General features: G+C 67.6%; 84 protein-coding genes and 1 pseudogene. 35 read left to right on the top strand and 50 right to left on the bottom strand.

The window, feature by feature from the left end; genetic code table 11:
- Positions 1–245: 245 nt before the first annotated feature.
- Both tyrS and AC069I_RS42185 read right to left on the bottom strand, forming a co-directional pair.
- Complete coding sequence (gene tyrS / locus AC069I_RS42190; RefSeq protein ID WP_125682428.1) at positions 246–1,520, bottom strand: tyrosine--tRNA ligase; 1,275 nt, start codon at positions 1,518–1,520, stop codon at positions 246–248.
- Between the two features lie 32 nt (positions 1,521–1,552).
- Positions 1,553–2,188 (bottom strand): DNA-3-methyladenine glycosylase, encoded by a 636-nt coding sequence (locus AC069I_RS42185; protein ID WP_478267863.1) that lies wholly within the window; start codon positions 2,186–2,188, stop codon positions 1,553–1,555.
- Between the two features lie 121 nt (positions 2,189–2,309).
- Between AC069I_RS42185 and AC069I_RS42180 the strand changes: the two genes are divergently transcribed.
- From AC069I_RS42180 to AC069I_RS42170, 3 genes are read left to right on the top strand one after another with little or no spacing between them, the layout of a single operon-like run.
- Positions 2,310–2,885 carry an SRPBCC family protein gene (locus AC069I_RS42180; RefSeq protein ID WP_478229397.1) on the top strand — a complete coding sequence of 192 codons (576 nt, stop codon included), beginning with the start codon at positions 2,310–2,312 and terminating at the stop codon, positions 2,883–2,885.
- Entirely contained in the window at positions 2,882–3,553 is a 672-nt protein-coding gene (locus tag AC069I_RS42175) for a DUF4166 domain-containing protein (RefSeq protein WP_478235768.1), read from the top strand. Before AC069I_RS42180 ends, AC069I_RS42175 begins: the two co-directional genes overlap by 4 nt.
- On the top strand, positions 3,553–4,191 hold the full coding sequence (locus tag AC069I_RS42170) for a TetR/AcrR family transcriptional regulator (protein WP_340688375.1): 639 nt from the start codon (positions 3,553–3,555) through the stop codon (positions 4,189–4,191). Before AC069I_RS42175 ends, AC069I_RS42170 begins: the two co-directional genes overlap by 1 nt.
- A 60-nt stretch (positions 4,192–4,251) precedes the next feature.
- Here the strand turns inward: AC069I_RS42170 and argH are convergent, their stop codons facing one another.
- From argH to argC, 8 genes are read right to left on the bottom strand one after another with little or no spacing between them, the layout of a single operon-like run.
- Complete coding sequence (gene argH / locus AC069I_RS42165; RefSeq protein ID WP_478229394.1) at positions 4,252–5,667, bottom strand: argininosuccinate lyase; 1,416 nt, start codon at positions 5,665–5,667, stop codon at positions 4,252–4,254.
- A 27-nt stretch (positions 5,668–5,694) separates the two neighbouring features.
- Positions 5,695–6,048 carry an adenine nucleotide alpha hydrolase family protein gene (locus tag AC069I_RS42160; RefSeq protein WP_125682416.1) on the bottom strand — a complete coding sequence of 118 codons (354 nt, stop codon included), beginning with the start codon at positions 6,046–6,048 and terminating at the stop codon, positions 5,695–5,697.
- The gene (locus AC069I_RS42155) at positions 6,038–6,559 is read right to left on the bottom strand and encodes an arginine repressor (RefSeq protein WP_340688373.1); all 522 of its coding nucleotides are present in this window, start codon (positions 6,557–6,559) and stop codon (positions 6,038–6,040) included. The genes AC069I_RS42160 and AC069I_RS42155 overlap by 11 nt, the downstream gene beginning before the upstream one ends.
- Entirely contained in the window at positions 6,556–7,482 is a 927-nt protein-coding gene (gene argF, locus AC069I_RS42150) for an ornithine carbamoyltransferase (RefSeq protein WP_478229392.1), read from the bottom strand. Before argF ends, AC069I_RS42155 begins: the two co-directional genes overlap by 4 nt.
- A 16-nt stretch (positions 7,483–7,498) precedes the next feature.
- Entirely contained in the window at positions 7,499–8,692 is a 1,194-nt protein-coding gene (locus tag AC069I_RS42145) for an acetylornithine transaminase (RefSeq protein WP_478267862.1), read from the bottom strand.
- Positions 8,689–9,609: an acetylglutamate kinase gene (argB, locus tag AC069I_RS42140; RefSeq protein WP_340688371.1), complete on the bottom strand. Its 921-nt coding sequence runs from the start codon at positions 9,607–9,609 to the stop codon at positions 8,689–8,691. Before argB ends, AC069I_RS42145 begins: the two co-directional genes overlap by 4 nt.
- Positions 9,606–10,766, bottom strand: coding sequence for a bifunctional glutamate N-acetyltransferase/amino-acid acetyltransferase ArgJ (gene argJ, locus AC069I_RS42135; RefSeq protein ID WP_478229390.1), 1,161 nt, complete (start codon positions 10,764–10,766; stop codon positions 9,606–9,608). Before argJ ends, argB begins: the two co-directional genes overlap by 4 nt.
- On the bottom strand, positions 10,763–11,791 hold the full coding sequence (gene argC, locus AC069I_RS42130; RefSeq protein ID WP_478229389.1) for an N-acetyl-gamma-glutamyl-phosphate reductase: 1,029 nt from the start codon (positions 11,789–11,791) through the stop codon (positions 10,763–10,765). Before argC ends, argJ begins: the two co-directional genes overlap by 4 nt.
- A gap of 257 nt (positions 11,792–12,048) precedes the next feature.
- On the opposite strand from argC, the gene AC069I_RS42125 reads away from it, so the two are divergent.
- Entirely contained in the window at positions 12,049–13,014 is a 966-nt protein-coding gene (locus tag AC069I_RS42125; RefSeq protein WP_478229388.1) for a helix-turn-helix transcriptional regulator, read from the top strand.
- A 42-nt stretch (positions 13,015–13,056) separates the two neighbouring features.
- On the opposite strand, the gene AC069I_RS42120 is transcribed toward AC069I_RS42125, so the two are convergent.
- The gene (locus AC069I_RS42120; RefSeq protein ID WP_478229387.1) at positions 13,057–13,551 is read right to left on the bottom strand and encodes a helix-turn-helix domain containing protein; all 495 of its coding nucleotides are present in this window, start codon (positions 13,549–13,551) and stop codon (positions 13,057–13,059) included.
- A gap of 138 nt (positions 13,552–13,689) precedes the next feature.
- Here AC069I_RS42120 and AC069I_RS42115 point away from each other — a divergent pair, with 138 nt between their 5' ends.
- A complete protein-coding gene (locus AC069I_RS42115; RefSeq protein ID WP_478229386.1) occupies positions 13,690–14,238 on the top strand; it encodes a DUF6294 family protein in 549 nt (182 codons plus the stop codon).
- 297 nt (positions 14,239–14,535) lie between these two features.
- On the opposite strand, the gene AC069I_RS42110 is transcribed toward AC069I_RS42115, so the two are convergent.
- Positions 14,536–16,122 carry an alpha/beta hydrolase gene (locus tag AC069I_RS42110; RefSeq protein ID WP_478235762.1) on the bottom strand — a complete coding sequence of 529 codons (1,587 nt, stop codon included), beginning with the start codon at positions 16,120–16,122 and terminating at the stop codon, positions 14,536–14,538.
- Positions 16,123–16,317: 195 nt separating this feature from the next.
- On the opposite strand from AC069I_RS42110, the pseudogene AC069I_RS42105 reads away from it, so the two are divergent.
- Positions 16,318–17,011 (top strand): annotated as a pseudogene (locus AC069I_RS42105) (DNA alkylation repair protein).
- Here the strand turns inward: AC069I_RS42105 and AC069I_RS42100 are convergent.
- The 7 genes from AC069I_RS42100 to infC form a co-directional block, all read right to left on the bottom strand.
- Positions 16,992–20,363, bottom strand: coding sequence for a tetratricopeptide repeat protein (locus AC069I_RS42100; RefSeq protein ID WP_478229384.1), 3,372 nt, complete (start codon positions 20,361–20,363; stop codon positions 16,992–16,994). The pseudogene AC069I_RS42105 and the gene AC069I_RS42100 overlap by 20 nt on opposite strands.
- Positions 20,364–20,458: 95 nt before the next feature.
- Positions 20,459–23,026: a phenylalanine--tRNA ligase subunit beta gene (gene pheT / locus AC069I_RS42095; RefSeq protein ID WP_478229383.1), complete on the bottom strand. Its 2,568-nt coding sequence runs from the start codon at positions 23,024–23,026 to the stop codon at positions 20,459–20,461.
- Positions 23,027–24,091, bottom strand: a complete 1,065-nt coding sequence (pheS, locus tag AC069I_RS42090) for a phenylalanine--tRNA ligase subunit alpha (RefSeq protein ID WP_034321604.1) — start codon at positions 24,089–24,091, stop codon at positions 23,027–23,029.
- A 235-nt stretch (positions 24,092–24,326) separates the two neighbouring features.
- Positions 24,327–25,160 carry a TrmH family RNA methyltransferase gene (locus tag AC069I_RS42085; protein WP_478229404.1) on the bottom strand — a complete coding sequence of 278 codons (834 nt, stop codon included), beginning with the start codon at positions 25,158–25,160 and terminating at the stop codon, positions 24,327–24,329.
- A complete protein-coding gene (rplT, locus tag AC069I_RS42080) occupies positions 25,157–25,534 on the bottom strand; it encodes a 50S ribosomal protein L20 (protein ID WP_005163284.1) in 378 nt (125 codons plus the stop codon). The genes AC069I_RS42085 and rplT overlap by 4 nt, the downstream gene beginning before the upstream one ends.
- A gap of 63 nt (positions 25,535–25,597) precedes the next feature.
- Complete coding sequence (gene rpmI / locus AC069I_RS42075) at positions 25,598–25,792, bottom strand: 50S ribosomal protein L35 (protein ID WP_007028043.1); 195 nt, start codon at positions 25,790–25,792, stop codon at positions 25,598–25,600.
- 70 nt (positions 25,793–25,862) lie between these two features.
- Complete coding sequence (infC, locus tag AC069I_RS42070) at positions 25,863–26,438, bottom strand: translation initiation factor IF-3 (RefSeq protein ID WP_125789870.1); 576 nt, start codon at positions 26,436–26,438, stop codon at positions 25,863–25,865.
- Positions 26,439–26,706: 268 nt separating this feature from the next.
- On the opposite strand from infC, the gene AC069I_RS42065 reads away from it, so the two are divergent.
- The 3 genes from AC069I_RS42065 (at position 26,707) to AC069I_RS42055 (ending at position 28,827) form a co-directional block, all read left to right on the top strand.
- Positions 26,707–27,066, top strand: a complete 360-nt coding sequence (locus AC069I_RS42065; protein ID WP_005163289.1) for a DUF1844 domain-containing protein — start codon at positions 26,707–26,709, stop codon at positions 27,064–27,066.
- 130 nt (positions 27,067–27,196) lie between these two features.
- Complete coding sequence (locus tag AC069I_RS42060; RefSeq protein WP_478229403.1) at positions 27,197–27,835, top strand: GntR family transcriptional regulator; 639 nt, start codon at positions 27,197–27,199, stop codon at positions 27,833–27,835.
- Entirely contained in the window at positions 27,832–28,827 is a 996-nt protein-coding gene (locus AC069I_RS42055) for a 1-aminocyclopropane-1-carboxylate deaminase (protein ID WP_478229382.1), read from the top strand. The genes AC069I_RS42060 and AC069I_RS42055 overlap by 4 nt, the downstream gene beginning before the upstream one ends.
- Before the next feature lie 227 nt (positions 28,828–29,054).
- Here AC069I_RS42055 and AC069I_RS42050 read toward each other — a convergent pair whose 3' ends face one another.
- The 3 genes from AC069I_RS42050 to AC069I_RS42040 are packed head-to-tail and all read right to left on the bottom strand — an operon-like array spanning position 29,055 to position 31,173.
- Entirely contained in the window at positions 29,055–29,438 is a 384-nt protein-coding gene (locus tag AC069I_RS42050) for a RidA family protein (protein WP_034321592.1), read from the bottom strand.
- On the bottom strand, positions 29,435–30,199 hold the full coding sequence (locus tag AC069I_RS42045) for an IclR family transcriptional regulator (protein WP_340688357.1): 765 nt from the start codon (positions 30,197–30,199) through the stop codon (positions 29,435–29,437). Before AC069I_RS42045 ends, AC069I_RS42050 begins: the two co-directional genes overlap by 4 nt.
- Positions 30,196–31,173 carry a sugar kinase gene (locus tag AC069I_RS42040; RefSeq protein ID WP_478229381.1) on the bottom strand — a complete coding sequence of 326 codons (978 nt, stop codon included), beginning with the start codon at positions 31,171–31,173 and terminating at the stop codon, positions 30,196–30,198. Before AC069I_RS42040 ends, AC069I_RS42045 begins: the two co-directional genes overlap by 4 nt.
- A gap of 269 nt (positions 31,174–31,442) precedes the next feature.
- On the opposite strand from AC069I_RS42040, the gene AC069I_RS42035 reads away from it, so the two are divergent.
- The 9 genes from AC069I_RS42035 to AC069I_RS41995 all read left to right on the top strand — a co-directional run bounded on the left by AC069I_RS42035 (position 31,443) and on the right by AC069I_RS41995 (position 42,471).
- Positions 31,443–32,747 carry an amino acid deaminase gene (locus AC069I_RS42035; RefSeq protein ID WP_478229380.1) on the top strand — a complete coding sequence of 435 codons (1,305 nt, stop codon included), beginning with the start codon at positions 31,443–31,445 and terminating at the stop codon, positions 32,745–32,747.
- Positions 32,748–32,876: 129 nt separating this feature from the next.
- Positions 32,877–34,472 carry an N-acyl-D-amino-acid deacylase family protein gene (locus AC069I_RS42030; protein WP_478229379.1) on the top strand — a complete coding sequence of 532 codons (1,596 nt, stop codon included), beginning with the start codon at positions 32,877–32,879 and terminating at the stop codon, positions 34,470–34,472.
- Positions 34,469–35,857 (top strand): GntP family permease, encoded by a 1,389-nt coding sequence (locus AC069I_RS42025; RefSeq protein ID WP_478229378.1) that lies wholly within the window; start codon positions 34,469–34,471, stop codon positions 35,855–35,857. Before AC069I_RS42030 ends, AC069I_RS42025 begins: the two co-directional genes overlap by 4 nt.
- A gap of 27 nt (positions 35,858–35,884) precedes the next feature.
- The gene (locus tag AC069I_RS42020) at positions 35,885–37,015 is read left to right on the top strand and encodes a lactonase family protein (protein ID WP_478229377.1); all 1,131 of its coding nucleotides are present in this window, start codon (positions 35,885–35,887) and stop codon (positions 37,013–37,015) included.
- A 12-nt stretch (positions 37,016–37,027) separates the two neighbouring features.
- A complete protein-coding gene (locus AC069I_RS42015) occupies positions 37,028–38,311 on the top strand; it encodes an extracellular solute-binding protein (protein ID WP_478229376.1) in 1,284 nt (427 codons plus the stop codon).
- On the top strand, positions 38,312–39,271 hold the full coding sequence (locus AC069I_RS42010) for a carbohydrate ABC transporter permease (RefSeq protein ID WP_125688506.1): 960 nt from the start codon (positions 38,312–38,314) through the stop codon (positions 39,269–39,271). It abuts the gene before it with no gap.
- Positions 39,262–40,128 (top strand): carbohydrate ABC transporter permease, encoded by an 867-nt coding sequence (locus tag AC069I_RS42005; RefSeq protein WP_016335410.1) that lies wholly within the window; start codon positions 39,262–39,264, stop codon positions 40,126–40,128. The genes AC069I_RS42010 and AC069I_RS42005 overlap by 10 nt, the downstream gene beginning before the upstream one ends.
- Before the next feature lies 1 nt (position 40,129).
- Positions 40,130–41,542: a beta-N-acetylhexosaminidase gene (locus tag AC069I_RS42000; protein WP_478267861.1), complete on the top strand. Its 1,413-nt coding sequence runs from the start codon at positions 40,130–40,132 to the stop codon at positions 41,540–41,542.
- A 347-nt stretch (positions 41,543–41,889) separates the two neighbouring features.
- Positions 41,890–42,471 (top strand): hypothetical protein, encoded by a 582-nt coding sequence (locus AC069I_RS41995; protein ID WP_478267860.1) that lies wholly within the window; start codon positions 41,890–41,892, stop codon positions 42,469–42,471.
- On the opposite strand, the gene AC069I_RS41990 is transcribed toward AC069I_RS41995, so the two are convergent.
- Positions 42,472–43,014, bottom strand: a complete 543-nt coding sequence (locus tag AC069I_RS41990) for a hypothetical protein (RefSeq protein ID WP_478229373.1) — start codon at positions 43,012–43,014, stop codon at positions 42,472–42,474. It abuts the gene before it with no gap.
- On the bottom strand, positions 43,011–44,087 hold the full coding sequence (locus AC069I_RS41985) for a DUF5005 domain-containing protein (RefSeq protein WP_478267859.1): 1,077 nt from the start codon (positions 44,085–44,087) through the stop codon (positions 43,011–43,013). Before AC069I_RS41985 ends, AC069I_RS41990 begins: the two co-directional genes overlap by 4 nt.
- Before the next feature lie 67 nt (positions 44,088–44,154).
- On the opposite strand from AC069I_RS41985, the gene AC069I_RS41980 reads away from it, so the two are divergent.
- Positions 44,155–44,781 (top strand): hypothetical protein, encoded by a 627-nt coding sequence (locus AC069I_RS41980; RefSeq protein ID WP_478267858.1) that lies wholly within the window; start codon positions 44,155–44,157, stop codon positions 44,779–44,781.
- A 66-nt stretch (positions 44,782–44,847) separates the two neighbouring features.
- On the opposite strand, the gene AC069I_RS41975 is transcribed toward AC069I_RS41980, so the two are convergent.
- The 5 genes from AC069I_RS41975 to AC069I_RS41955 all read right to left on the bottom strand — a co-directional run bounded on the left by AC069I_RS41975 (position 44,848) and on the right by AC069I_RS41955 (position 48,935).
- Positions 44,848–45,396 carry a snapalysin family zinc-dependent metalloprotease gene (locus AC069I_RS41975; RefSeq protein ID WP_340688345.1) on the bottom strand — a complete coding sequence of 183 codons (549 nt, stop codon included), beginning with the start codon at positions 45,394–45,396 and terminating at the stop codon, positions 44,848–44,850.
- A gap of 142 nt (positions 45,397–45,538) precedes the next feature.
- Positions 45,539–46,165, bottom strand: coding sequence for a zinc-binding dehydrogenase (locus tag AC069I_RS41970; protein ID WP_478267857.1), 627 nt, complete (start codon positions 46,163–46,165; stop codon positions 45,539–45,541).
- Positions 46,166–46,415: 250 nt separating this feature from the next.
- The gene (locus tag AC069I_RS41965; RefSeq protein ID WP_478229369.1) at positions 46,416–46,628 is read right to left on the bottom strand and encodes a MerR family DNA-binding transcriptional regulator; all 213 of its coding nucleotides are present in this window, start codon (positions 46,626–46,628) and stop codon (positions 46,416–46,418) included.
- Between the two features lie 37 nt (positions 46,629–46,665).
- Entirely contained in the window at positions 46,666–47,334 is a 669-nt protein-coding gene (locus AC069I_RS41960) for a response regulator (RefSeq protein WP_340688341.1), read from the bottom strand.
- A complete protein-coding gene (locus AC069I_RS41955) occupies positions 47,331–48,935 on the bottom strand; it encodes an ATP-binding protein (RefSeq protein WP_478267856.1) in 1,605 nt (534 codons plus the stop codon). The genes AC069I_RS41960 and AC069I_RS41955 overlap by 4 nt, the downstream gene beginning before the upstream one ends.
- Positions 48,936–49,140: 205 nt before the next feature.
- On the opposite strand from AC069I_RS41955, the gene AC069I_RS41950 reads away from it, so the two are divergent.
- Entirely contained in the window at positions 49,141–50,463 is a 1,323-nt protein-coding gene (locus AC069I_RS41950) for a cation:dicarboxylate symporter family transporter (protein WP_478229402.1), read from the top strand.
- Between the two features lie 81 nt (positions 50,464–50,544).
- Positions 50,545–51,126: a DUF6000 family protein gene (locus tag AC069I_RS41945; RefSeq protein WP_478229367.1), complete on the top strand. Its 582-nt coding sequence runs from the start codon at positions 50,545–50,547 to the stop codon at positions 51,124–51,126.
- Here the strand turns inward: AC069I_RS41945 and AC069I_RS41940 are convergent.
- Positions 51,116–51,517 (bottom strand): winged helix-turn-helix transcriptional regulator, encoded by a 402-nt coding sequence (locus AC069I_RS41940; RefSeq protein WP_478267855.1) that lies wholly within the window; start codon positions 51,515–51,517, stop codon positions 51,116–51,118. The genes AC069I_RS41945 and AC069I_RS41940 overlap by 11 nt on opposite strands.
- 104 nt (positions 51,518–51,621) lie before the next feature.
- Here AC069I_RS41940 and AC069I_RS41935 point away from each other — a divergent pair, with 104 nt between their 5' ends.
- Positions 51,622–53,031, top strand: coding sequence for an MFS transporter (locus AC069I_RS41935; protein WP_478229366.1), 1,410 nt, complete (start codon positions 51,622–51,624; stop codon positions 53,029–53,031).
- Here the strand turns inward: AC069I_RS41935 and AC069I_RS41930 are convergent.
- From AC069I_RS41930 to AC069I_RS41915, 4 genes are read right to left on the bottom strand one after another with little or no spacing between them, the layout of a single operon-like run.
- Entirely contained in the window at positions 53,010–53,714 is a 705-nt protein-coding gene (locus AC069I_RS41930; RefSeq protein ID WP_478229365.1) for a carbon-nitrogen hydrolase family protein, read from the bottom strand. The two genes, AC069I_RS41935 and AC069I_RS41930, sit on opposite strands and share 22 nt — an antisense overlap.
- 9 nt (positions 53,715–53,723) lie before the next feature.
- A complete protein-coding gene (locus AC069I_RS41925) occupies positions 53,724–54,197 on the bottom strand; it encodes an SRPBCC family protein (protein WP_478229364.1) in 474 nt (157 codons plus the stop codon).
- A complete protein-coding gene (locus tag AC069I_RS41920) occupies positions 54,194–54,904 on the bottom strand; it encodes an anti-sigma factor family protein (protein ID WP_478229363.1) in 711 nt (236 codons plus the stop codon). The genes AC069I_RS41925 and AC069I_RS41920 overlap by 4 nt, the downstream gene beginning before the upstream one ends.
- A complete protein-coding gene (locus AC069I_RS41915; protein ID WP_478229401.1) occupies positions 54,901–55,452 on the bottom strand; it encodes a sigma-70 family RNA polymerase sigma factor in 552 nt (183 codons plus the stop codon). Before AC069I_RS41915 ends, AC069I_RS41920 begins: the two co-directional genes overlap by 4 nt.
- A gap of 260 nt (positions 55,453–55,712) precedes the next feature.
- On the opposite strand from AC069I_RS41915, the gene AC069I_RS41910 reads away from it, so the two are divergent.
- Positions 55,713–56,354, top strand: coding sequence for a fibronectin type III domain-containing protein (locus AC069I_RS41910; protein WP_478229362.1), 642 nt, complete (start codon positions 55,713–55,715; stop codon positions 56,352–56,354).
- Between the two features lie 125 nt (positions 56,355–56,479).
- On the opposite strand, the gene uvrA is transcribed toward AC069I_RS41910, so the two are convergent.
- Both uvrA and AC069I_RS41900 read right to left on the bottom strand, forming a co-directional pair.
- Positions 56,480–59,335 (bottom strand): excinuclease ABC subunit UvrA, encoded by a 2,856-nt coding sequence (uvrA, locus tag AC069I_RS41905; RefSeq protein ID WP_478229361.1) that lies wholly within the window; start codon positions 59,333–59,335, stop codon positions 56,480–56,482.
- A gap of 77 nt (positions 59,336–59,412) precedes the next feature.
- The gene (locus AC069I_RS41900; RefSeq protein WP_478229360.1) at positions 59,413–60,636 is read right to left on the bottom strand and encodes an acyltransferase family protein; all 1,224 of its coding nucleotides are present in this window, start codon (positions 60,634–60,636) and stop codon (positions 59,413–59,415) included.
- Positions 60,637–60,743: 107 nt separating this feature from the next.
- Between AC069I_RS41900 and AC069I_RS41895 the strand changes: the two genes are divergently transcribed.
- From AC069I_RS41895 to AC069I_RS41870, 6 genes are all read left to right on the top strand, one after another.
- Complete coding sequence (locus AC069I_RS41895) at positions 60,744–61,421, top strand: MBL fold metallo-hydrolase (protein ID WP_478267854.1); 678 nt, start codon at positions 60,744–60,746, stop codon at positions 61,419–61,421.
- A 225-nt stretch (positions 61,422–61,646) separates the two neighbouring features.
- Positions 61,647–61,949, top strand: a complete 303-nt coding sequence (locus AC069I_RS41890; protein ID WP_478267853.1) for a hypothetical protein — start codon at positions 61,647–61,649, stop codon at positions 61,947–61,949.
- A complete protein-coding gene (locus AC069I_RS41885) occupies positions 61,946–62,590 on the top strand; it encodes a helix-turn-helix domain-containing protein (protein ID WP_478267852.1) in 645 nt (214 codons plus the stop codon). Before AC069I_RS41890 ends, AC069I_RS41885 begins: the two co-directional genes overlap by 4 nt.
- Positions 62,587–63,372 carry a DUF2637 domain-containing protein gene (locus tag AC069I_RS41880; protein WP_478267851.1) on the top strand — a complete coding sequence of 262 codons (786 nt, stop codon included), beginning with the start codon at positions 62,587–62,589 and terminating at the stop codon, positions 63,370–63,372. Before AC069I_RS41885 ends, AC069I_RS41880 begins: the two co-directional genes overlap by 4 nt.
- Entirely contained in the window at positions 63,369–65,135 is a 1,767-nt protein-coding gene (locus tag AC069I_RS41875) for a hypothetical protein (protein WP_478267850.1), read from the top strand. The genes AC069I_RS41880 and AC069I_RS41875 overlap by 4 nt, the downstream gene beginning before the upstream one ends.
- Positions 65,104–65,490: a hypothetical protein gene (locus AC069I_RS41870; RefSeq protein ID WP_478267849.1), complete on the top strand. Its 387-nt coding sequence runs from the start codon at positions 65,104–65,106 to the stop codon at positions 65,488–65,490. Before AC069I_RS41875 ends, AC069I_RS41870 begins: the two co-directional genes overlap by 32 nt.
- 387 nt (positions 65,491–65,877) lie before the next feature.
- Here AC069I_RS41870 and AC069I_RS41865 read toward each other — a convergent pair whose 3' ends face one another.
- Together AC069I_RS41865 and AC069I_RS41860 are read right to left on the bottom strand one after the other, a co-directional pair.
- Positions 65,878–66,825: a cold-shock protein gene (locus AC069I_RS41865; protein ID WP_478267848.1), complete on the bottom strand. Its 948-nt coding sequence runs from the start codon at positions 66,823–66,825 to the stop codon at positions 65,878–65,880.
- Between the two features lie 149 nt (positions 66,826–66,974).
- Positions 66,975–67,688: a hypothetical protein gene (locus AC069I_RS41860; RefSeq protein ID WP_478267847.1), complete on the bottom strand. Its 714-nt coding sequence runs from the start codon at positions 67,686–67,688 to the stop codon at positions 66,975–66,977.
- Positions 67,689–68,138: 450 nt separating this feature from the next.
- Here AC069I_RS41860 and AC069I_RS41855 point away from each other — a divergent pair, with 450 nt between their 5' ends.
- Positions 68,139–68,756: a hypothetical protein gene (locus AC069I_RS41855; protein ID WP_478267846.1), complete on the top strand. Its 618-nt coding sequence runs from the start codon at positions 68,139–68,141 to the stop codon at positions 68,754–68,756.
- A gap of 162 nt (positions 68,757–68,918) precedes the next feature.
- On the top strand, positions 68,919–69,566 hold the full coding sequence (locus tag AC069I_RS41850) for a hypothetical protein (protein ID WP_478267845.1): 648 nt from the start codon (positions 68,919–68,921) through the stop codon (positions 69,564–69,566).
- A gap of 134 nt (positions 69,567–69,700) precedes the next feature.
- Here AC069I_RS41850 and fxlM read toward each other — a convergent pair whose 3' ends face one another.
- The 8 genes from fxlM to AC069I_RS41810 all read right to left on the bottom strand — a co-directional run bounded on the left by fxlM (position 69,701) and on the right by AC069I_RS41810 (position 77,221).
- The gene (gene fxlM / locus AC069I_RS41845) at positions 69,701–70,927 is read right to left on the bottom strand and encodes a methyltransferase, FxLD system (RefSeq protein WP_478267844.1); all 1,227 of its coding nucleotides are present in this window, start codon (positions 70,925–70,927) and stop codon (positions 69,701–69,703) included.
- 70 nt (positions 70,928–70,997) lie between these two features.
- On the bottom strand, positions 70,998–72,185 hold the full coding sequence (locus tag AC069I_RS41840) for a lanthionine synthetase C family protein (protein ID WP_478267843.1): 1,188 nt from the start codon (positions 72,183–72,185) through the stop codon (positions 70,998–71,000).
- Complete coding sequence (locus tag AC069I_RS41835) at positions 72,182–75,262, bottom strand: lantibiotic dehydratase (RefSeq protein ID WP_478267842.1); 3,081 nt, start codon at positions 75,260–75,262, stop codon at positions 72,182–72,184. The genes AC069I_RS41840 and AC069I_RS41835 overlap by 4 nt, the downstream gene beginning before the upstream one ends.
- 73 nt (positions 75,263–75,335) lie before the next feature.
- Complete coding sequence (gene fxlA / locus AC069I_RS41830) at positions 75,336–75,491, bottom strand: FxLD family lanthipeptide (RefSeq protein WP_478267841.1); 156 nt, start codon at positions 75,489–75,491, stop codon at positions 75,336–75,338.
- A 177-nt stretch (positions 75,492–75,668) separates the two neighbouring features.
- Positions 75,669–75,941 (bottom strand): hypothetical protein, encoded by a 273-nt coding sequence (locus AC069I_RS41825; protein WP_478267840.1) that lies wholly within the window; start codon positions 75,939–75,941, stop codon positions 75,669–75,671.
- A 12-nt stretch (positions 75,942–75,953) separates the two neighbouring features.
- Positions 75,954–76,259, bottom strand: a complete 306-nt coding sequence (locus AC069I_RS41820; RefSeq protein WP_478267839.1) for a hypothetical protein — start codon at positions 76,257–76,259, stop codon at positions 75,954–75,956.
- A gap of 3 nt (positions 76,260–76,262) precedes the next feature.
- Positions 76,263–76,808 (bottom strand): DUF4254 domain-containing protein, encoded by a 546-nt coding sequence (locus AC069I_RS41815; protein ID WP_478267838.1) that lies wholly within the window; start codon positions 76,806–76,808, stop codon positions 76,263–76,265.
- Positions 76,805–77,221: a hypothetical protein gene (locus AC069I_RS41810; protein ID WP_478267837.1), complete on the bottom strand. Its 417-nt coding sequence runs from the start codon at positions 77,219–77,221 to the stop codon at positions 76,805–76,807. Before AC069I_RS41810 ends, AC069I_RS41815 begins: the two co-directional genes overlap by 4 nt.
- Before the next feature lie 344 nt (positions 77,222–77,565).
- Between AC069I_RS41810 and AC069I_RS41805 the strand changes: the two genes are divergently transcribed.
- Both AC069I_RS41805 and AC069I_RS41800 read left to right on the top strand, forming a co-directional pair.
- Positions 77,566–78,381, top strand: a complete 816-nt coding sequence (locus AC069I_RS41805) for a helix-turn-helix domain-containing protein (RefSeq protein ID WP_478267836.1) — start codon at positions 77,566–77,568, stop codon at positions 78,379–78,381.
- Between the two features lie 5 nt (positions 78,382–78,386).
- Positions 78,387–78,608 (top strand): DUF397 domain-containing protein, encoded by a 222-nt coding sequence (locus AC069I_RS41800; protein WP_478267835.1) that lies wholly within the window; start codon positions 78,387–78,389, stop codon positions 78,606–78,608.
- Between the two features lie 645 nt (positions 78,609–79,253).
- On the opposite strand, the gene AC069I_RS41795 is transcribed toward AC069I_RS41800, so the two are convergent.
- From AC069I_RS41795 to AC069I_RS41785, 3 genes are all read right to left on the bottom strand, one after another.
- Positions 79,254–80,426 (bottom strand): response regulator, encoded by a 1,173-nt coding sequence (locus AC069I_RS41795; protein WP_478267834.1) that lies wholly within the window; start codon positions 80,424–80,426, stop codon positions 79,254–79,256.
- The gene (locus tag AC069I_RS41790) at positions 80,423–83,431 is read right to left on the bottom strand and encodes an ATP-binding protein (RefSeq protein WP_478267833.1); all 3,009 of its coding nucleotides are present in this window, start codon (positions 83,429–83,431) and stop codon (positions 80,423–80,425) included. The genes AC069I_RS41795 and AC069I_RS41790 overlap by 4 nt, the downstream gene beginning before the upstream one ends.
- A gap of 613 nt (positions 83,432–84,044) precedes the next feature.
- Positions 84,045–84,371, bottom strand: a complete 327-nt coding sequence (locus AC069I_RS41785; RefSeq protein ID WP_478267832.1) for a hypothetical protein — start codon at positions 84,369–84,371, stop codon at positions 84,045–84,047.
- Positions 84,372–84,765: 394 nt separating this feature from the next.
- On the opposite strand from AC069I_RS41785, the gene AC069I_RS41780 reads away from it, so the two are divergent.
- Together AC069I_RS41780 and AC069I_RS41775 are read left to right on the top strand one after the other, a co-directional pair.
- A complete protein-coding gene (locus tag AC069I_RS41780; protein WP_478267831.1) occupies positions 84,766–84,966 on the top strand; it encodes a hypothetical protein in 201 nt (66 codons plus the stop codon).
- Positions 84,967–85,233: 267 nt separating this feature from the next.
- Positions 85,234–85,815, top strand: a complete 582-nt coding sequence (locus AC069I_RS41775; protein ID WP_478267830.1) for a hypothetical protein — start codon at positions 85,234–85,236, stop codon at positions 85,813–85,815.
- A 303-nt stretch (positions 85,816–86,118) separates the two neighbouring features.
- Here AC069I_RS41775 and AC069I_RS41770 read toward each other — a convergent pair whose 3' ends face one another.
- Positions 86,119–87,477 carry a hypothetical protein gene (locus AC069I_RS41770; RefSeq protein WP_478267829.1) on the bottom strand — a complete coding sequence of 453 codons (1,359 nt, stop codon included), beginning with the start codon at positions 87,475–87,477 and terminating at the stop codon, positions 86,119–86,121.
- Positions 87,478–87,582: the final 105 nt, after the last annotated feature.

Raw genomic sequence — 87,582 nt, 5'->3', positions numbered from 1 at the left:
CTCAAGCAACACACCCCAGATCGCACCGCCATCACGCGGCCTTATCCGAAGCAGTCATTCCTAGCAGTTTTTGGTGAGACACCCACTCAATCGCACTGAGCGAGAGCTTGGTTCGTGTCCCGGTCGGCCACCCGGTTTCCCTGGCGACTTGGAGAACTTTACACGCCTCGGAAGGGCCCGAAACAGGGGGGTACCTTAACTGCGTTTCCGCAGGTCAGGGGCCCTGTTTCGGGCCGGGGCCGCGATCAGCCCCCGACGCGCACGCCGGCGACGTTGCGCTTGCCCTTGCGGACCACGAGCCAGCGGCCGTGCAGAGCGTCGTCCGCGGACGGCTTCCACTCCTCGTCGGCGATCTTCGTGTTGTTGACGTACGCGCCGCCTTCCTTGACGGTGCGGCGCGCGGCGCCCTTGCTGTCGACGAGCCCGGCGGCGATCAGCAGGTCGACGATGGTCGACTCTCCGTTCGGGTCGACCTTGCCGTTGGGCACCTCGGCCATGGCGGCGTCGAGAGTCGCCGAGTCGAGCTCACGCAGCTCTCCCCTGCCGAACAGCGCCTGGCTCGCGGCGATGACCTGGCGGGTCGCCTCTTCACCGTGCACCAGGGTCGTGAAGTCCTCCGCCAGCTTCCGCTGCGCGGACCGCAGGTGGGGACGCTGCTCGGTGTCCTCGGCCAGGGCCGCGATCTCCTCCTGCCCGAGGAAGGAGAACATCCGCAGGTAGCGGATGACGTCGGCGTCGGCGACGTTCACGAAGTACTGGAACCAGGCGTACGGCGAGGTCATCTCCGGGTCGAGCCACACACTGCCGCCGCCGGTGGATTTGCCGAACTTGCGTCCTTCGGTGTCGGTGACCAGCGGCGCGGTCAGCGCGTGCGTGTGGCCACCGTCCGTCCGGCGGATCAGGTCGACGCCGCCGACGAGGTTGCCCCACTGGTCAGAGCCGCCGATCTGCAGCTTGCAGCCGTACTCGCGGTACAGATGCAGGTAGTCCTGAGACTGCAGCAGCAGGTAGCTGAACTCGGTGTACGACATACCGTCGGCTTCGAGGCGCCGCTTCACCGTCTCGCGGTTCAGCATCATGTTGACCGGGAAGTGCTTGCCGACGTCGCGCAGGAACTCGACCACGGTCTGCTTGCCGGTCCAGTTCAGGTTGTTCTCGATGACCGCGCCGGTCGGCGAGTCGTCGAAGTCGACGAAGCGCTCCAGCTGCCCGCGGATCCGGTCCGCCCACTCGGCGACGGTGTCCAGCGTGTTGAGCGTGCGCTCACCGGTGTCGCGCGGGTCGCCGATCATCCCGGTCGCGACACCAGCCAGCACGATCGGCCGGTGGCCGGCGCGCTGGAAGCGCGAGAGCATCAGCAGCGGGACCAGGTTGCCGGCGTGCAGGCTGGGCGCGGTCGGGTCGAATCCGCAATAGAGCGTGAGAGGTCCTTGGTCGAGGTCTCGCCGCAGTGCGTCGATGTCGGTGGATTGCGCGATCAGGCCGCGCCAGGTCAACTCGTCAAGGATGTGCTCGCTCACGCCTGTAGATCCTCCCGCACCAGGTCAACCGACTATCGGCCGGGGGCGGCCGCCCGTCGCTTGCCGCCACGGCGGTAGGTGGAGACCGCGGGCGATCCGTCGATCCAGAACCGCCACGGCGTGTCCATCGCCATCGCGACACCGACGCGCGGCCCGGTACGGATGTCCGCTCCGGGAACGCGCTCTCCGGAGAACAGCCGGACGGGTGACGCCGGGTCGGTCAGGTCGACGCCGTTCTCGGCACGGTCGATGCCGAGCACCGAGGTGAGGATGGCCGGGCCTTTCGCGAGTTCGCCGTTGCCGCGTGCCGACGGCCTGCGCGCCCTGACGATGTCCGCACCCGACACCACCTCCCCGGCACGCAGCAGCACGGCGCCCGGCTGCCCGTCTTCGGTGCCGACGACGTTCGCGCAGAAGTGCATGCCGTAGACGAAGTACACGTACAAGTGCCCCGCCGGTCCCCACATGACCGCGTTGCGCGGCGTCTTGCCGCGATAACAGTGCGACGCGGGGTCGTCGAGCCCTCGGTAGGCCTCGACCTCCACCAGGCGGACGGCGACCGTGCCGTCGGGACCGGTCGCTTCGATCACCGCGCCGAGCAGGAGTGTGGACAGCTCCACCGGATCCAGCGCCAGCTCGCGCCGGGTGAACTGTCTGCCGGTTTCCACGTGCCGCACTCCCCTTACGTCGCGTTCTCCCAGGCCGACCTTAACCGGGCCGGGTATTGAGCGGTCGCTCAAACATGCTTTACAGTGGTTTGAGCGGACGCTCAATACTGGAGGGGGCTCCATGAGCCGAAGAGCGCTTTACGTCGAAACGGTGATCCGGACGGACCTCGACACGCTGTGGCGGTACACGCAGGATCCGCGTCTGCACGCACGGTGGGATCTCCGCTTCGCGCGGATCGAACCGGTCGCGGGCTCGCCGGGACGGTTTCGGTACACGACCGAGTTCCTGGGGTTCGTCGTCAGCGGGACCGGGACACACGCCGGGGAGAGCACGCGGCCGGACGGCGGCCGGACGTCCGCGTTGCGGTTCGCCTCCGCGGATCCACTGTCGCTCATCAGGTCCGGTTCGGGCTACTGGCGCTACACCCCGGTCGACGGCGGTGTCCGGTTCGTCACCGGCTTCGACTACACCACTCGATGGGGTGTCTTCGGCAGGTTCGCCGATCTGCTGTTCCGGCCGCTCTTCGGCTGGATGACGGCCTGGTCGTTCGACAGGCTCCGTCTGTGGCTCGAGACGGGCGGGCCGCCGGAACAGCTCCCGTTGCTCTCGCCCTCGGCGGGGCGCTGCCGCCGGAGCCCGCGGCCGGGCAAGGACGGCGTCACGCCCCGCATCCTCGACACCCTGGAGCAGGCATGATCTTCCGAGAAGCGCTGGGCACCGACTTCGAGTCGTTGCATCCGCGGATGCGTGAACGGCTGTCGCTGAGCACGGAGAACGGCGTCGGGATGATCGGCGTCGGCGTGATGGACGAGATCTGGCGCGGCGCCGCGTTCACCACGCCGTTCCTCCGGCTCGGCGCGTCGAGGCACATCCTGTTCCCGGAACGTGGCCGCAACGTCCCTTTCACCATCGAGAACTATCCGTACGTCGACTCGCTCGGCAGGGAGACGGTGTCGTTCGTCCGCACCTTCGAACTGCCGGAACGGCGACGCCGGTTCGACGCTCAGATGATCTACAGCACCGAGCGAGGGAAGATCGTCGACTACTTGGGGACGCATCAGCACCTCGCCGTCGATCTCGACCTGACGGTGCGACCGGACGGTGGCTTCCGCATCCGGTCGGAGGAGTTCCGGATCCGCGAGGGCCCGCTTCGGTGTGTGGTGCCGCGATCCGTCGTCGGTGTGGCCGAGGTCGACGAGTGGTTCGACGCGGAGAGCGGACTCTTCCGCATCGAGATCCAGGTGACGAACCGGCGGTTCGGGCCGCTGTTCGGCTACCGGGGCGCTTTCGAGGCACGGTTCGTCGATCTGCGGCCGGGGGTGAGCGGCGCGGTGAAGCCCCTGCGTGAGAAGGTCCTGGACTGATGAACGGGCCCAGCACGAAACAGCGGTTGATCGACGGAGCGCTGGAGACGATCCGCACCAGCGGAATCACCGCCGTTTCGGCCAGGACCGTCGCCACCGCGGCGGGTACCAACCAGGCGCTGATCTTCTACCACTTCGGCAGTGTCGAGGAGCTGATCGCGCAGGCCTGCGTGACGGCGACCGAAAGCCGCGTCGCCCACTTCCGTGACCGGTTCGCCGAAGTGACCACGCTCGGCGAACTGCTGGACCTGGGCCGGGTCATCCACGCGGAGGAACGCGCCGAGGGGAACATGACGGTCCTCGCCCAGGCACTCGCCGGCGCGCAGGGCGGCGGACGGCTGGCCGAGGCGACGCGGCAGGCGCTGGACAAATGGGTCCGCGAAGTCCAAGGGACCCTGGACCGCGTGCTGGCCGGTTCGCCGGTGCTCGAACTGGCGGAAACCGAAGGACTCGCTCACGCCGTCTCCGCCGGGTTCCTCGGTCTCACACTGTTCGAGTCGGTCGATCCGGACGGCGCCGAGCAGGCGTTGAGCGCGCTGGGACAGCTGGCTGTCCTGGTCGACGTCCTCGAAGGGCTCGGACCGGTCGCCACCCGCGCGGTGCGCGCGAAGCTCCGGAAGACCGCGAAGCGATCTTGAAGCGCGTGAAGGCCCCCTTCCCTCGGCTGAGCCGAGGGAAGGGGGCCTTCACGCGAGAGGTCAGCTCAGCCAGGCGCGGTGTTCGGCGACCCGCGCGACGAGCCGGTCCCGCTGCTCGGCGACCCGCTCCGGGGCGGTACCGCCGCGGGCGTTGCGTGAGCTCACCGAGCCCTCGACGGTCAGCACCTCGCGCACGGCGGGCGTCAGGGCCGGGTTGATCTTCTCGAACTCTTCGTCGGTCAGTTCGTCCAGGCCGACACCACGGGCCTCGGCGACGCGGACGCTCTCCCCCGCCGCTTCGTGCGCGACACGGAACGGAACGCCCTGGCGCACCAGCCATTCGGCGATGTCCGTGGCGAGGGTGAACCCGGCGGGCGCCAGTTCGGCGAGCCGGTCGGTGTGGAAGGTCAGCGTCTCGAGCATACCCGCGATCGCCGGGAACAGCAGTTCCAGCTGCTCGACGGAGTCGAAGACCGGCTCCTTGTCCTCCTGCAGGTCACGGTTGTACGCGAGCGGCTGCGCCTTGAGCGTCGCGAGCAGGCCGGTCAGGTTGCCGATGAGCCGCCCGGCCTTGCCGCGGGTCAGCTCGGCGACGTCCGGATTCTTCTTCTGCGGCATGATCGAACTGCCGGTCGCCCAGGCGTCGTCGAGGGTGACGTAGCCGAATTCGGCGGTGTTCCAGATGATCACCTCTTCGGCGATCCTGGACAGGTTGACCGCGAGCATCGCGACGTCGAAGGCGAACTCGGCGACGAAGTCCCGCGAGGCCGTGCCGTCGATGGAGTTCTCGACGCTGGTGACGAAGCCCAGCTCCTCGGCGACTGCCTCCGGGTCGAGACCGAGCGAGGAACCCGCGAGCGCGCCGGAGCCATAGGGCGACTCGGCGGTGCGAGCGTCCCAGTCACGCAGCCGGGTGACGTCGCGCAGCAGCGACTGACCGTGCGCGAGCAGGTGGTGCGCCAGCAGGACTGGCTGGGCGTGCTGCAGATGCGTGCGTCCGGGAAGGATCGCGTCCGGGTGCCTCTTCGCCTGCGAAACCAGCGCGTCCACGACGCCGAGCGTGCCGGCGACCACCCGCCGGGCGGCGTCCCGCAGCCACATCCGGAACAGCGTCGCGACCTGGTCGTTGCGCGAACGGCCCGCCCGCAGCTTGCCACCGAGTTCGGTGCCCGCCCGCTCCAGCAGACCGCGTTCGAGCGCGGTGTGGACGTCTTCGTCGGCGACGGTCGGGGTGAACGCGCCCGACTCGACGTCCTGCGCGAGGGTGTCCAGCGCGGCGAGCATGCCGGTCAGCTCGTCGTCGGTGAGCAGCCCCGCCTTCCGCAGCACTCGCGCGTGGGCCCGCGACCCGGCGATGTCGTACGGCGCCAGCCGCCAGTCGAAATGGGTCGACGCGCTCAGCGCCGCCATCGCCTCCGCCGGCCCGCTGGCGAACCGGCCGCCCCACAGCTGCACCGGCTGCTCATTCCCGCTCACAACACTCCTCGGATTCCTTGGTTCTCTTCATGCGACTGACCGGTCGAAGGTAGCCCCTGTGGTGAAGTCGTACAGCGCGCGCTCGTCGCGCGCGGAGTTCACGACCGCGTTGCCGCGGTGCAGGACCAGCCGCACCTCGCCGGACACCCGCCCGGTACTGACTTTTTGCAGTTCCTCGTGCGCGGTGACCAGCGCTACCGCGGCCGGTCCCTCGTAGATCTCGCGTCCTCTGAGCCCAAAGGCGCCGACACGGCGGTTCAGCTGCTGGAAGGCTTCCAGCAGCGTCACGGTCTCCCCGTCGATGGCCACCGGCACACCCTCGTCGAAGGTGATGACCAGCTTCTCCGGGTCGTCCGGGAAGGCGAACCCGTCAGGCGTCACCTTCGGTCTCCTCACCGCCGTCCACTGTGGACGACCGTCGGGCCAGCGCCATGAAGCGCTCGGCCAGGTCTTTGCCGGACAACGGTTCCCTCGCGATCACCGCGACCGTGTCATCGCCGGCGATGGAACCGACGACCTCCTCCAGCGCCGCCCTGTCGATGGCGCTGGCCAGGAACTGCGCCGCGCCCGGCGGGGTGCGCAGCACCGTCAGGTTGCCCGACGAGTCCGCCGAAACGAGCAGTTCGGCGAGCAACCGCGAAAGCCTCGACGTGCCACCCTGCACCCCGCGTACCGGGCTGCCGTCCTCGGGAATGACATACACCGGCGCGCCGGAATCCGCACCCCGGAGCTTGACCGCGCCCAGTTCGTCGAGGTCCCGCGAAAGCGTCGCCTGCGTGACTTCGATACCTTCCGCCGCCAGGAGCTTCGCGAGCTCCGTCTGGCTGCGGATGGCCATCGTGGACACGAGTTCGGTGATCCGTGCCTGCCGGGTGACCCTGCTGCCGGTCATCGTCGCTTCTCGTCCATCAGCCACACCAGCAGCGCCTTTTGGGCGTGGAGACGGTTTTCGGCCTCGTCCCAGACCGCGCTGGCCGGCCCGTCGATGACCTCGTCGGTGATCTCCCAGCCGCGGTGCGCGGGCAGGCAGTGCAGCACGATCGCCTCGTCCGCGGCGCGGCGCATCAGCGCGGCGTTGACCTGCAGCTCACGGAACGGGCCGACCCGGTCGAGTCCGTCGTTCTCCTGGCCCATGGAGGTCCAGGTGTCGGTGACGACGACGTCCGCGCCTTCGACCGCGGCGTACGGATCGGTGAAGACCGTGGTGCTGCCGCCGGTCTCCGACGACCGGTGCTTCGCGTCGAGCATGACCTGCTGATCCGGCTGGAAGCCCTCCGGCGAGACGACGCGGACGTGCATCCCGGCCGTGGTCCCGCCCAGCAGCAGCGAATGCGCCATGTTGTTGGCGCCGTCGCCGAGGTACACCAGGGTGAGCCCGGCGAGCTTGCCCTTGCGCTCGCGGATGGTCATCAGGTCGGTGAGCACCTGGCACGGGTGGAACTCGTCGGTGAGCGCGTTGATCACCGGGATGCTCGCCGCCGACGCCATCGCGTCGATGCGCTTCTGGGCGAACGTCCGCCACACGATCGCGTCCAGATACCGCGAGAGCACCCGTGAGGTGTCCTCGATGGTCTCTTCGCGGCCGAGCTGCATGGAGCGGCCGTCGACGATGACCGGGTTCCCGCCGAGCTGGGCGATGCCCACCTCGAAGGAGAACCGGGTCCGGGTGGAGTTCTTTTCGAAGATCGCCGCGACGGACTTGCCCTCCAGCGCGCGGGAGCTGAGCGGCTCGGCCTTCAGCTGGTCGGCGAGATCCAGGATCTCGGCCTGTTCGGCGGGGCTGAGATCGTCGTCACGAAGGAAGTTGCGGAGCATGCGTTTCGTCTCTGTTCTAGGTGGTGGTGGAATCGAGCGCCCCGGGAAGGGCTTCGAGGAATCCCGCGGCCTCTTCGGCGCTCAGGATGAGCGGCGGTGCCAGCCGGATGGTGTCGGGTGCGATCGGGTTGACCAGGTATCCCGCGTCCTGCGCGGCCTTGGCGACCGTCGCCGAGACCGGTTCGCGCAACGCGATGCCGAGCAGCAGCCCCGCACCGCGGACCCCGGACACCAGCGGGTGGCCGAGCTCCTCCACACGGGACGCGATGTCCTTGCCCAGTGCGGAAACGTGATCGTTCAGGTTGTCCTTGGCGATGGTCCTGAGCACGGCGAGCCCGGCGGCGCAGCAGATCGGGTTGCCGCCGAAGGTGGTCCCGTGCTGACCTGGCTTCATCAGCTCGCCTGCCCCGCCGACGCCGATGACCGCGCCGATCGGCAGCCCGCCGCCGAGTCCCTTGGCCAGCGTGACGACGTCCGGGACGATGCCGGTGTGCTGGAAGGCGAACCACGCGCCGGTGCGGCCGATGCCGGTCTGTACCTCGTCGAGGACCAGCAGGGTCCCGGTCGCCTTGGTGATCTCCCGCGCCGCCTGGAGGTAGCCGTCCGGCGCCGGGACGACGCCTGCCTCCCCGAGGATCGGCTCGAGGAACACCGCCGCGGTTTCGGTGTCCACCGCGGCGCGAAGCGCGTCGACGTCACCGTAGGGAACGTGGGTGACGCCCGGGACCAGCGGCGCGAACGCGTCCCGCTTCGACGGCTGACCGGTCAGCGAGAGCGCGCCCATGGTGCGCCCATGGAAGGCCCCCTCGCAGGCGACGATCTTGGTCCGGCCGGTGAGCCTGCTGATCTTCAGCGCGGCTTCGTTGGCCTCCGCGCCGGAGTTGACGAACAGCACCTTCGCGTTGCCGGACAGGCCGGCGACGTCCAGGAGGGTTTCGGCCAGTTCGACGGCGACCGGATTCACGTAGAGGTTCGAGGTGTGCCCGAGTTTCGCGACCTGTTCGGTGACCGCGGCGACCACGGCGGGGTGCGCGTGGCCGAGCGCGTTGACCGCGATCCCGCCCAGCAGGTCGACGTACGGTTTGCCGTCGGCGTCCCAGACCTTCGCCCCCTCGCCGCGGACCAGGGCCAGCGCCGGGGTGCCGTAGTTGTCCATGAGGGACGACTTCCAGTGCTCCTGGCCGTCTACATTGGACTTGTACGTGGTCACGGAAGCTCCGTTTCGGGGAAGACCATGGTACCGATGCCGCGGGAGGTGAAGACCTCCAGCAGGACCGAATGGGCGATGCGGCCGTCGATCACGTGCGCACGACGGACGCCGCCGCGGATGGCGCGCACGCAGGCCTCCATCTTCGGGATCATGCCGCTGGCGAGGCCGGGCAGCAGGGTTTCGAGACGGTCCACGCGGATCCGGTCGACCAGCGAACCGCGGTCCGGCCAGTTGGCGTACAGGCCCTCGACGTCGGTGAGCACGACGAGTTTCTCCGCGCCGAGAGCGGCGGCCAGCGCACCGGCGGCGGTGTCGGCGTTGATGTTGTGCACGATGCCGTCGACGTCCGGGGCCACGGTGGACACCACCGGGATCCGGCCCGCGTTGACGATGTCGAGCACCGCGTCCGGGTTGACCTCGGAAACCTCGCCGACGAGCCCGATGTCGACCGGTACACCGTCCACAGTGGCCTGTTTGCGCTCGGCGGTGAACAGCCGCGCGTCCTCACCGGAGATGCCGACCGCGTACGGGCCGTGCGCGTTGATCAGGCCGACCAGTTCGCGGCTGACCTGACCGGTCAGCACCATGCGGACGATGTCCATCGTCTCGGGCGTGGTGACACGCAGGCCGCCCTTGAACTCGCCCTCGACGCCGAGCCGGTTGAGCATCGCGGTGATCTGCGGGCCGCCGCCGTGCACCACCACCGGACGCAGGCCGGCCATGCGCAGGAAGACCATGTCCTCGGCGAAGGCCTGCTTGAGGCTCTCGTCGATCATGGCGTTGCCGCCGTACTTGACCACGACGGTGGCGCCGTGGAATCGCTGCAGCCAGGGCAGGGCCTCGATGAGGATCGAAGCCTTCTCGGCGGCGGTCGCGAGCCGCTCGTCCGCGGGGACGGTGGATTCGGAAGGGCTCATGACGAGTACGCGCTGTTCTCTTCGACGTACGCGTGCGAGAGGTCGGTCGTGTAGATCGTCGCCCCGTTTTCGCCGAGACCGAGGTCGACGACGATCTGGATGTCCCGGCCCGAGAGGTCGGCCTCGGAGCGGTCCGCCGCGGGCGTGCCGTCGGCGAACAGGGTGACGCCGTTGATCGCGATGGCGACCTTCTCCGGGTCGATCTTCGCGGGTACCCGGCCCAGCGCCATGGCGATGCGGCCCCAGTTCGGGTCCGAACCGAACAGCGCGGTCTTGACCAGGTTGTCCTCCGCGATCGTGCGGCCGACGGCGATGGCGTCGGCCTCGTTCGCCGCACCGGTGACCGTGACGTCGACGTACTTGGTCGCGCCTTCGGAGTCCGCGCGCAGCTGCAGCACGAGGTCGAGACTGACCGCGGTGAGGAGCTCGGTCAGTTCGGCCTCGGTCGGCTCGACGCCGCTGGCGCCGGACGCGAGGACGAGCACCGTGTCGTTGGTGGAAGTACCGCCGTCGACATCGAGCCTGTCGAAGGTCACGCCGGTGGCGGCGCGCAGGGCCTTGTCCAGGACTTCCGGCGTGACGACCGCGTCGGTGGTGAGGACGGAGAGCATCGTCGCGAGGTTCGGGGCGAGCATGCCCGCCCCCTTGGCGAACCCGCCGACGCTCCAGCCGCTGTCGTGCTTCGCGGCGGCCTGCTTCGGCTTGGTGTCGGTGGTCATGATCGCGGTGGCGGCGGCGAGATCGGCGTCGGTACCGGTGCCGAGGCCGGCGAAGGCGGTGTCCACGCCGGAAAGCAGCGCGTCCATCGGCAGCCGTTCGCCGATCAGCCCGGTCGAGCAGACCGCGACCTCGATCGCGCCCGCTTCGAGGAGTTCGGCGACCTTCTCCGCGGTCTTGTGGGTGTCCTGGAAACCGCCGGGGCCGGTGGCGGCGTTCGCGCCGCCGGAGTTGAGGACGACGGCCTTGAGGCGCTGCTGCTTGAGCACCTCTTGCGACCACAGGACGGGCGCGGCCTTGATCACGTTGCGCGTGAACACGCCGGCCGCGACCTGCAGCGGCCCGTCGTTGACGACGAGCGTGAGGTCGAGCTTGCCCTCGGCCTTGATTCCGGCGGCGACGCCCGCGGCACGGAATCCCTTCGGCTGGGTGACGGTCACGGAGCGACTCCTACGGTCGGTAGTCCGGTGGTTTCCGGGAGGCCCAGTGCGATGTTCATCGACTGGACGGCACCTCCCGCGGTGCCCTTGGTCAGGTTGTCGATGGCCGCGACCACGATCAGGCGCCGGGTGTCGGCGTCGACGGTGACCTGCAGCTGGACGTTGTTCGAGCCGACGACCGAAGCCGAGGACGGCCACTGGCCCGCGGGCAGCAGCTGGACGAACGGCTCGGTGGCGTACGCCTTTTCGTAGACCTCGCGGGCGCCATCGGCGTCCAGTTCGGTCTTCAGCGGAGCGCTCGCGGTGGTGAGGATCCCGCGCGGCATCGGGGCCAGCACGGGAGTGAAGGACACCTTGACCCGCTCACCCGAGACCGCGGAAAGGTTCTGCGCGAATTCGGGGGTGTGGCGGTGGGCACCGCCGACGCCGTACGCGGCGGCCGAACCCATCACCTCCGAACCGAGGAGGTTCGGCTTCAGGCTCTTGCCCGCGCCCGAGGTCCCGGTGACGGCGACGACGTTGACCTCCGGCTCGACCAGGCCCGCGGCGAGCGCCGGGGCGAACGCGATCGAACCGCCGGTCGGGAAGCAGCCGGGGACCGCGATGCGTTTGGTCCCGGCGAGGCGCTCGCGGGCACCGGGGAGTTCGGGGAGCCCGTACGGCCATTGCCCCGCGTGGTCGCCGCCGTACCAGCGCTGCCAGTCTGCCGCGTCCGAGAGGCGATGGTCCGCGCCGAGGTCGATCACCAGGACGTCCGGGCCCAGCCGCGCGGCGATGGCGCCGGAATGGCCGTGTGGCAGGGCGAGGAAGACGACGTCGTGCCCGGCCAGGGTCTCCGGGGTCGTCTCCAGCAGGACACGGTCCGCCAAGGGCGCGAGGTGCGGCTGGTGCTGGATGAGCGGCGTCCCCGCGGAGCTGGCCGCGGTGAGCGCGCCGATCTGGACTTCGGGATGGGTCAGCAGCAGGCGCAGGAGTTCGCCTCCCGCGTACCCGCTGGCTCCGGCCACCGCGATCTTCACCGTCATACGCATGATTATGCACTCCCATGCAAGTTCAATCAAACAAAGTCGTGTGGCTCACCCGATTCGGGACTCAGTGGTTGCCATCGGAAGTCCTTCGGGGGTATTCGGCGGATCCAGGTTTCCGCTGGGCGTGCGGCCGCGAGGTCCTCGTACTGAGTTGTACTCGGGCCTCGCGGCCGTGCGTCCAGCGGGAAGCTGGGCCGTCGAGACCCCCGGAGGACTTCCGATGGTGACCACTTAGTACGGGCATCCTTGACCGCATGACCGACACGCCCGCCCGGCTGCTGAGCCTGCTGTCACTCCTGCAAACCCCACGCGAGTGGCCTGGCAGCGAGCTCGCCGACCGGCTGGAGGTCAGTCCGCGGACCATCCGGCGCGACATCGACCGCTTGCGTGAGCTCGGTTACCCCGTCGAAGCGTCGCGAGGTTCCGAAGGCGGTTACCGGCTGGCCGCCGGTACGGCGATGCCGCCGCTGCTGCTCGACGACGAGGAGGCCGTCGCGATCGCGGTCGGTCTCCGGAGTGCCGCCGGGCAGGCGATCTCGGGAATCGAGGAGTCTTCGGTGCGGGCGCTGGCCAAACTCGAGCAGGTGCTGCCGTCGCGGCTGCGGTATCGGGTCGGCGCGCTGGGCGCCGCGACCGTGCCGATCCCGGGCACCGGGTCCGCGGTGGACCCGGAACACCTCACGGTCTTCGCGGGCGCGATCGCCAACACCGAACGGACCCGGTTCACCTATCGCACCGGCGACGGAACCGAATCCCGGCGGCATGTGGAACCGCATCGGCTCGTCTCCGCCGGACGCCGGTGGTACCTGCTCGGCTACGACCTCGACCGGGACGACTGGCGGATCTTCCGCGCGGACCGGATCTCGGAACCGCGGGCGACCGGTGGCCGGGCGACGCCGAGACAGCCACCCGCGAAGGATGTGGCGGCCTATGTCACCGACAAGATGTACAGCCTCCTTCCCACCTACAGCGCACGCGTGACCCTGCACGCGCCGATCGGCCAGGTCTCCCCCGCGATCGGCGAGGGATCCGGCGAGCTGGAACCGATCGACGACGAGAGCTGCGTTTTCCACGCGGGCACGGACACCCTGGACTGGCTCGCGTTCCGCATCCTCGGGCTCGGCTGCGAATTCACCGTGCACGAACCGCCGGAACTGATCGATCATCTCAGGGAGATGGCGGCCAGGGCTCGGCGCGGAACGAAGTCCACAGTGGACTGACGGCGGCCGCGAGGACTTGCCCGCCCTCGCGACCGCACTGGTTCAGCCGGGTTCACCTCCCTCTCGCCTGCTCGGCGGGATCGGGAGATACGCGCCCCGGCGCTCCGGGTCGCAACCGACCCTGGGCAACCGGGCCCGGATCCCGCCCGGTGTCCGCTCGAACCGCCGTGCGATCTCCTCGACGCTTTCCCCGGCCAGCCAACGGCTTTCCAGTTCCGCGTCCAGCTCGTCGGACCACGGCGAGCCCTGCTGGGCGGGGCGGTCCGCCGATCTTCGGCGGCCGTTCCTGGCGTTGCCCCGCCCGGCGAACGCCAGGAGGGTGTCGGAAAGGACGGTCGCCAAGGCCGGTACGGCTTCGGCGTCCATATCGAGCCTGCCTTCGGCGACAGGCTCTTCTTGCGGTCCGGCTCCGCCGACCATGACGGTCACCCAGCGGTCTTCCCCGGCCGCGCCGCCACCCTCACGGGCGGCGACCTCGATGCGATAAACGGTGTCCTGCACGCGGATCTCGGTCCGGTGCTCTTCGACGATGGTCATGCCGGGGACGCTAACGGGCGGCGCCGACAGTTTTCCGGCGCGGTGAGGGGACTCGGTGCGTGACCGGAACTTTCATCGCTTTCCGGACCGCGAGGGTGCCGCTCACGCACTATCGGCCACCCCTGTTGCCGCACCTAAGTGATCCAGACCGCGCTCACCCGCGATTTAGCGTTGCTCACCGGTTCTTTCACGACGGATGACCGGCCGGCACGGATCGACGATTTTCGGGGAGGAAACATGAAAACCAAAGCACGTCGGATGGCGCTTTTCGTGACAATGCTCGTGTTCACGATCGGGGCCGTCTTCGTCACGCCCGCCTCGGCCGGGACGACGGCGTCCGCCACCGCGCAGGCCACCTGCACCGGAGCGGATTCCTGCTGGTTCACCTGGGGTCGTATCCAAGCAGGCGACTGCACGATGGACAACGCGAAATGGACGCTCAGACGCAACGGCAGCGCTTCGTTCGAAGCGACGATCGTCAGCAGCGACAGCAACGACGCGTGGCTGATGTGGGTGAACACCCTGGACAGCAACGGCATCGTCCTCGGGCCCATCCATCACGGCGGTGACACCAAGTTCGTCAAGGGCACCGTCAAGAACGTGTGGCACTGGTGGTTCGCCGAGGGGTCGTTCGACGCCGCGTTCTTCGACCGCATCCACAGCATGCGGATGACGAGTCACTGCTAGCGGACACACGCCGGGGCCGCAGCTCAGTGTCCCCAATGTCGCATTGGGGACACTGAGCGCTTCCAATGCGGCATTGGGAACCTGACCGGCTCCCGATCCGCCACCCACACCCTGAAGCGACCAAACGCCCCAAACCTCAACGGCCATGTCGCGAAAGCCACTTTCGAGACACCAGACGTCACTGTGGCTTTCGCGACACCGGCCCGCCCACGAACGCGACACGAAGCGTTCGACCTTCTCGTCACAGAAAACGCCCCGGTCCAGGAAATCCGGACCGGGGCGTTTCCAGCGAGAAACTCAGAAAGGCAGCGCCTGAGCCAGCGCCTCCTTCTTCACTTCGGTGACCGAGGACGGAAGGTCGGACTTGGCGGCCGCGGAAGCACCGGCGGGAACCGGCGCCGGGACCGGGGAGCACTGCACGTCCGAACCGTTGCCCGGCTTGCGCACCGGCAGCTTTCCGGTCAGCAGGTAGTCCGCGATCTTGTCGTCCACACAGGACACACCGGACAGCGAGCCCGAGTGCGTCGTGCCGCCCGGAGCGCTGATCAGGCTGGAGTTCGGGTAGCGCTTGCGGACCTCGAGGCTGCCGGGGTACGGCGTCGCGGCGTCGTTCTCCTCGTTGACCAGCAGGATGCCGGGGACCTTGCTCCCGTCGATCTCCACCGGCTTGCCCGGTTTGGCGGGCCAGTCGAGGCACGGCGCGTTGAACCAGGCGTTGCCCCAGGTTTCGAACGGCGCCCGGAAGTGCGTGACCCAGTTGTCGAACTTCCAGCGGGGCCAGCTCTGCGGCCACGCCACGTCGGTGCACTGCACGGCCGCGTACACCGCGTAGCCGTTGTCCTGGCCCGGCGGGTTGGAGTCGTCGTACAGGCCCTTCAGGGTCTGCCAGTCACCCTTGTGCACCCAGCCGGCGAACGCGTTCGCGATGTCTTCCCAGCCGAACACGTAGTAGCCCGCCTGCAGGAAGATGTCCGTCCACTCGGACCCGCCGATGACGCCTCCCGCGGGCTTGTCGTACAGCTTCTTCTGCTCGGCGTACCACAGCTTCTCGACCGCGGCCGCGGTCTTGCCGAGGTGGTAGACGTCGTCGTACTTCGCGAGCCAGCCGAAGTAGATCTTGATGTTCTTGTCGAAGGCGATGTCCTGGTTCAGGTTCGCCTTGTACCAGACGTCGCGGGGGTCGACGGTGCCGTCGAACACCATCCGCCGCACGTTCTGCGGGAACAGTGTGCTGTAGACCTGCCCGAGGTAGGTGCCGTAGGAGAAGCCGTAGTAGTTGATCTGCTTCTCGCCCAGCGCCTTGCGCAGGCTGTCGACGTCCTTCGCCACATCGATGGTCTTGATGTGGTCGAGGATCGCGCCGTTCTTGGCGCACGCCTTCGCGTAGCCCTTCGCCTTCTCACGCCACGCGGTCTCGATGGCGCGCGTGGTCGGCACGTACTGCGGGCGGTTGTAGGAGGCGTAGTTCCCGTCGCAGGTCAGGGACGGCTTGCTCTCTCCCACGCCGCGCGGGTCGAAGCCGATCCAGTCATACTCCTCACCGGCCTTCTTGGGGACGGCCCTGCCGAGGGTCGAGAGGCCGAGGCCGGAGCCGCCGGGTCCGCCCGGGTTGACCAGCATGACCCCCTGCGACTTGGCGGCCTTGTGCTTCACGCGCGAGACGGCGATCGAGATCTTCTCCCCGCCGGGCTTCGCGTAGTCCAACGGGACCTCGAGGAAACCGCATTCCGCGCCGGCCTTGACCAGGCTCGGGCGGGTACAGGCTCCCCAGGAGATGGGCTTCGGATCGAAGTCCGACGCCGAGGCGGCCGTGGCGGAGGGAGCGAGCGCCATGGTGCCGACGCCGATCCCCGCGACCGCCAGGGCGGCAACGAATTTCTTCACTGTGTTCCTTTTCGTCCGCGTTCGACCCGGTCGGGCCGAAGCTACCGAGAACCGGCTTCAATCTCGCTGACCGACACGTTGACCGCCATCCCTCTTTAGTCGGTATCCGGTCTGAGAACGGGTCCGATCCGGGCATATCCGTCTTGTCGGTCCCCTGTCGTACGCTCGCGGCGCCCACTGGGGAAAGGAGAACGCGTGGACGAGGTGAAAAGCCTGGTTTCGGCGGTTCGCAACGGTTTGGCCGGACTGGCCGACCCGGAAAAGGCTCCGTCGATGCGGGCGTACATGAAGTCGGAGATGCCGTTCCTCGGGGTGGCGTCCCCGCCTCGGACGGCCTTGCTGAAGCGGGTTTACGCCGAACATCCGCTACCCGATCGAGTGAGTTTCTCGACGGCAGTTCTCACCTTGTGGCGTGAAGCGGAATTCCGTGAAGAGCGCTATGCGGCGATCGCCCTGTCCGGTCACCGTGCCTACGCCCGCTGGCAGGACGGCGATCTGCTCGGCCTGTACGAGGAGATGATCGTGACGGGCGCCTGGTGGGACTACGTGGACGAAGTCGCGATCCGCCGGGTCGGGCCGATCCTGCGGGCGGAGCCGGATACGGTGACCACGCTGATGCTGACCTGGGCCTACGACGAGGACAGGTGGCGTCGCCGCACATCGGTCATCTGCCAGATCGGCGCCAAGGGCGGAACGGGACACCGACCTGCTCACCCGCTCGGTCGAAGCCAACATCGACGACAAGGACTTCTTCCTGCGCAAAGGGATCGGCTGGGCCCTGCGCGAGTACGCGAAGACCGAGCCGGACTGGGTGCGTGCCTTCGTCACCGCGCATCCGGCGCTGTCCACGCTGTCCAGGAAGGAGGCGCTCAAGCACCTGGGCGAGTGAGCACCGGCCGGGGAACGAGGGCGATGAGTTCCTCGATCTCTCCGCCGAGTTCGGGCATCAGCTCTCGAAGGTCTTTCAGGTCGCGGAGCAGGATGAGTCGCGTCTCGCGGGGCGGTTCCTTCTCCAGCAATGCCCTGAGTTCACGTGTCGCGTCGGCGTGACGTCCGAGGGCGAGGAGATAGAAGAGCGGCTGAACCCGGTCCTCCCAGCCGAGGTCTTCTGCCGCGTTCCGCTTGACTGCTTCGTCGAGGCCGGCGGCGAAGGACTGGTGAGCTTCCTCAGTTCTTCCAGCCTTCAGCCAGGCGATCGCGAGGAGATTGCGAGCCCACACGGACTCCGGCGCTAGCGGACGCAGGATCTCCATCGCCTCGTCCGTCTCCCCCGCGAACAGCAAAGCCTCCCCGAGGTTCTCGCGGTGATCGGCGTCATCGGGATCCGAGACGACCAGTTCGCGCAGCTCCCGGATGGCTTCGCCGTACTCACCCGCCTGACGGTGGATGTCCGCGCGCAGGGCGCCGGTCTCGTCGTCACCGGCGGCCAGCGCGCTGTCCACATCGGACAAAGCGCCCTCGAAATCGCCGAAGAGGAGGCGGTGGTGGGCACGCCGATAGAAGGCGTATCCCTCGTCCTGTCCCAGCCGGACCCCCTCGTCCAACGCGGCGCGGGCTTCCTCGTGCCGGTCGAGACCTCTGAGGATGTCCCCCCGGGTGGTGTGGAAGAAGGCCATCTCCGGGCTCGCCTCGACCGCGACGTCGATGTCGGCGAGAGCGGCCGGATGATCGCCGGACCTCCGGTGCGTCATCGCGCGCCGGGCGTACGCCGGCACGTTACCGGGTTCGAGTTCGATCGCGCGGCTCAAAGCCTCCAGCGCTTCGCCATTCCTTCCCAGGCGGCTGAGCACTATTCCTCGCTGGAGGTGATTCTCGGCGTCTTCGGGGGCCAGTTCGATGGCGCGCTCGTAGTCGGCGAGCGCCGCCGTGCGATCTTCCAGGTCGTCGTATGCCCGCCCGCGCATGTAGTACGCCCACTCGTAGTCCGGGTCGATCCGGAGCGCGGTGGTGAAGCCGTCGATGGCGAGCCGGTGCCGCTTGCCGCGGTGGTGGAACGCCGCCCGCATCGCATGGGCACTGGCGCTGCCCGGGTCCGCCGCGACGATCGTGTCGAAGGCCGCCGTCGCCGCGTCCTCGTCTCCGGTCTGCTCGAGGAACGACGCGAGTTCGGTCAGGTAGAACACGTCCTTCGAGCGGAGGGCGGCGGCAGCGCGGTGGCAGGCGAGCGCCTCTTCTTTGTCGCCGAGCTCCGCGAACAGCGTGGCGCGGTAGTGGACGGCCCAGGCGTAGTCGGGATCGAGCCTGATCGCGATGTCGATCTCGTCGATCGCCTTCCGGACGTCACCGCGCTTGAAATACACCTCGCTCCGGATGGTGTAGGCCCACCGGTGATCGGGCTGGAGGCGAACGGCCTCGTCGAGGTCGGCCATCGCACCCTCGAGGTCGCCGAGCTCGGCCCTGGCCGAACCGCGCCCACGCCACGAGTAGGCGTAGGTCGGATCGAGTTCGATCGCCCGGTCCAGGTCCGAAAGTGCCCGTTCCCAGTCGCCCTCGTTGTGGAACAGGTTGCCCCGATCGCTCCACGCATAGGGATCGGCGGGGTTCAGATCGACAGCCCGGTCGAAGTCCCGCTTCGCCGCGGCGACGTCGTCTTGCCCTTCGTAGGCCCACGCGCGGCGCCGGAGCACGGTGGAAAGCCGGGCCGCGTCGAGTTCGCCCGCACCGGCGAGCAGGTCGAGCACCGGGATCTCACCGTCGCCGACCGCGGCGGCCAGGCGCTGCCCCCAGCCCAGGACCGCTGGCGCGTCCGCGTCGGCACCCGCCTGCTCCATCATGCGCGCCCAAACGCGGGCGGAAGCGGTGCCGGTGGTGATCATCTCGGCGGCGCCGAGCAGCGCGTCCGGCAGCGCCTCGGCCGGGTCGCCGCAGAGCCGGTGGTAGGTCTGTTCGAGCTTTCGCTTCTGCCAGCGCTCGTCGTTCCACGCATCGCGGTGGCGGCTGAAGCCGAGTTCGGCGCACCGGCCTTCGTAGTACTCGCTGAGCCTGCGGTGACGTTCGGCGAACTCGCCGGGTGAACGGCCGCGTTCCATGCGCACCATCGGGCCGCGGACCACCGGGTGATAGCGCACCGGGAGCTCACGGCGCCCGACGAACGGCAGTTCCCGCAGCCAGCGGAAGATCTCCCCCGCGCTTTCCTTCCCGGTCAGCACGCCGATGACGTCCTCGTCCAGGAAGCGGGGCAACGACGCCGTGGCGGCGATGTCCTTTCTGGCCTTTTCGGGAACCCAGTGCAGGAACCGCTTGACCGCGTCGTCGCTGGGATCGCCGACCGCGTCCGCTTCGGCGGGGTTCCCGCGAGCCAGCATGGCGACGAGAACGGGCAGGCCGTCGGTCAGCCGCAGCACGATCTCGACGACCTTTTCGTCGGCGATCCCGTGCTCGGCGAGCAGGCGGCGCGCCTCCGGCTCGGTGAACGGCCGGAGTTCGATCTCGCGCACCAGCGGCGCGTGCCGGTTCCATTTCGCCTCGTCCAGCGGGAACTGGCCCGCGACCGTGAACACCAGGTTCTGCGGGAGATCGCCGTACAGTCCTCCGAACAGGTCGAGCAGCCAGGTCTCCAGTACCGGCGCCGTCCGTTCGAAGGTGTCGAAGAACAGCGCGATCTGCCGGGTCTCCGGAATACGCCAGAGATCTTCGACGAACGGTTTGGTCAGCTCTTCCGCCGGTTCCAGGAGCAGCTGGACATCGGCCTTCCGCTTGAACTTCGCCGCGAGGTAGACCTGCAACTGCTCCAGCTGTTTCGCCGTCGCGTCCGCGTCGATCGCGTCGGCGGCGATGCTTCCGCCGGGCAGGGTCTTCGCCACGCCGAGGCCGGCCTTGACCACGGTCTTCGTCACGAGCTCGCGGCCTGCCGCCGGAGCCTGCGGATCGTTGTGGAGCCGTTCCCTGGCCTTGAGGTAGGACTCGTGGCGTTTCTCGAACCGGCGCATCTCGTGCCCGGCGCGAGCGAGGTCCTTCGCCAGTTTGACCAGTGTCGCGGGCAGATCCTGTTGCCGGTCGTCCGCGAAGCCGACGGCGGCGCGGGTTTCCTCGGCGATACCGCGAAGCTGGTCGAGCAGGAAGGACTTGCCGACCCCGGCGAGACCGTGCACCGAGTACAGATACCGGCGGCGCCGGTCGCTTCCGGGCAGCCCCAGATTGCTCCGGAAGTCCTCGCGTTCCCCGACCCTGCCGACGAAACCGTCGCTCAGCCGGGCGCGGGCGATGTCTTGGATACTGGACCGACCGTCTGGACGTGACACAAGTCCTCACTTTGCCACACCTGAAGCGCGTGAAGGCCCCCTTCCCTCTGCTGATGGAATCAGGCATGGAAGGGGGCCTTCACGGGACTTTCGGGTCAGGCCCGCAGGCTCGCGCCGAAACGTTCACCCGCGACCGCGACGGCGGCGTCGCGGGCCTTGGTGGCCTCGTCGACGGTCAGCGTGCGGTCCGCGGCACGGAACCGCAGCTTGTACGCCACCGAACGCTTGCCCTCGCCCAGCTGCTCACCCTGGTACGAGTCGAACAGCGTGATGTCCTCGAGCAGTTCGCCCGCGCCTTCGCGCAGCGCCTCGGCCAGGTCGGCTGACGGGACGCTCGCCTCGGCGACGAGGGCGACGTCGAGCAGCACCGGCGGGTACGCCGAGATCCGCGGCGCCGGACGGCCGTCCGGGATCGGGATCGCGTCCAGGTCGAGTTCCATCGCGACGGTGCGCGGCGGCAGCCCGAGCGCCTCGACGACCTTCGGGTGCAGCTCACCGGCGTAGCCGACGGGCCACTGGCCCACCCGCAGCTGCGCGCAGCGCCCGGGGTGCCACGGCGGCTGGTCCGCGGCGGCGGTGGTCAGCTCGACACCGGCGGCCTGCGCGACCAGCCGCGCGGCCTGCACCGCGTCGGCCCAGTTCGCCTGCTCGCCCGCACCCCACCAGCCGGCACGGGCACGCTGGCCCGCGAGCACGACGGCGACGTGCAGCGGCTGCGGCGGGACCGCCGCCTCCAGCACCGCGAGCTCCTCGTCGGTCGGGCGCCGGTCCACCCCGAGCGAAGGCATCGGGATCGGGTTCGGCCCGGGCAGCACGACCTGTCCGATGTGGAACAGCGAGACATCCTTGAAACCACGGGAGATGTTGCGCTGCAAGGTATCCAGCAGCCCCGGCAGCAAGGTGCTCGCCATCCGGTCCTTATCCGCCTCCAGCGGGTTGCGGACCTTCACGGTGCTGCGGCGGACGTCGTCCTCGGGCAGCCCGAACGCGTCCCAGACCGAGTCCGAGATGAACGGGAAGGGCAGCACCTCGACGTAGCCGTTCTCCGCCAGCGCACGCGCGACCGAACGACGGCGGCGCTGCGTGTCGGTGAGGCCCCGGCCCGCCGGAGCGTCTGGCAGCACCGACGGGATGCTGTCGTAGCCCTCCAGCCGGAGCACCTCCTCGACCAGGTCGGCGGGCTGCACCAGGTCACCGCGCCAGCTCGGCGGGACGGCGGTCACCAACGCGGTGCCGTCCTCGGCCGTGCCCACGTTGACCTTGCAGCCGATCTGCGAGAGCCGTTTGACCGTGACGCCGCGCTCGTAACGCACCCCAGCCACCTGGTCGGGCAGGCTGATCGGCATGGTCACCGGCGGGTTCGGCTCGACGCCGCCCTCGTCGGTGCGGCCGGGCAGGATCGAGCCCTCGCCGTACTGACGCAGCAGGCGTGCGGCGAGCTCGACGGCCACCGCGCACAGCTGCGGGTCGGTGTAGCGTTCGAACCGCTTGGCCGCCTCGGAGAACAGCTTGTGACGGCGGGCCGTGCGGCTGATCGACGACGGATCCCAGTGCGCCGCCTCGAGCAGCACGTCGGTGCTCTCCGGCGTGATCTCGGTCGACGCGCCACCCATCGTGCCGGCGAGCCCGATGATCCCTGTGTCGTCCGCGATCACCACGTCGTCAGTGTCGATCGCACGCTCGACATCGTCCAAAGTGGTCAGCTTCTCGCCCGGCTTGCCCTTTCGCACCACCAGGTCGCCCTTGACCGACCCGGTGTCGTACGCGTGCAGCGGGTGCCCGAGTTCGAGCATGACGTAGTTGGTCACGTCGACCGCGAGCGAGATCGAGCGGATACCCGACAGCATCAGGCGGCGGCGCATCCACCACGGCGTCGGCGCGGTCGCGTCGAGGTTCTTGACCCGGCGCAGCACAAACCGCTTGCAGCCCTCGGTGTCTTCGAGGTGCACCGGCCAGACATCGCTCTCGGCCTCGGGGACCTCGATGGACGCCGGGTCGCCGAAGGGGACGTCGAGCGCGTTCGACAGCTCGCGAGCCAGGCCGCGGACCGACAGGGTGTACCCGCGGTCCGGGGTCGGCGTCACCTCGAGGACGGTGTCGTCGAGGCCGAGCAGCTTGTTCGCGTCCTCGCCGGGGCTGGCCGTGCTCGGCGGCAGCACCAGGATGCCGGAGTGGTCGTCACCGATGCCGAGTTCGCTCGCGGAGCAGATCATGCCGTCGCTGAGGCGGCCGTAGGTCTTGCGCGCGCCGATCTCGAACCCACCGGGCAGCACGGTGCCGGGCAGCGCGACGACGACCAGGTCGCCCTCGGCGAAGTTCGAGGCGCCGCAGATGATTCCGCGGGTCTTGATCCCCGTGGGGCCTTCGTCCTCGAAAGGACCTTCGTCGTCGTCCTCGTCATCGTCGAGGTTCTCGTCGGGCTTGTCGGTGTCGTCACCCGATTCGCCGACGTCGACCCGGCAGAAGCGGACCGGCTTCTTGAACTCGGTGAGCTCCTCGATCTCGGCGACGCGGCCGACCACGAGCGGGCCGGTGACCGGTTCGAGTTTCCGGACGTCGTCGACCTCGATGCCGATGCGCACGAAGGCGTCGGCCAGATCCTGGGCCGTGACCTCCTCGTCGACGTCGAGGTGTTCGGTCAGCCAGCTGGCTGGGACCTTCACTCAGGCCTCCGTTCCGAAGGGCAGGGTGAACCTGATGTCGCCCTCCACCATGTCGCGCATGTCCGGGATTCCGTTGCGGAACTGCAGGGTGCGCTCGATACCCATGCCGAAGGCGAAGCCCGAGTAGACCTCGGGATCGACGCCGCAGGCACGCAGGACGTTGGGGTTGACCATGCCGCAGCCACCCCACTCGACCCAGCCGGGTCCGCCCTTCTTCTCCTCGAACCAGACGTCGACCTCGGCCGACGGCTCGGTGAACGGGAAGAAGTGCGGGCGCAGGCGGGTCTTCGAGGTACCGCCGAACATCGCGCGGGCAAAGGCGTCGAGGGTGCCCTTGAGGTGCGCCATCGTCAGGCCCTTGTCCACCGCGAGCCCTTCGACCTGCGAGAACACCGGGGTGTGCGTGGCGTCGAGCTCGTCGGTCCGGTAGGTGCGGCCGGGGCAGACGACGTACACGGGCAGGTCACGGTGCAGCAGCGTGCGGGCCTGCACCGGCGAGGTGTGCGTCCGCAGCACCAGGCCGGAGTCCTCCTCGCCGAGGTAGAACGTGTCCTGCAGCTGGCGCGCGGGGTGGTCCTTGCCGAAGTTCAGCGCGTCGAAGTTGAACCACTCGGCTTCGAGTTCCGGGCCTTCGGCGATCTCGTAGCCCATCGCGATGAACGCGTCGGCGATCCGATCCGACAGGGTCGCGATCGGGTGCCGGGCGCCCCGGGGCACGCGGTCCCACGGGAGCGTGACGTCGACGGCCTCCTCACGGAGCACCTTTTCGTCACGTTCTGCTTGGAGCACGGCTCGGCGCGCGTCGAACGCGGCCTGGATGCCCTGGCGCGCTTCGTTGACCCGCTTGCCGGCCTCGGCCTTCTCCTGCTTCGGCAGGGCGCCGATCTCGCGGCGGGCGAGCAGCAGCGGAGACTGGTCCCCGAGGTGGGCGGGTTTGACCGCGGCCAGCGCGTCGAGATCCGCCGCGGCCGCGAAATCGGTCTCGGCCTGTTTGACGGCGGCCGTCAACGTTTCCGGCGCGAGCGTTCCCGCCTGGGGGTCCTGCTTGTCGTTGGCTTCGGACATAACTCCTCGGCGTCCGCTGGGACTGGTCCGGTGCACGCGAGCGCACACATGGGTTTAGCAGCTGCTGAATTCTATGGGACAGCGAACGGCGGCCCCCGATCACCCTCGGGCTGGGCACACCGTCACTCGGACGTGCGAAATCCGCGCTCTACGCCGTAAACAAGGTGCTGGAACGAACACTGCGTTCCATGAGAGCTCCCTTGTGTCGTGATGCGACGGCGTGACGCCCGCGACTCTACGTGGTGGCGGCCCGCGAAGCCATCGCATTCGTGTACACGCAGATCGCGGCGGCCGTCGCGAGGTTGAGGCTCTCCGCCCGGCCGTACATCGGGATCTTCACCGCGAGATCGACCGTCTTCAGGACCGCCCGTGGCAGTCCGTGCGCCTCGTTGCCGAAGACCCACGCGGTGGGCTCGTCGAAGGTCACCTGATCGAGCTCGGTGTCGGCGTAGCCGTGTGCGCCGAAGGTGCGGAGTCCGGCGGCGGAGCAGGCCTTCAAGGCCGCGTCGACGTCCCGGATCCGCGTGATGGCGGGGTGGAACAGGCTGCCGGCGGCCGCGCGGACGCATTTGCCGTTGTGCGGGTCGACGCTGTCCCCGGCGAGGACGACCGCGTCGGCGCCCGCGGCGTCCGCGACCCGGATCACGGTGCCCGCGTTACCGGGGTCCGCGACGTCGACGAGGACGACGACGAGCTTCGCGCCCGGCTTCAGGACGGTCTCTTGTGGACGGTCGACGAGCGCGCAGACCGCGACGATGCCTTGCGGCGTCACGGTCTCGGACAATCCGTCGGCCGCGCGATCGGTGATCGGCGAGACGGAGACGCCCGCCTCACGCGCGGCGGCGAGCAGGCGCTCGTGCTGCGCGGCGGCGCGTTCGGTCACGAACAGCTCGTACACCGTGCCGCCGTGTTCGAGCGCGGCTTCGACCGCGTTCGCGCCTTCGGCCAGGAACCGGCCGGTCTTCTCGCGCTCGGCCCGGCGGGTGAGCTTGCGCGCAGCAACGACCCGGGGCGTCCGTTCGGTGAACGGAGCAGCCCCGGGTCGGTGAAGAGCGCTGTCGCCGGTCAGGCCGACTTCTTCTCTTCGGTGTTCACGTTCGCCTTGGCCAGCTCGGCCAGCGCGGTGAACGCGGCGGCGTCGTTGACGGCGAGGTCCGCGAGGATCTTGCGGTCGACCTCGACACCAGCGGCCTTGAGGCCCTGGATGAACCGGTTGTAGGTCACGCCGTTGGCGCGGGCCGCCGCGTTGATCCGGGTGATCCACAGCTGGCGGAAGTCACCCTTGCGGGCACGACGGTCCCGGTAGGCGTAGTTCAGCGAGTGAAGCGTCTGCTCCTTCGCCTTGCGGTACAGCCGCGAACGCTGGCCGCGGTAGCCGCTGGCGAGCTCGAGAGTCGCGCGACGCTTCTTCTGGGCGTTGACAGCCCTCTTGACGCGTGCCACTGGGTCCATCCTGTCGATCTGGGGGCGCGCTGGCGCGCCCGGCGTTTACAAAAGTGCGGGGTGTCAGCGGCCGAGAAGGCGCTTGACGCGGCCGACGTCGTTCTTGGCGATCTCGGTCGTGCCTTCGAGGCGACGGGTGAGCCTGTTGGACTTCTTCTCCATCAGGTGGCGGCGGCCGGCCTTCTGGCGGCGCAGCTTGCCCGAACCCGTGACGCGGACACGCTTGGACGTCCCGCTGTGCGTCTTCATCTTCGGCATTACGTTGTCCTCTTCCGTGCGGCGGCACACCGGTGTTGCCCGGTGTGCCGCTGACATGTGCTGGTCGGCGCTACGCGTCGGCGGGCGGCTCGGACGACTCGTCCTTGGCTGCCTTCGCGGCCTTCTGCGGCTTCACGTTCTTGTGCGGGGCCAACACCATGATCATGTTGCGACCGTCCTGCTTCGGCGACGACTCGACGAAGCCGAGCTCGGTCACCTCGTCGGCGAGCTTCTGCAGCAGGCGGAACCCGAGTTCCGGCCGGGACTGCTCGCGACCGCGGAACATGATCGTGACCTTTACCTTGTTGCCTGCCGCAAGGAAGCGCGACACGTGACCCTTCTTGGTCTCGTAGTCGTGCTGGTCGATCTTCGGCCGCAGCTTCTGCTCTTTGATGACGGTGAGCTGCTGGTTGCGGCGGGACTCGCGGGCCTTCTGCGCGCTCTCGTACTTGAACTTGCCGAAGTCCATGAGCTTGCATACGGGCGGGCGTGCCTGCGGGGCGACCTCGACGAGATCGAGATCGTTCTCCTGTGCCAGCCGCAGCGCATCTTCGATCCGGACGATGCCGACCTGTTCACCGGCCGGCCCGACGAGGCGGACCTCCGGTACCCGGATTCGGTCGTTGATGCGTGTCTCGGCGCTGATGGGGCCTCCCTGGTTCGAGGTAAATTCTTCTACCGTTTCGACCTGGTGCCCACATACCTAAGGCCCCGGTACCGTGCGGTACGCGGGGCCCACTCTTTCCGATCGTGTTCGATCTCCAGAACCGAACACACCGCCTCGACGCCCGAAATCGTCTTGGCGAGACCGGACCCGGACACCTGGTGTTGCGGCGGTGACACGGGTGGGAGCGGGGCTCCACTTGCCGCCCCCGATCGCTCGGGGGCTGGTCGCTCGTGGAAGGGTACCAGACGTGTCAGATGAACCCGTTCAGCAGCCCCCGTATTCCCCGGACGTCCGCGACCTGGAGGACATCCCGAGCGTCGAGGTGATCAGCAGGGCGGCCGTCATGCTGCTCTCCGCCGGCGCCGAACGCCTCGGCCTCGCGGACGAGGACCCGGCCAGCTCACCGCACCGCGACCTCGACGAGGCCCGCCGCCTGATCACCGCCCTCGCCGGGCTGGTCACCGCTTCGGCAGAGTACCTCGGCCTGCACGCGGGCCCGTTGCGCGACGGCCTGCAGTCGCTGCAGAAGGCGTTCCGCGAAGCTTCGGCCGTGCCCGACGCTCCCGGTCAGGGACCGGGCGAGAAGTACACGGGGCCGGTCTACTAGGTCTTCCCGCCCCCTCTGGCGTGCCATGAAAGGTCCTTTCCTTGCAAATTTCGCAAGGAAAGGACCTTTCATGGCATCGGCCCCTTTTCCGAACCGGCCGATGCCAACTAACATTTCAGATGTGAGTGGGTTGGCGAAAGTACCGAGGTCCCTCCTCCGGGACGAGGCCTACGAGAGCATCCGGCGGGCGATCATCGACGGGACGCTGCCGCCGGGGACGAACCTGCGCGACGGCGACCTCGCCGATCAGCTGGGGCTTTCCCGGGCCCCGGTGCGCCAAGCGCTGCTGCGGCTCGTCGAGGACGGTCTCGTCGAGTCGAAGCCACAGAGCTACACGCGCGTCGCGAGGTTCGTTCCCGACGACGTCCGTGACGCACTGGAGCTCGTCCGGGCGCTGCACGAGTTCGCCGTCCGGGCGGGTGCACCCCGGATGGGACCGGTGGAGGTCGCGGCGATGCGCGTGGCCAACGCCCGGTTCGCCGACGCGATCGCCGCCGGGGACATCGCGGCCGCGATCGCCGCCGACGACGAACTCCACGACGTCCCGGTGGCCGCCGCGCGCAACCGGGCGATCGCCGCGACGCTGGCTCGCTACACACCCCTGCTGCGCCGTCTCGAGTACGCCCGCTTCGGTTCCCTGCCCGCCCACCGGTCGGTCCAGCGCCACGCGGAACTGGCCGACGCCATCGAAGCGGGCGACGTCGACGCGGCCTGCGCGATCACCGCCACCATCTGGACCGAACTCGAAGACCTTCTGGAGACGCCATGACCCTCGCCGATTTCCCGCGCTACCCACTGCTGTTCGGCCCCTCCCCCGTCCATCCGCTGGAGCGGCTCACCGCTCATCTCGGCGGGGCGAAGGTCTGGGCGAAACGCGAGGACGTCAACTCCGGGATCGCGTTCGGCGGCAACAAGACCCGGAAGCTCGAATACCTGGTCGCCGACGCGCTGGCCTCGGGCGCGGACACGCTGATCTCGATCGGCGGCGTGCAGTCGAACCACACCCGCCAGGTCGCCGCGGCCGCCGCGCGGGCCGGGCTCAAGGCCGTACTGGTGCAGGAGAGCTGGGTCGACTGGAACGACCCGATGTACGACAAAGTCGGCAACATCCAGCTCTCGCGCATCCTCGGCGCGGACATCCGGATGGTCGAGGCCGGGTTCGGCGTCGGCTTCAAGGAGAGCTGGGAGAACGCGGTCAAGGAAATCGAAGCCGGCGGCGGGAAGCCGTACGCGATCCCGGCCGGCGGCTCGGACCACCGTCTCGGCGGGCTCGGTTTCGCGAAGTGGATCGTCGAACTCGAAGCGCAGGAGGCGGAACTCGGCGTCTTCTTCGACACGGTGATCGTCTGCTCGGTGACCGGCAGCACGCAGGCCGGGATGGTCGCCGGGGCCGCGCTTTCCGGTAAGCCGCGCCGGATCCTCGGCATCGACGGGTCGGCGAAACCGGCCGAGACACGCGATCAGATCACTCGCATCGCCAGGGCGACCGCGGAACTGATCGGTGCCGGCGAGATCGAGGAGGTCGAGCTGGACGAGCGCTACCACGCCGGGATCTACGGCCTCCCGGACGAGTCCACGCTGGACGCGATCCGGACGCTGGCCCGGTTGGAGGGAGTGCTCACGGATCCGGTGTACGAGGGCAAGTCCATGGCGGGGCTGATCGATCTCGTCTCGCGCGGGGAGATCGCGCGGGAGTCGAATGTGCTCTTCGCGCATCTGGGCGGGCAGCCCGCGCTGAACGGCTACACGAGCGTCCTGTGACCTCGTGAGTGGTAAGGACGGTTAGAGCCAACGGTGTCTTGCGTACCTACCGGAGGTGGCTGCCGGTCGATCGCGGGTCCGTGAAGGCCTCCTTCCCTACGCTCAAGGTAGGGAAGGAGGCCTTCACGGACACCAGAACGCCGGCAACGGCACGTTAAGGCTGGCCCAGGTCCCTCGTGAGTGGTAAGGACGGTTAGAACCGTCCTTACCACTCACGAGGCGCGGGGTCAGTCCGTCACGGCCAGGACGTCGATCTCCACCAGCAGCCCGGCGGGCAGGCCGACGTACACGGTGGTGCGGGCCGGGTGCGGCGCTTCGCCGATCAGCTTGTTGTAGACCTCGTTGAACGCGCCGAAGTGGTCGACGTCGGTCAGGTACACGCGCACCATCATCGCGTCGGCCAGGCTCGAACCGGCGGCCTCGAGCACCGCCTCGATGTTCTTGAAGGTCTGCTCGGTCTGCTCACCGACGGTCTCGCCGACGATGGCGCCGGTGGCCGGGTCGAAGGCGACCTGGCCGGCCACCTGCAGGATGTTGCCCTTGCGGACCGCCTGCGAGAACGCGGCCACCGGCTTCGGCGCGTTCTCCGTGCTGATCGCGGTCTTGCTCATTCCAACTTCCCCTTTCGGTTCCCCGTCCATCCACTGTGGACGGAAGCTTCTTCGGCGGCGGCGATCAGCTCGGGCACGAGCCCCATCAGGCCGTCGTAGTCCAGCAGTACCTTCGGCACCGACACGGACGCGGCGGCGAGCACCACGCCGCCCGGACCGCGGACCGGCGCGGCGACGCAGTGGATGAAGTCCTCGTGCTCGGCGTTGTCCACCGCGTAGCCGCGGTCGGCGACGAGCGCGAGTTCCTTCATGTAGGCCTCAGGGGTGGTGATCGTGTTCGGCGTCCGGACGAAGAAGTCGATCCTCGACACCACGTCCGCCTGCTTCTCCGGCGTCATCGCCGCGACGAGCACCTTGCCGACGGCGGTGCAGTGCAGGGGCGCGCGTTTCCCGATGCGGGAGTACATCCGCACCGAATGCCTGCCCTCGAACTTGTCGATATAGACGACCTCTCCGTCCTCATAGGACGCGAGGTGCACGGTGTGCCCGGTGCGCGCGTTGAGCCCGGCGAGCGCGGATTGCGCGGTGCGGCGGACGTCGCGATCCTCCAGCGCCTGTTGTGCGAGGTCGAAGAGCGCACTGCCCAGCCGGTAGTACCGCTGCCCCTCCCGGCGCACGAAGTGGTGCGCCTCCAGGGTGCGCAGCAGGCGCAGCACGGTCGACTTGTGCACGCCGATCTCCTCGGCGAGCTGGTCCAGTGTCTTCGGCTCACGGGCGAGCCCGCTCAGCAGCGTGAGCGCCCTGTCCAGGCTCTGGCTCATCCGCCCACCACTCCCTTGTCCGTCAGCTTGGCCGCCGCCCATGCTGCCTCATCCGCCCCGAGGAGCGTTTCGACGACGGACGCGGGCAGCGGCCGGCCCACGTCGTCGTGGGTCAGCAGGGTGGCAGCGGCCTGCAGATGACCGCGTCGCAGCCGGGTCGCGGGGTCGTCGCCGCGCAGGGTCGCGGCGAGGAAACCGGCCGCGAAGGCGTCACCGGCGCCGACCGGCTCCACGACGTCGACCTGGAGCGCGGGCGAGAACAGCGGTGCTTCGTCGCCGTCGATCAAGGTCACGCCGCGTGCCCCATGCTTGACGACCAGCGTCTTCGGTCCGGGCACGGCGGCGCGCAGCCGCGCCGGGTCGCCGGTCCCCCACACCCGCTCGGCCTCGTCCTCGCCGGCCAGCACGATGTCGGCGCGCGCGGCCAGTCCGGCCAGCACCGACGGGTCGCGTCCGGTCCACAGCGCGGGCCGGAAGTTCACGTCGAACGACGCCAGCGTGTCGCCCCGCGGTCGTTCCATCAGCGCCCGCACCAGATCGAGACAACCGTCCGACAGGGCGGGCGTGATCCCGGACAGGTGGATCACGCGCACCCGGTCGAGATCGAGTTTCCCCAGCAATCCGGCGTCCATTCCGGACGCGGCCGAGCCCTTGCGGTAATAGCGCACGGGGCTGCCGTCAGCACCGCTTTCCTTGATGTAGAGCCCGGTCGGGCGTGTCCGGTCGACCACGACCCCGCTGACGTCCACCCCCGCTTCGCCGATCTCACGCACCAGCGCGCGGCCGAACGGATCGTCGCCGACGGCGCTCACCCACGCGCTGGTGAAACCCAGCGCCGGGAGGTGGCAGGCGACGTTCGATTCGGCGCCTCCGATGCTTCGCACCCACTTACGTACCTCGTCGGGCGGCCCGGGTTCGGCCGGCACGAACAAGGCCATCGACTCCCCGATGCACAACACGTCAGTGCTCTTCATCGCGCCGACCGCCATCCCGCTGCCAGGGCGCGCCTCGCGGAATCATGCCGCCTCGCGACCGAAAAGCGCCCCGCCATCGCGATAGCGGGGCCTCCGGCCGACAAGGCGCGACCCCGAAAGATCAAAAGATTCCCGGGCGGCCAAGGCTCACCTGTCACTTCCGCGTCTCCTCGTCGTCACCCCGTTGACCTCTAGCGGACCGGATGCTACACCTATCCCACGCAATATGCGCAACGTCCGTTGCAACATACGCAACCGAGGTGAACCTCATGTTCGAAGCCGGCACCATCGATTCCGCCGCGGTCGCGGCCGTCCGGGAGGAGCGCGTCGACTGGCGCTTCCGCTCGGTCGCGCCCTCGCTGTCCGGTCTCACGATCGGCGAGGCCGCCGCCCGCGGCGCCAAGCTGTTCGACGACGGCTTTCTCGGCCCGTTCGTCGTTCTCGACGAAGAGGCCGTCGAACACAACCTCCGCACGATGGCGGGCTGGTGCGCCGAACGTGGGGTCGCGCTGGCCCCGCACGGCAAGACGACGATGGCGCCGCAACTGTTCGAGCGGCAGCTGAAGCACGGCTCGTGGGGCATCACCTGCGCGAACGCCGGCCACCTCAGGATCTACCGCGCATTCGGCGTTTCCCGGATCCTGCTGGCGAACCAGCTGCTCGACCCCTCGGGCCTGAAGTGGCTCGCCGCCGAACTCGACGCCGACGACGACTTCGAGTTCGTCTGCTGGGTCGACTCGGTCCGCGGTGTCGAGCTGATGACCGAAGCCCTGCGCGGCGCTCGCCGCAAGGTGGACGTCCTGGTCGAACTCGGCGCCGAGGGCGGCCGCACGGGTGTCCGCGACACCGAGACCGCTCTCGCCGTCGCCGAAGCCGCGCACGCGAGCCCGGCTCTGCGGTTGCGCGGATCCGGCGGCTACGAAGGCGCGCTTTCCCACCACACCGACGAAAAGTCGCTCCAGCTGATCAGCTCCTATGTGGATGGTCTGCGGGAACTCGTCTTCGCCTTCCACGCCAAGGGCCTGCTCGACGAGGCCGGCCGGATCATCGTCACCGGCGGCGGCAGCGCGTACTTCGACCGCGTCGCCGACGAGCTCACCAAGGACTGGGGCGGCCTGGACGTCCTGCCGATCCTGCGCAGCGGCGCCTATGTGACCCACGACGACGGCTTCTACCGGGTGATCTCGCCATTGGGCGAGCAGCCGCGCATCGACGGCGTCGCCTCGTTCCGTCCCGCGCTGCGCGCCTGGGCGCAGGTCACGTCGAAGCCGACGGACGAACTCGCGCTGCTGACCATCGGCAAACGGGACGCCTCGTTCGACGAGGGCATGCCCGAGCCGCGCCTGATCCGCAAGGGCGACGGGCAGACGTCCGCACTCGAAGGTCACTCCATCCAGAAGATGAACGACCAGCACGCCTTTCTCACCCTGCCCGCGTCGTCGCCGGTCGAGGTCGGCGACTGGATCGCCCTCGGCCTGTCGCATCCGTGCACCGTTTTCGACAAATGGCCCCTGATCCCGGTCGTCGGCCCCGACGGCGAGACCGTGCTCGATTTCGTCCGCACCCATTTCTGAGTGTCCGCTGGTGAACCCGCGCGTGAAGCGACACAGCGGGTTCACACGTTCGGTCACCTATACAGGTCGATCTTCAGCTACGCCAACAATTTCTGATCCGTCCTCCACCGCCGCAGAGGAAGAATCGCCATGGACATCGTTGTCCGCTCCGCACTGGTCGCCGACGGCACCGGGGATCCGCTCACCAGGCACGACGTGGGCATCACCGACGGCCGGATCGCCAGTGTCGCCGAACCCGGCTCGCTCGCGGGCCGCCGCACCATCGACGCCGAAGGACTCGTGCTCGCGCCCGGGTTCATCGACATGCATTCGCATTCCGACCTTCAGCTGCTCGCCAATCCGGATCACCTCGCGAAGCTCTCCCAGGGCGTCACGACCGAGGTGCTCGGGCAGGACGGGCTCTCCTACGCGCCGGTGAACGACGACGTCCTCGCGGCGCTGCGCCAGCAGCTCGCCGGCTGGAACGACGATCCGGCGGGCTTCAACTGGAACTGGCGTTCCGTCGGCGAGTACCTCGACCGCCTCGACGCGGGGGTCGCGGTCAACGCGGCGTACCTCGTGCCGCAGGGCACCGTCCGCATGCTCACCGTCGGCTGGGAGGACCGGCCCGCGTCCGAAGCCGAGATGAACGCGATGAAGGAACTCATCGCGACCGGGCTGGCCGAGGGCGCGATGGGCATGTCGTCCGGGCTCACCTACACGCCGGGCATGTACGCGACCACCGAAGAACTCGTCGAGCTGTGCCAGGTCGTCGGCGAGCGCGGTGGCTTCTACAGCCCGCACCATCGCAGCTACGGCAAGGGCGCGCTCGAGGCGTTCGGCGAGATGGTCGACGTCTCCCGCCGTTCGGGCTGCCCGCTGCACCTCGCGCACGCCACGATGAACTTCTCCGTGAACAAGGGCAAGGCGCCGGATCTGCTGGAGCTGCTCGACCGGGCGCTCGACGACGGCTGCGACATCACCCTCGACACCTATCCCTACCTTCCCGGCGCCACGTACCTTTCCGCGCTGTTGCCGAGCTGGGCCACCGAAGGCGGGCTCGACGCCACGCTGGCCCGGCTGTCCGATGTGGACACCCGCGAGCGGATCCGCGCCGAGATCGAGGAGACCGGATCCGACGGCGCCCACGGGGTGCCGATCGACTGGGAGGCCATCGAGATCAACGGTGTCCGCCGGGACGAGAACGCCCACCTCGTCGGGCATTCCGTCGCCGCGTCGGCGCAGCGAGCAGGCAGGCCGGCCGCGGAGCTGTACTTCGACGTCCTGATCTCGGAGAAGCTCGGAACGTCCTGCCTGATGCACGTCGGGCACGAGGAGAACGTCCAGGCGATCATGCGCCACCGCACGCACACCGGCGGCAGCGACGGGCTGCTCGTCGGCGCGCGGCCGCATCCCCGCGCCTGGGGCACGTTCCCGCGTTACCTCGCGCGCTACGTCCGCGAACTCGGCGTCCTCGACCTCGCCGAATGCGTCGCCCACCTCACCGGCCGCGCGGCGGACCGCCTGCGGCTGACCGACCGGGGTCTCGTCCGCGCCGGCTACGCCGCGGACCTCGTGCTGTTCGACCCGGAAACCGTCGCCGACACCGCCACGTTCGACGAGCCGCGGCAGCAGGCCGCCGGTATCCCCTATGTCTTCGTCAACGGTGTCGCCGCCATCGACGATGGTCAACCGACCGGCGCCCTCGCCGGCCATTCACTGCGGAACCCCGGGAGTGCCCGATGATCGACTGGCTCCAACACACGACGGGAGGTCTCCTGACCCTCGCCGCCGTCTCCATCGCGGTGTTGTTGTTCCTCATCATCAAAGTCAAACTCGAGCCCTTCATCGCGCTGATCGTGGTCGGCCTGCTGACCGCGCTGGCCGCGGGCCTGCCGGTCGTCCAGATCGTCGGCTCCGCGCAGAAGGCGTCGGATTCCCTGCTGGAAAAGGGTTTCGGCGGGATCCTCGGCCATATCGCCGCGATCATCGGACTCGGCACCATCCTCGGGTCCATTTTGGAGCGATCGGGCGGGGCGAAGGTGCTCACCGGCGCGCTGCTGCGGGCCATCGGTGAGAAGCGGGCCCCGCTGGCGATGGGTCTCGCGGGCTTCGTCTTCGGTATCCCGGTCTTCTTCGACATCGGCATCTTCGTGCTGGCGCCGCTGGTCTACGTCGCCGCCAAACAGGGCGGCCGCTCGCTCGTGCTGTACGCACTGCCGTTGCTCGCCGGACTTTCGATCACGCACGCGTTCCTCCCGCCGCACCCCGGCCCGGTGGCCGCGGCCGGTCTGCTGCACGTGGAACTCGGCTGGATCATCCTGATGGGCCTGGTGTGCGGTATCCCCGCGTTCCTGGTCGGTGGTGTGCTGTATTCGACGTGGATCGGCAAGCGCGTCGACGTGCGGGTTCCCGCGGAATTCCTGGTCGCCGAGGAAGAAGGCGAGAAGGAAGCGAATCCGCCGTCGCTGGGACTGGTGCTGGCGATCATCGCCGTCCCGCTGGTCCTGATCCTCGCCGGGACGTTCGGCAGCATCTGGCTTCCCAAGAACTCCGCGCCCGCCGGTGTCGCCGCGTTCGTCGGCACCCCGGCGGTCGCGCTGACGATTTCGGTACTGCTGGCGTCGTGGCTGCTGGGCCTGCGCCGAGGCTTGACGGGCAAGGATTTGAGCGAGCTTTCGGCGAAGTCGCTGCGCCCGGTCGCGATGATCCTGCTCGTGGTCGGCGCGGGCGCGTTCTTCGGCGCCGTGCTGGCCGCGACGGGGATCGGCAAGGCCGTCGCGGGTTCCCTCGACAACGCCGGTCTCCCGGTCATCCTGGCGGCGTACGTGATCAGTTGCGGAATGCGCATCGCGCAGGGTTCGGCGACGGTCGCGATCGTGACCACGAGCGGCATCGTCGCACCGACGGTGGCGACGCTGGGCTATTCGCAGATACAGCTCGCGCTGCTGGTCGTCGCGATTTCGGCGGGTTCGATCATCGCCTCGCACGTGAACGACGGCGGTTTCTGGATCATCTCGCGGTACTTCAACATGACCGTGCCAGAGACCCTGAAAACCTGGACCGTCCTGGAAACCGTCCTTTCCGTTTCCGGTTTCGGCGTGGCAGCATTGCTCATGGCAGTGGTTTAAACCACCTGACGACTGGGAGAGATCACGATGACCGGACTGGATCGACGCACCTTCCTCGGCGCCGTCGGAGCGGCTGGACTCACCACCGTTCTCGGTTCCCACCTCGCGAACGCCTCCGAACAATCCTGCGGACCGAAGGGAACCGGGGCCATCTACGTCAGCAGCTACACCAGTTCCGGGCACGGGCTCGATGTCGCTCACCGGGACGCGGCGAGCAACGCGCTCGTCATCGACCGGACGATTCCGGGAGTCAGCAACGCTTCCTGGTTCGACATCAGCGCCGACCGCAAGACTCTCTACGTGACCAACGAGGACGAGAACGGCCAGATCTCCTCGTTCAGCCTGGCCGATCCGGCGAAGCCCAAGCTGCTCAACAAGAAGTCGGCCAAGGGCCAGCACCCGACCCATCTGAGCGTCCACTCGAGCCAGAAGTACGTGCTGGCCGCGAACTACAGCAGCGGCAGCGTCGTCGTCCTCCCGATCCTCGCGGGCGGGAAGCTCGGCGACGTCGTCGATCTGGCCCAGCACAAGGGCGCCGAGCGCCAGGCGCACGCGCACCAGGTCGTCAACGACCCCACCGGCAAGTGGGTGCTCGCGGTCGATCTCGGCGCGGATTCGGTCTACGTCTACAAACTCGACACCACGACCGGGAAACTCAGGCTGAACCAGCAGCTGAAGCTCCCGTCCGGTGCCGGGCCCCGGCATCTGGCATTCCACCCGAACGGCAAGTACGCGTACATCCTCGGCGAGCTCCGTGCCGAGGTGACCGTCGCGGCGTGGAACCCGGTCACCGGGAAACTCACCGCCGGACAGGTCGTCCCGGCCGTTCCGGCGGGCACCCCCGGCGAGCAGTACCCGGGCGAGATCACCACGTCCAAGGACGGGAAGTTCGTCTACGCCTCCGTGCGCGGTTCCGACACGATCGCGTCGTTCGGCGTCAGTGAGGACGGGAAGTCCTTGAGGCTGCTGAACAACGCACCCGTCGGCGGTGTCTACCCGCGCCACATCACGCTCGACCCGACCGAGCGCTGGTTCTACGTCTCGAGCGACAAGTCCGGCACGCTCAGCTGGCTGCCGCGCGATCCCGGTACCGGTCTTCCGGGGGCCGTCGCCGGGAAACTGGCGCTCCCCCAGGTCAATTCCGTCTTATTCGCCTAAGGAGAAGAACCCATGAGAACTCGCGTCCTCATCGCGGGCCTCGCGACCGTCGGCCTCGTGGCGGGCTGCGCGCCGGCCCAGAACACCCCCGCCGCGAGCGGCGGTGACGAGAAGACCGGCACGATCCGCGTCTGGCTGTTCGACGAGGCCAACCGCGCGCCCAAGGAGGCGGCGGTCAAGGAGGCGATCACCGAGTTCAAGGCGGCGCATTCGGGCGTCGAGGTCGACGTCCAGTGGATTCCGGTGGAGGGCCGTGCGGACAAGTTCTCGGGCGCCTTCAACGATCCGGCGAGCGCGCCGGACGTCGCCGAGTTCGGCAACACCGACGTGTCCAGCTACGCCGCCACCGGCGCGCTGGCCGACCTGACCGGCGATCTCTCGTCGTGGAAGGAAGGGGCCGACATCCTGCCCGCGGTCCTGGAGACCGCGAAGTCCGGCGGCAAGACCTACGGCCTTCCGTGGTTCACCGGTATCCGCGCGTTGTACTACCGCACGGACCTCTTCGCCGAACTCGGCCTCAAGCCGCCGGCGACGCTGGCGGAGCTGACCGAGACCGCGAAGACGATCCGCGCCAGGAAGCCGGAGCTGTACGGCATCTCCGTCGGCGGCAAGTACACCTACGCGATGCTGCCGTTCCTGTGGGCACACGGTGGCGAGATCGCCAAGCAGGACGGCGGCAAGTGGAAGTCCACGGTGGACTCCGAGCAGGCCAAGGCCGGGGTCGCGGCGTACGCGAACCTGCTGAAGGCGGACATCTGCCCGCCCGAGCAGTGCGCCAACCTCACCGGCACGCAGAGCATCACGGCGTTCGCCGGTGGCAAGGCCGGGATGTCCATCGGTGGTGACTTCAACCGCAAGGCCGTCGAGGCCGGCCAGGTGAAGGGCAAGTACGCGATCATCCCGATCCCGGGTACCGAGGCGGGCAAGATCGCCCCGGCGTTCGCGGGCGGCAACCTGCTGGGCGTGTTCAACGCGACCAAGCGCAAGAGCCTCGCGGTCGAATTCACCCAGCTCCTCGGTGGCGCGAAGTACCAGGAGAAGATGTACGTCGCCATGGGCAACCTGCCCACGCTCGGCAGCGTCCAGCAGAAGGTCGCCGCGAGCGACCCGTCGGTCAAGCCGTTCGTCGACACGCTCACCGCGGGCACGAAGTTCGTCCCCGCCACCGCGGCGTGGTCGAAGATCGACGCGCAGAACGTCCTGCCCACCGCGATCCAGCAGATCGCGACCGGTGGCAAGGACCCCGCGGCGGCGCTCACCGCCGCGGCCGCCGAGATGAACAAGGCGTTCGGCTAAGTGGTCACCCAGGAAATCCCCCGCACCACGGCTCCGGCCGTCCCGGCACGGCGGTCGCCCCGCCGTCGCCGGGACGGGCGGGCGGCCCTGCTCTACCTGGCGCCCGGTGGCATCCTGCTGCTGGCGATGCTGGTGTACCCGATCTACCAGCTCGTCCTGATCTCGTTCTACGACTACGGCCAGCCGCAGGCGGTCGGCAACGCCCCGCTGGTGTTCCTCGGCTTCGGCAACTACGTCGAACTGCTGGAGAACCTTCAGTTCTGGGAGGTGCTGGCCAAGACCCTCGGCTTCACGGCGGTCTGCGTCGTCGGCAGTCTCGCGCTCGGGACGGGACTCGCCGTGCTGGCGACCCGGGTCCGCGCGTGGGCGCGGGTCCCGCTGTTCCTGGCGGCGCTCGCCGCGTGGGCGACGCCGGCGATGGCGGGCTCGTACGTCTGGCTGTTCCTGTTCGACGCGGACTTCGGCCTGGTGAACGAGGTGCTCTCGGGCATCGGGTTCACCGGGATGGCGAACCACTCCTGGACGTTCGACACCTACAGCACGTTCGGGCTGGTGGCGGCCGAGGTCATCTGGTGCTCGTTCCCGTTCGTCATGGTGACGATGTACGCGGGGCTCAAGGGGGTGCCGGAGGAGGTCATCGAGGCCGCGTACCTCGACGGCGCGTCGACCTGGCGCACCACGTGGTCGATCACGCTGCCGATGGTGCGGCCGCTGCTGACCATCGCCACCATCCAGTCGATCATCTGGGACTTCAAGATCTTCACCCAGATCTACGTGATGACCAACGGCGGCGGCGTGGCCGGGCGCAACCTCGTGCTCAACGTCTTCGCCTATCAACAGGCCTTCGCCGGACAGGAATACGGTCTCGGCGCGGCGCTCGGAGTCGTGATGACCTTGCTGCTGCTGTCCATCACCGGGTTGTACGTCCGGTCGCAACGCCGGAGCGCGGGATGGGTGTGACGACGGGCCGCCGGGTGCGCAGGCCCGGCAGGCTGATCGCCGAGATCGTCTGCGTGGTGATCGCCGGGATGGTCGCGTTCCCGGTGTACTGGATGGTGCTTTCGGCGTTCAAGCCCACCGGGCAGATCCAGGCGGAGAACCCCCGGCCCTGGACGCTCACGCCGACTCTGGAGCATTTCGAACGGGTGCTCAGCGGCGAGGGTTTCGCGATGTTCTTCCTGAACAGCGTGATCGTGGCCGTCGTGGTGGTGGCGTTGTCGCTGCTGCTCTCGTTCCTCTCGGCGGTCGCGCTGACGCGTTTCAACTTCAAGGGCAGGACCGTGCTGCTGGTGATGGTGCTGGTGGCGCAGATGGTGCCGGTGGAGGCGCTGACCATCCCGCTGTTCTTCCTGATGCGGTCGGTCGGCGACGTCGCGCCGGCGTTCGGCACCAACCACCTCGGCTCGCTGATCCTGGTGCACCTGGCGTTCAGCCTGCCGTTCGCGATCTGGATGCTGCGCGGCTTCGTCGCCGCGGTGCCGCAGGAGCTGGAAGAAGCGTCGAAGATCGACGGAGCGAGCAGGATGCGGTTCACCTGGCAGATCCTCTTCCCGCTGGTGGCGCCCGGCCTGGTGGCGATCAGCGTACTGGCGTTCATCCACGCCTGGAACGACTTCCTGTTCGCGAAGACGTTCATCATCTCCAACACCGAGAACCAGACGCTCCCGCTGGCGATCCTGGTGTTCTTCAAACCGGAGGACACCGACTGGGGCGCGGTGATGGCGGGTTCGACGTTGATGACCATCCCGGTGCTGGTGTTCTTCATTCTCGTGCAACGACGACTCGTGTCCGTCATGGGCGGCGCGGTGAAGGGCTGACATGCCTGGCTTCGAAACCTTGCTCCCCCGTCCCGTCTCGGTGGAACCCTTGCCGGGACACTGCCCAGTACCGTCCGAAGTGGACGTGCGCCGTGACGATCTGCTGCCCGCCGAGGGCTATCGGCTGGAGATCGATCCGTCCGGCGTGACACTGCACGCGGCAGACGCGGCAGGCGAGTTCTACGGCCGCCAGACGCTCCGGCAGCTGATCGGGCCGGACGCGTTCCGGGCCGCGCCGATCCACAGTGGACAGCAGACTATTCCGTGCGGCGTGGTCACCGACCACCCGCGGTTCGGCTGGCGCGGCTGTTTACTGGACGTGGCAAGGCACTTCCGGACCAAGGCCGAGGTGCTGCGGTTCATCGACCTGATCGCCGCGCACAAGCTCAACGTGCTCAACCTGCACCTGACCGACGATCAGGGCTGGCGGATCGAGATCCCCGAGTTCCCCAGGCTGACCGAGGTCGGCGGCTGGCGGAAGTCGTCCATGGTCGGGCGGCACGACGGTCCGGAACGGGACGGGCGTCCGCACGGCGGGTTCTACTCGGCCGACGATCTCCGCGAGATCGTCGCGTACGCCGCGGCGCGTTCGGTGACCGTGGTCCCGGAGGTCGACATCCCCGGCCACGCCAGGGCCGCGATCACCGCGTACCCCGAGCTCGGCCCGGAAACCGGCGAGCCGTGGGAGGTGTGGACGAGCTGGGGTATCAGCACGTCGCTGCTGAACACGGAGAAGTCCACTGTGGACTTCTTCAAGCGGGTCTTCGACCACGTGCTGGAGATCTTCCCGTCCGAGGTCATCGCGCTCGGCGGTGACGAAGTACCCGGCGCGACCGAGGAACACGGCCGGTTCGTCCGTGAGATCGCGCGGCACCTGGTCGATCGGGGGCGTCGTCCGCTCGGCTGGGACGAAGTGCTCGAAGCGGGCGACCTTCCGCCGATGGTCATCGGCTCGTGGCAGAGCGAGGCGGCCGGCGCCCGTGCGGCGGCCGCGGGCCACGACGTCGTCATGTGCCCCGAGGAGCACGTGTACCTGGACCACCGGCAGTCCGACCACCCCGATGAACCGATCCCCGTCGGGTACCTGAGCACGCTGGAGAGCTTCTACGGCTACGAGCCGGTGCCCGCCGATTTTCCCGAGGGGAAGTCGATCCTCGGCGCGCAGGCGCAGGTGTGGTCGGAGCATCTCGACACCGCGCGGCGGGTGGATTACGTCACCTTCCCGCGCCTGTGCGCCTTCGCGGAGGTGGCGTGGAGCGATCCGGACGGGCGGGACTACGCGGAGTTCCTGCCGCGTTTGCGGGACCACCACCTGCCGCGACTGGACGCGCTGGGCGTCGAGTACCGGCCGCTCGACGGGCCGCATCCCTGGCAGACGCGGCCTGGAGTTCCGGGGCGGCCGCGGCAGCGGTAAGCACGTGGGCTCGGCGCCCGCATTAAGCGCGTGAAGGCCCCCTTCCCCTTGGCTCAGCCAAGGGGAAGGGGGCCTTCACGCGCGGCCGCTGTGCCTGCTGTGGTCGCTGGTGCACCTGACCCAACGATAAGCCCGGCCAAATCCAGTAGGTACTTGAGGCGCTCTTGGCCCTGACCCCGGATCGCCACTCACGGCCGCGGCATTCCGGTCAGGACAGGCCGGTCCTCTCGGTGACCGTGTGGATTTTGGGACATCTGACGTCCCGAAATCCACACGGTCCGCGCACCCGAAGTGTGTGAGGGCCCCTTCCTTGCGACAGGTGCAGGGAAGCGGGCCATCATGGGGTGATGAGTGATCAGTCCGCACGGTGGGTCGACGCCACCCAGCTTCCTGAAGAACTCGTAGCACTCATCGACACCCTCCGCCCTGGCGAGGACGTGCTCATCACGCGGAACGGCGAGACGATCGGAACGATTTCCGGCGCTGTCCGCGAAGAACCGGTGCGTTCGGCGGACTCCGACGGCATCACGGTCGTGGCAACCGCTATGAAGCTGTCGGCGGCGGCCAGGGATTCGCTGTCCGAGCGGCTCGGCCCCGGCTACCTCGTCCTGGACTTGCGCTCGGCTCCCCCGAGCGTCGACGTCCTGCTGGTCCCGCCGGGCAGCCCGCAGTTGATCGGCAACTTCCGTGCGCTGTACCCGAAGGCGCGGATCGTGATCACGGAGATCGAAGACGCTGAGCTAGGGGTCAAGTATGAGGGCCCGGTGCGCCGTCTTCTCGACGCCGGCGCGGAGGCCTATCTCCCGTCTAGCACGATCCCGCGGCTGGCGGAGCAACTGGACCGGACCATGACCCGGCTGAACCAGCTCACCGGTGACACGTCGGTTCCCCTGACCATCGAAGCGCCGGGAGGCCGCGCGCTCGAGTGATCAGCGAGAATCGAAGTCGCCGATGTTCAACCAGCCCACGTGCTCGTCCCAGCTGTCCCAGAAGACCTGCTTCTCGGCAGCCCGGTAGCGATGCCGGTATCCCATCAGCTCGCCACAATCAAAGCTCTCCTCGGCGAGATCGGGCGTGCCGAACACTTCGAGGAACTCGTCACGGGAGCGCAGGTACCCGAAGTGGGCGAGGAGACCACGCCCGGCACCGTACAACGCGAACCCGGAGACCATCCCGTCGACGATCCGGCAGCTGAACTTGCCGGAAAAGTGAACGATTCCCTCGGTTTCGACGACGCTCTCGACCACCTCTTCACGCGAGAGGGGCTCCCCCTCCGCGCCGTAGTACTCCGTGGCCCGGCCGCTTCCGGCGATCACGCGGTGGACGATCGGCGAGAGCGTGACCTCGATGACGCTGTCGCGGGCGACGGTATCGGCGGCCTTCGCCCCATAACGGACACCGGCGAGGCTCAGGCCGCGCGGATCGACATCCGGCCGGGTGAGGACGTCCAGATCGTCGAGTATCTCGATCACCCGATGAAGCGTAGTGCCGGCGGCCAGGCGACCTCGACGAACCGCGGCCGGTAGATCCGCGCGTCCTCGAAGTTGTCGCCGTGGTCGAGGCTGTTCACGTTGTACGACACCGTGAGCTTCCCGGGACGGCTCAGCTGCGGATGCGCTGTCGCGTCGTAGACGATGCGCCGGTCGCCGGCTTCGGGTGCCCGGTGGAGAACGACGGGATCGCAGAACGGGCCGGTCGGCGAACTCGCGGCGTAGGCGAGCATCACCGGGCTGAAGCCGGAGCTGGTGTCCATGGTGATCAGCACGTATTCGCCGCCGACACGGGTCACCGAGAACGCCGTCCCGATCCCGGACAGCATCCGGACCGAGTGCTCCTCGTGGGACGACCAACCGGCGCCGGTCCAGAACTGCCAGGGTCCGCGAAGGCCCCCGACGGGCACCCTGGCGAGCCGGAGATGGCCTTGTTCGGCACCGTAGAGGTAGGTGTACTCGCCGTCTTCGAGCAGCTCCGATCCCCACGCGACCTTCTCGCTCACCGGGATCACCAGCAGCTCGGACGGCGTCAGCGCGGGCAACCGGAACGTGGCCAGCGACGTCCCGGTGCTCCGGAAATCGAGGCCGCCTGGCCCCGTTGTCTCGTACCGGTTGTAGAGCACCCGCAGGACATCGTCCTCGACGACTCCGTCGCCGACCCAGTAGTGCTCACCCGAACCCGCGAGCCCGATCAAGGCCTCCGGCTCGTCCGCGGTTCCGCCGTGCAGCGTCTCCCCCAGCGTGCCGTCCGGACGCTGGACGACCAGGGTGTTGCGGGCGATCGGGCTGTCCCGGGGGCGGCTGTGGTCGGGGTCCACCGTGCCGAGGAACGTGTCCGAGAACAGCCACGCGGTACGGCCGTCGGGCAGCGGCACCGACACCGTGCGATCCCCGCCGGTCCAGTGGCCGCCCTGGTCGCCGTAGTCGTTCCAGAGTTCGTTCAGACCGGCGACGGGAGCCACCGGCGGCGGCGCGGACGCGATCCCGCTGCTCGCCACCACGGCGCTGAACAGCAACGCGGCCGGCACGAGAATCCTCGACGCCCGGCGCATCGGATCATGCTAGAGGCGCCGAGGATTTTGTACGACCCTTGTGCGCCAGGTGATTACCGTCCGCGGGATGTCCGGGAAACTGCTTTCCGTGGCCGTGCTCGCCGCCGTCGCGTGCACCGGGTTCACGACGGCCGAAGCCGCCTCGAAGACCTACTACGTCGACCAGGTCTCCGGTAGTGACACCGCGAGCGGCACTTCGCAGCAGACCCCGTGGAAGTCACTGGCGAAAGTCTCCGCCACCACGTTCGCGGCGGGCGACACCGTTCTGTTGCGTCGCGGAGGTGCCTGGTCCGGCGGCCTCATCGTCAAGAGTTCGGGTGTCACGATCGGCGCGTATGGCACCGGGGCGCGGCCGGTCGTCAAGGGCAACGCCGAGGCGTGTGTCGATCTTCCCGGGAACGACACCGTGGTGAAGGACCTGCAGGTCGGCGTCGCGGCCGACGCGGGACGCTGCTCCTGGGCCGGAGTGAAGGTGTCCGGTGACCGCAACAAGGTGCTGTCGAACCTGATCACGGGCGCCGGCGCGGGCGTGTACATCGCGCCGTCGGCCGAGGGCACCGAGGTCACGCAGAACGACCTCGTCGACAACGACCACATGACCGTCGTGACGCCGGGCGGCAACGACGACGTCGACGGCAACCCGGTCTTCGCCGGCGCGCGGGTCGATGCGGGCGCCTACGAGTTCCAGGATTAGACGTCCGTGAAGGCCTCCTTCCCTACCTTGAGCGTAGGGAAGGAGGCCTTCACGGACTTACGAGCGTCAGTTGTAGATGCGCTGCATGGCGCCCGCCGCGACGAGCCCGTTGGCCCACAGCGAGTTCACCCGCGAGACCTCCTGGGCGTTCGGCTTCGCGTTGGTGCAGGACGGGCCGGGGCCGCCGCCGGACATCAGCTCGGAGCACGGACCCTGGTAGTTGTCCGGCAGGCCGAGCGCGTGGCCGGTCTCGTGCGCGGCGATCCGCGTCTGGTCGTACTCCCGCGCCTGCGTGTAGTCGATGAAGATCGTGCCGCGGCCGTGGCCGTCGGTCTCGGCGTACGAACCCGAGGGGTCGTTGCCTTCGGTGTAGCGCAGGGTGGCGCCCGACGAGCTCTCCTGCAGCTTCACGTTCGACACCGAGTTGTTCCAGTTCGCCACGCCCGCCTGGATGGCGGCGCGGAAGCTGGGCGCTCCCGAGGCGTCGTAGTAGACCGTGGTCGCCGCCGCGGTCTGCTGAGCAGGCTGAACCGCCGCCGTGGCCTGACCGGCGGTGACCGGGACGGCCAGCAGCGCCAAGCTCACCGACGCGGAGACGAAGAACTTCCTTGCCATGGACCCACTCCTTGTGAGGACAACGGAATGGTTCGTGAATTTAGGAGTCCCGACCGAGGCTTGGCACCAACTTTCGTCGCTTCTACCAGCTGGTGATTTACCAACACCTTCGCTCTATTGACATGCACGTGTTCGCATACGACTATGTTCGGTCACCCTCGTTCAGGGCCGCAGCACGAGCTTGCCCGAAGTCGCTCGCGCTTCGAGGTTCGCGAGCGCGTGCTCGATCAGGACGCCGAGATGCAGTCCGATCCACGTGGATCTGATGCCGGAAGTTCAAGTCCCGGTTCGTGATCGCGACCTCGCCCCCGGCGACACCGTAGACCACGACGCGTCCGGTGACCCGCTTGGCGGCGGCGAGACCGGCGGCGAACGTGGTCCCGCCGACCGATTCGAGCACGAGATCCACCTCCCCCGTCTCCTCGCCGTAACCGACCACGCGGTCGGCGCCCAGCGCCCGGACCGAGTCGTGCTTGTCCGGCGACGCGGCACCGATGACGGTCGCCCCGTAATGCTTGGCCAGCCGGACCGCGGCCTGACCGACCCCGCCTGCCGCCGCGTCCACCCGCACGGTCTCACCGGCGGCCAGCCTGCCCAGCGGCTTGAGCGCGGCGAGCGCCGTGACCCAGTTCAGGATCAGCCCGATCGCCTGGTCGTCCGACCAGCCTTCGCGTACCGGGACCGCGCCGGCCGCGGACATGACCATGTACTCGGCGAAGGCCCCGACACCGGTCCCGACGACGTGGTCGCCGATGACAGGCGCGGTCACCCCCTCCCCCGCGGCGGTGACCTTCAGCAGGATCTCGCCGGAACGGGTGCGTCGGTGATCAAGTGAAGGTCTTCGGGACCGTTCGAGGAGCTCTGTCGCAGCGCGCGCATCGAAGTCATGTCCGCACGCTAAATCCCTCACATTTGCGTGAGGGTCAAGTCGCGGAGGTACGCGTCGAGGGCGTCGCGATTGCTGGTCATGAGCGCGATCCGGCGATCGAGCACTTCCCACTGCCGCGCGACCTCGCCGATCATGTACTCGCACGGCTCCTTCGGCCGGACTTCCCCTCGTCCGTCGAGGTACGGGAGGACTTCGCGGATCTGCAGGACCGCCTCGACCGAGCCTTCGCAGAAGTCGCGGTAGCCGTTGCCTTCCCGCCTGGGCTGATCAAGCCCTCTTCCTCGTAATAGCGCAGCGCCCGGACGCTGACCCCGGTCTTCCGCGCGAGTTCGCCGATCTTCACGATGCCCAAGGCAGCCCGCGAGTCGACGTATAGGACGTTATACGGTTTTCGGTTTGTACCAGACCTCGGGGCGGCCGACCTGGCCGTAGCGGGGCTCACGCTGGGCGAGGCCGTTGTCGGCGAGGTATTCGAGGTAACGGCGTGCGGTGACGCGGGAGGCGCCGATCGCGGTCGCGGCCGCTCCGGCGGAGAGGCCGTCCGCGGCCGAGGCGAGGACTTCGGTGATCGCCTCCAGGGTCTGCGCGCTCATCCCCTTCGGCAGGACTTGCCGCTCGGTGGTGCGCAGGGTGCCGAGCGCGCGGTCGATCTCGGCCTGCCCGGTCACCTCACCCGATGCGCCGTGGAACTCGGCGTAGCGCTCGAGTTTCTCCCGCAGCGAGGCGAAAGTGAACGGTTTCAGCAGGTACTGCACCACGCCGACCGACACGGCGGCCTTCACCAGCGCCAGATCCCGCGCCGAGGTCACCGCGATGACGTCGATCGGGAGCCCGGCCGCGCGCAGCGACCGGCAGACGGCGAGACCGTGCGTGTCCGGGAGATAGAAGTCCAGCAGCACCAGATCGACCGGTTCGCGTTCGCAGAACCGCAGGGCGTCTCCGCCGGAGTGGACGACGCCGGACACGGTGAAGCCGGGCATCCGCTCGACGTACACGCGGTGCGCGTCGGCGGCCACCGGTTCGTCCTCGACGACCAGCACCTTGATCATCGTGTCGGCTCCTTCGGCGGCAAACACACGGTGAACACCGCGCCCTCGTCGCGGCCGACGTCGATCGTCCCACTGTGCCGTCGCACCGCCTGACCCACCAGTGCCAGTCCGAGCCCGTGGCCGTCCTCCGGTTTGGTGGACCAGCCGCGCCGGAAGACGTCCTCGACGTCTTCCACGCCGGGGCCGGTGTCGGCGACCCGCAGCAGCAGCCCCTCGGCGTCGGACCGCACGGTGACCTCGACGCCGGGCCGCCCGCCTTCGCCGGCGTTCCCCGCCGCCGCGTCGATGCCGTTGTCGATCAGGTTGCCGAGGATGGTCACCAGATCCCGCGGCGGGACGCCGGTGTCCGCGTCCTCCATGACGGTGTCGGGCGTGATCGTGAACTCGACGCCGCGCTCGCTCGCCTCCGCCGCCTTGCCGAGCAGCAGCGCCGCGAGCACCGGTTCGGCGACCGCGCCGACCACGCGGTCGGTGAGTTCCTGCGCCAGCGCGAGTTCTTCGGTCGCGAACTCGACGGCCTGTTCGGGGCGGCCGATCTCGACCAGCGAAACGACGGTGTGGAGCCGGTTCGCCGCCTCGTGCGCCTGCGACCGCAGCGCCTCGGCCAGGCCGCGCACGGTGGTCAGTTCCCCGGTCAGCGCCTGGAGTTCCGTGTGGTCGCGCAGGATCACCACGGTGCCCATCGCCTTACCGCGCGAGCGCACCGGCGACGTGCTGACGACGAGCACCCTGGCCTCGGTGAGATGGAGCTCGTCGGTGCGCTCCTCCCCCGAGGTGAACGCTTCGACGAGATCTTCGGGAATATCCAATGAGGACAGTTCGCGGCCCACCGGATCGTCGGTGACACCCAGCAGCGCGCGGGCTCCGTCGTTGCACAGCACCACCCGCCCGTCACCGCCGACGAGCAGCAGCCCCTCGCGCACGGAATGCAGGACGGCTTCGTGGTACTCGAACAGGTTGCTCAGTTCCTCGGGCGCGATCCCCCTGGTCTGCCGCCGGAGCCGGGCGCTGACCAGGTAGCTGCCGATCCCGCCGACCACCAGTACCGCCACCGCGACCCCGATCAGCGGCCACAGGCGTTCCCGCAGTTCGGCGTCGATCGCTTCGACGGTGATGCCGACCGACACCAGCGCGACGACCTGTCCGGCGGCACCGTGCACCGGCACCACGACGCGTTCGGACGGCCCGAGCGAGCCGGCGTAGGTCTCGAGCACCCGGCCGCCGCGTTGCGCCTCGCCGATGTTGCCGATGAACGGCTGCCCGATCAGGTCCGGATTCGGATGCGTGTAGCGGATCCCGTTCTTGTCCATGATGGTCACGAAATCCACCTGCGTGTCCGCTCGGACACTCTGCGCGAACGGCTGCAACGTCGCGGTGGGCTCCGATGTGGACAGTGCGGCCAGCACGCCCGGCGCGTCCGCCAACGACTCGGCGACCGCGGTCACCTTGTCCCGCGCCCGGTCTTCGGTGGCCCGCACCGAATCGAGATAGGCGAAGGCCACCCCCGCCGCGACGAGCACGAAGAGCACGACGAGCTGCAGAATCAGCAGCTGGCGGGCGAGGCTGCCGCGCCTGGTCCGGATCCGCGTCGTCGAGGGCACCCGCTCATACCAGCACACCGCTCCCGGGGCCGCTCAGCGCGCCCGGCCGGAATTCCCCGGAAACCGCTCGCGCGAACTCAATGAACACAACCGTGACCCAGCTCACCTGGCCGGGTGATAGTGACCGGCAATCCCACGGAGACCCCCTGAGCTGGAGGCAAAGGTGCCTACAACGCCGGAAGCGGCGCCACGACGTCGCGACAAGATGCATTACCTGTACCTGGCCGTGATCGCGGCGGTGGTCCTCGGCGTCATCGTCGGGTTCGCCGCGCCGGGTCTGGCCAAGGAACTCAAACCGCTCGGCACGGGCTTCGTCAACCTGATCAAGATGATGATCTCCCCCATCATCTTCTGCACCATCGTGCTCGGCATCGGATCGGTGGCGAAGGCCGCGAAGGTCGGCAAGGTCGGGCTGCTGTCGCTCGGCTACTTCCTGATGATGTCGACGTTCGCGCTCGCGATCGGCCTCGTCGTCGGCAACCTCCTGCACCCGGGTGAGGGCCTGCACCTCGACCCCGCCGCCGCGGCGAAGGCGCACAAACAGGCCGAGGGCGGCGAAGGCACCGTCGACTTCCTGATGGGCATCATCCCCACCAGCTTCGGTTCCGCCTTCACCGAAGGCCAGGTGCTGCAGACGCTGCTGGTCGCGCTGCTCGCCGGGTTCGCCGTCCAGAAGCTGGGCACCAAGGGCGAACCGATCCGCCGCGGTATCGAGCACATCCAGCGGCTGGTGTTCCGGATCCTCGCGATGATCATGTGGGCGGCCCCGGTGGGCGCGTTCGGCGCGATCGCCGCGGTGGTCGGGGAAACCGGCTGGGGCGCGCTGCGCAGCCTCGCCGTCATCATGATCGGCTTCTACCTGACCTGCCTGGTCTTCGTGTTCGGCGTGCTCGGCTCGGTGCTGTGGCTCGGCGCGCGGATCAACATCTTCACCCTGCTGCGCTATCTCGGCCGCGAGTTCCTGCTGATCCTGTCGACCTCGTCGTCCGAATCGGCCCTGCCTCGCCTGATCGCGAAGATGGAGCACCTCGGGGTCAGCAAGCCGGTCGTCGGCATCACCGTGCCCACCGGGTACTCGTTCAACCTCGACGGCACGGCCATCTACCTGACCATGGCGACGCTGTTCATCGCCAGCGCGCAGGACCAGCCGCTGGGCGTCGGCGAACAGATCTCGTTGCTGCTGTTCATGATCATCGCGTCGAAGGGCGCGGCGGGCGTGAGCGGCGCCGGGATCGCCACCCTCGCCGGCGGACTCCAGTCGCACCGGCCGGAACTGGTCGACGGCGTCGGATTCATCCTCGGCATCGACCGGTTCATGTCCGAGGCCCGCGCGCTGACCAACTTCGCGGGCAACGCCGTCGCGACTGTCCTGGTCGGCACGTGGACCAAGGAATTCGACCGCGACCAGGCCAACCGGGTCTTCAGCGGCCAGGCCCCGTTCGACGAAGCCACCCTGATCGACGATCACGCCTCGGATCCCCACGAGGACAGTGACGGAGACAGGGAGAAGGCCGTGGCACGCGTTTAGCGCACGGCAAGAACCGAAACCGCGGTGCGAGGGTCCCCCGTCCTCGCACCGCGGTTCTTCGTTTCTGGGAAACTCACCGGTATGCCGGACGCCATCGACCGTTACGTGGTCTCGCGGTACTCCAAGCTGCTGCACGGCAACTTCGCCGGGATGATGAGCGACCCCGAACGCGAGGTTTTCCTGCGCGACCTGGTCGAGGACGCGCGGAGCATCACCGACGACGAACTCGGCGACCTGCTCGCGGCCGACTGGAGGCCGCGGATCACGGCGGCCTGGCTGATCGGCGTCGCCCGCCGCACCGCCTGGCGCGGGCGTATCCGGGAGCTGCTGCTGGAGAGCGGACTGGTCTTCGCCGGGCAGGGCTACTGTTTCGCGCTCGCCCGGTTCGGCACGATCGCCGACGCCGAGATCCTCGTGTCCTATCTGGACCATTACCTCGCGCGGCCGGATCTGCGCTACGACCAGGAGTGGGCGCTCGCGGCCCTGCACCACATCGACGCCGACCTCACGACCGCGTACACGTCACGCTATCTGCGGCCGGGCGGGCTCTGGGAAAGCTGGTCCGTGAAGAACAGCACGGACCTGCCGTTCCAGAGGATGTACTTCGACCTGTTGTGCTCGCACGTCCAGCGCGCTGTGCACGCGGCAGGCGTCAGGCGCTGACCTTCTCGTCGTAGACCACGCGGGACTCGGCGATCGAGTCGCGGTGGCGCTCGGCCCAGCTCAGCAAGCCGCTCAGCGACGCATAGAGTTCTTTCGCCATCGGCGTGGCCTCGTACTCCACCTTCGGCGGCACCGTGGGGTACACGGTGCGCACGAGCAGGCCGTCGCGTTCGAGGTTCCGCAACGTCAGCGTGAGCATCCGCCTGCTGATCCCCTCCACCGATCGCTCGAGTTCGGTGAACCGCACCGGACCCCGCGTGGCCTCCAGCAGGATGCCGATCGCCCACTTGCCGCTGATCCGGTTGATCACCTCGAGCACGGTGCACACCTCGAGTTTTTCCGGATCGACGACCGTGGCCTGCGCGGTCACATCGGTGTTCCCCTGGGACATGAAAGTGCCTCCTTCCGGCGAGGAACAGAGTCACACAAGATGGTCGCTGTTACAAGTGATGCACCAAAGCATCACCTGGGGAACTCTTCCGAATGGGATTCTTCATGCCACAGCGCGCTCTCGCCCTCGCCGTCCTTTGCGCCGTCTCGCTGATGGTCGTCCTCGACGGCTCGATCGTCGCCGTCGCGCTGCCCGCGATCCAGAACGACCTCGGCTTCACGCCGTCCACCCTCGCCTGGGTGGTCAACGCCTATCTGATCGCGTTCGCCGGGCTGCTCCTGTTGTCCGGCAGACTGGGCGACCTGATCGGCCGGAAACGGGTCTTCCTCGCCGGGCTCGGCCTGTTCACGCTCGCCTCCCTGCTGTGCGGAATCGCGCAGGACCAGGCGCAGCTCATCGTGTTCCGTTTTCTGCAGGGCGCGGGCGGCGCGCTGGCGTCGGCCGTCGTGCTCGGCATGATCACCACGCTCTACCCGGAACCGCGGGCACGGGCGAAGGCCATCGGCGTCTACAGCTTCACCCAGGCCGCCGGATCGTCGATCGGGCTCATCGCGGGCGGAACGCTCACCCAGCTGCTCGACTGGCATTGGACGTTCTTCGTCAACCTGCCGATCGGCGCGATCGCGATCGCGCTGGCCGTCCGGCTGCTCGCCGACGACACGGGCCCCGGGCTGCGCGGCGGCACCGACGTCACCGGCGCTGGACTGGTCACCAGCGGGCTGATGCTCCTGGTCTACACGATCGTCAAGGCCGAGGAGTACACCTGGGCCGACGCCCGCACGCTCGGGTTGCTCGCGGTGTCGCTGCTGCTTCTCGCCGGATTCGTGCTCCGGCAAGCGAAGGCCCGTCAACCGCTGCTGCCGCTGCGGATCTTCCGCCTCCGCGCGGTGTCCGGGGCGAACACGGTGATGGTGCTGATGGTCGCCGGGCTGTTCGGCTTCCAGTTCATCACCGCGCTCTACCTGCAGCGCGTACTCCGGCTCGACGCGCTGAGCACCGGGTTCGCCTTCCTGCCCGCCCCGCTCTCGATCGCGGTGATGTCCCTGGTCTTCGCCGAGCGGCTGAACCACCGCTTCGGGGCACGAACGGTACTCGTCACCGGGCTTTCCCTGGTCACGCTGGCGCTCGGTTTCCTCGCCACCGTCGAGGCGGACGGCGACTACGCGACGGACGTCCTGCCCGCGCTCGTCCTGATGGGCATCGGGTTCGGCGCGGCGATGCCGGCGCTGATGGGACAGGCGATGTCCGGCGTCGCCCCCGCAGACACCGGGGTCGCTTCAGGGCTGATCAACACCACGCAGCAGATCGGCGCGGCCATCGGGACCGCCGTGCTCGCGACCGCTGCCGCGTCCCGCACCGGCTCGCTCCTGGCCGGGGGCACCGCGATTCCCGAGGCGCTCACCAGTGGCTACCGGACGGCGTACGCGTTGAGCGCCGGACTGCTCGCTCTCGCCGTCTTCTCCGCGATGGTGTTCCTTCGCACCCGGAAAGTTCAGGAAGCAATCGTCGCGTAGGCCCACTCGGAGACCTCGCCGCCGAGGCGTACCTCGGCGGCGCCTCCGGGTTTCCAGACCCCGCTGCCACCGAACGCGGCCATCCCGCCGGTCTTGCCGGAAAACTGGGAGAGCACGACCCACATCCCATACCCGGCCGCGACGCCGACCTGGTCGAGCAGCCGCTGTTCCTGGCCCTCACTGAAGAGCGCGCTGAGGACGTAGACCTCGGCGCCCGCCTCGGCAAGCTCCCGCGCATGGTCCGGGTTCGCCGCGTCGAGGCAGATCGCGAGGCCGAGACGCCTGCCACCGACCTCGATGATCACCTGCCGCGCGCCTGGTTCGAACAGTTCTTCCTCGCTGCCGTGCAGGGTGCGTTTCGCATAGGTGGCAACGGTTTCCCCGGCCGGGCCGAGGACGAGCGAACCGATGAACCGCCGTCCGTCCTCCACGAGCGGAAGGCCGATGACGGCATGGACACCACTGGCCCGGCACGCCTCCCGGAGCGGTTCGAGGCGGGGATCGTCCGAGGACAGCCAGAGTCCCGGATCGGCGGCGAGCGCCTCGAACTCCAAGCCGGTCAAGGAAAGTTCGGGGAAGACGCAGAGATCGGCGTCCGCGATCCGGAGAAGTCTCGCGTGTTCGGCGATGTTCGCGGAAAGATCCGCGGGGACGGTGTACGGCTGCACGGTGGCGACACGCATGGCGGGAGCCTAACCCGCGGCCGCTCCCAGATATCCCCGTAATCCGTTTTGCCCCCGCCGCATCATGAGCGCGTGGTTGATCCGGAACACCGGCCGCGCGATCCGATCGAGCTTGCGCAGCAACGGCTTCCGCGCCTCGACCTCCTGCGTGATCTCCAGTCTGGTGCCGCTGCCCACCGCCATCAGCGCGCCGGCCAGCATCCCTTCGAGATCGCCGCTGAGCAGGACCCGCACCCGGCCCTCGCGCTCGTCCTGCCGGTCCCGGCGCATCCGGACGGTCAGCGCGTACGGCAGCCTGGACCGGCAGACGAGTTCGGCGGTGTCCTCGTCGACCTGGCTGACCGACCGGACATCGCGCCACCACAGCGGATACGCGGCCAGGTCGACGACGGCGTCGAAAACCGTCTTGGGCGAGGCAGGGAGCACCCACGTGTCGCGGAAGCGGTACCAACCGCCTCCGCGACCCGCGAGCGAATCGGTCATACCCGCGCCGACACCAGGTTCCGGCCGTCCGTGGTCACGACGTCGACCGAGGCCACGTCGCCAGGGGCGACCAACGCGGAACCGTCGACACCGGTGCCCTCGCGCTGCCCTTTCTCCGAAACGAGCCAGCTGCCGGCGTTGACCCGTTCTCCGCTCTTGGTCACCACGACGAGCGCGCACTTCTCGCCTTCGCGGACGCCGGTGGCCTTGGCATGCAGCCGCACCCAGCCCGCGGCCGGAACCACCCGCACCGCCAGCTGCACGCCCGTGTCCCGGTCGGTCGCCGCGAGATCGCGGGTGCCGGGCACCGGGGCGGTCGCCGTCGGCACCGGCAGAGCCACCGTCGACGGTTCGGGCGACGTCTGCCGTCCGACCAGCACGCCCGCGCCGAGCGCCACCACGACCAGCACGGCCGCACCGGCCACGGCGAGGAGCCGCCGCGGCCTGCGTTCCTGGGTGCTTTCTTCTTCGCGAACCTGACGCAGCGTGCGCTGCAGCAGCAGATCTCCCCCGTCGGGAGGTCCTTCGAGGAACGCCTCCGGCGGCACCTCGTCGAGGTGATACCGCAGTTCCGACAGCTCGCGCACCTCACGACGGCACGTGGGGCAGTTCGCCAGATGCGTCTCGAACGTCGCCGCTTCCGCCGGGGTGAGCCCGCCGAGGACGTAGGCGGCGAGCTGGCCCTGGTCGTGTCCGACCGCGCTCATCGCGCCACCTCCTTCCCGGGTCCCGCCATCACGGCTCTGAGCGCCCGTAACGCGTAATAAGATCTCGACTTAACGGTACCCGGGGCCACGCCCAGGGATCTCGCCGCTTCGGCCACCGTCCGGCCCCGGTAGTAGATCTCCACCAGTACCTCACGATGTTCCGCGGAAAGGCCGTCCATCGCCCCGAGCACGGCCATGGAGTCCACGACGCTCTGCGCGTGATCCCGCTCCACCGCCGGGGTGGGCACGCCTTCCTCCGGCTCCGCCACTTCCGGTGGCCGCGCCGCCCTGGCCCGCGCGCGGTCGGTGATGATGTTGCGGGCCACCGTGAGCAGCCAGCCCCGCACCGATCCCTTCGCGTCGTTCTCCAGGTCTTCGGCGTGCTTCCAGGCCCGGACCAGGGTCTCCTGCACGACGTCCTCCGCGGCCGCGCGGTCCCCGGTCAGCCTCGTCGCGTACGCCAGCAGGCTTCGCCCGTGTTCGGCGTACAAGTGCCGGACCAAGTCCTCGCCTTTGGCCTTCATGGGCCGCCGGCCTCCGATCGCCACTCGCGTCCTCCCGACGGTCTTCTGGGTCGGCGAGGACAGTACTGCAACCCGCAGGGCCAGAGTGGATCGTTCGGCGCGCGCCGCGATCGAACTGTGCATCGGCACCGGCCTCTCCTCGGTTCTCCATGGCCGCCTCCTCTTGCCTCCCACACGGACGGCACGGGGATGCGGTTCAACCGGGGTCTTGTCGATCATCGGACGCGCTCGTATGCTGACGCCTCCGGATTCCGCCGCCGCCTGATTCCCGGGAGGGTCTGGGCGTGCCCAGGAAACTCGTGGCCGTTCTGCTGCTGGTGTTCGCTTTCGTGTCAGGATGCGGCGAGGAGCCCGGTTTCACCGCGACACTGAGCGATCCGGTGAACGTCGACCTGAGCTGGCCCGACGACGATCCGGCCGCCGCGGGGCGGATCGTCGAGTACACCACCGATCCGCACGGCGAATACACGATCCTGCAGTTCGTGCCGCCGAGGCGGACGTCCTACCGGCATCCGGACCTGATGCCGGAAACGCGGTTCTACTACCGGATCCGGCCGTTCTACGGCGCCGTTTCGGACGCCGTGACGGTTTCCGGCCCCGCGACTCCCGCCGCTTCCGGACCCGTCGTGCCGCTGCGGGCGGGTGATCGATCGGCCGCTCCGGCGTCGTTCCGGGCCGAGCCCGCGCCGGAGGAGATGGTGCGGTTCAGCTGGGCCGATCGCTCCAGCGACGAAGACGGTTTCCTTGTGGAGATCAAGAAACCCGGCGCCGCCGACTTCGTGCCGATCGAGGTCTCCGATCCGGGGACGACGTCGGCCGGGCTCGCCACGATGCCGGGCGAAGAGGGCGCCGCGTACCGGCTGCGCGCCTTCTACTACGGGCCCGCTTCGCCGGTGCTGGACCTCGTGAGTGGTAAGGACGGTTAGAGCCAACGGTGTCTTGCGTACCTACCGGAGGTGACTGCCGGTCGATCGCGGGTCCGTGAAGGCTGGTCCAGGTCCCCTCGTGAGTGTTAAGGACGGTTAGAACCGTCCTTAACACTCACGAGCCCTCACGCAAGAACGGTCTTGAGGAACTGACCGGTGTAGCTCTCCTCGACCGAAGCGACGTGCTCCGGCGTGCCCTCCGCGATCACGGTGCCCCCGCCGGAACCACCCTCGGGACCCATGTCGATGATCCAGTCCGAGGTCTTGATGACGTCGAGGTTGTGCTCGATGACGATCACCGTGTTTCCCTTGTCCACCAGCCCGTTGATCACGCCGATCAGCTTGCTGATGTCCTCGAAGTGCAGACCCGTGGTCGGCTCGTCGAGGATGTAGACCGTCTTGCCGGTGGACCGCTTCTGCAGCTCGCTGGCGAGCTTGACGCGCTGCGCCTCACCGCCCGACAGCGTCGGCGCGGGCTGCCCGAGCCGGACGTAGCCGAGGCCGACGTCGACGAGGGTCGCCAGATGCCGGTGGATCGCCTTGATCGGCTCGAAGAACTCGGCCGCCTCCTCGATCGGCATGTTCAGCACGTCGGAGACGGTCTTTCCCTTGTAGTGCACTTCGAGCGTCTCGCGGTTGTACCGATCGCCCTTGCAGACCTCACACGGGACGTAGACGTCCGGCAGGAAGTTCATCTCGATCTTGATCGTGCCGTCACCGGCGCAGGCCTCGCACCGGCCGCCCTTGACGTTGAACGAGAACCGGCCCTGCTGGTAGCCCCGCACCTTCGCCTCGGTGGTCGCGGCGAACAGCTTGCGCACGTGGTCCCACACGCCGGTGTACGTCGCCGGGTTGGACCGCGGGGTGCGGCCGATCGGCGACTGGTCGACGCGGACCAGCTTGTCCACGTTCGCCAGCCCGTTCACGCGGGTGTGGCGGCCGGGGACCTGGCGGGCACCGTTGAGCTTGTTCGCCAGCACGGTCGCGAGGATGTCGTTGACCAGCGTGGACTTCCCGGAACCCGAGACACCGGTGACCGACACGAGGCAGCCGAGCGGGAACGACACGTCGAGACCGCGCAGGTTGTGCTCGCGCGCGCCGACGACGGTCAGCTGCCGCTTCTTGTCGATCGGGCGCCGGATCGCCGGCACCTCGATCTTGGTGCGGCCCGACAGGTACGCGCCGGTGATCGATTCCTTGTTCCGCAAGATCTTCTTGTACGGTCCACTGTGGACGATGTGGCCACCGTGCTCACCGGCGCCCGGGCCGATGTCGACCACCCAGTCGCTGGAGCGGATGGTGTCCTCGTCGTGCTCGACGACGATCAGCGTGTTGCCGAGGTCCCGCAGGCGGACCAGCGTCTCGATCAGGCGGTGGTTGTCGCGCTGGTGCAGCCCGATCGACGGCTCGTCCAGCACATACAGCACGCCGACCAGACCGGAACCGATCTGCGTGGCGAGCCGGATGCGCTGCGCCTCGCCACCGGACAGGGTCCCGGAAGCGCGGTCGAGCGAGAGATAGTTGAGGCCGACGTCGAGCAGGAAGCGCAGCCGCGCCTGGATCTCCTTGAGCACCGCGCCGGCGATCACCTGCTCGCGCTTGCCGAGCTCCAGTTCGTCGAGGAACTGCGACGCCTCCGCGATCGAGAGGGCGCAGACCTCGGCGATCGACCGGTCACCCTGCGTCTTGTGCTCCAGGGTGACGGCGAGGATCTCCGGCTTGAGCCGCGTGCCCTGACAGGCCGGGCACGGCACCTCGCGCATATAGCCCTCGTACCGCTCGCGCATGTACTCGGACTCCGTCTGCTCCTGACGCCGCTCGAGGAACGGGATGACGCCCTCGAAGCTCGCGTAGTAGGAACGCTGGCGGCCGTAGCGGTTCTTGTAGCGGACGTGGACCTGCTCGTCGACGCCGTGCAGAACGGCCTTCTGCACCTTCGCCGGCAGCTTGCGCCACGGCGTGTCCATCCGGAAGCCGATGGTCTCCGCAAGCGACTCGAGCAAGCGGATGAAGTAGTCCGCGCTCTGGCCGCCCGCCCACGGCGCGATGGCACCCTCGCCGAGGGACATCTCGTCGTCCGGGACCACGAGTTCCGGGTCGACCTCCTTGCGGACGCCGATACCGGTGCAGTCCGGGCAGGCGCCGTAGGGAGCGTTGAAGGAGAACGACCGCGGCTCGAGGTCTTCGATCGCGAGCGGGTGGCCGTTCGGGCAGGCCAGGTTCTCGGAGAAGCCGCGCACGCGATGCGGGTCGTTCTCCGGCAGGTCGACGAACTCGAGCTCGATCAGACCGTCGGCCAGCCGGAGCGCCGTCTCGACGGAGTCGGTGAGCCGCTGCCGCGAGCTGGTCTTCACCGAGAGCCTGTCGATGATGACGGCGATCTGGTGCTTTTCCTGCTTCTTCAGCTTCGGCGGGTCGGTGAGCGGGTGGATCGTCCCGTCGACCACGACCCGTGCGTAGCCCTGCTGCTGCAGGTTCTCGAAGAGGTCGAGGTACTCGCCCTTGCGGCCGCGCACGACCGGCGCGAGCACCTGGAAGCGGGTGCCCTCCTCCATCGCGAGCACCTGGTCGACGATCTGCTGCGGGGTCTGCTTGCTGATCGCCTCGCCGCACTGCGGGCAGTGCGCCTTGCCGGCGCGGGCGTAGAGCAGGCGCAGGTAGTCGTAGACCTCGGTGATGGTGCCGACGGTCGAACGCGGGTTGCGCGAGGTGGACTTCTGGTCGATCGACACCGCGGGCGAAAGGCCCTCGATGAAGTCGACGTCCGGCTTGTCCATCTGGCCGAGGAACTGGCGCGCGTACGCCGACAGCGACTCGACGTAGCGGCGCTGCCCTTCGGCGAAGATGGTGTCGAAGGCGAGGCTCGACTTCCCGGACCCGGACAGACCGGTGAACACGATCAGGCTGTCGCGGGGCAGGTCGAGATCCACACCGCGGAGGTTGTGCTCGCGGGCGCCGCGAACAACGAGGCGATCAGCCACGCCAGGGTCCCTTCAGGTTTCATTCTCAGCTGCGGTCGCCGTCCCGGTCGATAGCTGCACGGGCGGCCGCTTCCATGCTACGAGGCACCACCGACAGAAACCGGTTCCGAGTCTTTGACCTGCGGTTTTCCCAGCTTTTCGCGGCGATCCCGGCGAGCGGTGAGCCACCGGTGGACCGGCCGTTCCACACCGGCGGTGATCGCCCAGCCCCCGAAAACGGCGGCGGCCAGCACGAGGGGGAGCCGCAGCCAGCCGGGGACACCGGCGTTCAGCAGGGCACGGGCCAGGATGTAACCGAGTTCCTGGTGCACCAGATAGAGACCATACGAGATGCCCGCGAGCCAGGTGACAGCCGGGGCGATCCTGGCGAGACCGGGGAACCGCCAGTCCGGTCCGCGCGCGGCCAGGCACACCAGCAGCAGCATGATCGCGAACCCGATGGCCGACGGCCAGCGCTCCGGATCATTCGGCAGGGCCTGGTGGAACGGGAAGACCTGCAGGTCCTGCGCCGCGCAGGCGGCGAGCACGAACAGCGCGAGATGCCAGTGCGCCAGGCTCCGTTTCGCCCACAGCCAGATCGCGATCCCGATGGCGAAGACGTGCACCCGGTGCAGGCCCAGGCCGTAGTAGAAGGTCTCCACGAGCTTCGGCGTGGAAACCGGGTCGAACACGACGAACCGGAGGAACAGGGGAACCAGGATCAGCGCCCAGAGCAACCCCACGGTGAGCCGGTGGGTGCGCCACCGGCGCGGCCACAGAAGAGCGGCGGCGGTGAAGGCGACGAGCTGGACCGGCAGCGTCCAATAGGCGCCGTCGAGATAGTAGAAGAGCTCGTACCGCCAGCCCCATTCCTGGACCATGCCCAGGTTGGCGAGCAGATCGGCGCCGGTGGGGACGTACCAGGGCGACGGATCGGACGGCGGGCCCTGCGGGACGCCGAACAGGAATCCGGACAGACCCGGCGGGAACGGCAAGCCGCTGAACCGGATCGTCGCGTACCGGGCGACGACATAGGTGACGACCACCGCGACCAGGTACGCGGGCACCAGCCGCGCGACCCGGTTCCACAGCCATCGCCCTGGCTTCCCCTTGCGCAGGCTCGCGCACACGAAGAAGGCGGAAATCACCAGGAGGATGGCCGCGCCGAACTGAGCGGTTACCCGAAAGGGGTACCCCACCAGTTCGGGATGCAGAAGCGCCCCCTGATGGGTGACGTGCCCGAGCATGACCGCGAAGACTGCGACAACGCGAAGGACGTCCCAGCTGATCTTGCGCGAGGCGCGTGGCGAGGCGTCGGGCACGAGCGTCCTGTGGTTCGGCTGGCGGGGCGACGCGAGCCTACGTCCTGCACCTGTGCGCCGCCTGTGCGGGTGGAACCGATTGCAGGCGAACGACTACCGTGTGCGGTGTGAACATCGTCGAGACCTACACCGGGCATGTCGACCCCGGCGGCGACGCCGCCCGTCGCACCCTGGACGCGCTCACCATCACCAAGCTGTCGGTCGGCCCGATGGACAACAACGCGTATCTGCTCGTCTGCCGCGCCGAGAACGAAGCGCTGCTGATCGACGCCGCGAACGACCCGGAGCGGATCTCCGACCTCATCGGCCACGGCCCCGACCGCCCCGCGCTGAAGACCGTCGTGACCACCCACCAGCACCAGGACCACTGGCAGGCCCTCGGCGCCGTCGCCGGCGCGAACGGCGCGAACACCGCCGCCCACCCGCTGGACGCCGGACCGCTGCCGATCCCGCCGGACTTCCTCGTCGAACACGGCGACACGATCAAGGTCGGACGGATCACCCTCGACGTGATCCACCTGCGCGGCCACACCCCCGGCTCCATCGCGCTGCTGTACCGCGACCCGAACGGGCACCCGCACCTGTTCACCGGCGACTCGCTGTTCCCCGGCGGTCCTGGGCGGACAACAAGTCCGGAGGAGTTCGCCAGCCTGTTGGACGACCTGGAAGCGCGCATCTTCGGCGAACTGCCGGACGAGACGTGGTTCTATCCGGGACACGGCGACGACTCCACGCTTGGCGAGGAGCGTCCGAAGATCTCGGAGTGGCGCGAACGCGGCTGGTGAGCTGACGACGTTCCCGAACGGGGCCGCCCTACCTAGTAGGCGGCCCCGTTTGCTGTTGGAGCAGCGAAAACGGGGCCTGGACGGACACTGGAGGTCCGCATGGCACCGAATACTGCCAGTCCCGGTGGCGCCGAGGAACGCGTCCCCCACGACTTCACCCATATTCCGCACCAGTCGCTTGGCGCGTTGGTAGAGCGCTGGTCCGCCGCCCGTACGCGGACGTTCATGGCCAAGGACGGCGAAGCCGACCCCAAGGATCTGCTCACCGAACTCGCCTACGGCGCCCGGATCGCACAACAGATCACCACGGGCCGTTGGTGCGTAGTCGCCGAGCTGCTGCGAACAGGCGCGGTCGACTCCTGGGCGCAAGTCGGCACCATGATCGAGGTGACCGAAACCGAGGCTCGGAACGAGTTCCACGGTTGGGTTGCTGGTCAGGTGGCCCTTCGACTTCGGACCGGCACGATCGGTCTCACCGAAGCTGATGCGGCAGAGCTGTTCTCGTTGTCCTCGGCGGTGTCCTGGTGAGCATTGAGGTAATTCACTGGGCGCTCAACACCGCCCCGATTCCCCGCGAGCGCCGCGACGCGTCGAGCCTGGCTGCGGTTCTGGTCGGGTTGGCGAACCACGCCGATCCGGATGGCCGCAACGCGTTCCCCTCGCTGGCGAGGCTGGCGCGGTACACACGGCTATCCGAGCGATCGGTTCGCTACGCCTTGCGAGGGTTGCAAGATCTCGGCCTGATCCGCCCCTCAGACCCGAACATCGTGGCCGCGTACGTGAAGCGTGCAGACCGGCGGCCCAACGGGTACGACCTCGCAATCGATCGTGCCGAAGTGCTTGTGGACAACTCGGTCGACGAGGGGCAGAGTCTGCCGCCCGCTGAGCGGCACGAGGGGCAAACTCGGTCGGCACGAGGGGCAAACAGCGACACAACGGGGGGCAGTGCTTGCCCCCGAACCGTCCTTAACCGTCCTGGGAACCGTCCGGTGCGCGAGCGCGCGCCCGAGACGCGCTCGCCGCTCCTGCCGCCGTGCGGGCAGTGCGACGCCCGGCCAAGTGATCCGGTCTCGGCTCGGGTGGTGTGGCTGGATGCCGATCACGCTCGCTCGGTCCGTTGCCCGCGCTGCCACCCGGCTGCCGATGGCTCGGCGGGAGGTGCCCGATGACGGTGACCAACGGAAACCTGGTGGCCCAAATCCGGCAGGCGCTCGACACGGCGCGCGAGACCGGCCAGCCGTCGCCAGGGCGGCCGACGCTGGTGAAGTTGACAGGGGCGACAGATCACGCGGTCCGCAAGGTGCTGGCGGAGCTGGCGACCGAGAACGCCAACCTCGATAAACCTGGCGGGCAGCCACCGAACGAGGGCGTCGGGTGGCCGGTCTCCGATCCCGGCGCCGCTGCCGACCGGCAAAGCGACTCTGGTCGGTCGCCCATGATCACCAGCCCTGGCGACGGGACAGCGCCAACCGCTGGCCAGCCCGTCAGCGCTGGCGACGACGTGTCGACTCCGGCCGCAGCGGGCGGTCGGCTCGTCGCATGGGCGGGGTTCGTGTTCGGCTCGGTGATGTCGATCGCGGCGAACGTGCTGCACGTCTGGCTGCCCGCTCCGCATGAGCCGCCCGGTTGGGTGCCGGGGATAGCGCCGCAGGTCGGGGCGGCAGTGTGGCCGGTCGGGCTGATGCTGGCAGTGGAGGCGCTGTCCCGTATCCCGTGGCCCAAAGGGGTGCTGTGGGGCCTGGCCCGCTACGGCGGAGCCGGTGCCGTCGCGGTCGGCTCAGCGGTCATCTCCTACGGACACCTGCGAGGCCTGCTGCTGGCCTGGCAGTACGACCCTGTGGCGGCCGCCGTCGGCCCGCTGGTGCTCGACGGCTTGATGGTGGTGTGCGGCTTCGCCCTGCTGGCGATGAGCCGCACCAGCACTGGCGAGAACGACGGTGATCGCCGATGACCGTCGAACAGACAGGAGTCGTGGCGCAGGTCGCTGGCGACGAGGAAACGCCAACGGTCGCCAGCGCTGGTGACGTGGTGAAGGCCGCTCCCCTCCTGGAGGGCGAGTTGCTCACAGATGAGGAGTACCGCCGGGCGCGGTCGCTGACAGCGTTGGCCATGTCGCGGCTACCCGCTCGATGGCACGACCGCAGCCATGTCAGTCAGCTGCGCACGGAACTCGTCCGTCATGTCGTCCTAGCTCCGGCCCGGTATCCAGCCGTAGTAATCCGAGGGGTGCCGATCGCGGTCCGCGCGTGGTGGTCGTGGGTGGCGGTGAAGGACTTCTACGACGCGGCGAAGCAAGCGCAGCAGTTGGCGAACCGGTACGAGGAGATCCACCGCTTCCGGGTGCGACGGCGCTGGTGGACACTCGCCACCACGGCGGGCGGTGGTGGCGGTCTCACGATCGCGAGCTTGGTGGAGGGGCCGGTCGTCTGGTGGATCGCTGGCGCAGTCGTGTCCGCCGGGCTGGCGGTCGCCGGACGTCGCAAGGACAAGTCCGGACGGTCGGCGGTGATCCGGCCGCGCAGCATCGCGTGGGCAATGGACGGCAACAACCTCGTCACCGCCTTCCGCGAGGCCAAGCTCATCGGTAAGGACGAAGGGCTCGCCTTCGTTCAGCTGCCGAAGCGCGACAGCGCCGGCTGGGCCGTCGTCGTGGACCTGCCCGCCAGCCGCAAGGCCAGCACCGCGATCGCGAAGCGCGAAGACCTCGCCTCTGCACTGGCCGTCGACGAAGTCCAGCTCATCGCCGAACGTGTCCGAGGTAAGGGCGGGCACGCAGGTCGGCTCTCGCTGTGGATCGCCGATGACGACCCGTACGCGGCGAAGCCGGTCGACTCTCCCCTGGGCGATGTCGAGAACTGGGACTTCTGGCAGCCCACCCCCTTCGGCACGACCGCCCGCGGGCAGCTCGTGCACCTGCCTCTGGTGTGGACGTCGTTGCTGGTCGGCGCCATCCCGCGAATGGGCAAGACCTACGCGGCCCGGATCCCGGTCACGTCCGCCGCCTTGGACCCGCACGTCCGGCTGATCGTCGCCGACGGCAAAGGAGGCAAGGACTGGAAGGCGTTCGAGCTGGTGGCCCACCGGTTCATTCCCAACGCCCGCGCCGAGTCGATCGTGCGGCTGATCGCCGTGCTCGAAGAGGTCGCGGCCGACGTCGAGAACAGGTTCGGACAGCTCGCCGAGATGGACGACGAACTCTGCCCGGAGTCGAAGGTAACCCCCGAAATCACTCGCAACCCGGTCTACGACATGCCGCTGACGGTGATCGCCGTGGACGAGATCCAGAACTACTTGGAGGACGAAACCCCTCTCGACTCGGACCAGCCCAAGGGCAAGAAGCGCGGTCAGCAGGTCCTGGAGCTGCTGTCCCGCTGCAGGGTTTGTACTGATCCTGGCAACGCAGAAGCCGGACTCGCAGGTCATCCCCGACAAGCTGCGTGGTCAGCTCGGTACCCGCTTCGCGCTCAAGGTCATGACCTACCAGGCCAGCGAGACGATCCTCGGCGCCGGAACGTACAAGGCCGGAATGGACGCCTCCAAGCTGCTCAAGTCCCACCGAGGGGTCGGGCTCCTGCTTGGCGCGGACGGCGAAACCGACCTCGACGCCGGCGAGGCGCTCACCGTGCGAACCCACCTGCTGCACATCAAGGCCATCCGGGCGGCCTGCCATCGTGGCCGTGCGTTGCGCGAGCTGGCCGGGACGTTGACCGGTGACGCGGTCGGCGAGCGGCAGATCCGGGAGCTCCCGGACGAGGTAGCGCAGCGCATCCAGCAGTCTGCGGCCGTCAACGAACCGTCCGTTTCGCCGGAGAACCTGGAGGATCCCGAGCTTCCTGAGGTGCTGAGCCTCCTGGTCTACGCCATCGATGACGCTGAGACCGGTCTGGTGGCGACAGCTGACCTTGCGGCTCGTATCGGCTGGGACGCCAAACCACTCGGCGAAGCACTGCGCAGGCACGGTGTGCCACCACCAACGCCGTCTCGTCAGCGAATCAACGGGTCGCTCCATCCCGTATCGGTCGTCGACTTGAGCACCATTCGCGCTGTGGTCGGCAACACCGCCCGATGAGTGTCGGTTGGGTCCGCACAGCAGTGTGCGGACCCAACAGACCCGTTCGTGCGGACCGGAAACACTGCCTTCGTACGTTCAACCAGGCTCGATAGTCGGTTGTGTCGGTAGAGCCGACCCACCTGCCCGAGCCCAAATGGTCCGCACAGGTCTGCATAGATTCCTTAGACCTGGTCTCAAAACTTAAGGGTGTGTCACTGCGTAACCTGCCGGTCCTAGTCGTCGATCGTGGGCAGTCGTGGCGAAGACGACGCAGCAGCGGCGGGTCGAAGACGAGGGAGATCGATCTCCTGGAGGAGGCTGCAGCCGCGTTGCTGACGGCACCATCGACGGGGATGAACGAGCACTCTCGTCGGGAAGTGATCAGCCATCGGTGGGGCCGCCTCTTCAGAGGCGTTCGATGCGGTCGGCCTGCGGGCCCCGGTCGCTCTGACGCACCGCGTACCGGACCCGGTCACCCTTCTGCAGCGGCTCCGACCCCATGATCACGGACACGTGGGCGAAGAGATCGTCGCCGCCTGCGTCCGGGGTGATGAAGCCGAAGCCGCGGTCGCCGTCGTAGCGCGCGACGACACCCTCGCCGCCTCGTACGGGCACGTCCCGCGCCGCCGGCCCAGCGGCCCCGGCAGGTGCCGACCGCTGCGGCGCCGTCTGCGGCTCGGTGCCCCGGACCAGGTGCACGTCGCGGGCCTGCGGGCCCTTGTCTCCACTAGCCACCTCGTAGGCGACGCGGTCGCCCTCCGCGAGCCACGCCAGCCCCTCGGCCAGGGCCCGGGCGTGAACGAAGACGTCCCCGGCGCCGGAGTCGGGGTTGATGAAGCCGAAGCCCTTGTCCTCGTCGTACCAGGCCACCGTGCCGTCGGCACCGTCCGCGATACCAGCCGCAGCGGGTGAGCCGGCCCCTGCTCCCAGCGGGATCACGTGCCCGGCCTGCGGGCCGCGCTCGCCTTCGACGATCAGGAAGGCCACCCGCTGCCCCTCGGTGACCACGCCGCCGGTCACGATGGCGGAGCTGTGCACGAAGATGTCGGCGCCGCCGCCGTCCGGCGACGCGAAGCCGTACCCCTTGCCCGGCTCGTACCAGTTGACGGTGCCGAGCAGGCCCACGGCGCTGCCGGTGGCCGCATCGGCGGTAACGCGAACACGCAGCGCCTGGGGCCCGCGGTCGTTCTCGCCGACCTCGAACACGACGGCCTGACCCTCGCGGAGCACTTTCGCGCCGCCGTCCCCGACGATCTCGGAGGCGTGCACGAACACGTCCGGCGAGCCGTCCTCGGGCGCGAGGAAGCCGAAACCCCGTTCGGCGTCGAACCAACGAACGGTCCCTTGCGGCATAAAAGACTCCAGGTCGAGAGGGCGGGCACTGGCCCCCAGTCTCTCTGACAGACCTCCGGTCCGTCGGGCCGGGCCCACAGGCGGGCGGTGCGGAGCCAGGGACGGGCCGTTGGTTCACCTAGCGACACGCCGAGTTTTGAGACCAGGTCTTATTGACCGCCGATTCCATGGATGCACGTCAGGATGGTCACGTCGTTCTGCTTGTCGCCAGACTCAGCGCCGGAGACTTCGACCCGTACTGCCACGTGCTGCCCGTAAAAAAGCAGACTCCAGTCACCGTTCTTGAGCTGGTCGGCCTTGTAGATCAGAGTCTGGAGGTTGGGAGGCTCCAAGCCCAACCTGACGAACTCGTTCACCAGAGCGTGCCCGCCGATCAGGGTCGCGTCTTCCCGGGACAACTCGGAACTTGCTGCTGCCCGCGCCCGTCGCGCCAACCACTTGAGGCCGTCCCAGGTGGCGTTGCCTCCAACACCAAGCAAGAACTCACCAACGCCGCCCAGGCTGTTGTGGATCCGTGGCCATTCGGGATGCTGCTCCCTCTCCGCCAGGTAGGCGAGAGCGGCATCGGTATCTGTCCAGTCATCGGGCGGAGCCCATGCTGGTTTCTCGTCTTCAGAAGGATCTGGATCGACCCAGCAGTTTGCGACGGGCACACCCTCGAGACGGCGGCAGATCGCGATGGCGGCTCGAAGGTCGTCAGCACCGCCAGCACAGCCTGAAATGTACCGTCCATCCTCACCAACGCCGACCAACCGGAAACCTCGCGGCACTCCGACCCCGAGTTCTGCGGCGGCACGCCTCACGCCGTCCAAGTCCGTCGCCTGCTGCGCGAGCTGGGACTGACTGGTCTTCGTGTCACTCATGGCGGCCATTATCCGCCCTAGCCGTGGCCAGATGCGGCCTTGGACGGCCAAGCGAGTCGACGCGGCCTGTTCCCGGTTGGCGAGGCCATGTATTCGCAACACGATCGAGTGAACTTCAGAGGCTCTAGCCAGCAAGACGCCAGGAGAACGGCTTGCGCCGAGCAGCAAGCAGCCCCTGACCTGCAGAAACATATTTTTGAAACCAAAAACGCGCTAGGCGTAGACACACCTAGCGCGTTGCGGTACCTTTGAGAGCGGAACTCTCTTCCGAGAGCTCTAGCGACTCTACCGGTAGCTTCATGCTTGACAACTACGAAGTTACCCCCCAGATCAGGGGGTGTCAACGGGTAAACAGGACTGTTCCCTCCTTCGAGGGGCTGTTGACCTGGTGATATGGGACACGAGCCGCTTCGGACGACCGAAGGGCTTTCCTTGGCTTACGCACAGCGTGTGGTGTCGATCGGCGGGCTTCAGTGGTTGGACTACGTCCAGGCTGGGCCACGTCGCGCCATGACGATGGTGACCACACAGAAGAAGACCTATCTCGACCCTGGCCCGGGTGCACCGGCCTACTACGGCCCCCTGCATGCCGGGTTTCGTCGTGCACTGAACTCGGTGGATCCGGCTGCCGAGCTCGATCGGGTCGTAGGCCGCGCAGTTGCCTCAAACCTGGGCAAGGCGAAGGTGTACCGGCAGGCAGCTGACGGCTTCTTGCGGCTGCTGCCGCGTGGGGCCACCGGCGTCAAAGTCGCCGAGAGCGCCTGGTCAGAAGCGGAGCTGCACGTGCGGATGCACCAAATGCTCGGTGTCCGCCTGCTCACCGGTGAGCAGCTTCTGGTGGCTCCGTATTGCAAGGAGCCTGCGCTCGACCCGGAGTCCGCAGACGTGCTGCTGTATCTGATGGAAAGTCAGGTCAAGCAGATGCTGCCTGAAGCGACGCCGGTCGTGTTCGACACGCGGCGCGGCCGCCGTTTCAAGCTGCACCACCGGGCCAACCGCCGCCAACTGGATGCCTGTGCGCGCGGGATGGCCGTTGGCTACGTCCGGCAATGGGAGCTCGCCGCGTAACCCGCAGCTGACACCGTCGCTCGCTTCACCGGCCGGCCGGTTCCGCTCTCGAGCGGGCCTGCCGGGTTTCCACGCGCAACCCCTTCTCGACCACAAGCCAGTATTCCTGCATGAGCGGGCTCGTGGTCGCGTTCCCTTGCGTACTTCTGGAGACCCCAAATTATGGCTAAGCAGCACCTTGTCCACAGCTACACCAAGAAAGACGGCACTCGCGTTCGGTCCCACATGCGCAAAAACCCCGCCCGGCAGAGCTCCGTCGATAGCTCGACGATCATCGGAGCGATCGTTCTAGTAGTGGTGATACTTGGCGTAATCACCGGCGTTAGCAAGTTCGCCTCTAGCGGAGCCGAGGAGCCCGCAGCCGACAGCTCGCCTACCTGGACGAGTAACGGGCTGACCTTTACACGTGTCGACTCCTCTAACACCACCGCCTGCAGCGCGCACGCCTACGGAGGCGTGCGCGAATTCCTGGTCAGTCACCCCTGTAGCGCGCTGAGCCGGGCGCTCTTCGAGGCGACTGACGATAGCGGCCACCAGATGCTGGTCGCAGTGTCCTGGACGGATATGCCCACAGCCGAGAACGCGGGCCAGCTACGCGAGAAAACCGACAAGCCAGGCACAGGCAACATTACCGAGCTGTCGAAGGAGAGCAACAAGTATCCGGGCGTACCGTTCACCGGTAGGCACTACGCCTCGACCGTAAATGACCGCACCACCGTCATAGCTCAAGCCGAACCCCTGATCAAGGCACCGTCAGCTGACTTGCTTAAGAACACCGCGAAGCTCGCGTTGAGCGCCAGGCGGCCGTAAGGCTGGGCAAGATTTAAGCAGCGTGTGAAGTCAGGAAGGGGTCTCGCCAACGGTGGCGAGACCCCTTCCTGATGCTGGTAGCCGTGACTGCCCGCGTTGGCTCCACAGGAGAGATCACTCAGAAGGCGGCATAGTCACGAGCCCAACACGGCGGGGGCGGACACCACCAGACGACTGTGGCGTTTGTCGACGATGTGCGCAGAGTCAAGCTGCTCATCAGGAGTGTCGGCCGGATACGCGGTGATGACCGGATCCGTCGTCCGCACGGAACCCCAGGCACGGATCTGGTCGGACAGCCGCTCAGCCAGGTCGGCCCCAGCAGGACCGTGGCCGATCGCGCCCAACTCCGACCGCCGCTCACCGGCGTCGTCCAGACGGCGGAAGGTGAAGTACGCCAGCGAGTCCTTTTCGACGAGGGCAGGGCTGCGGGACGGGATGGCGGGAGTAGCGAGTCCTGCCTCGACAGCGGCCGGATCGGCTGCAATACGGCAGGTACCCGACTCAGCGCCGGTCATCCGCAGCCAGACGCCGTCGAACGGTTCGGTGTTGCCGACGGTCACCCCAGACCACACCGCGGTCTTCGGAGTGGCGAGGATCCCGCCGAGCCGATCAAGGCTGATGTCCTGGTCGCCATCCCAATAGAGAGTGACCAGACCGTCAGGGTCCAGGTGGCCGGACAGCTCACTGTCCTGGCCGATCATCGGAACGAAGCCACACAGCTGGACCGAGTCCGACCGGAGTCGGTCACCGTCCCGGACGAACGCGACGCTGCGCGTCTGCCCCCGCCAGCGCAGCGGCACCACCAGACGGCCGCCGGGCGCCAGCTGACTCCACCACGCTGGCGGGAGGTCGAACGCGCCGACGGTCAGGATGATGCGGTCATAGGGGGCGTGCTCCTGTGCGCCGAGCGAGCCGTCGCGTGTGATGACCCGGACATCAGGGAAACCGTTGCCGTCCAACACTTCCCGCGCACCGGAGGTCACCTCGTCGTCGATATCGACGGTAGTGACCTCTCCCCCTGGCCCAGTCAGTCGAGCCAAGAGGGCGGCGTTGTAGCCGGTTCCGGCGCCGATCTCCAGGACACGGTTGCCTGGTTGGACGTCGAGTTGGTCAAGCTGCATCGCGACCACGGTGGGCACGGACGCGCAGCTGAGCGCGGAGCCGTCGCCGGCGCGTTTGGTGATGACCGCCTTGTTGGCGTAGGCGTCTTCGGCGGTGGCGGCGGGCACGAAACGATGGCGCGGAATCTCGCGCAAAGCTTCTTCGACAGCCTGATTGCGGGCGTGACCGGCCTGTTTGACATGGGCGACCATGGACGCGCGCAGTGCCTCGGGCGAGGTGCCGGTGGTGGTGTTGTTCATCGTGTCCTTCCATGCGGGCGGTGCGGATGGTATCCGGTGCGGTCAGGGACTTTCGGGAGTTCGGCGGGTGTCAGGCCTCCAATAGCAGGCAGGCATCCCATCGAGTGATAGGCGCGGCGTTCGTGGCCAGTTGCACCAGCTGTATCCCGGTCCGGCCTTCGAGCAGTCCGTTCCCCACGGGTGGTCCGTGCTGGTGTAGGTGGTCGATCAGACGGGCTTCGAGACCAGGCAGTAGCTGAGCGAGGCCGCCGCCCGGCGAGGCATCAGCGGCGACCCGCCTGGTGGTGTGGATCAATCCGGCCCAGCCGTGGCAGACCGACGCGTCCCTTAGCAAGGTGAGCTGGTGCTCGTCGCGAAGACACCTGGCAAGAACGTCTTCGGCAGTTTGCTGACGTCGGGTGTCGGCCAGGGCCAGCGCGGCGAGCTGCTGTGCGCGGACAAGGCCCGGAGTGCCGTAACACCATGACGGCCGCTGCGGGCCGGATTGGCGGACTGTCGCGGTGCGCCATTCCGCGCGGGAGATGACGCCCGGCCACCACACACGGCCATCGCTGCCATGACGCCACTCGTCCAGCCACGCGGTGATCCGCTCGATAGCCTCGACCTGCCCCGGAACGGTGATGCCACGTCTCAACGCCGTCGCGAGCAGTGCCAGCGGTCCGCTGATGCCGTGAGCGATCCCCAGGTTGGCGTGCCCTCCCCGCCACGCGTTCGTGGTCTGGCCGCGGGGGCCGGTACGGCACCACCAGCCAGGAAGCAGGTCGCCGTCATGGCGCACGGGATCGGTCAACCGCACGAGGTAGCCGAGGACCTGCACCAGCAGCATGCTGTGACCGTGGCGGCGCAGCAGCCCGGCACCGATGCCGGTCAATCCACTGATCAGATCGAATTCGCGAAGCACAGGTAGTTCGGCCCGATCTATCCGTTCATGTGCATGGGCCAACCGTGAGTGGGTGAGTGTGGCGATGTGCTCGTCGAAGTTGCGCAGCGCAGTGCCATAGCCAGGGTGATCAGGCGCGTGCAACGCGAACCCTACGGCGGGAACTCCGCGGTAGAGACCGGCCGCGTCGGGGCGTGCGGTCACCGGGCCGCGGGTCATCGCAGCGAACCATTTGCGGGCGAGTCCTTCAGATCCGGTACCGGTGCGAACGTTTTCCCAGTGCAGCAGCGCGATGCCGGGCGCACCGTCGGCCAGAGACTGGCTCCATCCTGGCGCGGGCTCCACCACCGGCGGGATCGTCGCCTCGAAGACGGTCATCGGCGGTTGTCCTGATAGTGAGCATGCCAGGCCAGTGCGGCGTGCCGGGCCAGACGGCGGCAGCCGTTCTCGCCGTCGCGGTCGATGCCGATCGTCCGGTTGTGATGCATGTGGAGCAGGGCTTCCAGCACCGCGTCGGTGTCGACAGCGGGATCAAGCCGCGCGCGATAAGTCGCTAGGGCGGCGGCGCGGACTCGCCAATGCCCGGCGACGTGGTCAGCCCAGCCTGGCACGCCTTCGAGCCCGTCGGTCCTGGCAAGCCCGATCACTTCGTTAAGAACGGCCCGATCGACGGCGGCAGATTCCGGTGCGGGGTGGCTGCGTAACCAGTTCATTGCCGCGGCACGAGTGCCGAGGAACCCGGCGGCGGTGTCCACCATGCCCAGTGCGACGAACCCTGCCGACCCGGCGATCCCGGCGGACAGGTGACGGAGCTGAGCCGCCACGACGGCAGAGTCTGCGACGAACACTGCCTCGGCCGCGTCCATCGCCGTGCCGTGCCCGTACCGACCGGTTTCCGGCAGGTACGTACCGACGGTCAGTTGCCGGACCGCGCCGTCGCGGCGTAGCCCAGCCGCCCAGTCGCCGAGCGCGGCCAAGGTTCGTGCGTAGGACGCGCTGTCCGGCGTGCGCAGCCGGAGCCGGAGGTGATCCGTCTCGTGCGGGCTGCGGTAGCGCACGAACCAGAACTCCGGTGACGGGTCGAGCTCGCCGAGCAACTGGGGAAGCTGATCGGCGATGATCTCGTCGATCCGTTCAGGGTGGGTGAAAACGCTGGCATGTAGCCACTTGGTGCCGTCGGTACCCGGCAGTTGCCCGTGGACGCTGTTAGCTACTACCGGGCTCCCGGCGACGCGCGGGGATGGGGACGGCGGTCGAGTGGTGAACAACGGTACGGCGATCTCATGGACATGACCGTCGGCCCAGCCGAGCGCGGCCTCGTCGGGTGTCTCGCCAAGGACAGCGTGACCGTGACGGGTCAGGTGAGCGTGCAGGATCGCCCGATGTGCGGGCTCGGCTAGATCGAGTGGCAGAGACCGGTCTGCGTCGCGCAGTTCCACTGCGGACGGACACTGCCACCGGTCCGCCCAGGCCGACAGCGCCGCGATCCATGCGCGGTCGTCGGATCCTGCGGCCGGGAGATCGGTGGCATCGAGTCGCCAGCGCGCCGAGGACAGGATCGCGCGGCGATAGCGCACGCGAGGCAGGAACGGCAGTCTCTGCGCGGCCGGGCCCCAGTCGAACTGATGCCAGGTGGCGCCCAGGGCACGGGAAAGGTGGGCGAGAAACCTGGCCAGCGGTGGTGGTTGCTTCTCCAACGCGAGTGCGTGCACTACCTGCGGTTCAAGCACCTGCGCTCGGGAGAGGCTGACCAGATGCAGTCCGCTGCGGGTCGCGGTGACCGCCAGATCGTCCAGCCCGATGACAGCGCCTTCGGCGCCAGGCCGGCCGGCCGTGAGCGCTAAGCCGCGATGTTCGCCAAGGGGTAGTAGGTCCGGCAGGTACTGCGGAACGCGGCAGACGTTCTCGCCGTTCGGGTAGACCGGCGGGAACGACAGCTGCACCGGCACTCCCCCTTCGACCGTCGTGGGCAGGTCCGCGAACACCCGTTCCAGCCCGGCGTCGGGCGCGAGCGTGGTGAAGCGGGAGGTGAACGTGCCTGCCGACCGTCCCGGCGCCACAGTGACCGTAAAGTCACCGCGGTTCAGCCGTTCGACACTGCCGCACTGGATGCGGCCGGCGAGCTCCACGTGTGGCGGGAGGTTTCGCTCGATGGCCGGGTCGCCGACGGTCAGCGAGCTGATCGTGTCCTCGGTCAGGACGATCTCGCCGCTGCGATCGGCCAGAGCTGTGAACGCCAGCGCGAGCAAGATCTCGTCCCGCTCCGAAACACCCGCGTGCGGAGCGGGCAGGACACTGCCGGGATAGCCGTTGGGCAGGCCCACCCCGCTGTCGGGGTCGACCACGTCGGCTAAGGGCACCAGGGTGCCAGTTCCGTAGCGTTCGCAGAACGCCACGTAGAAGTCCCGCCAGTGGGCGTGTCCGGTCGGCTGCCGAGTCAGGCGTATCAGCGCCGTCGCGGCCCACTCCATTTCCCAGACCACCCTCTCGGGCAGCACTACGTCTGCATCCAGCCGCAGATCCAGTGCCACAGGGGTTCGCCCGGCTGACGACAGCGTCCGCATCCGCCCGGTCAGCTCGTCCCGCAGGCGACGTTGCTCAGCGCGGCCGATGCCGGGCCGGTTGTGGCGACGCAAAACCGCCGTGATGGCCTCCAATTCCGCGAGCGTCATCGCGGTCGCTGCGACGGTGTCCGCGCCAGCGGCGTGCAACCGGGCGATCAGGTACGCCAGCGGATCGGTGACGGTACAGGGGCCTCGCAGGCTTGTGACCAGAAATCCCTTTCTGACAAGGGATGTGAGCATGGCACTAATGGTTCCTGACGCCACGCTCGGGAAACTCTCGGCGAGTGTGGCGGCTAAGTCGGCGAAGCGGACCGGCGAAACAGCAGCGGCCCGGACCGCACGCACCGCGCTGGTGTGTCGGACGCTCACTCGATTCGGGCCTTGCGGTACTTCCAGGCGCTGGCCCCGGACTGTGGCCAGGTTGGAGAACACCACCTCTAGCCGCACCAGCAACTCCGGGTCCGATTCCAAGCGGTCTACGACATCGGCAACCCACTGCGTATCGGCACGGGCGACGGGGTGATGCTCACGGCCCCACCGTGACTTCGCGGCCGATCCGATCGACGCTGGGGCGACCCCGGCGAACAGCCCGAACGGGGTGTGACGGCCGGAGGCGCGCACGAGATATCGCATGGTCGCGACGGTCGCTCGGCGGACTTGCTTCGCCGGTATCGCAACGTCGCCAAGCACAGTCTCGATGCGCCGGGTGAGACCAGAGCTGGCGACGCTGATGGCATCGGCGATCTCGGGTCGTTCCCACGCCGTAGCCAGCCAGGCGCGAGACGCCTCGATGTCGTCGAGGTCGGGCCACGTCTCGGGGCTTGAACTCACGGGCGCGGCCGCCGCGCGGAGCAACGCGGCGCCACGATGGCGGTAGAGCGGGGCAGGCATTAGTCCTCCAACACAGCCGTCGGGGTGGGGCCGGGCAACAAACCGCTACCCGGCCCCGCTGTCACCGGTCAGGTCATGCGTTGCTGGCGCACGACGACGCACAGGTGGGGTCACACCCGTCATCGGTGCCACAAGGTGCGACCACGCCGGGGTCGACGTCGGTGAGGATGATGAAATCCAGGTCGAACTCCGCGTCGATAGCGGCGGCCGGGACTGCTGTGGCGGTCATGAATTACTCCTAAGTGGACAGTTGTTAAAAGGGTTTGATGCAAAGACGGTCGGGCTGGTCTATGCACGACACGGCGGGGAACGGCCTCGCGCATCGCTACCAGCCGTACCAACATGTGCGCGCAACGTCTCCTCCTCTCCCGCAGGTGAACGGTCATCGGCACGGGCTCGGTGAGTTCTAGGAAGCGGTGAGCAGATGGCGGTGCGCGATGTTCCATACCGAGCAGGGATGCCGCCGAGGGCGCAGCCAACCCGAGCACTGTTTGCAGCGGCCTCGCTCGTCGGATGAGTGCTCAGACAGCAGCGCGCGGAACGCATAGGTCAGCCGGACGATCTCCGTGTCCGCGAGCGCAGCCTTGCTCTGCTGGTCACTCTCACCAGCGAACTGGTCGAGGTAATCGAGCCGATCGAACACGGCATCCCGCAGTGCGGCAGTCAGCACTTGGTCCATGATTACGTTTCCTCACTCGAAAGCCGGACCGGACGGCCACACAGGCGAGACCGCCTGCGCGGACGACGGCCAGAGGCGGGGATGCAGGTCCAGGGGAACGACGTCGCCGCCCCGCAGCCGTGCGGTGTGCACGCGGGAGGCCGCGTCGTCGAAGGCCGCGCACGGCCAGAACCTGCCCGCACACGTCGGGCAGAAGTCCGGCTCACCGGGATCGGGTAAGTGCCTGGTCAGATCATTGATGGCCTCGGCGGCTCGTCCTATCGGACTGCCCGCGGCGACAAGGATGACCTCCATCGGCCGGATTACTGCCTCCGCCACTGGTTACACCGTCCCGTCCGGGCCCGTGGGCGTCTGCAACGCGGGAAGCCGACGACGCCCGAGCTGCAGATCCGTGACCAGGTCGTCGTAGGCGGCGCCTAACTCGCCGAGCTGCGCCGAGGCGAGCCGAACTCGTGGATCACTCGCGCCGACGCGGGAATCGGCGAGTGCCTGACCGCGCATCCAGACCGTCGCCATCCGCTCGATCAGTTGCCCGAGCGATTCGGTGTGCAGAACCCCTGCCCGGCCTTCAGCGAACTCGATTGCGGCCCACCGATCGATGCGGTCGATCAGGACCGCGCAGGCAGCGTCCCGCGCACATAGGGTCCGGGCCGCGGCCGCCACCGCGGGATCATCGGCCCGAGGATCGCCGACGATGGCATCGACGCCGACGCGCAGTCGGTGCTCGATGGCCAGCGCCGCCGCCACGACCAGCACAGGATGGAGGTCGCCAGGAGAGGCGGTGAACGCGCGGACCACTGCCGCGGCGCGCGGCAGCTGTGGGCCGACCGCCGACGCGGTCATCGGAGCAGGGATCAGGATAGTCACGAGGCCAACCCATTCGGCCTGTCAAGAACAGGGACGGGACGTCCGGACATCTCCCACCAAGTGAAGTGCACAACGATGCGGTCCCAAAGACCCGAGGCGCCGACTTCCGCACAGTGCATCCGGATGCGGCGGCTGCGGTCGTCCCAGCAGGCCAATATCCGCACACCAGTCCGGGCCGGAACGTCGAGGAAGAGATGTTCGTCGATGCGGCGATGCAGAATGCTGCGCTGGTACTCCACAGTCGGAAGACCAGCCTGCACGATCGCGGCGGCGGCCTGATGCTCGATGCCTGGCACGACCACGGCTGGCACTAGCCGGGTTGTCCGAAGCTCGGCAATCAAGTCGGCACGCTGCTCTTCGCGGCTGCCTACTTGCACTGACGCATCTACGAGGTCGGACAAGGTCGTGGCCATCACGCGAACGCTCCTTCGCAAGTGGGCTGCGGTTACCTGACCTGGCGGGAAAGCAACGCCAGGACCAGGCGTGGGCAGGAGAACCCGCAGGACAGTTCGACGGCAGGGAACGCCGAAGCACCGCTGCACGGCGAAAGCGCGCACCCCCCGGTACCGTGTTCACAATCGGAGTGACGCGAGTCATGATGACGACAGTACATCTGACGATCGTCAAAATGGATACTCCGATCGTGTGCGCTCGCGCATGCGAAACTTCGACAAGCGCGAGGGCGCTACCGGCAAGAGAGGAGCAGTGCGTGGCCACGAGTAGCCCGACTGCGCTGAGGTGGTGGTTCGCCGTCGCGATGCGACGCCTGCGCGAAGCCGCCGACGTCAGCCGCGAGGCCGCCGCCCGAGAAATCCAAGGCAGCGTCTCGGCGATCGCGCACATCGAGAACGGTCGATCGCTCCCGAAACCCCTGGAGTTGAAGAGCCTGCTGGCGCTCTACGGCGTCGCTGAGCAGAACGAGAAGTTCCAGAGCCTGCGAGAGCGCGCCCGCAGGGGCAAGGACTGGTTCATCGGCTTCGACCAGAAGGAGGTTCCCGCTGACTTCGGCCTGTTCCTCGGCATGGAATCCTCCGCCAGCCAGCTCGAAAGCTGGGACGCCCAGGTCATCCCAGGCCTGCTGCAAACCCGCGCCTATGCCGAGGCGATCATCCGCGGCAGCGACGCCGAACTACCTGACGACGAGGTCGCCAGCCGCGTGGAGCTGCGCATGGCACGCCAGCGGATGGTCTTCGAAGAAGGCGAACGCCCACTCGTCTGGCGGGTGATCGCCAGGCCGGCGCTGGACTGGCTCGTCGGCGGAGTCGAGGTCATGCGCGAGCAACTGGAACACCTGGCCGTTCTCGCCGCACGACCCGGGATCAAATTGCAGGTACTCCCCACGTCGGTCGGCGCGCACACTGGTGTCGAAGGAACCTTCACTATCCTGTCCGCGCCGCCGGAACTCGAGGACTACCACGGCTGCGTGTACGTAGAGACACTGGTCGAGCCCTACTACTACGAGGAGTTGAGGAAGATCAGGGCCTACCGCAATGCCTTGGCCGAACTCCGAGTCAAGGCCAGCAAGCCGGAGACGACACCGGCGCTGTTCCGCCAGCTAGCAAAGGAACTGTGAGCACCATGAACAACGAGGACGTCGTTGCCGCCCTCGCCGCCGCGACCAACTGGCACAAGGCCTCCTACAGCAAAGAGAACGGCGGCTGCGTCGAGATGGGGGCCATCCCCGGAGCAGTCGGGGTCCGCGACACCAAGCTCGGTGCCGCCAGCCCGATCCTGGCGTTCGACTCCGCCGAGTGGGAGGCGTTCATCCGGGGCGTCAAGGACGGCGAGTTCGACATCTGACCTGACATCGACTGACCATGTGAGGCTGCCCTGGTCGCCTGACGCGACCAGGGCGATCTCCGTTCGTTAGGGTCCGTACGCTGGCACCAACTCAACGAGTGAGTAGTTCTTCTGCCCGGTTCCAGCAACTAGAGAGCGACCGTCTTCGCGGATTCTGGCCGCGCATGCTAATCAATTCCAGATCAATGTCGAACTGTTCCAACCGCGCCGTGACCTCCTCGTCGCCGAGTGTGACCATGACAGGGTGCGACGCCAGCTCTCCCTTACCTCTTCCGCAGGGTCTTGGTTAGGAGGTCTCAGAGTAGCCCCTCACCCTGGGACCATGACCGAAGCTGCCTCGGGGTTGACGTGGCCGCGTCGCTGAGGTCCACGAACCATGTGCCCCCCTGTGCAGTCACCAGGCGGGTTCAGTCGATCCCTGCCCAGTGGTCGGTACTGCTGGCCGCCAGTCGGGAACGGCAACGAGTTCGCCGCGGCGGGCCGAAGCCTGCAATATTCCTGGAACCATCCAAGACCGGCGCGACGATCATGTTCTTTACGGCAGAGACGGTAGCGCCTCGGCCTTACCGTCGCCGAGTACCCACAGGCCGCCGCCGTACATCGGCATGTGCAGGTGCCTACGCCTTGAGTCTGTGACCCCCACATCTAATCCTTACCAAGACCCTCCAAATCCGTCTGAGAAAGGGTCGGAGAGACAAATCGTTCGCCGTTCGCTGTGAGGTAACGCAAGGAACGATTACGCTTTCGTTCGATGCCGTCCCACAGGTGATACCGCCAGGCTCCTGGTGCGTCATCCGGCTCGGCGATGACTAGTGGCCACAGGCTGGTGTGACCCTTGTTACCAACCCGGATGTAGACATGTCCCGAAATCAGTGGGGTTGGGGTGGACATCGACCGGACAGGATAGGTTGAGCGGCTGCCTAAAAGTATCGTCACCTGCGTCTCGAAGGCTGTCCCGGTGAACTGCGCGGCCGTGGGAACCACGAGTTCAACAGGCGGTAGCGACCGCATCGAGAGTACGAACTGATCCAGATACCCCAAGGTTGTGGCCAATCGACCGGCCACCCAGGACTGGCCCACGTCGCCACCGTGGGCCAGATCGTTGCGGACGGAGATCAGTGGCGCGAGCCCCGACGCGGCCGTCAGCCAGCGGCGAACCACTTGGTCCTCGACGGTGGCCGCGACTTGACGACAGACAGCCTCCCAGGTGCCCATGCTGGGGCGGGCCAGCTGTTCCAACTGATCACTCGTGAGAGCGTTCCGTGACAGCGCAAGGGCGACGATCCCCGCGAGTCGAATGGCGTTCTCAGCGAGAAGGAGCCCAGCGCGAAGCTGGAGTAGCGGTTCTCTCTGGTGCGTCAGACGTGCGAAACCGGTGGCCAGAGGGGCAATTAAGTTGTCGGTGGCGTAGGTGATCCGCTCAATCGCATCAGCCCGCAACGCCTCCTCCACACGTGGTGCCAGCTGCTCCATCGCATCGTCTTTGATCACAAAGTCCCTTGCGCCCAGGCGTATTGCCTTGATCGTCTCGGCTTGTCCACCTTGACCGGAGAGAACAAGCACGTTGGCGTAAAGGCCGGCGTCCCGGAGCTGCTCGAGCACCCGCAGCCCTCCCCAGGTTCCGGGACGCATGTGCAGGTCGAGGAGAACGATGTCATAGGTGCCCTCTTGGAGTCGTCGCAGCGCGTCATCGCCGTTCGTGCAGAACGAACTCTGGATCCCCGTTCGACGCAGGAGTTTCGACAACGTCCGCGCGACGTCTGGCTGATCATCAACGAACAACGCTCGTCGGCTCCGGCCTCCCGTCCACTCGCTCACGAAATCTCCCCTCCTTCGTGGTACATGGGCAGTGTGATGACCCAGGTGTGGCCTGTCGATCCTGAGGCCGATTCCAAGCTGCCGCCCACGCTGAACAGAATACGTTGCACACCATTGAGGCCGAGCCCGCTTCCGTTTCCACGTCCTGAGAGTCTTCGCCCGAGTCGCAAGTCTCGCAGCACCGAATCGGGAATGGCCGGACCAGTATTGCTGATCCGCACGATCACCGAACCGTCGCCTTCAGCGACCTCGTAATCGATCCTGATCTCACCATCGTCATCCCCGATGGCCTGGATCGCGTTGAGCATGAGGTTGTCGACAACAGCTCGGAACAAGGCTACCGGCAAATCGGCGTGCACGGTGGACATGACCGGTGGCACGATCCGGATGGATCCCGGTGTTCTGCGCAGGATCTGCGCGACGTACTCCCGAAAGAAGTCCGACAGCCTGGTGATGCCTCCCGCCTCCGTTGGACCGAACAGGAGGTCGGCATCGGCGATCCGGGCGACGAGTCCAGCTGCCGCGTCCCAGTGCCTGCTAGCAGCCAGCGCCGCAGCCAACTGTCCGGTGCGGGTGTCGTCCGGGACAGCCAAAGCAGCCCGGACAGCCGTCAACTCGTTCTTGAGGTCATGCAATATAGCGCCAAGCTCGGCATCGTAGGCGTCGGTCTCGTAGGCTGCGGCTCTGGCACTGGCGGAAAGCCAGTTGTTGTGGTCGAACGGCTCCGGCGCGGAGATTTCCAACTCCCCGGTTTCCAATCGCGCGATCCTGAGCTCGTCTGCGGCCTCCATGATCATTGCCACGAACGCGTCTTCTGCCTGCCAGTGTGTGTCGTCGCGCAGATACATGGAGGGGGCACCGGTCGCGCTTCGTCCTCCTCGGACAGTCACCGTACGAGGACCTGTGGCGGTCTCCTGGTTGAGCGCGTGCTGAAGGGCCGAGGCAGCACGGGCGCCGCAAGGCAATAGGGGCTTCGCTCCTACCCAATCGACGTGGATTCGGCCGCGGCTGAGTATCTCCCAGTTCGCCAGCACATCGCCCAGGTCCGCTGTGTTGTCCGAGGCCAACCACACCGATTGCGCGGTCGTCACCGAGACGACCTGGTTCCAGAGCAGTTCGCTGACAACCGGTACGTCCGTCGACGTGGCCGACTGTTGCACCACCTCGACCGTGCTGCGCAATCCCGCCGCGAACAGCGGTCGAATTCTCGGTCGGTAAACCAAAGGGCGGTAGTACTGCGTGAAGGCGTCGGCAGATTGCGAATCCGGCGGCTGGAACAGCGCGGCGGCGGAATTCGCCCACCGATCGAACGCGGCACCGACCCCATCGGTGAGTAGTGCGGCGCCGACTCGGCCTTGCCTGCGCCACAGGCTCCACCGCGCAGGTACTCCGACCAGCGATTCGAGCTCGGCGCGCACGATGAAGTGGGCCCGAACCTCTTCGTCGTCACCGAGTGGAACCGCTGCGGTGAACCTCTCCGCCGCGGTGAAGAGCGTAGCGGCGGCGGCCTTGCGTGCCTCACTCTTGCCTGGACCTCTGCCAACGAGATCGACGCGCTCCACCCCGCGGGTCAGCGTGATGCGCGCTTTGAACTCGGTCCGGTGATTGGGTCCTATTGGCCCTTCATCGTCGACTTCGAGCTCGGACTGAATTTCACTGGCTACCCGCCAGAGTCTGCTGAACGGGTCCAGTAGGGGGATGCGGGCTTGCTTGATAAGAAACTGCGAAAGCGGAGTAGGTATACCGCGTTCGAGGGACTTCAGGTGGCCGCTGCGGAGATATGCGGCCGCGAGCACGGCCTTCACTGCCCCTGCGGCCATCTGAACCGTGAGGCCACTCGCGGCTTGCCCACGGCCGAGTCGAACGAGCCGAGCTATTCCCAACGTTTCGGCAAGCGGTGCGACCACGTTGTCCGGAAGCGTCAACGCCCTGGCCTCATCGGGGTCAGGGTCCGTCGTGGTACTCAGGAGCGTGCGAGCCCGGATGACTGAAGCGAGCGCCACCAGCACCGCGTTCCCAAAATGCGTGAGAACGGTGTTGCTCGCCACGTCCAGGTCGACGTTCGGCATGTTCTCCTTGATCCAGGAGCGGTGAGTCAGCGCCCGACCGAACACCGCCATATCACCACCCCCGAACGTCCGCATCAAAGCCGCCGTCGCTTTGGTGTCCAGGCGCGCCGGTGGCGGAACCAGGATGGGTGACGGGGCCGCTGTGAACGCTGCCGCAGCGTGAGGTGCATACCGTCGTAGGTAGTCGCGGGCCGCGTATCGTATTGCGAGCCGCTTCGACGGCGCTTCGCCGATCCCGGCGCGACCGTCCGCAGTGACCAGCTTGACCCGGAACCGCAAAGCGTGGTCCGGCCCGCTCATCTCTGCTTCCTGCTGCGTGTCACGCCCGCCGAACAGTTGCTCGAAGCGAGTTCGCCAGTCGAACTGTGAGTCGTCACTCTGTCCGAGATCATTGACCACCCGGCGTGCCAGTGGCGTCAGCGACACCGTCGGGCACACCACGCTGATCCAGCCAAGCACCTGCCACATCACGTCCTCGTGACTCCGGAAGGTCTTGGCCTTATCGCCGAGCGCGGCGAGGTTGGCTCGTTCGCCCCGTCCAAAGCGAGCTACTGCCGGGGTACCGAGTGCGTCAATCAGCCACGGCCGAGCACGCGGCAGCAACCCTACGAAGCGGCCGTGCGACTGATCCACTCGTGCACCCGGCTGATTGGCCATGATCACATCACGCAAGGCCAGTTCGAACGCCGCTTTGCCGACGTCCGTGAACAGCGCAAGGCAGCTCACACCCACACCAGGCATGAGCTCATTATTTTCATACAGCCAGGACCTGTGGGTAATGGCCACCGTTAGCCAGCGCTGCGCGTGCGTGTTGACCTCAAAGGACGGGCCCAGCACCTCTGTCAACTCGGCCCACGGGGCAACAGCCTCGACCAGTTCGGACAGCACAGCTATCGCATCGGTGTACGGTTCTTGCCTCTCGGTCAATGGAGTCACGTGAGTGACTATCACGTCCCAGGCGTGTCCTGTTACGGCGTTGGCTACAGTCGCAGCGACGGGTTGATCTTCATGGCTGGCCCACCCATTCGATGACAGCCCCCATGTCGTTGGCACTCCCAGCTTGTTGCAACATGTGCGACCAGTTGGCGGCACGGCCCGCAACTACGTATATGTCGGCGGTTCCTCAGCATCGGCGCGGCGACCGCTCTGCTCGTGGCATGAGCGGACGTTGCGTCCCGTGGGGACCTCAACGGCTCGGCCCAGTAGTTGCATCAACATCCAGACCAGCGGCAGTCTGGACCAGCGGACCAAGCGCAGGGGAACGAAATCACGTCCCGCTGTCGATTCGGATAACGGTTACGCGGCCCACCTGCGATTCAGCGCACGGCGGGAACAAGCGCGACAAGGCCGCGGGCACATGGGACGGTGAGACGAAACGGGAGCGCTTACTGCGGGCGCGTGGTGCGGCGGGACGCTCCGCGCGCCTGGTCGTCGCGACCTTGATCGTCGCCGAGTCCGCGGCGGCACACTGCAGCAGTGAGAACGGTGACAGACGCGCGGAAGCTCTTACTGCAGGTCGACTGATGCGGGCGCTGGTGTACAGATCCTGTCAGGACCGTTGGGCGTCAGGCGGACGGTTTGTCCGTGCTCGCAAGCGCCGAAACGGCTGCAGCTCCTGCTCGTCGCGTTCTTGTTGCTTACGAAGGTAGCGATAACCCTCTGCCCAGCGAGCCTGACTGTATTGCGAGATCCTCCTGCTGCGGTTCCACCGCTCGTGAGTGCCAAAACGGTCGTGGGCGGCTTGCCTGCTCACGCCCAGTGCCTCACCGACATCCGACCAAGTCGCACCGTTCATGCGTGCAAGTTCCACTTCGAGCGCCAGAAGTCGCTCGGCTTCCGCCGCGAAGACGGTGAGCCGAAAGAGCCAATCGGTCAATTGGTCTTTGGTCGTGGCTGCCCTATTGGTTCCACGGGCGACGCTGCTCGCGAATACTCGATGTTCCGAGGCGAGCTCATCGTAGGCCCTTGCGAGCCGTGCCAAGGACTCGGCTTGCGCGCGAGGAGTGTTCCGGTACTGCCTTACCACGGGGCCTCCCTCATGACGGCGTCAAGCTAGCCTTGACGCCGTCATGAGAGTACCCGGACGGCGAAATCGATATGCGCGAGGCGTTGACCTGCGCATACACCTTGCTCGATTGCCGACGGCGACAAGACCCTTGATGTAGGGCGCGACATCGGCGCGGTCTGTTGTCTCTCCGTCTCAGCCCGACAAGTCTTGGGTTCGATGATCGGCGCTCGCGACAAGAGCTGAGAGCGATGAGGAGCAACTTATGACCAACTGGATCTTGGCTGGGATTGGCGCATTCGGCGTGACGCTAATCGGGATGGCATGTTTCGTGACCTTTTTCAGCGTGAATGAGGTTCGCCAGGAGTACGGATTCAAAGTTCTGAAATTGCTTCTTGTGTCAAGTGCCGGCGGAGGGGGCACTCTCGCGTTTGCCTTTAGATTGCAGGAACTGTGGATGTCCTGACCGGAGTGACATCATCCTTGCGGAATCAACAACTCTCGGCGAGCACTCGCTCATCAAGCATGAGCGCGCGTCTCTGGGGGCGGTCCGCCGGTGCTCGACTCGCGGCATGAGCAGTTGTCGCTCCCCAGACGGATTCCGGCGCTGATCTGCCTGTGTACCCAGGGTTAACAGCTACGGGATTCACCAACTGCGAACGTCGTTCCGCGTCGAGGTGAGTCGTAAAGCCAGACGTAGAGCGCTGTGACGGTCTTGGCTACGGTCTCCGTCATGACAGGAAGTACGGCACCCTTGTGGGTCACGATTACACTCGCCGTTCTAGCTGTCGTCGGCACGATCGGCGGCGCCTGGGGCGGTCAATGGATTGCCGCTCGTCGCGACGATCGACGATGGGAGCGCGAGGCGGAACGCGAAGAGTTGAGGTGGACGCGAGAGAGCGAGCGCAAACGGGCTGACGAGGCCCATGATCTTCGCAAGCACTGGATCGACAAGCGGATCGAGACATGCTCGGCACTACTGGTCGCACTTCGCGAATGGGATATGGCAATTTTGAATTCCCTGCATGTCCAAGATGGCTATCCCGGACTCGGTGATCCGACACAGATTCCCTTCGATGTTCGAGAATTTCACCACCGGGCGATGGAGGGTTGGCTGACGCTCGAACTGATAGGGTCGAAAGATGCTACAAGAATGGTCGGTTGGGCAGTTGTTTCGTTTTTAACCTGCGGAGACGGTACGCATGAGCCCGCCAAGCAAGAGCAAGTGCGGACCGCGATGCTGAAGGGGCGAGATGCCCGAGAACAACTTCAAGATGCCATAAGAAAGGATCTTGGTTTAGCGCAAATTGACTAGTTCTCCAAGTCGCCTCGCTACGACTCGACCCAACCATCCACGGCGAGTTCTTGATTTTCATACTATGGTCCGGTGCCGACGAATGTAGGTGGTCCTGGCATTTGTCGACAGCCATGACGTCCGCTCACACCAACGACTGGGCACCGTCATAGTGTGTCATCGCCCTTTCGACGTCCGCATATCAGCATGACCGTGCGCCGCACGAACGCGCCACATGCCGCGGTACGAGAGTGTTTTCGTCTGGCCGGGCTGGCCGCTTGCGGCGGAAGCAATCTCACCCCACTTTCGCAAACCGACGAACCCCTATTCGATCGTGTCCGGTGGATTAATTGCTACGGCCTCGCGGTGTCCAAGGTCGATCAACCGGGTCCGCAGGCGTCGAAAACTGTCATCTACTGTCTGATCTATTGACGCGCGGAGCACCTCCAGGGCTTTGCTGGCGGCGCGATGACGTTCCCAGGGATCGCCGTTGTCGAGTAGCCGGAGGAGAATGTCACGAGTAGTACTACTCGCTGGGATTCTCGCCGCGCGGTCGGTGACGGAAATCGAGTTGCCGATCTGGCCGTCGGTAACCTCAAGGGTTCGGGCGGTGAGAAGAGCCCATTGGTCATCGTCGACGTTGTCGACGAACGCCCAGCGGCCGAGGCCGGCGAGAGCTTGGGCTTGGGCCGTTGTTCTGTCGATGTCGAGGAGATGGGTCCAGAATCGGATAGCAACTGCGAGATGAGAGGGTTCCGGTTCGGGTTCCTGCATAAGGAAGGCGGTGCTTTCAGCAGCACTAGCGAGGACAGCGGGCTGCTTTCCGAGGCGCTTGATCACAGTGTCAAGTCCATAGCCCTCCACTTCATGAAGTGCGGCGACGACGATGAGTCTGACGGCGTTGTCGACGCCGCGGAGAGCCGCGCCGAACAGCTCTACCGGGAACTCTTGGTAGAGCCATGTGGTGGGGCGGGCCCATTTGACGGTGAGGGCGAAGGTCTCCTGGGCCAGGATGCCCTCTCGGAACAAGGCTGTTGCATTTGCTTCAAGCCAAGCAAATGCGATCCCTTCAAGGGGAGGCCGATGGGCAGCGAGGATCGCACGAAATTCGAGTCCGACTGAGCCGACCGTCTGGATGACGGAGTCGAGGGCACGCTCGAACTCGGGGCGGACGGTCTCGTAGTGGTTCCGAAATTCCCAAGCGGCGAGGGCAAGCATCGTTTGGAGGCCATGTCCCCATGATCGGTTGATCGCGCTGTTAAGAGGATCATGGTCAGCGAACAACAGTCCTTCGTCGGCCTCTGGGAGGCTCTGTGTCGCCGCGATCGCCTGTGCCCAGAGATCGTTTAGTGTGGCAGTGAGGTCGGCGTCCTTGTTAGCCAGCGCCCTGACGAGGTCAAGAATGACTTCTTGCAGGTTCCCCTGATCGGGCGAAACCTCACCCGTGTCCCGGCCCTCTCCAAACGCCTCACCTGCAGAGGGCTGGGTCAACGCTGCGGCGAGTACGGCGGGGGCCTGAGGACCGATGTCGGCTGCTCGCTCAGTGAGTGCACGGAAGTAGTGCTCGACGTAGAGCGGGTTGCCCAGCGCAGTCACAATATCTTGCGGGGCAGCACTCCACCCCTCCGGATCGGTCTTCACGGCTTCTCCCATGGCGCGGGCGAGTTCCAGACGGCCGAACATCCTCCACGTATGAGGTTCACCCCGGGTAGTGGACACCGAGTTAGCAGGACCAGTCGTCCTGTTGAAAGGATGTCCTCATGCCTCCTCGTAAGCGCCGTTCGTACA

The organism is Amycolatopsis sp. NPDC043885, from assembly GCF_056435685.1.
The sequence above is the reverse complement of the archived record's forward strand: the minus strand, read 5'-3'. Positions and strand labels throughout refer to the sequence as shown.

Bases quoted from the DNA above. Each gene is read 5' to 3' on its own strand.
- AC069I_RS41945 (WP_478229367.1), top strand. From the start codon at position 50,545: ATGCCGGACGCCATCGACCGTTACGTGGTCTCGCGGTACTCCAAGCTG.
- AC069I_RS41890 (WP_478267853.1), top strand. From the start codon at position 61,647: ATGGCCAAGGACGGCGAAGCCGACCCCAAGGATCTGCTCACCGAACTC.
- AC069I_RS41975 (WP_340688345.1), bottom strand. From the start codon at position 45,396: ATGGCAAGGAAGTTCTTCGTCTCCGCGTCGGTGAGCTTGGCGCTGCTG.
- AC069I_RS41925 (WP_478229364.1), bottom strand. From the start codon at position 54,197: ATGACCGATTCGCTCGCGGGTCGCGGAGGCGGTTGGTACCGCTTCCGC.
- AC069I_RS41875 (WP_478267850.1), top strand. From the start codon at position 63,369: ATGACCGTCGAACAGACAGGAGTCGTGGCGCAGGTCGCTGGCGACGAG.
- AC069I_RS42015 (WP_478229376.1), top strand. From the start codon at position 37,028: ATGAGAACTCGCGTCCTCATCGCGGGCCTCGCGACCGTCGGCCTCGTG.
- AC069I_RS41780 (WP_478267831.1), top strand. From the start codon at position 84,766: ATGACCAACTGGATCTTGGCTGGGATTGGCGCATTCGGCGTGACGCTA.
- AC069I_RS41850 (WP_478267845.1), top strand. From the start codon at position 68,919: ATGGCTAAGCAGCACCTTGTCCACAGCTACACCAAGAAAGACGGCACT.
- AC069I_RS41810 (WP_478267837.1), bottom strand. From the start codon at position 77,221: ATGGCCACGACCTTGTCCGACCTCGTAGATGCGTCAGTGCAAGTAGGC.
- AC069I_RS41770 (WP_478267829.1), bottom strand. From the start codon at position 87,477: ATGTTCGGCCGTCTGGAACTCGCCCGCGCCATGGGAGAAGCCGTGAAG.
- AC069I_RS42030 (WP_478229379.1), top strand. From the start codon at position 32,877: ATGGACATCGTTGTCCGCTCCGCACTGGTCGCCGACGGCACCGGGGAT.
- rpmI (WP_007028043.1), bottom strand. From the start codon at position 25,792: ATGCCGAAGATGAAGACGCACAGCGGGACGTCCAAGCGTGTCCGCGTC.
- AC069I_RS41805 (WP_478267836.1), top strand. From the start codon at position 77,566: ATGCGACGCCTGCGCGAAGCCGCCGACGTCAGCCGCGAGGCCGCCGCC.
- AC069I_RS42170 (WP_340688375.1), top strand. From the start codon at position 3,553: ATGAACGGGCCCAGCACGAAACAGCGGTTGATCGACGGAGCGCTGGAG.
- AC069I_RS42180 (WP_478229397.1), top strand. From the start codon at position 2,310: ATGAGCCGAAGAGCGCTTTACGTCGAAACGGTGATCCGGACGGACCTC.
- AC069I_RS41935 (WP_478229366.1), top strand. From the start codon at position 51,622: ATGCCACAGCGCGCTCTCGCCCTCGCCGTCCTTTGCGCCGTCTCGCTG.
- AC069I_RS42000 (WP_478267861.1), top strand. From the start codon at position 40,130: ATGCCTGGCTTCGAAACCTTGCTCCCCCGTCCCGTCTCGGTGGAACCC.
- AC069I_RS42005 (WP_016335410.1), top strand. From the start codon at position 39,262: ATGGGTGTGACGACGGGCCGCCGGGTGCGCAGGCCCGGCAGGCTGATC.
- AC069I_RS42050 (WP_034321592.1), bottom strand. From the start codon at position 29,438: ATGAGCAAGACCGCGATCAGCACGGAGAACGCGCCGAAGCCGGTGGCC.
- AC069I_RS41865 (WP_478267848.1), bottom strand. From the start codon at position 66,825: ATGCCGCAAGGGACCGTTCGTTGGTTCGACGCCGAACGGGGTTTCGGC.
- AC069I_RS41940 (WP_478267855.1), bottom strand. From the start codon at position 51,517: ATGTCCCAGGGGAACACCGATGTGACCGCGCAGGCCACGGTCGTCGAT.
- AC069I_RS42020 (WP_478229377.1), top strand. From the start codon at position 35,885: ATGACCGGACTGGATCGACGCACCTTCCTCGGCGCCGTCGGAGCGGCT.
- AC069I_RS42175 (WP_478235768.1), top strand. From the start codon at position 2,882: ATGATCTTCCGAGAAGCGCTGGGCACCGACTTCGAGTCGTTGCATCCG.
- AC069I_RS41985 (WP_478267859.1), bottom strand. From the start codon at position 44,087: ATGCGCCGGGCGTCGAGGATTCTCGTGCCGGCCGCGTTGCTGTTCAGC.
- argB (WP_340688371.1), bottom strand. From the start codon at position 9,609: ATGAGCCCTTCCGAATCCACCGTCCCCGCGGACGAGCGGCTCGCGACC.
- AC069I_RS42045 (WP_340688357.1), bottom strand. From the start codon at position 30,199: ATGAGCCAGAGCCTGGACAGGGCGCTCACGCTGCTGAGCGGGCTCGCC.
- AC069I_RS42040 (WP_478229381.1), bottom strand. From the start codon at position 31,173: ATGAAGAGCACTGACGTGTTGTGCATCGGGGAGTCGATGGCCTTGTTC.
- AC069I_RS41835 (WP_478267842.1), bottom strand. From the start codon at position 75,262: ATGCCTGCCCCGCTCTACCGCCATCGTGGCGCCGCGTTGCTCCGCGCG.
- AC069I_RS41860 (WP_478267847.1), bottom strand. From the start codon at position 67,688: ATGAGTGACACGAAGACCAGTCAGTCCCAGCTCGCGCAGCAGGCGACG.
- AC069I_RS41840 (WP_478267843.1), bottom strand. From the start codon at position 72,185: ATGACCGTCTTCGAGGCGACGATCCCGCCGGTGGTGGAGCCCGCGCCA.
- fxlM (WP_478267844.1), bottom strand. From the start codon at position 70,927: ATGAACAACACCACCACCGGCACCTCGCCCGAGGCACTGCGCGCGTCC.
- AC069I_RS41880 (WP_478267851.1), top strand. From the start codon at position 62,587: ATGACGGTGACCAACGGAAACCTGGTGGCCCAAATCCGGCAGGCGCTC.
- argC (WP_478229389.1), bottom strand. From the start codon at position 11,791: ATGACGGTGAAGATCGCGGTGGCCGGAGCCAGCGGGTACGCGGGAGGC.
- pheS (WP_034321604.1), bottom strand. From the start codon at position 24,091: ATGTCCGAAGCCAACGACAAGCAGGACCCCCAGGCGGGAACGCTCGCG.
- AC069I_RS41930 (WP_478229365.1), bottom strand. From the start codon at position 53,714: ATGCGTGTCGCCACCGTGCAGCCGTACACCGTCCCCGCGGATCTTTCC.
- AC069I_RS42035 (WP_478229380.1), top strand. From the start codon at position 31,443: ATGTTCGAAGCCGGCACCATCGATTCCGCCGCGGTCGCGGCCGTCCGG.
- AC069I_RS42155 (WP_340688373.1), bottom strand. From the start codon at position 6,559: ATGACCGGCAGCAGGGTCACCCGGCAGGCACGGATCACCGAACTCGTG.
- AC069I_RS41800 (WP_478267835.1), top strand. From the start codon at position 78,387: ATGAACAACGAGGACGTCGTTGCCGCCCTCGCCGCCGCGACCAACTGG.
- AC069I_RS42125 (WP_478229388.1), top strand. From the start codon at position 12,049: ATGACCGACACGCCCGCCCGGCTGCTGAGCCTGCTGTCACTCCTGCAA.
- fxlA (WP_478267841.1), bottom strand. From the start codon at position 75,491: ATGACCGCCACAGCAGTCCCGGCCGCCGCTATCGACGCGGAGTTCGAC.
- AC069I_RS42055 (WP_478229382.1), top strand. From the start codon at position 27,832: ATGACCCTCGCCGATTTCCCGCGCTACCCACTGCTGTTCGGCCCCTCC.
- AC069I_RS41775 (WP_478267830.1), top strand. From the start codon at position 85,234: ATGACAGGAAGTACGGCACCCTTGTGGGTCACGATTACACTCGCCGTT.
- AC069I_RS41825 (WP_478267840.1), bottom strand. From the start codon at position 75,941: ATGGACCAAGTGCTGACTGCCGCACTGCGGGATGCCGTGTTCGATCGG.
- AC069I_RS41920 (WP_478229363.1), bottom strand. From the start codon at position 54,904: ATGAGCGCGGTCGGACACGACCAGGGCCAGCTCGCCGCCTACGTCCTC.
- AC069I_RS41995 (WP_478267860.1), top strand. From the start codon at position 41,890: ATGAGTGATCAGTCCGCACGGTGGGTCGACGCCACCCAGCTTCCTGAA.
- argF (WP_478229392.1), bottom strand. From the start codon at position 7,482: ATGCTCCGCAACTTCCTTCGTGACGACGATCTCAGCCCCGCCGAACAG.
- AC069I_RS41950 (WP_478229402.1), top strand. From the start codon at position 49,141: ATGCATTACCTGTACCTGGCCGTGATCGCGGCGGTGGTCCTCGGCGTC.
- AC069I_RS42120 (WP_478229387.1), bottom strand. From the start codon at position 13,551: ATGACCATCGTCGAAGAGCACCGGACCGAGATCCGCGTGCAGGACACC.
- AC069I_RS42025 (WP_478229378.1), top strand. From the start codon at position 34,469: ATGATCGACTGGCTCCAACACACGACGGGAGGTCTCCTGACCCTCGCC.
- AC069I_RS41980 (WP_478267858.1), top strand. From the start codon at position 44,155: ATGTCCGGGAAACTGCTTTCCGTGGCCGTGCTCGCCGCCGTCGCGTGC.
- AC069I_RS41960 (WP_340688341.1), bottom strand. From the start codon at position 47,334: ATGATCAAGGTGCTGGTCGTCGAGGACGAACCGGTGGCCGCCGACGCG.